This is a genomic window from Pseudoalteromonas sp. APC 3358 (assembly GCF_030408075.1).
Lineage (GTDB): Bacteria > Pseudomonadota > Gammaproteobacteria > Enterobacterales > Alteromonadaceae > Pseudoalteromonas > Pseudoalteromonas arctica.
On the sequence record NZ_JASDCE010000001.1, the window covers coordinates 346,028 to 461,370 of the forward strand.

The 115,343-nt window shown below is 38.5% G+C and carries 92 protein-coding genes and 1 pseudogene (2 of these 93 running past the window's edge); 56 read left to right on the forward strand and 37 right to left on the reverse strand.

All coding sequences use genetic code 11. From position 1 onward, the window contains the following. The 15 genes from QL995_RS01570 to QL995_RS01640 form a co-directional block, all read left to right on the forward strand. A protein-coding gene (locus QL995_RS01570) for a transporter substrate-binding domain-containing protein (RefSeq protein ID WP_197237184.1) crosses the window boundary here: on the forward strand, positions 1–329 show its 3' end. 565 nt of this gene lie to the left of the window's left edge; 329 of the gene's 894 nt are visible here — the last part of the coding sequence; the start codon falls outside the window, past its left edge; the stop codon is at positions 327–329. A gap of 85 nt (positions 330–414) precedes the next feature. After that, a complete protein-coding gene (locus QL995_RS01575; protein WP_007583255.1) occupies positions 415–1,671 on the forward strand; it encodes a sugar MFS transporter in 1,257 nt (418 codons plus the stop codon). Positions 1,672–1,926: 255 nt separating this feature from the next. Continuing rightward, positions 1,927–3,816, forward strand: coding sequence for a methyl-accepting chemotaxis protein (locus tag QL995_RS01580; protein WP_290292010.1), 1,890 nt, complete (start codon positions 1,927–1,929; stop codon positions 3,814–3,816). Between the two features lie 5 nt (positions 3,817–3,821). Then, entirely contained in the window at positions 3,822–4,904 is a 1,083-nt protein-coding gene (locus QL995_RS01585) for a GGDEF domain-containing protein (protein ID WP_290292013.1), read from the forward strand. Positions 4,905–4,917: 13 nt separating this feature from the next. Then, positions 4,918–5,532 (forward strand): DsbA family protein, encoded by a 615-nt coding sequence (locus QL995_RS01590; protein ID WP_024591046.1) that lies wholly within the window; start codon positions 4,918–4,920, stop codon positions 5,530–5,532. A 241-nt stretch (positions 5,533–5,773) separates the two neighbouring features. Then, on the forward strand, positions 5,774–6,526 hold the full coding sequence (locus QL995_RS01595; RefSeq protein WP_008169959.1) for a DUF3450 domain-containing protein: 753 nt from the start codon (positions 5,774–5,776) through the stop codon (positions 6,524–6,526). 10 nt (positions 6,527–6,536) lie between these two features. Then, positions 6,537–7,904, forward strand: coding sequence for a MotA/TolQ/ExbB proton channel family protein (locus QL995_RS01600; RefSeq protein WP_290292019.1), 1,368 nt, complete (start codon positions 6,537–6,539; stop codon positions 7,902–7,904). Between the two features lie 3 nt (positions 7,905–7,907). Further along, positions 7,908–8,435 carry a MotA/TolQ/ExbB proton channel family protein gene (locus QL995_RS01605; RefSeq protein WP_024593980.1) on the forward strand — a complete coding sequence of 176 codons (528 nt, stop codon included), beginning with the start codon at positions 7,908–7,910 and terminating at the stop codon, positions 8,433–8,435. A 53-nt stretch (positions 8,436–8,488) separates the two neighbouring features. Beyond that, positions 8,489–8,902 carry a biopolymer transporter ExbD gene (locus QL995_RS01610; RefSeq protein ID WP_004334764.1) on the forward strand — a complete coding sequence of 138 codons (414 nt, stop codon included), beginning with the start codon at positions 8,489–8,491 and terminating at the stop codon, positions 8,900–8,902. A gap of 12 nt (positions 8,903–8,914) precedes the next feature. Continuing rightward, complete coding sequence (locus tag QL995_RS01615) at positions 8,915–9,520, forward strand: energy transducer TonB (protein WP_024593981.1); 606 nt, start codon at positions 8,915–8,917, stop codon at positions 9,518–9,520. A 69-nt stretch (positions 9,521–9,589) separates the two neighbouring features. Next, the gene (locus tag QL995_RS01620) at positions 9,590–10,918 is read left to right on the forward strand and encodes a hypothetical protein (RefSeq protein ID WP_290292463.1); all 1,329 of its coding nucleotides are present in this window, start codon (positions 9,590–9,592) and stop codon (positions 10,916–10,918) included. A gap of 284 nt (positions 10,919–11,202) precedes the next feature. Then, positions 11,203–15,291 (forward strand): hypothetical protein, encoded by a 4,089-nt coding sequence (locus QL995_RS01625; RefSeq protein WP_290292025.1) that lies wholly within the window; start codon positions 11,203–11,205, stop codon positions 15,289–15,291. Between the two features lie 64 nt (positions 15,292–15,355). Beyond that, the gene (locus tag QL995_RS01630; protein ID WP_290292026.1) at positions 15,356–18,058 is read left to right on the forward strand and encodes a TonB-dependent receptor; all 2,703 of its coding nucleotides are present in this window, start codon (positions 15,356–15,358) and stop codon (positions 18,056–18,058) included. 220 nt (positions 18,059–18,278) lie between these two features. After that, positions 18,279–19,418: an aspartate-semialdehyde dehydrogenase gene (gene asd, locus QL995_RS01635; RefSeq protein WP_290292029.1), complete on the forward strand. Its 1,140-nt coding sequence runs from the start codon at positions 18,279–18,281 to the stop codon at positions 19,416–19,418. Positions 19,419–19,756: 338 nt separating this feature from the next. Beyond that, positions 19,757–21,646, forward strand: coding sequence for a bifunctional diguanylate cyclase/phosphodiesterase (locus QL995_RS01640; RefSeq protein ID WP_206006223.1), 1,890 nt, complete (start codon positions 19,757–19,759; stop codon positions 21,644–21,646). Between the two features lie 233 nt (positions 21,647–21,879). Here the strand turns inward: QL995_RS01640 and QL995_RS01645 are convergent, their stop codons facing one another. Continuing rightward, positions 21,880–23,043, reverse strand: coding sequence for a GGDEF domain-containing protein (locus QL995_RS01645; protein ID WP_290292038.1), 1,164 nt, complete (start codon positions 23,041–23,043; stop codon positions 21,880–21,882). A gap of 488 nt (positions 23,044–23,531) precedes the next feature. Between QL995_RS01645 and QL995_RS01650 the strand changes: the two genes are divergently transcribed. Further along, positions 23,532–24,656 (forward strand): DUF748 domain-containing protein, encoded by a 1,125-nt coding sequence (locus tag QL995_RS01650; protein ID WP_290292040.1) that lies wholly within the window; start codon positions 23,532–23,534, stop codon positions 24,654–24,656. A gap of 88 nt (positions 24,657–24,744) precedes the next feature. Here QL995_RS01650 and QL995_RS01655 read toward each other — a convergent pair whose 3' ends face one another. After that, positions 24,745–25,554 carry an ion transporter gene (locus QL995_RS01655; protein ID WP_010552921.1) on the reverse strand — a complete coding sequence of 270 codons (810 nt, stop codon included), beginning with the start codon at positions 25,552–25,554 and terminating at the stop codon, positions 24,745–24,747. A 100-nt stretch (positions 25,555–25,654) separates the two neighbouring features. On the opposite strand from QL995_RS01655, the gene QL995_RS01660 reads away from it, so the two are divergent. The 5 genes from QL995_RS01660 to QL995_RS01680 all read left to right on the forward strand — a co-directional run bounded on the left by QL995_RS01660 (position 25,655) and on the right by QL995_RS01680 (position 27,851). Then, entirely contained in the window at positions 25,655–25,867 is a 213-nt protein-coding gene (locus QL995_RS01660) for a hypothetical protein (RefSeq protein WP_007583226.1), read from the forward strand. 15 nt (positions 25,868–25,882) lie between these two features. Beyond that, positions 25,883–26,164 (forward strand): hypothetical protein, encoded by a 282-nt coding sequence (locus tag QL995_RS01665; protein ID WP_007583225.1) that lies wholly within the window; start codon positions 25,883–25,885, stop codon positions 26,162–26,164. A 68-nt stretch (positions 26,165–26,232) separates the two neighbouring features. Next, on the forward strand, positions 26,233–26,424 hold the full coding sequence (locus tag QL995_RS01670; protein WP_007583223.1) for a YwbE family protein: 192 nt from the start codon (positions 26,233–26,235) through the stop codon (positions 26,422–26,424). Further along, the gene (locus QL995_RS01675) at positions 26,424–26,942 is read left to right on the forward strand and encodes a DUF4240 domain-containing protein (RefSeq protein WP_007377587.1); all 519 of its coding nucleotides are present in this window, start codon (positions 26,424–26,426) and stop codon (positions 26,940–26,942) included. The genes QL995_RS01670 and QL995_RS01675 overlap by 1 nt, the downstream gene beginning before the upstream one ends. Before the next feature lie 447 nt (positions 26,943–27,389). Further along, positions 27,390–27,851 carry a hypothetical protein gene (locus tag QL995_RS01680; protein WP_010552920.1) on the forward strand — a complete coding sequence of 154 codons (462 nt, stop codon included), beginning with the start codon at positions 27,390–27,392 and terminating at the stop codon, positions 27,849–27,851. A gap of 20 nt (positions 27,852–27,871) precedes the next feature. Here QL995_RS01680 and QL995_RS01685 read toward each other — a convergent pair whose 3' ends face one another. From QL995_RS01685 to QL995_RS01695, 3 genes are all read right to left on the reverse strand, one after another. Next, a complete protein-coding gene (locus QL995_RS01685; RefSeq protein WP_197184112.1) occupies positions 27,872–29,131 on the reverse strand; it encodes a Y-family DNA polymerase in 1,260 nt (419 codons plus the stop codon). Next, positions 29,119–29,532 (reverse strand): S24 family peptidase, encoded by a 414-nt coding sequence (locus tag QL995_RS01690; protein WP_010552918.1) that lies wholly within the window; start codon positions 29,530–29,532, stop codon positions 29,119–29,121. The genes QL995_RS01685 and QL995_RS01690 overlap by 13 nt, the downstream gene beginning before the upstream one ends. Before the next feature lie 81 nt (positions 29,533–29,613). Next, positions 29,614–30,033, reverse strand: coding sequence for a MarR family transcriptional regulator (locus tag QL995_RS01695; protein ID WP_010552917.1), 420 nt, complete (start codon positions 30,031–30,033; stop codon positions 29,614–29,616). A 293-nt stretch (positions 30,034–30,326) separates the two neighbouring features. Here QL995_RS01695 and QL995_RS01700 point away from each other — a divergent pair, with 293 nt between their 5' ends. From QL995_RS01700 to QL995_RS01720, 5 genes are all read left to right on the forward strand, one after another. After that, positions 30,327–31,070 carry a siderophore-interacting protein gene (locus QL995_RS01700; RefSeq protein ID WP_290292058.1) on the forward strand — a complete coding sequence of 248 codons (744 nt, stop codon included), beginning with the start codon at positions 30,327–30,329 and terminating at the stop codon, positions 31,068–31,070. 141 nt (positions 31,071–31,211) lie between these two features. Continuing rightward, positions 31,212–32,201, forward strand: a complete 990-nt coding sequence (locus tag QL995_RS01705; RefSeq protein WP_290292060.1) for an LLM class flavin-dependent oxidoreductase — start codon at positions 31,212–31,214, stop codon at positions 32,199–32,201. Between the two features lie 282 nt (positions 32,202–32,483). Then, the gene (locus QL995_RS01710) at positions 32,484–33,497 is read left to right on the forward strand and encodes a patatin family protein (RefSeq protein ID WP_165725541.1); all 1,014 of its coding nucleotides are present in this window, start codon (positions 32,484–32,486) and stop codon (positions 33,495–33,497) included. A 419-nt stretch (positions 33,498–33,916) separates the two neighbouring features. Further along, the gene (locus tag QL995_RS01715; protein WP_076924661.1) at positions 33,917–35,323 is read left to right on the forward strand and encodes an alanine/glycine:cation symporter family protein; all 1,407 of its coding nucleotides are present in this window, start codon (positions 33,917–33,919) and stop codon (positions 35,321–35,323) included. A gap of 128 nt (positions 35,324–35,451) precedes the next feature. After that, the gene (locus QL995_RS01720; protein WP_169044010.1) at positions 35,452–36,474 is read left to right on the forward strand and encodes a patatin-like phospholipase family protein; all 1,023 of its coding nucleotides are present in this window, start codon (positions 35,452–35,454) and stop codon (positions 36,472–36,474) included. A 68-nt stretch (positions 36,475–36,542) separates the two neighbouring features. On the opposite strand, the gene QL995_RS01725 is transcribed toward QL995_RS01720, so the two are convergent. Beyond that, entirely contained in the window at positions 36,543–36,842 is a 300-nt protein-coding gene (locus QL995_RS01725) for a hypothetical protein (RefSeq protein WP_169044011.1), read from the reverse strand. A 364-nt stretch (positions 36,843–37,206) separates the two neighbouring features. After that, positions 37,207–37,770 (reverse strand): YSC84-related protein, encoded by a 564-nt coding sequence (locus QL995_RS01730; protein WP_007583197.1) that lies wholly within the window; start codon positions 37,768–37,770, stop codon positions 37,207–37,209. Positions 37,771–37,919: 149 nt separating this feature from the next. On the opposite strand from QL995_RS01730, the gene QL995_RS01735 reads away from it, so the two are divergent. Further along, on the forward strand, positions 37,920–39,131 hold the full coding sequence (locus tag QL995_RS01735) for a tyrosine-type recombinase/integrase (protein ID WP_007583195.1): 1,212 nt from the start codon (positions 37,920–37,922) through the stop codon (positions 39,129–39,131). Then, complete coding sequence (locus tag QL995_RS01740; RefSeq protein ID WP_002962135.1) at positions 39,131–40,324, forward strand: cation:proton antiporter; 1,194 nt, start codon at positions 39,131–39,133, stop codon at positions 40,322–40,324. Before QL995_RS01735 ends, QL995_RS01740 begins: the two co-directional genes overlap by 1 nt. Positions 40,325–40,510: 186 nt before the next feature. Here QL995_RS01740 and QL995_RS01745 read toward each other — a convergent pair whose 3' ends face one another. Then, entirely contained in the window at positions 40,511–43,558 is a 3,048-nt protein-coding gene (locus QL995_RS01745) for an FAD-binding and (Fe-S)-binding domain-containing protein (protein WP_290292075.1), read from the reverse strand. Positions 43,559–43,703: 145 nt separating this feature from the next. Between QL995_RS01745 and QL995_RS01750 the strand changes: the two genes are divergently transcribed. Continuing rightward, the gene (locus QL995_RS01750) at positions 43,704–43,913 is read left to right on the forward strand and encodes a PGPGW domain-containing protein (protein WP_024609073.1); all 210 of its coding nucleotides are present in this window, start codon (positions 43,704–43,706) and stop codon (positions 43,911–43,913) included. Positions 43,914–43,981: 68 nt separating this feature from the next. Here the strand turns inward: QL995_RS01750 and ppsA are convergent, their stop codons facing one another. Beyond that, positions 43,982–46,357 carry a phosphoenolpyruvate synthase gene (gene ppsA / locus QL995_RS01755; protein WP_007583187.1) on the reverse strand — a complete coding sequence of 792 codons (2,376 nt, stop codon included), beginning with the start codon at positions 46,355–46,357 and terminating at the stop codon, positions 43,982–43,984. A gap of 157 nt (positions 46,358–46,514) precedes the next feature. Between ppsA and QL995_RS01760 the strand changes: the two genes are divergently transcribed. Beyond that, the gene (locus tag QL995_RS01760) at positions 46,515–47,324 is read left to right on the forward strand and encodes a pyruvate, water dikinase regulatory protein (protein ID WP_007583184.1); all 810 of its coding nucleotides are present in this window, start codon (positions 46,515–46,517) and stop codon (positions 47,322–47,324) included. A 59-nt stretch (positions 47,325–47,383) separates the two neighbouring features. Here QL995_RS01760 and QL995_RS01765 read toward each other — a convergent pair whose 3' ends face one another. Then, positions 47,384–48,733, reverse strand: a complete 1,350-nt coding sequence (locus tag QL995_RS01765) for a class II 3-deoxy-7-phosphoheptulonate synthase (RefSeq protein WP_008167282.1) — start codon at positions 48,731–48,733, stop codon at positions 47,384–47,386. A 1,001-nt stretch (positions 48,734–49,734) separates the two neighbouring features. Between QL995_RS01765 and QL995_RS01770 the strand changes: the two genes are divergently transcribed. After that, positions 49,735–50,610 (forward strand): DNA replication terminus site-binding protein, encoded by an 876-nt coding sequence (locus QL995_RS01770; protein ID WP_197188217.1) that lies wholly within the window; start codon positions 49,735–49,737, stop codon positions 50,608–50,610. Positions 50,611–50,679: 69 nt separating this feature from the next. Here the strand turns inward: QL995_RS01770 and QL995_RS01775 are convergent, their stop codons facing one another. After that, the gene (locus tag QL995_RS01775; protein ID WP_024591590.1) at positions 50,680–51,894 is read right to left on the reverse strand and encodes a hypothetical protein; all 1,215 of its coding nucleotides are present in this window, start codon (positions 51,892–51,894) and stop codon (positions 50,680–50,682) included. Between the two features lie 773 nt (positions 51,895–52,667). On the opposite strand from QL995_RS01775, the gene QL995_RS01780 reads away from it, so the two are divergent. The 5 genes from QL995_RS01780 (at position 52,668) to QL995_RS01800 (ending at position 61,245) form a co-directional block, all read left to right on the forward strand. Next, entirely contained in the window at positions 52,668–53,906 is a 1,239-nt protein-coding gene (locus QL995_RS01780) for an AAA family ATPase (protein ID WP_007583176.1), read from the forward strand. 15 nt (positions 53,907–53,921) lie between these two features. Further along, a complete protein-coding gene (locus QL995_RS01785; protein ID WP_010552908.1) occupies positions 53,922–54,884 on the forward strand; it encodes a transcriptional regulator in 963 nt (320 codons plus the stop codon). Positions 54,885–55,310: 426 nt separating this feature from the next. Continuing rightward, on the forward strand, positions 55,311–58,457 hold the full coding sequence (locus QL995_RS01790; protein ID WP_290292091.1) for a DEAD/DEAH box helicase: 3,147 nt from the start codon (positions 55,311–55,313) through the stop codon (positions 58,455–58,457). A 1,068-nt stretch (positions 58,458–59,525) separates the two neighbouring features. Then, complete coding sequence (gene rmuC / locus QL995_RS01795; protein ID WP_290292094.1) at positions 59,526–60,992, forward strand: DNA recombination protein RmuC; 1,467 nt, start codon at positions 59,526–59,528, stop codon at positions 60,990–60,992. A 61-nt stretch (positions 60,993–61,053) separates the two neighbouring features. After that, the gene (locus QL995_RS01800) at positions 61,054–61,245 is read left to right on the forward strand and encodes a DUF3185 family protein (RefSeq protein WP_007583678.1); all 192 of its coding nucleotides are present in this window, start codon (positions 61,054–61,056) and stop codon (positions 61,243–61,245) included. A gap of 352 nt (positions 61,246–61,597) precedes the next feature. Here QL995_RS01800 and QL995_RS01805 read toward each other — a convergent pair whose 3' ends face one another. Then, the gene (locus QL995_RS01805; protein ID WP_007583676.1) at positions 61,598–62,005 is read right to left on the reverse strand and encodes a MerR family transcriptional regulator; all 408 of its coding nucleotides are present in this window, start codon (positions 62,003–62,005) and stop codon (positions 61,598–61,600) included. A gap of 100 nt (positions 62,006–62,105) precedes the next feature. Between QL995_RS01805 and QL995_RS01810 the strand changes: the two genes are divergently transcribed. Both QL995_RS01810 and QL995_RS01815 read left to right on the forward strand, forming a co-directional pair. Further along, complete coding sequence (locus tag QL995_RS01810) at positions 62,106–63,344, forward strand: NADH:flavin oxidoreductase/NADH oxidase family protein (RefSeq protein ID WP_290292097.1); 1,239 nt, start codon at positions 62,106–62,108, stop codon at positions 63,342–63,344. Between the two features lie 351 nt (positions 63,345–63,695). After that, positions 63,696–64,862 carry an aldo/keto reductase gene (locus QL995_RS01815; protein WP_165736080.1) on the forward strand — a complete coding sequence of 389 codons (1,167 nt, stop codon included), beginning with the start codon at positions 63,696–63,698 and terminating at the stop codon, positions 64,860–64,862. A gap of 666 nt (positions 64,863–65,528) precedes the next feature. On the opposite strand, the gene QL995_RS01820 is transcribed toward QL995_RS01815, so the two are convergent. After that, complete coding sequence (locus tag QL995_RS01820) at positions 65,529–65,957, reverse strand: PACE efflux transporter (protein ID WP_290292102.1); 429 nt, start codon at positions 65,955–65,957, stop codon at positions 65,529–65,531. 90 nt (positions 65,958–66,047) lie between these two features. Here QL995_RS01820 and QL995_RS01825 point away from each other — a divergent pair, with 90 nt between their 5' ends. Continuing rightward, on the forward strand, positions 66,048–66,929 hold the full coding sequence (locus tag QL995_RS01825) for a LysR family transcriptional regulator (protein ID WP_290292106.1): 882 nt from the start codon (positions 66,048–66,050) through the stop codon (positions 66,927–66,929). Positions 66,930–66,966: 37 nt separating this feature from the next. Here QL995_RS01825 and QL995_RS01830 read toward each other — a convergent pair whose 3' ends face one another. Then, positions 66,967–67,869 carry a LysR family transcriptional regulator gene (locus tag QL995_RS01830; protein ID WP_010552902.1) on the reverse strand — a complete coding sequence of 301 codons (903 nt, stop codon included), beginning with the start codon at positions 67,867–67,869 and terminating at the stop codon, positions 66,967–66,969. A gap of 106 nt (positions 67,870–67,975) precedes the next feature. Between QL995_RS01830 and QL995_RS01835 the strand changes: the two genes are divergently transcribed. Both QL995_RS01835 and QL995_RS01840 read left to right on the forward strand, forming a co-directional pair. After that, positions 67,976–68,752 (forward strand): class III extradiol ring-cleavage dioxygenase, encoded by a 777-nt coding sequence (locus QL995_RS01835; RefSeq protein ID WP_290292110.1) that lies wholly within the window; start codon positions 67,976–67,978, stop codon positions 68,750–68,752. Between the two features lie 80 nt (positions 68,753–68,832). Then, complete coding sequence (locus QL995_RS01840) at positions 68,833–69,510, forward strand: haloacid dehalogenase type II (RefSeq protein WP_024591580.1); 678 nt, start codon at positions 68,833–68,835, stop codon at positions 69,508–69,510. Between the two features lie 61 nt (positions 69,511–69,571). Here QL995_RS01840 and QL995_RS01845 read toward each other — a convergent pair whose 3' ends face one another. After that, positions 69,572–70,447: a LysR family transcriptional regulator gene (locus QL995_RS01845; RefSeq protein ID WP_290292112.1), complete on the reverse strand. Its 876-nt coding sequence runs from the start codon at positions 70,445–70,447 to the stop codon at positions 69,572–69,574. 114 nt (positions 70,448–70,561) lie between these two features. Between QL995_RS01845 and QL995_RS01850 the strand changes: the two genes are divergently transcribed. Further along, on the forward strand, positions 70,562–71,062 hold the full coding sequence (locus QL995_RS01850) for a lactoylglutathione lyase family protein (protein WP_007583656.1): 501 nt from the start codon (positions 70,562–70,564) through the stop codon (positions 71,060–71,062). A gap of 226 nt (positions 71,063–71,288) precedes the next feature. Here the strand turns inward: QL995_RS01850 and QL995_RS01855 are convergent, their stop codons facing one another. Then, a complete protein-coding gene (locus QL995_RS01855) occupies positions 71,289–71,669 on the reverse strand; it encodes a hypothetical protein (protein WP_290292115.1) in 381 nt (126 codons plus the stop codon). A 186-nt stretch (positions 71,670–71,855) separates the two neighbouring features. Next, positions 71,856–72,116, reverse strand: a complete 261-nt coding sequence (locus tag QL995_RS01860; protein ID WP_290292117.1) for a hypothetical protein — start codon at positions 72,114–72,116, stop codon at positions 71,856–71,858. A gap of 277 nt (positions 72,117–72,393) precedes the next feature. Between QL995_RS01860 and QL995_RS01865 the strand changes: the two genes are divergently transcribed. Beyond that, a complete protein-coding gene (locus tag QL995_RS01865; RefSeq protein ID WP_290292121.1) occupies positions 72,394–73,326 on the forward strand; it encodes a ChaN family lipoprotein in 933 nt (310 codons plus the stop codon). Positions 73,327–73,392: 66 nt separating this feature from the next. On the opposite strand, the gene QL995_RS01870 is transcribed toward QL995_RS01865, so the two are convergent. From QL995_RS01870 to QL995_RS01885, 4 genes are read right to left on the reverse strand one after another with little or no spacing between them, the layout of a single operon-like run. Further along, on the reverse strand, positions 73,393–74,112 hold the full coding sequence (locus tag QL995_RS01870; protein WP_290292124.1) for a DUF2470 domain-containing protein: 720 nt from the start codon (positions 74,110–74,112) through the stop codon (positions 73,393–73,395). Then, on the reverse strand, positions 74,109–74,897 hold the full coding sequence (locus QL995_RS01875) for a heme ABC transporter ATP-binding protein (protein WP_290292126.1): 789 nt from the start codon (positions 74,895–74,897) through the stop codon (positions 74,109–74,111). The genes QL995_RS01870 and QL995_RS01875 overlap by 4 nt, the downstream gene beginning before the upstream one ends. Further along, complete coding sequence (locus QL995_RS01880; RefSeq protein ID WP_165726752.1) at positions 74,894–75,946, reverse strand: iron ABC transporter permease; 1,053 nt, start codon at positions 75,944–75,946, stop codon at positions 74,894–74,896. The genes QL995_RS01875 and QL995_RS01880 overlap by 4 nt, the downstream gene beginning before the upstream one ends. Then, complete coding sequence (locus tag QL995_RS01885) at positions 75,943–76,752, reverse strand: ABC transporter substrate-binding protein (protein WP_290292129.1); 810 nt, start codon at positions 76,750–76,752, stop codon at positions 75,943–75,945. The genes QL995_RS01880 and QL995_RS01885 overlap by 4 nt, the downstream gene beginning before the upstream one ends. A 140-nt stretch (positions 76,753–76,892) precedes the next feature. Between QL995_RS01885 and QL995_RS01890 the strand changes: the two genes are divergently transcribed. Next, positions 76,893–78,986 (forward strand): TonB-dependent hemoglobin/transferrin/lactoferrin family receptor, encoded by a 2,094-nt coding sequence (locus tag QL995_RS01890; protein WP_290292132.1) that lies wholly within the window; start codon positions 76,893–76,895, stop codon positions 78,984–78,986. Between the two features lie 179 nt (positions 78,987–79,165). Here the strand turns inward: QL995_RS01890 and QL995_RS01895 are convergent, their stop codons facing one another. The 3 genes from QL995_RS01895 to QL995_RS01905 form a co-directional block, all read right to left on the reverse strand. Continuing rightward, entirely contained in the window at positions 79,166–79,354 is a 189-nt protein-coding gene (locus QL995_RS01895; protein ID WP_024592714.1) for a hypothetical protein, read from the reverse strand. 322 nt (positions 79,355–79,676) lie between these two features. Then, entirely contained in the window at positions 79,677–81,200 is a 1,524-nt protein-coding gene (locus QL995_RS01900; protein ID WP_290292137.1) for a sensor domain-containing diguanylate cyclase, read from the reverse strand. Positions 81,201–81,659: 459 nt separating this feature from the next. Continuing rightward, a complete protein-coding gene (locus QL995_RS01905) occupies positions 81,660–85,682 on the reverse strand; it encodes a rhombosortase-dependent M36 family metallopeptidase (protein ID WP_165726756.1) in 4,023 nt (1,340 codons plus the stop codon). A gap of 149 nt (positions 85,683–85,831) precedes the next feature. Between QL995_RS01905 and QL995_RS01910 the strand changes: the two genes are divergently transcribed. Next, positions 85,832–86,356 carry a hypothetical protein gene (locus QL995_RS01910; protein ID WP_007583632.1) on the forward strand — a complete coding sequence of 175 codons (525 nt, stop codon included), beginning with the start codon at positions 85,832–85,834 and terminating at the stop codon, positions 86,354–86,356. Between the two features lie 140 nt (positions 86,357–86,496). On the opposite strand, the gene QL995_RS01915 is transcribed toward QL995_RS01910, so the two are convergent. After that, positions 86,497–86,607 (reverse strand): hypothetical protein, encoded by a 111-nt coding sequence (locus tag QL995_RS01915; protein ID WP_290292143.1) that lies wholly within the window; start codon positions 86,605–86,607, stop codon positions 86,497–86,499. 563 nt (positions 86,608–87,170) lie between these two features. Between QL995_RS01915 and QL995_RS01920 the strand changes: the two genes are divergently transcribed. The 3 genes and pseudogenes from QL995_RS01920 (at position 87,171) to QL995_RS01930 (ending at position 91,845) form a co-directional block, all read left to right on the forward strand. After that, a complete protein-coding gene (locus tag QL995_RS01920; RefSeq protein WP_290292144.1) occupies positions 87,171–88,982 on the forward strand; it encodes a glycoside hydrolase family 3 protein in 1,812 nt (603 codons plus the stop codon). 1 nt (position 88,983) lies between these two features. Further along, positions 88,984–89,718 (forward strand): 5-oxoprolinase subunit PxpA, encoded by a 735-nt coding sequence (locus QL995_RS01925; RefSeq protein ID WP_290292147.1) that lies wholly within the window; start codon positions 88,984–88,986, stop codon positions 89,716–89,718. Between the two features lie 152 nt (positions 89,719–89,870). After that, positions 89,871–91,845 (forward strand): annotated as a pseudogene (locus tag QL995_RS01930) (S9 family peptidase). 816 nt (positions 91,846–92,661) lie between these two features. Here the strand turns inward: QL995_RS01930 and QL995_RS01935 are convergent. Beyond that, positions 92,662–94,263: an isocitrate lyase gene (locus QL995_RS01935; RefSeq protein ID WP_007583624.1), complete on the reverse strand. Its 1,602-nt coding sequence runs from the start codon at positions 94,261–94,263 to the stop codon at positions 92,662–92,664. Positions 94,264–94,666: 403 nt separating this feature from the next. On the opposite strand from QL995_RS01935, the gene QL995_RS01940 reads away from it, so the two are divergent. Beyond that, entirely contained in the window at positions 94,667–96,856 is a 2,190-nt protein-coding gene (locus QL995_RS01940; RefSeq protein WP_290292152.1) for a malate synthase G, read from the forward strand. Positions 96,857–97,056: 200 nt separating this feature from the next. On the opposite strand, the gene QL995_RS01945 is transcribed toward QL995_RS01940, so the two are convergent. The 4 genes from QL995_RS01945 to QL995_RS01960 form a co-directional block, all read right to left on the reverse strand. Next, positions 97,057–97,782, reverse strand: a complete 726-nt coding sequence (locus QL995_RS01945; protein WP_007583619.1) for a YebC/PmpR family DNA-binding transcriptional regulator — start codon at positions 97,780–97,782, stop codon at positions 97,057–97,059. 133 nt (positions 97,783–97,915) lie between these two features. Beyond that, positions 97,916–98,533, reverse strand: coding sequence for an HAD family hydrolase (locus tag QL995_RS01950; protein ID WP_007583617.1), 618 nt, complete (start codon positions 98,531–98,533; stop codon positions 97,916–97,918). A 322-nt stretch (positions 98,534–98,855) separates the two neighbouring features. Beyond that, complete coding sequence (locus QL995_RS01955; RefSeq protein WP_024609288.1) at positions 98,856–99,350, reverse strand: DUF6702 family protein; 495 nt, start codon at positions 99,348–99,350, stop codon at positions 98,856–98,858. Next, positions 99,350–101,797 carry a M1 family metallopeptidase gene (locus QL995_RS01960; protein ID WP_290292159.1) on the reverse strand — a complete coding sequence of 816 codons (2,448 nt, stop codon included), beginning with the start codon at positions 101,795–101,797 and terminating at the stop codon, positions 99,350–99,352. Before QL995_RS01960 ends, QL995_RS01955 begins: the two co-directional genes overlap by 1 nt. A 579-nt stretch (positions 101,798–102,376) precedes the next feature. Between QL995_RS01960 and QL995_RS01965 the strand changes: the two genes are divergently transcribed. The 4 genes from QL995_RS01965 to QL995_RS01980 all read left to right on the forward strand — a co-directional run bounded on the left by QL995_RS01965 (position 102,377) and on the right by QL995_RS01980 (position 108,271). Further along, positions 102,377–102,613: a hypothetical protein gene (locus QL995_RS01965; protein WP_002959190.1), complete on the forward strand. Its 237-nt coding sequence runs from the start codon at positions 102,377–102,379 to the stop codon at positions 102,611–102,613. Positions 102,614–102,691: 78 nt separating this feature from the next. Next, positions 102,692–103,939, forward strand: coding sequence for an exonuclease SbcCD subunit D C-terminal domain-containing protein (locus tag QL995_RS01970; protein WP_290292162.1), 1,248 nt, complete (start codon positions 102,692–102,694; stop codon positions 103,937–103,939). Further along, positions 103,936–107,586, forward strand: a complete 3,651-nt coding sequence (locus QL995_RS01975) for an AAA family ATPase (protein ID WP_290292165.1) — start codon at positions 103,936–103,938, stop codon at positions 107,584–107,586. The genes QL995_RS01970 and QL995_RS01975 overlap by 4 nt, the downstream gene beginning before the upstream one ends. 28 nt (positions 107,587–107,614) lie before the next feature. After that, positions 107,615–108,271, forward strand: coding sequence for a class I SAM-dependent methyltransferase (locus QL995_RS01980; RefSeq protein WP_010552879.1), 657 nt, complete (start codon positions 107,615–107,617; stop codon positions 108,269–108,271). 213 nt (positions 108,272–108,484) lie between these two features. On the opposite strand, the gene QL995_RS01985 is transcribed toward QL995_RS01980, so the two are convergent. The 4 genes from QL995_RS01985 to QL995_RS02000 are packed head-to-tail and all read right to left on the reverse strand — an operon-like array spanning position 108,485 to position 111,425. Next, positions 108,485–109,951 (reverse strand): P-loop NTPase fold protein, encoded by a 1,467-nt coding sequence (locus QL995_RS01985; protein WP_290292168.1) that lies wholly within the window; start codon positions 109,949–109,951, stop codon positions 108,485–108,487. A 47-nt stretch (positions 109,952–109,998) separates the two neighbouring features. Further along, positions 109,999–110,391: an ACT domain-containing protein gene (locus QL995_RS01990; protein ID WP_197121120.1), complete on the reverse strand. Its 393-nt coding sequence runs from the start codon at positions 110,389–110,391 to the stop codon at positions 109,999–110,001. 19 nt (positions 110,392–110,410) lie between these two features. Beyond that, positions 110,411–110,968, reverse strand: coding sequence for a hypothetical protein (locus QL995_RS01995; RefSeq protein ID WP_290292172.1), 558 nt, complete (start codon positions 110,966–110,968; stop codon positions 110,411–110,413). A 1-nt stretch (position 110,969) separates the two neighbouring features. Then, on the reverse strand, positions 110,970–111,425 hold the full coding sequence (locus QL995_RS02000) for a YaiI/YqxD family protein (RefSeq protein WP_007376692.1): 456 nt from the start codon (positions 111,423–111,425) through the stop codon (positions 110,970–110,972). Positions 111,426–111,555: 130 nt separating this feature from the next. On the opposite strand from QL995_RS02000, the gene QL995_RS02005 reads away from it, so the two are divergent. Further along, the gene (locus QL995_RS02005) at positions 111,556–112,077 is read left to right on the forward strand and encodes a lipocalin family protein (RefSeq protein WP_007583597.1); all 522 of its coding nucleotides are present in this window, start codon (positions 111,556–111,558) and stop codon (positions 112,075–112,077) included. Positions 112,078–112,286: 209 nt separating this feature from the next. On the opposite strand, the gene QL995_RS02010 is transcribed toward QL995_RS02005, so the two are convergent. Genes QL995_RS02010 through QL995_RS02020 form a run of 3 tightly spaced genes read right to left on the reverse strand, consistent with a single transcriptional unit; the run spans position 112,287 to position 114,558 of the window. Then, on the reverse strand, positions 112,287–112,622 hold the full coding sequence (locus QL995_RS02010) for a DUF3325 domain-containing protein (RefSeq protein WP_007583595.1): 336 nt from the start codon (positions 112,620–112,622) through the stop codon (positions 112,287–112,289). Beyond that, a complete protein-coding gene (locus QL995_RS02015) occupies positions 112,619–114,220 on the reverse strand; it encodes a PepSY-associated TM helix domain-containing protein (RefSeq protein ID WP_290292179.1) in 1,602 nt (533 codons plus the stop codon). The genes QL995_RS02010 and QL995_RS02015 overlap by 4 nt, the downstream gene beginning before the upstream one ends. Further along, a complete protein-coding gene (locus QL995_RS02020) occupies positions 114,217–114,558 on the reverse strand; it encodes a hypothetical protein (RefSeq protein ID WP_007583591.1) in 342 nt (113 codons plus the stop codon). The genes QL995_RS02015 and QL995_RS02020 overlap by 4 nt, the downstream gene beginning before the upstream one ends. 232 nt (positions 114,559–114,790) lie before the next feature. Here QL995_RS02020 and QL995_RS02025 point away from each other — a divergent pair, with 232 nt between their 5' ends. Both QL995_RS02025 and QL995_RS02030 read left to right on the forward strand, forming a co-directional pair. Continuing rightward, positions 114,791–115,147: a VOC family protein gene (locus tag QL995_RS02025; protein ID WP_290292183.1), complete on the forward strand. Its 357-nt coding sequence runs from the start codon at positions 114,791–114,793 to the stop codon at positions 115,145–115,147. A gap of 150 nt (positions 115,148–115,297) precedes the next feature. Next, positions 115,298–115,343: the 5' end (the start) of a uracil-DNA glycosylase family protein gene (locus QL995_RS02030; protein ID WP_024591552.1), read on the forward strand. The gene runs 536 nt beyond the window's last position; the window shows 46 of its 582 coding nt (coding positions 1–46); it begins with the start codon at positions 115,298–115,300; the stop codon falls past the right edge of the window.

Sequence of the window (115,343 nt, forward strand, 5' to 3'; positions counted from 1 at the left end):
AGTTTGAAGTTATTACCTCTGTTGATGATTTACAGCTTGTTCAGCTTCTGGTTGCTAAACGTGTTGATTTGATTATAGGCGACCCTCAAGTTCTTAAATTCTCTGTAACTTATTCTTCTTTAACTAAACCTGAAAAACAATCTTTGCTTTCTTCCATTGAACAAGAAAGCATTCCTCTGCAATACAACCCTTTATATTTTGCTATTAGTAAGCTTACACCTAAATGGCTTTTAGTCTTAGAGGACATAAATGAAGGGCTTTATCAGTTTCATAATAGTGGCGAGATAGACCGTATTATCAATACGACAAATACTCAATGCAAGCCATAAAATTGGAACGTTCCTTTGTTGCGCTGACTAATTTATATATAAACATGTAGAATCGTTTTCAACTTGTTAATGGAGTGAAAACGACGTGAGTGAAATAAATACAAATCAATCATTCGCGGTCAACGAACAGCCAAATAAAAATTATCTGTTTCCACTGACTGCAATGACGACCCTATTTTTTTTATGGGGTTTTATTACTGTTTTAAACGATGTACTAATACCACGATTAAAAGGCGTATTTGATTTAAGCTTTTTTGAAGCGATGCTAGTACAGTTTTGCTTTTTTGGTGCTTATTTTATTGTTTCTATCCCTGCGGGGATTTTAGTTAAGCAGTTTGGTTATAAAAAAGGGATTTTAACTGGTTTAATTGTGGCTTCAATTGGCTGTATGTTGTTTTATCCTGCTGTTGTAGTACATGAGTACTGGCTATTTTTGAGCGCTTTATTTGTACTTGCCGCTGGTGTAACGGTGCTTCAGGTTTCTGCCAATCCTTATGTTGCTGCTCTTGGGAGCGAAAAAACAGCTTCTTCTCGTTTAAATTTGGCACAAGCACTTAATGCGCTTGGTACTACCGTTGGGCCTTATGTAGGTGGTTTATTATTTTTTGGTACAGCAGGTAGTCTAGCTGCTTCTGCAGCAACTGCTGAGTCTGTAAAAGTGCCTTATTTAATGCTTGCTGGTGCCTTATTACTTATCGCTATTATATTTGCCTTTATAAAGCTTCCAGAAATTGAAGCCCATAAAGAGGAAAATAATGCTGCAGTAGAATCTCGTTCATTAACTCAAGCACCGCACTTAACTATGGGTGTACTTGCTATATTTTGTTATGTAGGTGGGGAGGTTGCCATTGGCAGCTTTTTAGTTAACTACTTTGGTGAGGCGCACATAGCAGGACTTGAAGAGCATACTGCGGCTGCACTTATTAGTTATTACTGGGGCGGGGCAATGGTAGGGCGTTTTATTGGCTCTGTATTATTACAAAAAATAGCGCCTTCTAAGGCGATCGCATTTAATGCATTTAGTATTATTGCGCTATTGCTGATCACCATTTTTACTCAAGGTGACGTCGCTTTATATTCAGTATTGGCAATTGGTTTATTTAACTCAATTATGTTCCCGACTATATTTTCAGTTGCAATCGAGCGACTAGGATCATTGACCAGTAAGGGTTCTGGTTGGTTGTGCTTAGCTATTGTAGGTGGTGCACTTGTACCATTACTGCAAGGGTTTATAGCTGACACAGTAAATATACAGCAAAGCTTTTTTGTTCCAATGCTATGTTATGTATTTATTGCATGGTACGGATTAAATGTTGTTCGCTTAGCAAATAAGTGGAAATAACAGACTATACAAGAGTGACTGAATACGTATTCAGTCACTTATAAAGCTACATTTAATAGGAACGTTCCATAAGTAATTAATACGAGTCACAATTTATTTCAATATTAGTCAGTTACCCCCTACAGCCATTTTTTTTAATCCTTTATCCTTATTTTTATCTAATAACCTAGTCACAAGCCTTATTTATTAGGACATTTAGCTAAATTTTTGCTAAAACTGTATGGATAATAAAGATAAATAATAAAAAGGATGTATATGCTTAACTCGTTAAAATTCACTTCCAAAGTGACTATTGTAGCCTCTTTAATTTTGGTTTTGGTGCTAGGGTTATTTACTTTTAATAACTACATTGCGATGCGCAAGCAAACCGAGCAGCAGTTAAGCCTAGTATTACAACAAAATTCCGAATCTGTTTCACAAAATATAGCGAGTTGGTTAAATGCAAAGTTGGCGATTGTTATATCAATTGCTAAAACCCATAAAGCTAATGATTCTAAAGCACTCACCCTTTCACAATTAAATACTGCAGAGCTTGCCGGAAGCTTTAAAAATACGTATATAGGTAAATCCAGCGGCACGTTTATATTAAACGATCAATCAGTTGTTTTACCTGCTGATTTTGATGCGACCTCTCGCCCTTGGTACAAATTAGTCGAAAACAAATCAAATACCGCTTTTACAACTCCCTATATTGATGTAACAACTAACGAGCTTACAATTTCAGCGGTAGTACCCATGCTACAAAATGGCCAGTTTAGCGGCGTTGCAGGTGCCGATATTGATATGCAAACCGTGACTAAAATTATTAACGATATTGATTTTTTAGGTCTCGGTTATGGTTTTTTACTCGATAACAAAGGTCAAGTGTTAAGCCATCCTAATGCTAAGTTAAACTTAAAAAATACATCAGACATTTTTGGTACTAATACGCCCTTGCAAAGTGAGTTTACCCAATACGAGATAAACGGAGAGTCTAAGCTTATCTCGTTTACAAAAATCAGTGGTATTGAAAACGTAGATTGGTACCTAGGTGTTGTCATAGATAAAGATAAAGCGTATGTCAGCGTTTCTAACTTTGGCCAAACTGCGGCTGTTTTTATGGTGATAGGGATCATTACTATCATTATTATGATGCAGCTTTTATTACGCTATTTAATGCAGCCTATGAACCGTTTAAACGATGCCATAAAAGATATAGCACAAGGCGAAGGCGATTTAACAAGGCGCTTAACCGTTGAAAATGATGATGAGTTTGGCGACTTAAGCCATTCATTTAATATTTTCATCGAAAAAATTCAGCATTCAATAGAGCAGGTAAAAGAGTCAACAGAGCAATTAGATACAGCTATTGAGAGCTTGGTATCACAAACACATTCATCGCTGTCTATGTATGATGATCAAAGTAAACGAACCGATAGTGTTGCAGCGGCTATTAACCAGTTTTCAGCTACATCAATGGATATTTCAAATAATGCAGAGAGTGCATCGCAGCTTGCTAAAAATGCAGATGAGCACTCAACACAAAACCAAGAAGCATTAAGCCACAGCGTTGCAACCATCCACCAGCTTTCAGCTAATATGGAGAAAGCTCAGCAAACTATAAACAGTTTAAATACGCACACAGCCAGTATTGGGCAAGTGCTTGAAGTTATTAAAGGTGTAAGCGAGCAAACTAATCTATTGGCACTAAATGCAGCAATAGAAGCCGCTAGAGCAGGAGAGGCAGGACGCGGTTTTGCCGTTGTAGCAGATGAAGTACGCCAATTAGCACACCGCACTCAACAATCAACGCAAGAAATTGAAGACACGGTGAGCCAGTTACAAAAAGGCTCAAACCTTGCTGTAGAGCTTATGAAAACAAGCCTTCAAGACAGTGAAAAAAGCGTACAACAAGCAGATGCCGTCGGCAATTTAATGAGTCATGTTATACAAGCTATTAAGCAAATTAACGATGCAAATCATTCTGTGGCCAGTGCAACCGATGAGCAAAACCAAGTTGTTAAGTTATTAGATACTGATATTCAAACAATTAGTGCGCTTTCTATACAAGGCAAGGCTAACTTAAATGACACACTTAACGAATGTACCAAACTAAAACAGCAGTTTAGTGCCTTAGAAAATATGGTTCAAAAGTTTAAAGTATAAAATTAATGACTAAAAAAAATGTAAATAAACCAAACTGGCTCAGTCTAATAAATATCGACAGTGTTTATAGCTCAGACATGCAACGCAAAGCGTTTTCTTTATTTACCATGATTGGGATATCAATTGTGGTGATTGCTGTATTAGTGTTTTTGAATTATAAGGTTTACTCACCGATACTCACTGCTTCATTAATTATCGTTAACATTACAAATATAAGCTGTTCTATCTACTTTATAAGAACGGGTAATCTTCAAGTAGTGGCATTAATAAGTATGAGCATTGTGTGCATGATGTTTGTTGCACTTGTTTATACCGGTGGTAAAGACAACACCGCGCTATATTGGCTAATGTTTTATCCTGTAGTGACGTTTGCATCTTTAGGGGTCAGATTAGGTGCTTGGTTAGGTTTTACTTTACTGTTTTCTTGTATTGTTATTTTATACGGCCCTGATTTTGGTCAAGTTAGCTATGGCAATGTAGAAAAAACACGATTTATAGCGTCCTTTTCTATGGTGTTTTTATTCTCATTTATTGGTGAGTATTTTAGGCATAAAAGCCACATGGCTATTGCCGATATTACGCTAGAGCAAAAACAAGATGCTTATACCGACCCCCTTACGGGTATAGCAAACAGACGTTTTATTACCTCTCATTTTTTAAAGCTTGCCCAAACACGCCCAGAGCAGTACTTACCTTTTTCAATTTTGTTAATTGATTTAGATAACTTCAAATCTTTAAACGATACGCATGGTCACGATTTTGGTGATACGGTATTGATTGAATTTACCAAGCTCCTTGAATCTCAGTTTTTGGCAACTGCGTTAAAGGCCCGTTATGGCGGTGAGGAGTTTGTTGTTATTTTACCGCAGGTTACTGTTTCTACAGCCACTGTAATAGCAAACAAATTTCGAGAGGCTGTTGCAGGGCACGTTATATTTACTGATGACAAGCAGCGTATTTCAATCACCTGTAGTATTGGTATTTCCCAAGTAAATAAAGTAACTGAATATGATGATTCGTTAAAACAAGCTGATGAAGCTCTTTATAGTGCAAAGGCTGCTGGTCGTAATAGTGTCGTCTCGAACTAGTTGAAGGATTAATATGTCTCAAAGTAAATTAATATATGTTCATGACCCAATGTGTAGCTGGTGTTGGGGTTACTCACCAACCTGGCTTAAGCTAAAATCAGAGCTTGCTGGTAAAGTAGCAATTGAATATAAAGTAGGTGGCCTAGCACCCGATAGCCAAGACCCAATGCCACAAAATATGAAAGAGATGCTTGAGGGTACTTGGCATAAAATTTCAGCGCAGTTAGGTACGCAATTTAATTATAACTTTTGGCGCGATTGCCAGCCAAGGCGTTCAACGTATCCCGCATGTAGAGCCGCACTTATAGCGCGTAAAGCGGATAAAGAAGCTCAAATGGTGGCTGCAATTCAAAATGCTTATTACCTAAATGCGCAAAACCCGTCAGATGAAAGTACATTAATTAGTTTGGCTGAAAAGATTGGCTTAGATAAAAATGAGTTTACCGCGCAGCTAACGTCAAGCGAGCTTAATGATGAATTTAAAGCTGAGTTATCCTTTGTTCGTACACTACCAATCCAAGGTTTTCCCTCACTAGTGCTTATTAAAGGTAATAAAGCATACCCAATTGAAATAAATTACACCGATTGGCATTATTCCCTTAATCAAATTAATTCAATTTTAAAATAATCCAGCCTGTTTATAGGGCATTTGGCTAACAAATGCTCTTATCATCTTAAAAACCCCCTCGTAAGTCTTAATTATTACCATTGTCATAAAAGCGACTTTTTTGCGCAACATCCTTGTCATGTTTCATCTATAAACTCCTGCTCATTGAAATTATTAAGTTATAAATTATTTATATAACAAAGTTTATGACCTAAAAAAACAAACTAGCAAATCCGCTAACTAACGAGTAAAGGTGTATGCGATGAAAGGCGTTAAACCATTAATCTTAGCTGGTATTGTGGCCGCAAGTGCAGCAGTACACGCAAACGATTTAGATAAGGTTATTGATAAAAGCAGTGAAATTAATAAATCAGCTGCGCAATCACAAACAAAAATAGACAAGATTGCAGATTCAATGCAAGGACGTTTACAGCAATTTAAAACCCTCAATAAAGAAATTGATGGTTTAGCTGTTTACAACGCTCAGCTAACTAAACAGTTAAATAATCAAGTAGAAGAGATGGAATCTTTAAACCTGTCTATGGATCAGGTTTCTATTATTGAACGTCAAATTACGCCGCTAATGCTTAGAATGATTGAAGGCCTTGAGCAGTTTGTATCTTTAGATATTCCATTTTTAGCTGATGAGCGCACTAAGCGCGTTACATCTTTAAATGAAATGATGAATCGTGCTGATATCAATTCAAGTGAAAAATTTCGCCGTGTACTTGAAGCCTATCAAGTAGAAGTAGACTACGGGCGCACTATTGAAGCCTATACCGCACTTTTAAACGTGGATGACAAAGAGCGTGAAGTCGATTTTTTACGCATTGGCCGTTTAGAGCTTATTTACTTAACACGCGATGGTAAAAAAGCAGGTAGTTGGAATGCAGATACAAAATCATTTGAAGCATTACCAGACTCTACAATAAGCCAAATTAATAAAGGCTTACGTATTGCGCGTAAGCAACTTGCCCCAGATATGTTAACTCTGCCAGTACATGCAGCAGAATAAGAGGTTAAAAATGAAATTGTTTACTCAAATGACAAAAATAGCTCTTTTTGCTGCAAGCCTAAGCATTACTGGTGCAAGTATAGCGGCAGAGCCAATGAACCTAGATTCATTACTTAAAACGCTCGAAAATGGTCAATCAGCTCAAAGCGAGCAAAATAAGCAGCGCGAACAAGAGTTTACTGCTCGTCAAAACGAGCAAGTACAAACGCTTAAAAATACCCAAGCAAAGCGTAATCAAATGCTGGTGGAGTCTGAGCGCTTAGAAACGCAGTTTGAAGAAAATGAAGTAAAACTTGCTAACTTAACAGGCACGCTTTCTAAACGAATGGGTTCCCTTAAAGAATTGTTTGGCGTGTTACAGCAAGTAGCAGGTGATTCTAGTAATAAGTTTGCGACATCAATTATATCTTCCCAGATTGCTGGGCGTAGTACGTTTATGGATGACCTTGCTCAAAAAATGGGTTCAACTTCAAAACTTGCTTCAATAGAAGATATTGAAAAAGTATGGTTTGAACTACAGCGCGAAATGACCGAGCAAGGCAAAGTAAGTCGTTTTAACGCAAGTGTCATTGTTGAAGGCGGTACTAAAGCACAGCAAGAAGTTGTGCGAGTGGGTGCATTTAACCTTATATCAAACGGTAAGTATTTAGAGTTTAATTCCTCGACTAATTCTTTGAGCGAATTAACTCGCCAACCTGTATCGCGCTTTACCGCAACGGCAGACGATCTTCAAAGTACTAAAAGCGGTGTGGTGCAATTCGCACTTGACCCAACAGGCGGCTCTATTCTTGGTTTATTAGTTCAAGCACCCGATACACAAGAACGTGTTCATCAAGGTGGCACTGTTGGTTATGTGATTTTAGGCGTGGGTGTTATTGCACTCCTTATATCACTGGAGCGTTTTTTCTCATTATTGATCATGGGCGGTAAAATTCGTCGTCAGCTTAAAGATACAGTTGCACGTGATGACAATCCGCTTGGACGTGTAATGAAAGTAAAAGATCAATTTCCGAGTGTTTCACACGACACACTTGAGCTTAAATTAAGTGAAGCTATTTTACGTGAAATGCCAAAAGTGACGCGTAATTTAACACTTATTAAAATCATCTCTGTTGTTGCACCGCTGTTAGGTTTATTAGGTACGGTAACAGGCATGATCAATACATTCCAAGCAATCACCTTATTTGGTACTGGGGATCCTAAGCTTATGGCAGGTGGTATTTCTCAAGCACTAGTAACAACGGTATTAGGCTTAGTGGTAGCAATACCAACGGTATTTTTATACACCTTACTTAATACGCGCGCTAAAAATATTTTGTTAACTATTCAAGAGCAGAGCGCCGGTATTATCGCAGAGCGTAGCGAGAAGGGAGCATAAACCATGGTGCTATTGATTGACTCAATCAATGCTATCCGTGATTTTCTCGACACTGGTGGCCAAGTTCTCTTGGTCATCGGGGTGTTAATCTTCGCGATGTGGTTATTGATACTCGAGCGATTTATTTACTTTTTCAACGGTTTTCGAAGCTATAAACAGGGTGTGAAAACCGATTGGATTAACCGTGCAGAACGTAATAGTTGGAACGCAGAGCAAATACGCGAAGCGATGATATCGCGAGCAGGTATGCGCTTAAACACCAATCTTTCTTTGATTAATGTGATGGTTGCTTTGTGCCCACTACTTGGTTTGTTAGGCACTGTAACGGGCATGATAGAAGTGTTTGATGTAATGGCAATTACCGGCACAGGGAGTGCGCGTTCAATGGCATCAGGGGTATCTAAAGCAACTATCCCGACAATGGCAGGCATGGTAGGTGCGTTATCTGGGGTATTTGCCTCAACGTATTTACAACGAAAAGCTAAGCGTGAAGTAGAACTACTACAAGACAGCATGGTTTTAGACCATTAAGCAAAATTTTGATAAGCGGCTTATATAAAGTCGCTCATCCTAGGAGAATAAAAATGAGAGCCCCGTTAGGAAACCTATTTCAAGAAGATGAAGCTGAAGAAATAAACATGACCCCAATGCTAGACGTTGTATTTATCATGCTTATTTTCTTTATTGTAACTGCCTCTTTTGTTAAAGAAGCCGGTATTGATGTTAACCGCCCAGAAGCCGCAACTGCTGTGAAAAAAGAGCGTGCAAATATCCTTGTTGCGATTTCAGATACAGGTGAAATTTGGATTAATAAACGTCAAATTGATGTACGCGCAGTACAAGCCAATATCGAGCGTTTAAAAGCAGAAAATCCACAAGGTAGCGTTGTGATTCAAGCGGATAAAAAAGCCACTACCGAAATGTTAATAAAGGTGATGGATGCCTCGCGCGCGGCGGGCGCATTTGATGTATCAATTGCCGCACAAGATGCGTCTTAAGGGCTAGTTATGTTGCGATATTTAGTTGCATTAGTGATAGCCGGCGTAGTGACCTTTATGTTGTTTTTAGGCATGCAGGCACTGATCACTGGCGGTGAAGGCGCTATGTCGGATCCGGTAAAGGGTAACGTACTTGATTTTGTTCGCTTGAAAAAAGAAGAAACCGTACAAAAAAAAGAGCGTAAGCCACAAAAGCCACCAACACCAAAAGAGCCGCCACCACCAATGGAATCACCGCAAATGCAAAATAGTGATGCTACAGCTAATGCTAACAACTTTGACTTTGGTGCAAACGTTGATGCGGATGTAAATTTAGCCGGCGGGTTAGCACTTGAAACAAGTGATGGAGAATATTTACCCATTGTTAAAGTGGCGCCTGTTTATCCTCGTCGCGCATTATCGCGAGGTATCGAAGGCTACGTTATTGTTGAATTTATAGTAACTAAACAAGGCACTGTACGAGACCCACAAGTGATTAAAGCAGAGCCTGAGTCTCTCTTTGATAGAGCGGCGATGGATGCAGCCCTTAAATTTAAATATAAACCCCGCGTAGTTAACGGTGAAGCCGTTGAAGTGGCGGGTGTTCAGAACAAAATATCTTTCCAAATCAGCGGTTAATTTAGTAATTAACCACGAGTATACGGACAGTAAAGCGAGGCGATTATGAAACTATTTATTAAATCTGTTATGAAATTAAGCCCTACAGCTAAATTTTTAAAATTAACACTATTTTGTACCGCTGCGATCAGTACAAGTATTGTTACACCAAGTGCTCTAAGCCTGATACCAGGGCTAAGTGTAGCTACGGCATATGCAGAGCAAGAGCAAAAAACAAAACGTGTACCAGCGCTTCGCGAAAAGGTCTACAGCCAACTCGCACGTGCACAAAAACTCGCTGATGATGGCGATGTTAAAGCAGGCCTTGAAGCGCTTGATAGCATTCAAGAGCGAGCTTCAAGCATGAACTCGTACGAAATTGCGATGATGCATAATTTTTATGGGTTTATTTATTACAACGAAAACGATTTACCAAAAGCGATAGCTTCGTTTGAAAAGGTCGTAGCAGAGGAAGCCATTCCTGAGTCGCTTCGTTTAAGTACTACCTTTAGTTTAGCGCAACTAGCTATGGCTAATAGTGATTACACTAAAGTTATCGCATTTTTAGATGACTGGGACACTATTAACACTAAGCCTAAAACAGAAGGCTATTACTTGTTAAGGGCTCAAACATACTATCAGTTAAAGGATTATAAAAAAGGCCTTGAGTACATATCTCAAGTGATTGCTTTAAGCGACAGCGAAGGCAAAATCCCTAAGGAAAACTGGTTAGTACTACAGCGTGCCATGTACTACTCACTTAATCGAACTGACAAAGTTGTTGAAGTACTTGAGCGCATGGTAAAGCTTTATAACAAGCCTGAGTATTGGGTACAGTTATCAGGCATGTATGGTGAATCAGGGCAAGAAAAGCAGCAGTTGGCGGTAATTGAAGCGGCTTATCAGCAAGGATTTTTAACCTCTAAGTCTGATTTACGTCAATTAGCGCAAGTGTATTTATATAACGGCTTAGCATTTAAAGCCGCAGACGTTATGAGTGATGCGATTGAAAAAGGGATTGCAGAGCAAAACGCTAAAAACTATGCCTTTGTAGCTGAAGCGATGATTCAAGCAAAAGAAGACGAAAAATCAATAAAATACTTTGTAAAAGCAGCCGATTTATCACCCAGTGGTAAGTATGATCAACGCTTAGCTGAAGTATATGTTAATACTGAGCAATATGAAGAAGCGGCCGACGCAGCGCGTAAAGCACTTAATAAAGGCTCACTTGATTTTGAATCAAATGCATTTGTAGCCTTGGGTATGGCTCAGTACAACTTACAAAATTTTGATGCATCTATTTTAGCGTTCGAACAAGCCGAAAAACATAAAAAATCACAGCGTTTAGCACAACAGTGGATTAAATATGTAAAGCGCGAGAAAGTGCATGCAGAAACATTAAGAACGGCACTGCTTTAAGCTTTAGTAATAACTTTTAAATATAATTTCATAATCGCAAATCCAAACCACACTATTTTTAGTGTGGTTTTTTTACGTTTTTAATAAATCAACCACTTGAATTTTATGTAAATAACTTTGTCATCTTATGTTTATTAAAGTGTAACTGTAATGTCATATAGCTACCGTAAGGTAGGCGCTGCTGATAACTCAAGTGACCTTAAAGCATTACTTAATGTTTTAAGGTGACTTGAGTTTATTTAAAGCACTTAACAAAATAATTAAATACTTTAACGGAGTGAACAATGAAATTATCTGACTTATTTAAAGTTAGTTTGATTGCAACTGCAGTATCTTTAGCGGGTTGTGGTGGTGACTTAGTAGTATCTGAAGGCGACACAACAATAAATGAAGGCGACACAGTTACTAATGTTGTTGAAGGTGGCAGTGGTACAGTAGATGAAACATCATCGCGTGATGATTCTCAAAATGCAACTACGGGTTTCCCTGCTGATATCGACAATGCACTTGTTCAAGGCTTAGCAACGGATGTCTCAAGTGAATTTCCAGCAATAACAGATAAACCAGTGTATCGCTTAAGTGCTGATACAACATTGATTGCTGATGTTTCACTAACTAATGATGCACATTGGATTGTGAGTGGTCGTACTGCTGTGGGTAATGACCGCGCAGATAGTACAACACTTTATATTCAGCAAGGTACAACGATTATTGGTGAGTCAGGGGATGACTTTTTAGTTGTGCGTCGTGGTTCACAAATTGAATCAGTCGGCACTGCAAGCCAGCCAATTACGATGACATCAATTCAAGATGTTACGGGTAGCGAGACAGCAATTGGCCAATGGGGTGGTTTGGTATTACTTGGTAATGCACCTGCAAACTCATGTGGAGATCAACAAGGTGAAGCAACAGCAGACGAACTTGCTAACTGTGGCGTGTCAGCTGAAGGTGATGCAGGTCAGTTCGGTGGAAATATCAGTGATGATAATTCAGGTACTCTAAAATATGTACTTGTTAAGCAAGCAGGTAAAACGCTTGGTAATGGTGATGAGTTAAATGGTATTACATTTGCCGGTGTTGGCTCTGCAACTACGGTTGATTATATCCAGGTTCATGAAAACCTTGATGACGGTATCGAGTTTTTTGGTGGTACGGTTAATGTAAGTAATGTAGTGCTGACTAACATTGGTGATGATTCACTTGATTGGTCTTTTGGTTGGACGGGTTCGGCTACTAATGTTTACATTCAACAAGCGGCTAACGTAGGCGATAACGCTATTGAAGCTGATAACTCTGAGTTTGATTCAAGCGCCACGCCATTAACACTGCCTACTATATCTAACGTAACAATCGTCGGTGCAGAAGGTAATAATGGTATTCGTCTACGCGCTGGTACTGCGGGCGCTCTTAAAAATGTATTTGTAACGGGTCCTGCTACTTACGAAAACTGTTTACGTGTAGGGTCTGATTCAGTTCCTCGCGCTGAAGATGGCACACTAACGATTGTAAACTCTATTGTGGCGTGTCAAACAACGGCAAATAATTTTGGTAGTGAAGTAATTAACGGTGGCGATGTACAATCTTGGTTTGAAGGACAAGATGGTAACCAAGTACTTACGCCTGCAGAGCTTATGCTTGCTGATGACGGTTACACGCCACTTGCTGGTTCACCGCTTATCGCAAATGGTCAAATTGGTGCTTTTGATGGATCAACTAACTGGATGGAAGGTTGGACTGTCGGTATTAATGGCGGCTTCCCTACTGATATTGATAACGCGCTTGCACAAGGCTTAGCATCAGATGTTTCTAGTGAATTTCCAGCAATTACAGATAAACCAGTATACCGTTTAACTGAAGATACAACGTTCACAGCAGATGTAACGCTTACTAACGATGCACATTGGATTTTAAATGGTCGTACTGCAGTTGGTAATGACCGTGCAGATGCAACTATATTATATGTTCAAGCGGGTACAACGCTAATTGGTGAAACAGGTGATGACTTTTTAGTTGTACGTCGTGGTTCACAAATTAATGCCAATGGTAATGCAACCGCGCCAATCACTATGACATCTATTCAAGATGTAACAGGCGCTGAAACAACGATTGGTCAATGGGGCGGCTTAGTATTATTAGGTAATGCACCCGCTAACTCGTGTGGCGATCAAACCGGTGAAACGACAGCTGAAGAATTAGCTAACTGTGGTGTATCAGCTGAGGGTGACGCTGGTCAGTTTGGTGGTGATATTATCGATGATAACTCAGGTGTTCTTCGTTATATTGTTGTTAAACATGCAGGTAAAACGCTGGGTAATGGCGATGAACTTAACGGTATCTCATTTGCAGGTGTTGGTTCACAAACGAAAGTTGAATACATTCAAATTCACCAAAACCTAGATGATGGTGTTGAGTTTTTTGGTGGCACAGTTAATGTTCGTAACATTGTACTAACTGATATTGGCGACGATGCATTTGATTGGTCATTTGGTTGGTCGGGTCGTGCACAAAATATCTATATTCAACAAAGTTCAGTTGAGGGTGATAACGCAATAGAAGCTGATAACTCAGAATTCGATTCAAATGCGACACCATTGACTAAACCGCTTATTTCTAACGTAACAATTGTTGGTGCTGATGGTACTAACGGTGTTCGTTTACGTGCAGGTACAGCGGGCGTTCTACGAAATGTTGTTATAACGGGCCCTGAAGGTTACTCAAACTGTTTACGTGTAGGCTCAGACTCTGCTGCTAATGCAGAATCGGGTGAGTTGTCTATCGAAAACTCAGCTGTTGCATGTAGTGAAGATAATAACTTTGGTTCACAAGCAATTGGTAGTGGCAATGTGCAGTCTTGGTTTGAAGGTCAAACGGGTAACTTAACGCTTACGGCTTCAGCACTTAATTTAGCGACAGACGGCTTTACACCAAAATCGGGTTCACCTTTATTAGGTGCTGGTGGGGATTCATCTGAGCTTGACTCGTTCTTTACCAAAACAGATTACATCGGCGCATTCGATGGCGATAATAATTGGATGGATGGTTGGACAGTTGCTATTACACCAAGCTTTCCTGACGATATTGCTAATGCATTAGCACAAGGACTTGCAACAGATGTTTCTGCTAGCTTCCCTACAATTACAGACAAACCTGTATATCAATTAACCTCTGATGTTGTATTTACATCTGATGTAACACTGACTAACGATGCGCATTGGATTTTAAAAGGACGTACAGCCGTTGGTAATGACCGCGCTGACAGCACAACACTTTATGTTCAGTTTGGTACAACGTTAATTGGTGAGTCGGGTGATGACTTCTTAGTTGTTCGCCGTGGTTCTAAAATTGAAGCGGTAGGCAGTGTAAATCAACCAATTACTATGACGTCAATCCAGGATATGACGGGCGGCGAAACTACGATTGGTCAATGGGGCGGTTTAGTATTATTGGGTAATGCACCTGCTAACTCATGTGGCGACCAACAAGGTGAAGCTACCGCAGAAGAACTTGCCAGTTGTGGTGTGTCTGCTGAAGGTGACGCAGGCCAGTTCGGTGGTAATGACCCTGAAGATAATTCAGGTACGCTAAAGTATGTTGCAGTTAAGCAAGCGGGTAAAACGCTGGGTAATGGCGATGAACTTAACGGTATTACACTTGCGGGTGTTGGTCGTCAGACTGAACTAGATTACATTCACGTTCATGAAAATCTAGACGATGGTGTTGAATTTTTTGGTGGTACTGCAAATATTAGTCACCTTGTTTTAACAAGCATAGGCGATGATTCACTTGATTGGTCATTCGGTTGGACGGGTAAAGCGCAATATGTACTGATTAAACAATCAGACTCTGAGGGCGACAATGCAATTGAAGCTGATAACTCTGAGTTTGATTCAAGTGCAACGCCACTAACAATGCCAACTATCTCTAATGTAACAATTATTGGTAATGTGGGTGTAAATGGTATCCGCTTACGTGCAGGTACTGCGGGTATGCTTAAAAACGTAGTGGTTACAGGCGGGGCAGACTATTCAAACTGTTTACGAGTAGGCTCTGATTCAGCGCCGCGAGCAGAGGACGGTACATTAACTGTTACTCACTCAGTTGTTGCGTGTGAAACCGCTAACAACTTTGGTACACAAGCAATTGGTACAGGTAATGTTGAATCTTGGTTCTTAGGACAAACAGGCAATTCAGTTCAAGTAGCCGCTGACCTTGGGCTTGCAGATAATGGCTATATGCCAACTGCTGAGTCGTTATTACTTGGTAATGGCTTTGATTCATCAAGCTTAGATAGTTACTTTGATTCTGTAGATTACATTGGTGCGATGGATGCACAAACAGACTGGACAGCAGGTTGGGTAAAAGTAGGCCTTTAACCCAAACCACATTATAGCCGAGCGAAAGCTCGGCTAATGTCTTGTTTTGTTTCGGAGTATAAAAATGAAATCTTTTAAACCCTCTACACTTGCTTTATCAAAGTTAAACTACGCTGTAATGGCTGCCTTACTTGGTTTATCAGTAAATACAGCCACGGCTGCTGAGCAGCAAGTAGAAGAGCAAGAAATAGAAGAAGTTGTTGCTGTAGGGCAACGATTAAAGGGCAGTGCGGGTGCTGTACTGCAAGAACGTCAAAACCAAGCGTTTGTTGCTGATATTATGGGTGCAGACCAAATATCACGTACTGGTGATGGCGATGCCGCCTCTGCACTTCGTCGTGTTACTGGTTTAACGTTAGTCGATGGCAAATTTATTTATGTGCGTGGTTTAGGTGAACGCTATTCTAGTACTCAACTAAATAGCATGTATGTACCAAGTCCTGATCCTACTCGCTCAGTGGTTCCTTTGGATTTATTTCCATCTGAAATTATTGAAAGCTTGAGTGTACAAAAGTCATTTTCACCGGATATGCCAGCGCATTTTGGTGGTGGTAATGTAAATATTCGCACTAAATCAATTCCTTCTGACTTTTTATTAAAAGTACAAGTGGGTACATCGTACAATACTTCTAATAGCGATACCGGTTACTTTTACAGTGGCGGTGATGATGACTGGATGGGTCGAGATGTTGGTTCGCGAGCATTATCGGATGTGTTTACTACTGCGCTTACCAGTGATGCTGGTCTTGAGGGCAATATAAACACTACGTTAGCCGAGCGTAAAAACCTGATTCAATCGCTTGATTGGGATGTAGGTATTTCAGAAAAGGATGTTGACCCAGCCATGAACTTCTCTATTGCCTTAGGTGATAGATTTGAAAGTGAGGCCGGTACTTTTGGCGTGCTTGCAGCCGTATCTTACGATAACGAGTGGGAAGTAGTTCAAGAGCAAAGCGGCTCAAGCCTTGGTAGCTTAGGCTGTGAAGACAAATGTTTTGCCCAGTATTACGATGGTACATCGACTGAGCAAAATGTACGCTGGAGCGGCACATTAAATTTAGGATATGAGTTAAATTCAAACCATAAGTTTGAGCTTACTAATATTGCACTTCATGACATGAGTGACCGCGTACGTAACCGCGATTACTTTGATGCAAATGAAACCGAAGAAGGTGTCACCGAATTACGCCGAGTAGATATTACGTACGAAGAGCGCGAAATGTTTTCGACTCAGCTTAAGGGGACGCACAACTTTCCAGAGCTAAATAATTTATTTTTTGATTGGTCTGGCGGTTTAAGTCGAGCAAACCGTAATGCACCAGGTGGTTTAGATGTTGTTTATCAGCAAAACTTAGTTGATGGCGTGCTTGAATCTGAACAACTGCAAGATGTAGCTGCAACAAATATCACCCGTGAGTATCAAGTATTACACGACGATGTTGAAACATTTGGTTGGAATATGGGTATGCCTTTTTATGGTGACGGCTATGAGCTTGAGTTAAAAATAGGCGGCGATTTTTCAGAGAAAAAACGTGATGCAAGTAATGTGAAGTTTGGCATTACGCACCGTGGTATAAGCGATGAGTACTCGTTCGGTTCTAACGTAAGCGATATTTTTGCTGATGAAAACACGGCGAATGACGCTTTTTATGCAAGTGTAACTGGCTCAGGTATTTTTGATGACGGGACCACTGATGGTGATAAGTACAGTGCAGCGCATAAATTAGATGCTTATTATTTTATGGCCGATTACTTCTATCAAAACACTTGGCGTTTTACTGGTGGCGTTCGATGGGAAGATTTTTCGCAAGTCTCAGTCGGTTATGAAGCGCATACTAATTTCTTTGAAAATACACTACAAGAAATCCAAGATGTAGCTATTAATGAAGATAACTTTTTTCCTTCTTTAGCTGTTACGTACATCATGGATGAAGAAATGCAATTTCGCTTAAATTTAAGTGAAACAACCATTCGCCCTGATTTACGTGATGTAAGCTCTTCTTTCTTTGTTGACCCGTTAACTGAGTTTCTGGTGAGAGGATCTCCTAGTTTACAAAGTTCTAATTTAAAAAATGTTGATTTTAGGTTTGAATGGTATATGCCATCAGGTAATAACCTTTCTGTTGCATTGTTTTATAAAGACATTGAAAACCCAATTGAAATGGTTGAGCTTGCGGGAGTAGGGGGAGCATCTCCACAGTTATTAACAGCTAATGCTCAGTCGGGTAAATTGTCGGGTATTGAAGTTGATTTTTTAACTGACTTTGGCTTTATAAATAAGGATTGGTCCTCAGTATTTTTGTCAGGCAACGTTACGCTATCTGACTCAAGTGTTAATTTGGGGATTAATGATTCAGATGGTGTTGACTCACTGTTTGAAACACAGCTTAAAGAAGCCCTTGAGGCCGATACGGTATCGAATATTGTAACTAACAATGAGCGTCGTTTAGTTGGTCATTCTGAGTGGGTTGCAAACTTACAAATGGGCTATGACTCGGATGATGGATTTCATTCTACTTCACTAATTTATAATGTGTTTGGTCCTCGTATAATTGTACCTGGTACACGTGGTAATGAAGATGCAGAAGAAAAGTCCTTTCACTCAGTGGATTTAGTTTATTCTTACTTCCCTAACTTTAACTCCAAAGTTAATTTTAAGGTTAAAAATATGCTTGGCCAAGAAAAAGAAATTGAACAAGAAGGTCTTACCCTTTGGGGACAAGACACCGGCACTGAGTTTAGTTTAAGTTATAGCTATGAGTTTTAAGCTTTATTTAAAATAAAACTCAAGGAATGAAATAATAACCTTCACTATCTATTAGCTCTGTATTTTAATACAGAGCTTTTTTGTGTTTATGCTCAGTATGAAAAATATTTAAGTTCTGTTTTATTCGCTAGTTTTAGCCGTCTACGAGTGTTAGTTTAGCGTTAATGAAAATTAAATCTCACGCAATGAATTTAATTTTTAATGTATTAAGGCATCTTTTATGAATCAAACAGTGGAACAAACAATGAAAAAAGTAGGATTAGTCGGTTGGCGTGGCATGGTTGGCTCTGTGTTATTAGAACGTATGCAGCAGCAAAGTGATTTTGCCCATATCGACACCACCTTTTTCACCACCTCACAAGCGGGTCAACTAGGCCCTGATATAGCAGGCGACGCAAAACCATTACTAGATGCAAGTGACATTAGCGAACTTGCTAAAATGGATATTATCGTTACTTGCCAAGGCGGTGACTACACTAATGCGGTATATCCAAAACTTCGAGAGTCGGGTTGGGATGGTTACTGGATTGATGCAGCTTCAGCACTGCGTATGAGTGAGGACAGTATTATAGTGCTTGATCCCGTAAACAAAGATGTTATTGAACAAGGCTTAGCGCAAGGCGTTAAAACCTTTGTGGGCGGTAACTGTACTGTATCGCTGATGCTACTTGCATTAGGTGGTTTATTTGAGCAAGACCTAATTGAATGGGTAAGCCCAATGACTTACCAAGCGGCGTCGGGCGCTGGTGCACGAAATATGAAAGAGCTTATTGCACAAATGGGCGCTATTCATGCAAGTGTTGCAGATAAACTAGATAACCCAAGCTCTGCTATTTTAGAAATTGATAAAATAGTCAGTGAAACAATGGCGTCAAAAGACTTACCACAAGACCAATTTGGTGTGCCATTAGCGGGCAGTTTAATCCCTTGGATTGACGTACCTATGCCAAGTGGTCAGTCTAAAGAAGAATGGAAAGCACAGGTTGAAGCGAACAAAATTTTAGGTTCTTCAAAGCAACCAGTGCCAATTGATGGTTTATGTGTACGTATTGGCGCTATGCGTTGTCATTCACAAGCGATGACCATTAAATTACGTGAAGATATTAGCGTAGAAAAAATTGAAGAAATTTTAGCGTCTCATAACGAGTGGGTTAAGGTTATTCCTAACGAGCGTGAAATTAGCGCAACAGACTTAACACCCGTTAAAGTAACAGGCACTTTAACAATTCCTGTTGGCCGTATTCGTAAATTAGCGATGGGGCCAAAATACATCAGCGCATTTACAGTAGGCGATCAGCTTTTGTGGGGAGCGGCAGAGCCACTTCGTCGTATGCTACGCATAATTGTTGATGGTGAGTAATACCAATTCGCAATAATACTTAATCAATTTGAGGGGTTAAATCTGACGCTAACTACGTTAAATATTTCTGATATAGAACAACTAAATAACGAAATTTTTGCCTTGTTATCGACACGATTTTCTTCTCTCAAAATAGATCACTTAATTAAGCGAATTGGTATAATATATAATCAGTATTAACAAAAGGGGTTGGCAATTTGCCAGCCCTTTTTAGTTTAATGGCTTATAAAACCGTTTAAGAGGCTTAAACAATACTTTTTTATGAATGTTCACTGTTGTTTATTATTGAACTTAAGTAAACTGTTTACATTGTGCAACAGCCTATTCAAGTAACATTAATGACCTCTCATATAAATAACTTTGCCAATAAGCGATTAGCATTTGTTAGCTCCTATTTTAGTTCTGCAATTGCTATAAACACGGTTGTTTCTTGTTTTCTTATTTTTAGCAGTATTAACCACAGCGCCTCGCAAGAAAAACTTTACTGGCTTTTTACGTTATCATTTATTTCATTACTTCGAATAGCCAGCCATGTATTTGTTAACAACACCCATGCTTTTAAATATCATCTGTATTTTATAGGTTTATTATTAACGGCTTTAACATGGGCTGCTTTCCCCATTTTGTTTTATGAAAATATGCCAATGCAGGAGAAGTTTGTATCACTCGTTGTTTTTAGCTCCCTTGCTGGTGGCGGTGTAAATGTTTTAGCTTCTGATATTCGTTCCTCCTTGTCGTATATAACCTGTTTACTGGTTCCTTTTAGTATTTTATTACTTTTACAACCTATTGAAGATGAGAATGTACTAGGTATCTTAGGGCTCGTTTTATGGTTTATTTTGTGTTTTGTTACCGCTGTACGTTCTGCTAAAGATGTAAAGTCATCAATTAATAATGAACTTAAGTTAGATCAATTTATTGAAAACTTAGAAAACGAAGTGCAACTTCGTACCGAACAAATAATCCTTTTAGAGCAAAAAGACAATTTAACTAAATTGTTTAACAGGGGGAGCTTTGTTTCTAATGTTGAACTTGATTTAGCCAATCAAAATGATGATATTAAAGCCGTTTTATTTTTAGATATGGATGACTTTAAAATCATCAACGATAAATACGGTCACGATTTTGGTGATTTTGTGCTGGCCCAAACAGGTAAACGATTAGTTGAAACACAAACTCAGGGCGATTTTATTGCTTGTCGTTGGGGAGGGGATGAGTTTATTTTTTATTCTCGTAGTAACACCGAAGACGAACTTTTTGACTGTGTTTTTAGATTAGTTAAAACTTTAACGAAAACAGTAAGCATGGATAGCTATCAAGTAAACCCTTCTTTTAAGGTTGGGCTGTATTTTACGCGTGAAAACTTTAATCTTGAAGACGCGATTAAATACGCTGATGTTGCTATGTATGAAGGTAAGAAAAGCCGTAATGAAATATCGGTATTTGACGAGCGAATGCATGAATCGCTTAAAAGAGAAGAAGTACTTCGCAGCTCAATTAAAGAGTGCGTAGAAAAAGGTGACTTTCATCTGTGTTATCAACCTATTGTTGATATAAGTACAAATGAAATAACTACGTTTGAAGTGCTACTTCGTTGGCAGTTTAATGATGAATTTATTCCCCCTTCAGAATTTATAGATATTGCAGAGCGATATGGAAAAATTAATATATTAGGTGAATTTGTACTAGAGCAAGCCATCGCGAGTTTAAGTAAGTTAAACGCTGTGAATAGTAAGATTGGATTGTCGATTAATGTGTCGGTGTTGCAACTAGAAAACCATAATTTTTTAGATTTTTTAGTTGCTCTTCTAAATAGATATGCTGTTAAACCATACAATGTGCATTTAGAGATAACAGAAACAGTCATGATCAAAAATTTACCGTATTTGTCAAAAGTGATTACGGCCATAAAAAATACCGGTGTGCGTATTTCTATTGATGACTTTGGTACTGGGTTTTCTTCTATATCGGTTTTAAAGGAGCTGTCAGTTGATTACATTAAAATAGACAAATCTTATATTGATAACATTTGTGAATGCTCAAAAGATAAAAGTATTGTATCTGCGGTAACTAACATGTCGCATATGATTGGATGCCAGGTAATAGCTGAGGGCGTAGAAAACCCCGCTCAGCTAACGTTATTACAAAGCTTACAAATTGATAAGTATCAAGGTTTTATATTCAGTAAACCAGTTAGATTTGCCGATGCGCTTAAACTTATTAGTTAGAGCGCTGACTTTTCAGGCACAAAGTTTGTTTTATCTAGGTTCGATTTAAGCGTGCCGTGCGTTTCTGGCTCGCTGCGAGCGGTAACTTCTTTTGTGTTATTCTATTAGCTTACATTCATATGAAAATAACTTAAAACGGAGCAATCCGCCTCGTTTTTTTAATGCTATTTGCCTAAAGATGCTGCCGAAAATTCAACCTAAAAAGATAGGTAGGCCTTAGTAATAATGAACTTTTATTGACTTAATTCGCTTATATGAACTACCTGATTACGCCCTCCATTTTTAGCATGATAGAGTGCTTTATCTGCCTCATTTATTGCGCTTTCAATTGCGGTTTTATTGCATTTAATATTTATTACGCCAAAACTTGCCGTAACATTAATTACTTTATCATTAAAATGAATCGGACTACTGGCGAGTGCGTTTCTTAGTTTTTCGGGGAATGCTTTAGCTGTAGGCTCGTCGTTACGTGCTATTAATAAGGTAAATTCTTCGCCACCAATTCGGCCAAACAAATCATCTGGATTTATGCAGTCTTGCATTATTTTCGCCGCTTCTACTAACACCACATCACCTCCTGCATGTCCAAACTCATCGTTTATTTTTTTAAATTTATCTATATCCCAATAAATTAAGCTTACGTACTTATAATTATTAAGTTTATCTTTTAGTTGCTCTTGGCTTTTATTATAAAACCCACGCCTATTTAAGCAGCCCGTAAGTACATCAGTCATTGCAAGATGGTTCATTTTTTCGGCTAAATCAGACGCCATTATGAATATCATAAATACGGCCATGCCGACATGAGCAGCGGGGACAGTCATAAAGTTAATTAATGTATATAGCGCTATATATTCTTCATTCACTTGGCTGCCTTGCAGTAATGCTATGCTTGCTGCAACAAATAAAAGTAATCCACATAGCGAATAAGTAATACTAGCGCCTATTTCAGCAGGGAGTGATTTTTGCTTATGCCTGAAAATAATAACCGCACTTAGTATCAGTAAGATCACATCGTAATACATATACAACGACATAAATAAGCCAACATGCACATTTATGGCCGTAAAATAATAAACAGCAGCAAGAGTTACTATTGCCGAGATGATTAAATAGCGAATTTTTATACTCGAATTTACCCTAATGCAATGCCCCCATGTACCAAGTAGCACAGAGCCTACTGAGAAGCTGCTTCCTAACATCCAATATAGTGTATGAGAGTCAAATAATGGTTCTGCTAATATTGTTGCCCATTGGCATGCAGAGAGTGCGAATGCGATTGTCCAAAGCATGGCATATTGCTTTTTACCTAACGTAAACCACGACATTAAAAATATGACAGACCAAATAACACTGGTTAAAAAGAGGGTAACTAATATATAAAAAACAGGGTTCATGTATTTTTATTCTTGTTTGCGTTAATTTTACTTTAGTAGATGAAAGCGGTTTATTCGAATCAATGCAGGTTATTAGTTGGCAAAATTATAGATAGATAAGCATGGGAATCACTTCATTAAGCGGTGTATTTGAATAGTGGTATATCCTTTGCTGTAGTGATTGTAGTTTAAAGTTTTAAGCTTATATGGCTTTGCTCTATTTGTAATTTTATACCTAACAGGTACTTAAGTTACAAATATTAGTAATTTTTACACGTTTATTTATGTACTTAATTAAAAAGTTTAACTAATTAGAGCCTGTTTATCTTTCGAGGTTAAATGTGCAGCCGTACGTTTGGTTTTTAGGCAAGGTTGAGTCTATGTTGTGTGGTTGTTCTTCATAAATAGGCGATAACGCAGCATTAATGCCAAACATACGCAGCCCTACATAGAACAGAGTTTAATCCTTAAAGGTCAATAGGCCCTCGTTTTTAGCAAAGGAAGTTAGAATGCATTTTTCATCTACAACATTTCACGCCAAATATTTTAAAGGTGTAATAGCGCTGATTGTATTGCTTATAATAACGCGAATAGCCGCGCCTTATGTAGTTCAGTATTACGTAAATTATCAGTTAAAGCATACGCAAGGTGTTACGGGACATGTTGGTGATGTAGATTTGTTTTTATATCGCGGTGCCTACGCAATTGACGACGTTGAAATTTACGCTGTTGATGCAACTTCAGCTCCTAAGCCTTTACTGAGTATTCAAACTCTCGATTTTTCACTCGCGTGGTCAGCTCTTTTAAAGGGAAATTTAGTAACAAACATGGCCTTTACGCGTCCTGAAATAGTTATTTACGATAAAGACCCCAATGCTTCTGAGCAAAATAAACAAGTAAAAGACGAAACTACCTGGGTAGGGCTCGCCAATAACTTAGTACTGTTTTCTATTGATACCTTAACAATTGAGCAAGGAAAGTTAACCTTAGTTAATTCAACTAACAGTGGTGAAAACCCCACTTTTATATCAAATATCAATGCCAGAATAGAAAACATAACGAATGCGCAAAACCTATCAAAAACACTTGTGACTACTTTAAACGTAGAGGGAGCATTAATGGGCGAGGCCGCTTTGAAGCTTAATGGCAAATTAGACCCTTTTAGCAAGCAGGCTAATTTTGATTTTAACGCAGAGGTACAGCGCTTTTCAGTTAAAAATTTAGACACTGTATTTAAAGTGTATACACCATTTGATATTGAAGCGGGAGGCATTGATGGTGCTATGGAACTTGTGGCTAAAGATAATAACTTAAATGGTTATGTAAAAGCGGGCGTTCAAAACTTGCGTGTTTTTTCGTGGCGCGAAGATATAGAAAAAGATGACGACGGCATATTTACAGCCATATTTGAAGGCAGTGTTGATTTACTAGGCTCTATCCTCGAAAATAATGAGTCTAAACTTGTTGCTGCACGCATTCCTATAGAAGGGCAATTAGACAATGCGGATGTTTCGACTTTCCAAGCAGTTACTTCGGTTTTAAAAAATGCTTTTTTTGATGCGTTTAAGATGAAAGTAGATAACATCATTTCTTTTGAAGATACGGATAACAAACCTGATAACGAGGGGAATTAAAGCACTTTGGAAATGCATGTTTGAGTTAAATGCCTAAGCTGCACCCACTTTTTAAACTTTAAGTGGGTGCTTTAATACTCTTATCAGATTAGTTTTTGCGGTTACTCAATAGCTCTTTAAGCTCAGCAATTTGGGATTTTAGTTCGTTTACTTGCCCTTGCGTTGCAGGTAATGAGCTGTCGTCTGCGAGCTCTTCTCGTGCTTTGCGGTGCTCCTCACTCATTACCTCAAGTATTGCACCTACCATCATGTTTAAAAATACAAATGCAGTTAAAAATATAAACGTAAGGTAATAAATCCAGCTTAATTCATACACCGCCATTGTTTCGTACATTATGTCGGTCCAATCTTCAAATGTTGCCACCCTAAACAAGGTAAGCATTGAGATTGAGACGTCTTGCCAAAGTACGGGGTTTATTTCAGCAAACATCATGCTGCCCATTGCAGCGTATATATAAAAAATAACAAACATTAATAGGGCTATATAACCCATTTGCGGAATGGCTTTAAGCAATGAGTTAACTAATAAGCGCAGCTCAGGGATCATCGATACCAATCGCAGTACTCTAAATATGCGCAGTAAACGAGCAATTAACATAGTAGAACCAGCAGCAGGATATAAACTGCCCAATACTATGATGGTGTCGAATATATTCCATCCTTTAGAAAAAAAGTGTTTTATGCCTTTACTTGCAATAAAGCGGATTACTAGTTCAATTAAAAAGAATGCGGTAATGCCAACGTCCATCCAATTTAGAGCAAGCTCTACGGTAGGATGTAGTGAGTAAGTGTGCGCACCGACTGTCAGGGCAGAAACAATAATTACAGCTATAACAAATGATTGAAATATCTTGCTTTTGTCTATACGCTGAAACAACTTTTGTAACTGCGACATCATAGAAATAGATCCTTTGGAGATTAAGATTTTATGGCGCTAATATACAATAATATTGTAATAATTTAACGCTTTTTCGATATAGAAAGTGTAAGGAAATTTAATGTTTATCAATAAACTAAAAAGTAGCGCATTACTTATTGTTGGATTATGTGTTTTAGCTGGTTGTAGCTCTGACGCGCGTTTTCATGAAGTTCAATCGGCGCGCCTTGATGAATGTAACTATAAAGCTGACAAAGAATATTACGAATGCCTAGATAAACAAGACTCTAACTACGAAGAGTTTAAAAAACAGCAACAAGCAGAAACTAAATAAGTAACCTTTATATTTATGACTAAAACTCAAAAGCAGCGCGATAAGCACATTCGACTAGCACTTACTAATGCATGCGAGGCAATAAAAGAAAGCGTAATTGGTTTTGATTATCTAACGCATACCATTGATTTAAATAACGAGGCCAATACGTTAAAAGTACAGTGCTATTTTAATGATGATATAGCCCTTGAAAGTGCAAAACCGCAACTTAACGAATTAACAAATATAATACTCAAAGAGCTTACGAGTATTAAGTTGAACGCAAAACCAGCACATATTTCATTTTCCGCCAATTAACAGAGCTTTTGTTGGTTTGATAGCACATGGACGTTATAATTAGATAAATTATTTTTAGGGTTTAAATTATGGCTGTTCCTACGCGTTCGCAAATTTCACCAGGTACCACAGTAAATATTGTATTAAAAGAAGATCAACGCAGCGGCACATTAACTGAGGGTGTTGTTGAGCGCCTTTTAACAAAATCACCAAATCACCCACACGGTATTAAAGTACGTTTAGAAGATGGTCAAGTTGGCCGAGTAAAAGAGATTTTATAATGGCAGCGTTAACAGAACAGGCTTTTTGGGAATTAGTAACAACGCCTGATTTAGGGCTCGATCCGCAAAGTGTGAGCGATAACCTAAAAACTAAACTTAATGATTTAAGCGATCAACACCTTATTGATTTTGATAAGCATTTTGGCATACATATGCGCAAGTGTTTTACCTGGGATTTATTTGGTGCCGCTTTTGTGATGGCTGGATGTAACGACGATTACGGCTTTAGCGAATTTAGATGTTGGTTAATTTCGCGCGGTAAAACAGTATTCGAAAACGCCTTAGAAAATGCTGATTCTATAGCGCAGTGTACACCTGTTTATTACTTAAACGAGCAGCCTTATCCGTACATTGATGAGTACGACTTAATAGCCGGTTTATTATTTGAAGAACGCAGCGAAGACGAATTGCCGTTTATCCCATCTGGCAGTGATGAACCCAAAGGTAAACGTTTTAAAGACAAACCTAAGTTTTTAAAGCAAAGCTACCCTTTATTATTTGCAAAGTACTGGCAATAAAATAAATACCAATTCGTATAACTAGTTAAACAATCTAATGAGTTCAATTTACCCTTGCAATTAAGCGCATTGGTATAAATCGTTTTGTTGTTTAAGTACGTATTAAGTAAAGTGCTTAACAACAAAATGGTTTGTAATGAGTATCTAGGGCATGTTTACCTTTGGTGGTTGAATTTGTTCAATCCAAGAAGGATTTAATCGCGGCGCGAGATTTGTAACCTAGTGGGCTCGACAACTGCTCCTGCGTTATTCTAATGGCTTACATCCATGTAAGAATAATAAAAACCGAGCAAAGCTTCCGCGTCCTACTCACGCGCTCGCTCCTGTAATACGACTTCTCTCCTTTTATAGTAAATCTCTGTTATAGTTGTTAAAAGTTATAAAAGCTAAGTGATTAGGCATTTTGCTATTATTTAACACGCTGACTCACGAGGATACACCCACGAAATGAAATATTTAACACTCGCTTTATTAACTGTCGCTTTTACAAGTGCAAATGCTTTTTCTGAGCCGAGTAATAAAACACGATTTATACCGTTTTTAAAGTCAAAATTGGGGGCATACGAAGTTGTGTCGACCAATTCAGGGTTATGCGTTAATAGCGATTTGAGTTTGACAGACGAAAGTGATTTAAGTGCAGGTTTTAAACTTGGAGAACAAATTGTATTTGGATCGCTCCATAATGGTACTCGCACTATTAAAAAACCAAACTTTTGTTTTATAACCAGTACGCTTAAATATAAAAGTGATGGCCTTGAAAACGGTTTAAGAATGAGCCGTTGTGAAAACCCTGCAAACGAAAAAACAATCAGTCAAAGTATCAAGTTTTTAGCTGATAACACACTAAAATATACATTAAGCGAACCTAGTGTAGAGTGCACATTTAAAAAAGCAGACGAGAGCAAATAAAGCATCTAGTAAGTAGTAAATCATTCGCAGTATATTTTAGGGATATCGCGCCAACGCGTAGTGTACTGCGGCGATAAAAAATCACGATTCATGTGCCATCGGTCATTTAATTTACTGCTTGCAAGGCTGAGCATCCCTTTTCCGTATCGATTGTTAATTGTATCTAGGCATTGCATAAGCTTTGGATTATCAGGGCTCTTATTGAATAAGTCATTTTGTTGAAACTGTTCTGATATTAGCTCTACCGCGCCCACACCACACTTATAAAATCGGATCCCCGGTTGGTAAATATTATTAAATACTTCAGATACAGCATTAGCCATCACGCAGGTGTCGTTAGTGGGTGAGGGGAACTTATACACAAACGACTTTTTATAATATCTGTTTTCGTGCGCACCACTGGCTGCAAAAATATAAAGCTGGTGAGTAAGCGAGCGTTGCGCTCTTAGTTTATTAGCCACTGTGGTTACATGGTTAATTAGCGCTGTTTTAAGTGCTGTTGGCTCGCATATGCGCTCTCCAAAACTACGGGTCGAATAAATCTCCCGCTTGTCTTGTCGTACATCATCCCAGTTTAAACATGTTATCCCGTTAAGTTCGCTTACTGTACGTTCAACAACCACACTAAATGCACGGCGCATTGCTTTAGGGTTTTGCTGAGCAAGGTCCCAAGCGGTGTGTATATTCATTATTTTAAGCTTTTTAGCTAGTCGCCGGCCTATTCCCCAGACATCTTCGCAGCTCATTCTTTGTAAAATAGCTTGGCGAGTTTGCTCGCTATTTATTACTGCTACGCCATTAAAACCACTGAGCTTTTTAGCGGCATGGTTAGCGGCTTTTGCTAAAGTAGGGGTCGGGCCAAAACCAACACCTACAGGAAGTTTTGTTTCGCGCCATACTGTGCGCCTTATTGTATGGCCGTATTCATGCCAGTCTTTAATTAACGATGTGTAGCCATCAAAGTGCAAAAACGATTCATCAATACTGTATATGTGCTGTGTATCGCAAAAGCGGCCAATAATATTCATCATCTTGTCGCTTAAATCAGCATAAAGCTCGTAATTGCTAGAGCGAATAACAACGTTGTTTTGCTCAAGCAAATGCTTAACTTTAAAGTACGGGCCAAATTTAGGAATATTTAAGCGCCGAGCAATAGGGCAAATAGCGCATACACAGCCATCGTTATTGGTAAGTACAACCACGGGTTTGGAGCGAATAGCAGGGTCGAATACTTTTTCGGCACTGGCATAAAATGACACAGCATCAACTAAGGCATACATTTTAGTAACTCTGGGCTTTGCCTGTGCATTCTTATTGATAGCGTTACTACGCCTTCTAGCTGAAATTCGTCTGCAGAGGTTAGTTGTACAGGCTTATGTAAAGAAGAAGCTGAAAGCAGCCGTGCATTGGTTTTATCAAGTAGTTTGCATACAAAAAGACCATTTAAGTTAGCAACAATAACGTCACCATTTTCTGCAGGCTCTGCACGGTCGATAACTAATAAGTCCCCTTCAAAAATCCCGACTTCTTGCATAGAGTTACCCGATGCAATACCAATAAACGTAGCATCTGGATGCTTTATTAAAAGCTCATCAAGGGTTACACCTAGCTCGGTGTACTGCGCTGCGGGGGATTCAAAACCACACACGCCTGCTTCTATATAAATGGGAATGACAAACATAACACAACCTAAAACGCATATACTGTATAAGTGTACAGTATATGCGTTTTGTGTAAGTTATGCCAAGAAATGTATGGCTGATCAATCCATGTTTTTGATCATTTGTTGTGCGGTATCTAAAAAGTCTTTGATTTGTTGAGGGTTTAAGTTTTTACACATTTGATTATTTATTTTTTTCTCTGAGGCTAATAACTTATCAAAAAGAACTTTACCTTGCTCTGTGAGCGACAAAATAAAGCAGCGTTTATCGTGCTCACTCGCCTGTTTATTAATTAAATTTAAGCCAATAAGATCTTTAATTAAACGTGCTATTTGCGCTTTGTCGCGCTGCGTTTTAGTAACAATATCGTTAGCCGTACAGTTATTTACGTTCGCAATAATATGTATGCAGCGTACGTGCATAGCATTAATACCAAGTTCGCCTGCGTTAATTGCTTCACGAATTGTGACACGGTAATTTTGCATTAGTTCAAACAGCGTATTTGATAAAGGTGTATTCATAGAATTCTCAATATAGTTGACAAAGTCAATTAATTTGTTATAGTTGATTTTATCAACCAATGGGGCGTTGTGCAATACCTGCTTTTTATAGCAGCCAATTATTATACCAATCTGCTTATATATGGGGTCTATTTAACGTTAAGAAAATTACGCTAGAACTAGGCAAAATTTTTGTATCTAGTTGTTCTAAATGAAAATTTTAACAACGTTATAGTGCAATTTAATTCGTTAAATTGATCAAAGATTTATGCAGGTTGGAATTAAAGTCTAAGTTTTGTAAAACGAGGTAATACATGAGTAAACAAGTTCGCAAAGCCAACGTATTAAGTACACAGCAAATCACACCCCACCTACAGCGTATTGTTGTAGGCTCTGATGATTTTAAAGACTTAACCTCACAGTACATTGGTAACTATGTAAAAGTACTATTTCCAAAAAATGGTGAAGTAGATTTTAACTTAAAAACAGCCTGTATACGGTCATATACAATAAGGCATGTAGATGCACAAACAGGCGCGCTAACGCTTGATTTTGTTATAAATATGCACCAAGGCCCTGCAACTGACTGGGCTAAAATTGCAAAAGTAGGCGACGAGCTAGGTATTGCAGGACCAGGCCCTAAAAAGCTAGATAATTATGAGCATTCGCATTATGTATTACTAGGCGATTTAACATCGGTAAATGCAATAAAAGGGTATGCGCAGCAATTACCTTTAACTTCAAAAATTGATGCCTTTGTACATGTACCCACCGAAAAAGACATTATTGATTTAGAAACAAGCCGCAATGTTAATTGGCTTGTTACCGACAACGCTGACGAAGCGCTACTTAGCGCGCTTCAAAATTTGCACATTACAGCAGAGCCTCCCATTGTATTTATGGCATTGGAAGCTGGGCTTGTACGTAGGGCAAAAACACTGCTAACAGAGCAATTTAATATACCGCGCAGTAATATTGTTTCCTCAGGTTATTGGAAAAAAGGCGTAGACTCAGAAGGCTATAAAAAGCAGCGCCAACGTGATGCACAGCTTGCCTGAATACCTTAGAGCAAAATAACATATACCTATTTTGCTTTAATACCTCTGCGTAACTTGAATTGAGCTAATAGCAGACCCATTTAAGTGTTTTATGCTAATGATGTAATCCATTATTAGCATGCATTTTTAGGAGCTGCTATTTTGTTAAATTCCATTCCTTTTTCGTTATTAGAACTTGCCCCCATGATCAAAGGGGATAGTGTTACTAACACTCTTCATAAAAGTACTAAATACGCCCAACGTGCAGATGAACTTGGCTTTAACCGTTTTTGGCTTGCTGAGCATCATAATATGCCAGGTATAATTTGTGCTGCCACTTCTATTTTGGTTGGACACATTGCAGGTAATACCAAAAAGATACGCGTTGGATCGGGCGGTATTATGCTGCCAAACCACTCCCCATTAGTTGTTGCTGAACAATTTGGTACGTTAGAGAGCTTATATCCAGGGCGAATAGATTTAGGACTAGGGCGTGCCCCCGGCAGTGACCAAGTAACGAGTCGTGCACTAAATAACGATATGAGCCGCGCAGAAAACTTCCTAGGTGAAGTAACTGAGCTGCAAACATTGTTAGGTCCTTACAATGGCACGCATGCTATACGTGCTATACCGGGTGAGAACACAAACGTTCCTATTTGGTTATTAGGCTCGAGTTTATTTAGCGCGCAGCTAGCGGCGCAAAAAGGGCTACCATATGTATTTGCAGGACATTTTGCACCGCGCTTCGTGCACGATGCAATAGCGTTGTATAAGCGCGAATTTAAGGCATCAAGCGACCTTGATAAGCCATACGTCATGCTTGCACTGCCTTTAGTGGCAGCAGACACCGACGATGAAGCGCAATACCTGTCGACTACTTCTAAGCAACGTGTGCTCGAACTCATACGTGGTAACGAGCTGTGGCTAAAACCACCTGTTGAAAGCATGGATGGGTTGTGGAGCGAACAAGAACGCGCTCATGTAGAGAACTTTTTAAGTCTAAGCGTAGTAGGCGGACATGTAAGTATTAAACACAAGTTAGAGATGATAGCGAAACAACTAGAAGTTGATGAGTTTATATTTACCAATGATGTATTCGATAGTGAAAACCGCCACCGTGCACTCGAAATTTTAATGGAAATAAAACACTAAAATATAGTTAGTTAAGCAAGCGTACACTCTGGGCTTGTTAACATACAGACATCATCAAAAGTTAAACTTTTTTAACTCATTTTATTAACTTTAAGTGATGTCTGTATTTGTTATTTAAATATTCAAAGTAAATTTGATTGCTATTTTTAGTATATATTTTGCTTTACATACCGTTCTGTTTTTTCAATCGAACTGATTTAAACAATCAATTTTAAGATATCACTTTTATTTTTTATAATGTACGTATTAAACCAAACATCATTAAATAAAGGTAGGTTCACCGTGAAGTCTCTAAATAGCGCAACAGCTAATTCAGTTAACAAAACAGCGCAACCAAAAGTTGCACTGATTGCTGAAGGTGGCGGGCAGCGAGGGATCTTTACAGCTGGCGTACTTGATGCGTGGTTAGAGCAAGAATATGACCCATTCGATTTATTCATTGGCACCTCTGCAGGTTCGCAAAACTTAACTAGTTACTTAGCGCGTCAAAAAGGCTATGCAAAACGCCTAATTAGAGGGCTTTCGCGTAACAAACGTTTTTTTCAGCTTGGTCGCGGATTAGTGGGTAAACACATAGTTGATTTAGATTGGTACTTTGACAAAACTACTGAGGTAAAAAGAGCCATAGATTTTAAAACAGCTAAAACGAGTTTAGGCGCGCGTGAGCTACTTATAACAGCCACTAATGCACGAGACAGAAAAGCATATTACCTATCACCTACGGGTGAGAGTGGCCAATGGCGTGATTTGTTAAAGGCTTCTAGCGCACTCCCGTTTTTATACAAACAAGGTGTAAAATTAACACCTTGGTTAAACGCAAAAGCAGCTAACGAAATACACCTTGCTGAAGAGCAAGTACAGAGCGATTTTTACCTAGACGGCGGTTTAGCCGCTCCATTACCAGTGCGTGAAGCTTACAACCGAGGCGCTCGTAAAATTGTTGTAATAAGAACGGTTGACGCTAATTTTCAAGCGCAATCTGCATGGGTACAAAAGCTAAGATCATTTGCTATAGCATCAGGCTATTGTCCAAAAACATTGGACTACTTAATACAGCATGAGAAAGCGTATTTAGATGAGCTTGAGTTTATTGCAAACCCACCAAGTGATGTAGAAATAATACAAATTTTTGCAGACGAAAAACTGCATAGCAAATTATTAGGTAGTTCAAATAACGATTTACGTTTTGATCATAAATTAGGCTTAGATGCCGGTCGCTCATACTTAGCAATGCAAAATTTACAGATTAACAGCAACAACCATTACAGTGCACCTACACAATACAGCTATAACTAATTAAATATAATTACAAAAAAGCGCATAACTTTATGCGCTATTTTTTTGCCATTCTTAATCCTCATTACGCCTCATATAAACCTTACTGCATCAAAATAAAAACTATTGCATCCCGCACCTATGCGCAAAATAAAATACTGAATCTTAAAAAGATATTATTGATTTTTTAACTAATCAATATAAAGTGTAGGTGTGATTTATTATTCATATTTATAGAAATAAAATTCAATGTTGAATGTGCTTACTTACAGATTATTAAACACCAATACACACTTCACTATCGGGTAAAGCCAAACTTAAACACTATTATGTTTAACGCATAATGAGCTGCTGGAGTTTTAAAGTTGAGTAGCGCTACATGCAGAGTTTAAAGTCGGTGCTAACATAAAGTAAAAGTATAAAATAAAAAGGGATTAGTAATGTTCGATACCGTCGTCAAAAGTGTAAACAACCTTTTATGGGGAGAAGGTCAGGTACTTATTTATATACTTTTGTTTACAGGTATATGGTTTTCGGTACGACTAAAAGCAATTCAAATACTTAAATTTAAACATATGTTTAGCCTTTTAAAAGGAAGTAGCAAATGTAAAAAAGACGACATTTCGTCATTTCAAGCGTTGTGTACAGGGCTTTGCGCACGAGTAGGTACCGGTAATTTAGCCGGTGTGGCAGTGGCAATTTCACTTGGTGGCAGCGGCGCTATATTTTGGATGTGGGTAATAGCCATATTGGGTATGGCTACAGGCTTTGCTGAAAGCGTACTTGGGCAAGTATATAAAGTGCGCGATAGTGGCGGCGAATTTAGAGGCGGCCCTGCGTATTATATTCAACAAGGTTTGGGTAGCCGAGCATTCGCAATTGTGTTTGCTGCGTGTTTGTTTTTAGGTTACGGCTTTACGTTTAGCGCAATGCAAACGAACACAATTACCGACGCACTTAACTACGCGTTTGAAGTTCCTACATTTTATTCAGGTCTGGTTATTACCGTACTAGCAGGCTCAATTATACTCGGTGGCTTTAAAGCAATTGCCCGATTTGCAGAGCGTGTTGTGCCAATAATGGGCATTGTGTTTGTACTTGCGGCGGTAATTATTACGATTATAAATTTCACGCAAGTACCCGCCATGCTTAAAGATATATTTTTATCAGCGTTTGGTTTACAAGAAGCAGGCGCCGGTGCAATGGGCGCTGCGATTAAAAACGGTATTCAACGTGGTTTATATTCTAATGAGGCCGGTGCAGGTAGTGTGCCGCATGCTTCAGCAAGTGCCAGCCCAATTCCTAATCACCCTGTAACGCAAGGTTACATACAAATGCTAGGCGTATTTTTCGATACAATCGTACTGTGTAGCTGTACCGCTGTGATCATTTTATTGGCCGATATAGACATAAGCGGTGAAATGGAAGGCATTCGTTTAACACAAAGCGCGATGACTGCTCACTTAGCACAAGGTGGTGTTTATTTTGTCGCAGCTGCTATAACCTTATTTGCTTTTACATCGGTGGTGGCAAACTACGCCTATGCAGAGAGCAACTTGCACTTATTTAAGCTCGACAACAAAGTAGGGCGCGGCATTTACACTTTGCTTTATTTATCAATGATGTTGTGGGGCGCATCGGCCACATTAAAAGAAGTCTGGGATTTAGCCGATATTGCCTTAGGGTTAATGACAGTGGTTAACGTTATCGCTATTATACTGTTAACGCCGACTATTTTGTCTGTCACGAGCGATTACCACGCACAAAGAGACAAAGGTTTAGAGCCCGAATTTAAAGTAAAAGATGTAAAAGTACAGGGCAAATGCGAAGACGGCATTTGGGACTAATTCAGCACACTTAACTATAAAAAGCGGTTTTATGGCAACATAAAACCGCTCTTTACTTTGCATAAATATTCACTTTTAGTGTTGCAAAAATAACAGAAGCAACCAAAATAAAAGGCACAATTTTTTAGATGATCGAGATTCACGCAGGGAAAACAGCGGCTAAAATTATTAACGAACAGGGCTTTAAACCTGAACTTTTCACCTCTTTTTTAGGTGCAAGTGGCGGTCCTAAATGGTTTACATTATTTGGCTTAGATAAATATATTTTTGGTGAATTTTTTAAAAACCGCACCCAACCACTTAATTTAATTGGCTCATCTGCTGGCGCTTTTCGCTCTGCGTGTTTTGCACAAAACGATCCCGTTTCTGCCATTGAGCGATTAGCAAAATCGTATTCGCAAACTAGGTACTCAAGTAATAAACCAACACCAAATGAAATAACAATAAAAGCGCGCGCATTGCTTGAAGATGTTTTTGGCGATAACGGCGTAACCGAAATTATAAATAACCCAATATTTAAAGCGCACTTTATTGTCGCAAAATCGAATGGCTTTATTGCCAGCGAAAATAAATTAATACAGTTAATGGGTTTATCAAAAAGTTACATGCTTAACCGCGTTAACCGAAAATTATTAGGCTCGCAGTATGAGCGTTTTATATTTGGCCCAGCAACAAGTGACTTATCAATTACCGATACCTACAATTTTAAAACGCAAAACATAGCGCTTACTCAACATAATTTAAAAGACGCGTTACTTGCATCGGGTTCAATACCGCTTGTTATGCAAGGCATAAAAAATATTGCAGGCTCGCCGCAAGGAATATATCGCGATGGAGGAATAATTGATTACCACTTTGATTTAAAAATTAATAACCCAGGCTTAATTTTATATCCGCACTTTAATAGTGAACCAAAAGCAGGGTGGTTCGATAAAAATTTAAAACGCAAAGTATCACCACTTAATTACGATAACGTTGTGATGATTACTCCATCAAAAGAATTTATAGCCGGCTTGCCTTACGGGAAAATTCCAGACAGAAACGACTTTACCGAGCTCGATGCAGACACGCGTATAAAATATTGGAATACCGTGTTTAGTGAAACTGAAAAGTTAGCTGAGGCGTTTGATAAAAAGTTAAACGACAAATAAATATAAAATAGACTATACAGATAAACTATTATTTTAGAAATCAATGAAAAGTTGGATGCCTTAATATATTAAGGCACAGATATATGTATAGATAAAAGTTCTTTTAAAACCGGAATATTATCTCTAATCCAATTTAAGTTTTCGGAAATATTCTTGCTAGTATCCACATCCATGATTAAAGAACCATTTTTATAAGGAGCTCCTCTATATCCACGAATTGCGACAAATCGTTTATGAAAATCATCTAATAAGTCATAAACACCAGAAGACTTTGGGAAAAGGAAAAATGAAGAGTTATAGCTTGTATTGAAATCATTAAATGTTTCTTGTTTGACTGTATTTTCCAGAGTTTCTTTGTAGAGCTTCATCGTAGTATCAAATACATCAAATCTTTTGTTGAAAAGATCTAGCTTAAGTTTGTGATGCTCGACATCATATTTTAATTTATTAATATTGTATTGTTTAAAAGAAATATAGCCTACTAGTGTGGGGACTATTATGAGAGAAACGTTTCGAAGTATTTCAAGGTAATAGTTAAAATCACACAATATAGATCAGCCTTAAAGGATTAATAATATTCTGAGTATAAGTGACACTAGAGGACATAGTAAATAGTTTATTTTTAATGGTACAGCCTTAGCTCATAAATTACGTTATGTTAAATTGCGTGGTTTTTAATAAAGCGAGCGTGATTATACAAACCAGCTCGCTTTTAGGAGAGTAATTTGGTGGTTAATTAAGCTCTGAATCAACCCAAAACTTAGTTCCTTTTAATACAGCTTGTAGTGCAAGGCCATTTTCGGTTACAGAATATACAGTAACTTGATCTGCAATCGCTTCGGCAACCAGTGCACCGCCTTTATCTTCATATTTTGCTGCTGCATCAGCGTTTCCGCCAAATGCCCAACCATGTTCAATAAATCTATTTAGTGCAGCTTGGTTATGAAAAACCATTACAACGTTAAAATCTTTAACGCCTAAGCCAAGTCCTAAACCGGCTTCGCCCATATTCATGTAAGTCGATTTACCTGTGAGATTATTTCTAACAACACCGTAACCACCGCCAAAGCTAGCAAGCACTACATTTACATTCGCATTATCGAATACAGCATAACCAGCAGAGTTAGCAATTTGTTTTTTAACATCAGGTTTTTCAGCGTATAATTTATCTAATGTGTTTGCTTTCATACTTTGTACAAGTGAACGTTTTTCGCTTGGTGATGCACTACCTGTAGTAGCACACCCAGTTAACGCAACTGTTAAAGCAAGTACGCTTAGTATAATTAGTTTTTTCATAATGTTTTCCTTAATAAGATATAGCAACCAACAACCATAGAATAATCACGGTATTAAAATAATTAGAGCTTTACTATGTCCAATACTAGACAGTATCGGACTTTAACGTTATTCTGTAAGTCTATTATTTAATTGAATATTTATACATTATGCTTGTTGCTTTGGTTGATACGTTAAAACAATTAAGATATCAAATTGCCCATCTGGATGACGGTACTCTCAATTCAGAATACCCAGAACTTGCATCCTTTATACAGGAAATTGGCTTGACTGTAACTGAATCAAAAGCTGATCTGACATTCTTGTATCAGTTTTTATATGTTTATGGCCGAAAGTCAGAAGCCACTTATAGTCGTTTTCGAAATGAGCTTGAACGCTTTTATTTATGGTCGTGGTTAATAGCAGAAAAATCAGTATTCGATTTAAAACGCGAAGATATTGAAGCTTACGTTGATTTTATGGTCGAACCCGATAAAGCATGGGCTGCAACTTCAGTGCAATGGCGTTATAAAGATGAACAAGGAATTCGTCGATTAAACCAAAATTGGCGCCCTTTTATGCTTAAAGAATCCATTGCTAGTCAGCAAACTTTATCGTCTATGTTTACAGCATTAAATGTGTTTTATAAGTTTGCCTTACTAGAAGAAAAAACATTTGCTAACTTTGTCCCTGTTGTTAAAAAAAATAGTCCGTACTTAGTTGTTCAATCACAAATTCAAATTCCAGACACATTAAGCGATATTCAATGGGAATACGTTTTTGGTGTAACGCGTGATTTATGCGAACATAACCCTGATTTAGAGCGAAACTTATTTACGCTTGCCTGCTTAAAAGGTCTTTATTTACGAATTTCAGAATTATCTGAGCGCCCACAATGGTCGCCGGTGATGTCTCATTTTTGGCAAGATAATGATGGTTTTTGGTTTTTACGTATAATGGGAAAAGGTAATAAATTACGAGATGTAACCTTAAGCGATGATTTTGTTGAATATTTAAAACGTTATAGACTATACAGAGGTTTACCTGCCCTTCCCCGTGTTGATGAATCAGATCCTTTGGTTCATAAAATTCGCGGGCAAGGTGGTATGACCGTAAGGCAAATTAGGCGTTTAGTTCAACAAAGTTTTGATTATGCACAGCAATCATTACTCGATGATGGTTTTAAAGATGATGCTGAACAACTTGGCGCTGCAACTGCGCATTGGCTTCGTCATACTGGTGCAACTCATGATGCGCAAACCAGACCGCTCAAACATTTATCAGAAGATTTAGGTCATTCTAAAATTGCGACTACCGATCAAATTTATATTCAAACAAATATTAAAGAGCGAGCAAAGTCAGGACTTAAAAGGAAAATTTAATGGAGTATTTAGTAATAGCATTCATAGGCGGATTATTTTTAATTTATTCTTTAACACTTCGCCAGTTAGAAAAAACAGAAGTAACAGGCCCAATGTTTTTTGTTGTTGGCGGAATATGTTTAGCTTCAATGCTACCCAACGAAGGGCATAAAATAAAAGAAGGCGTTGATCTTTTATTACCATTTATAGAGCTTACGCTAAGTATTTTTTTATTTTCTGATGCAGCTAAATCAAAGTTGAGTGTATTAAGGCATAGTTTTCAGTATCCTAGTTTACTGTTGTTTGTTGCCCTACCCTTAACTTTATTACTCGGTATTGCTGTTGCTTTATTTTTCTTTGCTGAGCTTTCACTTATTCAAGCGGCTTTGCTCGCTATTATTTTAACGCCTACCGATGCAGCTTTAAGTAAAGGGCTATTAGCAAGTACACAAGTACCTGAAAAAATACGCGAAGGAATAAATACTGAAAGTGGTTTGAACGATGGATTATGCGTACCCATATTTTTAATATTTATATTACTCGCTAAAAATCCTGATTCAGCTATTACCGCAACACAAACATTAAGTGTGTTTGGACGAGAGCTTGGCTTGGCTTTATTAATAGCTATTACAAGTATTGCTGTTTTTATACCGAGTTTAAACTTTGCAATGAAACGTCATTACTTTGCACAAAATACCAGTCCATTTTTATTACTCGGTTTTGCAATGGCTGTATTTTCTGTCACTCAGTATTTTCATGGCAGTGGTTTTATTGCGGTGTTTATTGCAGGCTTATTATTTGATAAATTTTCGACCGAAGAAGTTAGAACAGAATTAATTGAAGACTCAGAGCACATAGCAGATTTCACATCGTTAATGATTTGGTGCTTGTTCGGGTTTGTTTGTGCTTACTTAGTTATTCCTAAATTAAATACTGAAATTATAATTTACGCTTTGTTAAGTACAACATTGATTAGAATAATTCCAGTTATGCTGTCTCTGCAGTTTACGGCATTGAGTATTAAAGAGCGTTTTACATTTGCGTGGTTTGGGCCAAGAGGATTAGCATCAATTGTTTTTACATTGATGGTGATAGATACGCAAATAGAAAACAAATATCAAATAGCGACAATAGCAATGACGACTATTCTGTTTAGTGTATTTATACATGGTATTAGCACTAAACCTATTGCCGATAGTTTTGTTAAAAAATAATTATTTAAACTAGGTAAATTAAGAATACGTATTAAAAAAGGCGTAACGGTTATTTTCATCACTGATGAAGTTAATCGTTGCGCCTTTTTGTATTTAATAAATAATTTACTAAATTTGTATTTAGATAAAACTATTTAAGTACCTCTTATATAAGTGATCTTATTTAAGTACTCTTATTTTATAAAGTTATTTAAGAACCTGTGCTAGTAATTCAATTGGGTGTTTTGGTTTAAACTTTTCAAAGCGTTTAACTTGGCTACGACAAGAAAATCCCGTAGATAAAAGTTGCTCAGGTTTATTTTTATCTACAATTGGTTTCCAGCTCATTTCGTAAAGCGCACGTGAGTTATCTTGATTTTGTGCTTCGTGGCCATAAGTTCCCGCCATTCCACAACAACCTGTATTTGTTGTTTTTAATGTTAAACCAATATCATTGAAAATTGTTTGCCATACATTTGCAGCTTTTGGCAGAGCAGTTGTTTCAGTACAATGACTCAGTAATGTAAATTCGGTATCTGTATTTTGTTTTGCGCTTAGTGATTTAAACGATTGTGTTTCTAGCCATTCATGGGCAAGTTGCACATTAAATTCACCACGGTTATTTTCTAAAATTGTATTATATTCATCGCGGTAACACATAACGAGTGACGCATCTAAACCGACTAACGGTGCATTAATATCATTTAATTTATTTAAAAACTCGGCTGCATTTTTAGCTGTAACTTTAAATTCATGTAAAAAACCTTTTACGTGTTGCGGTTTACCATTTGGTTTAAAAGGTAATAGCATTGGTTTTTTGCCAAGTTGGGTTATTAAAGTAATAAAACTTTCTACTAATTCCGCTTCGTAAAAGCTCGTAAATGGGTCTTGTACTATTAATACATATTTACTTTGTTGCTCTGCATTTAATTTATTTAATAAATCAAAATCAAATTTTTGTGTTTTAGTAACACGCTTTGAAAGTGCAGGAATACTCAACTGTGGTGTATCAACATAGCCAACCGTTTTTTTAATAACATTACTAACTAATGATGTTTTAACAATTGGATTTATAACTTTAGCGAACTTTGCCATTAATGGCGCGCTATTTTCTATGTTACCAACAAGGTAATCTTTTAGCGGACGTGCATAATAACTATGATAATAATTTAAAAAGCGCGAACGAAAAGTGGGTACATCTACTTTAATTGGGCATGCTGTTGTACATGCCTTACATGCTAAACATTCATCCATTGACGCTTTTACTTCGTGAGAAAAGTCGTAAATACCTTTTCGTTTTTCGCGGCTATGAACAAAACGTTCCCACCAGGTAATGACTTCACCTTTGTTAAGTTGCTTTTCTACTTCGAGCAAATCTACATTTTTTGACTCTTGTAGACGAAGCCATTCACGCATTAAACTTGCGCGTCCTTTTGGTGAATTACGGCGATCGCCAGTTACTTTATACGAAGGACACATAGGTGAATTTTCATCGTAATTAAAGCATATGCCATTACCATTACAGGTCATTGCATTGTTAAAACTGGTTTTAACTTCTATTGATATTTGCTTATCGAAGTGCGATCTCTTTTGTCCATCTACACTAACTAGTGAGTCTTCACTATCGATAGGAGTACATATTTTACCGGGGTTAATGCGATTGTTAGGATCGAAAGCTGTTTTTATTTTTCGAAGTTGCGTATATAAATGCTCACCAAAAAACTCAGGGCTATATTCACTACGGTAACCTTTACCGTGTTCTCCCCACATTAAACCACCGTACTTAGCGGTTAGTTTTACTACCTGATCTGAAATAGTTCTAAGTAGTTTTTCTTGTTCTGGGTCGCACATATCAAGTGCTGGGCGTACATGTAAAACCCCCGCATCAACATGGCCAAACATACCATACTGTAAATTATGACTGTCGAGTAATGCTCTAAATTCGACAATATAATCTGCTAAATTTTCAGGCGGTACAGCGGTGTCTTCTGCAAAGGCGAGCGGTTTTTGGCTGCCTTTTACATTACCTAATAAACCCACTGACTTTTTACGCATTGCGTAAATTTTTAGTATATCGCTTTTATCACTGGTTAACTGATAACCAATAACGCCATTAGTTTGATTTTTTACGCATTCATCTAGAAGCTTACAAAGCGTGTCTACTTTGTCTTTTATATCATCGTTTGATACTGCATTAAACTCGACCATGTTAAGGCCTTGCATATCTTTATTTGGTACGTCGGTTATTAAGTCCGATACTAAATTCCAAATGATATCTTCACGCGCTAAGTTTAAAACTTTGCTATCAACGGTTTCTACCGATGTTGCACGTGCATCGACTAAAAATGGTGAATGACGAAGTGCTGAGTCAAAACTATCATACTTAATATTAATAAGCGTTTTGAATTCGGCAATAGGCGTTAGGTTTAATTTTGCTTCAGTTACTATACCTAATGAGCCTTCTGAACCCGTTATTAGTCGGCTCATGTCAAAGGTAAGTAAGTCATCACTTAGTACATGCTCTAGGTCGTAGCCGGTTAAAAAACGATTTAACCGTGGAAACTTAGCTAAAATAGCAGCGCGTTCATTAACTGATATATCTAAAACTGTTTTATATAAACTACCAATTAGTGAGTCTTGATTCGCTATAATTTGTGCTTTGTCGATGTCTATTGGGGAGGTACACATAGGTGTGCCATCAACTAAATAAGTTGTTAGCCCTAAAACATGATCGCTCGTTTTACCGTAAACTAACGACCCTTGCCCCGATGCGTCAGTACTTATCATGCCACCAATAGTTGCCCTGTTACTGGTAGATAAATCGGGTGAGAAGAAAAAGCCATAAGGTTTTAAAAAGTCATTAAGTTGATCTTTTATTACGCCGGTTTGAACGCGTACCCAGCCTTCTTCTACATTTATTTCGAGGATTTCGCGCATATAGCGAGACAAATCTACAACAATACCAGGTGTTAACGATTGTCCGTTAGTGCCTGTTCCACCGCCACGAGGACCAAAAGTTAATGATAAAAACGGGTCGCGAGATGCTGTTTGCAATGCGAGCTGAATATCTTTTTCACTTTTTGGAAAAATAACACCTTGCGGTATTTGCTGATACACACTGTTATCGGTTGAAGCGGTAATACGCGTTGCATAACTTGCGTCGGTGTCTCCGGTAAAACCTTGGTTTGCAATGGTATTTAGGTAGTTTGCGACAAGTTCTGTCGCGGCATCTTGCTGTGTAATTGTTGCTATCATGACGGCGATATTTTAGGGCATTTGACTAATTATATCATGGTGATGGCGAATAGAAATTGAAGATTTTACAGTTTGTAACACTCTTTTAGTCGATTTTAATGCAGCTTAAATTATACTCAAGTTAACAAGTAATGAGGTGTGTTATATGAAAAAATTACTATTACAGATCAGTGGCGTGTTATTTATTTTGCTAGGATTATTTTTTGCGGTTGTACCTGGTCCTTCACTTATATTTTTTATGGCGGGTTTATTGTGTTTTTCGTTTTACTATCCTAAAGCGCGACATTACTTATCATTTTGTCAAAAGGCGTTAACTAAATCATGTGCTTATTTAGATAAAAAATTAGCCCGTTAATTCACTTTTAATTGAGCATAAAAAATGCCAGCAATACATGACTGGCATTTTTATAGCTTACCTATTTATTACTTTGCTAATTTTTTAGCTAGGTATAACCATGTTTCTATTACTGTATCTGGATTTAGTGAAACAGAGTCAATACCCTGCTCTACTAACCATGCTGCAAAGTCTTCATGATCTGAAGGACCTTGGCCACAAATACCTACGTACTTTCCTTTTGCTTTAGCTGTTTTAATTGCCATAGAAAGTAGCTTTTTAATTGCAGGGTCACGCTCATCAAATAAATGTGCGATTAAACCAGAATCACGGTCAAGACCAAGCGTTAACTGTGTTAAATCGTTAGAGCCGATAGAAAAACCATCAAACATTTCTAAAAATTCATCTGCAAGTAATGCATTTGAAGGTAGCTCACACATCATGATTACTTTAAGACCATTATCGCCGCGTTTAAGGCCATGCTCTTCTAGTAATTCAATTACGCGTTTACCTTCTTCAAGGGTACGTACGAATGGGATCATGATTTCTATGTTAGCCATATCCATGTCGTTTCTTACGCGTTTTATAGCTTCACATTCTAGTGCAAAACAATCGCGGAAGTCTTCAGAGATATAACGTGCGGCACCACGAAAACCAATCATTGGGTTTTCTTCTTCTGGCTCGTATTGCTGACCGCCAACTAGGTTTGCGTATTCGTTAGATTTAAAATCAGACATACGAACAATTACACGCTCTGGTGCAAATGCACACCCTAGAGTAGAAATACCTTCAACCAGTTTTGTTATGTAAAACTCTACTGGTGATTCGTAACCGGCAATCATGTCAGTAATTTCTGCTTTTAATGCATCTGTTTGAGCATCAAAATTTAATAACGCTTTAGGATGAACGCCAATCATACGGTTGATAATAAATTCAACTCGCGCAAGGCCAACACCTGCATGCGGTAAGCGTGCAAAGTCAAATGCACGATCGGGGTTACCCACGTTCATCATAACTTTCATTGGTAGTTCTGGCATTTTATCAACGCGTGACGTTAGTATTTCAAAATCTAAAATACCTTCGTAAATAAAGCCGGTATCGCCTTCGGCGCACGATACTGTTACTTCTTGGCCCGCTTTAATTAAATCAGTTGCGTTGCCACAGCCTACCACTGCCGGAATACCAAGTTCGCGTGCAATGATTGCCGCGTGACACGTACGTCCACCACGATTTGTAACAATCGCTGCTGCACGTTTCATGATTGGTTCCCAATCAGGGTCGGTCATATCGGTAACTAAAATATCGCCTACTTGTACCTGATCCATTTCTTTGATTGAATCAAGAACACGAACAACACCGCTACCAATTTTATGACCAATTGCACGGCCTTCAACAACAACGTTGCTTGTACCATTTAATTGAAAGCGTTCCATTACGTTAGAGTCTTCGTTTGAGCGTACAGTTTCTGGACGTGCTTGAACTATATATAGTTTGCCGTCGTTACCGTCTTTTGCCCATTCGATGTCCATAGGACGACCGTAATGTTTTTCGATGATTACAGCTTGCTTGGCAAGTTCTTGCACTTCTTCATCTGTAATCGAAAATTTATTTGAAAGCTCAGGGGCAACATCAACGATGTCTACTTGCTTACCGTGTGCTTTATCTTCTGAGTAAATCATTTGAATGGCTTTAGAACCAATGTTACGACGTACTACTGAAGGTTTATTTTTAAGGAGTGTTGGTTTATGAACATAAAACTCATCAGGGTTAACTGCGCCCTGTACAACCATTTCACCTAAGCCGTAGCTTGATGTAATAAATACAACGTCTTCAAAACCAGACTCTGTATCAATGCTAAACATTACGCCAGATGCTGATTTATCTGAACGTACCATGCGCTGAATACCAGCCGATAACGCCACACCACGGTGATCGTAACCTTGGTGAACTCGATATGAGATTGCACGGTCGTTAAATAATGAAGCAAATACGTGTTTAATAGCGACCATGACTGAATCAATACCAACAACGTTAAGGAAAGTTTCTTGCTGGCCTGCGAATGATGCATCTGGCATATCTTCAGCGGTAGCTGATGAACGTACTGCGAATGATACATCTGCTGCAGTATCGCCATGAAGTTGGCTATATGCGTCGCGAATGGCTTGATCTAGGTTTGGTTGGAATGGTGTGTCGATTATCCATTGGCGGATATCGGCACCGACTTTAGCGAGTGTATTTACATCATCAACATCGAGTGTATCTAGAATGTTGTGAATTTTTGCTGTGAGTCCTGATTGATCTAAAAACTCATTAAAAGCATCTGCGGTAGTTGCGAAACCACCCGGTACTTGTACACCAGCGTTTGCTAGGTTTGAAATCATTTCGCCAAGTGAAGCGTTTTTACCGCCAACTCGAGGAACATCTTGCATACCAAGCTCTTGATACCAGAGAACGTATTCTTGCACGGATCTTTCTCCAAAAAAAACAAATTGTAGGTCTAACTGTGAGAGTTAAGAAAGAAAACCTTTTATAAAGGTCATCATCATTCTACACTGGCAATAGTCCTCACGTAAACCGTGAGAAACCCATTTTAGGGATTTAAACGCAATAAAAAGGTTAATTATGAGAACTGCTTTTTATATATCAGATGGAACCGCTATTACTTCAGAGGTGTTTGGGCATGCGACTTTGTCGTTGTTTCCTATCGATTTTAATCATAAAACAATTCCATTTGTAGAAACTGAAGAAAAAGCGCACGAAATTAAAGCATTAATTAATGCAACCGCTGCAAAAACAGGCGAAAAGCCATTTGTTTTTTTTACTTTTGTTAACCACAATTTAAGTGAAATTATAAAATCGGCTGATGCAGTCACGTATGACTTTTTAACTACATATAGCGAAAAAATTGAAAAAGAACTCAATGTAGCCCCAGTTCCTAAAATGCATCGTACGCATTCTATCCACGAAAAAAGTTATGATTTTAGAATTGATGCCGTTAATTATGCTCTTATGAATGATGATGGCGGAAATATTAAAAACTTTTCTGAAGCAGACATCATTTTAATTGGTGTTAGTAGAAGTGGTAAAACACCCACAAGCTTATACTTAGCACTGCAGTACGGCATTAAAGCGGCTAACTACCCTATTACAGAAGAAGATTTAGACAATGAAGGTTTGCCTAAGTGTTTAGTCCCTTATAAACATAAGTTATTTGGACTTACGATTGACCCTGAGAGACTTGCGGCTATTAGGCATCGACGTATGGCGAACTCTAAGTATGCTTCAATTAAACAGTGTCGTATTGAGGTTCGCGAAGTGGAAATGTTGTATAAGCGTCATAAAATTGCTTACTTTAATTCTACGCATCATTCTGTTGAAGAAATATCTGCAAAAATATTGATAGAAACAGACTTGGAGCGACGTAAGTACTAACTTACTCATCAAAGAAATAAAAAAACCGCAACTAAGCGGTTTTTTTGTATCAATAAATATTATTTACGTGCGTCTTTTAGTAAATCAGCTACTAAAAAGCCTAACTCTAATACTTGGTCGGCATTAAGGCGTGGATCACACTGCGTTTTGTAACGCTGTGCTAGGTCATCGTCAGATAAACCGTAAGCACCGCCAGTACACTCTGTAACGTGCTGGCCTGTCATTTCTAGGTGAACACCACCTGCGTATGAACCTTCAGCTTTGTGTACAGCGAAGAACTGACTGATCTCGCGCATAATATTGTCGAAGTTACGTGTTTTGTAACCTGATGTCGCTTTTTCAGTGTTACCGTGCATTGGATCTGAGCTCCAAATTACTTTACGGCCTTCTTGTTGAACTCTTCTTACTAGTGCTGGAAGTTTTTCAGGAAGTATATCTGCACCCATACGCGTAATTAGCGTTAAACGACCAGGAATGTTATCTGGGTTTAATGCATCAATTAAACGAATTAGGTCATCTGGGTCCATACCTGGGCCAACTTTAACACCAATTGGGTTTTTAATGCCTTTGAAAAACTCAATATGTGCATGATCTAGTTGACGAGTACGTTCACCAATCCAAACAAAGTGAGCAGAACAATCGTACCAATCACCAGATAAGTGGTCGCGACGAGTAAGCGCCTCTTCGTAACCAAGTAGTAACGCTTCGTGAGAAGTGTATAAATCGGTTTCTTTTAAGCTTGGCGCAATTGTAGAGTTAATTCCGCACACTTCCATAAACTCTAGTGCGTCTTGAATTTTATCAGCAAGCTGTTGGTATTTTTCTTTAAGTGGATTTGCAGCAACAAAGCCCATGTTCCAACGGTTTACCTGGTGAAGATCGGCAAGACCACCTTGTGCAAAAGCACGTAATAAGTTTAACGTAGCGGCACTATGATGGTATGCAGTCATTAAGCGTTGTGGATCGGGTATACGTGCTTCTTCTGTAAACTCGATATTATTAATAATGTCGCCACGGTAAGATGGTAAAGACACGCCATTAATTGTTTCTAAGTCTGCTGAACGAGGTTTAGCGTATTGACCAGCCATGCGCGCTATTTTAACTACAGGGCATTTACCGCCGTAAGTTAATACAACAGCCATCTGTAAGATTGTTTTGAATGTATCGCGAATGTTAGCGGCATTAAAATCGCTAAATGATTCTGCACAGTCACCACCTTGAAGTAAAAAAGCACGCCCTTCGCACACATCTTCAAGTTGTTTGAATAGGCTTCTTGTTTCTTCAGCAAAAACTAAAGGTGGTGCCGTTTTTAATTGGCTTTCTACTGATTTAAGTATTTCTTGATCCGGGTACTGTGGCTGCTGCAGTATTGGCAGCTCTCTCCAGCTATTTGGGTTCCACGATTGCATAATTTTTCCTCATTCCTACATTACCTGATAAGAAGAAATTAACGTATGCAGGCCCCTATGTTCAAGGACTAAATTCACTATTTTCCAATTATTTAGTTATGAGTTAAGTATAATAGTAATCTTACTTAACCTAGGTGGTTATATAACATACACTTTAGTTTTATTTCGAAGAAACTAAAGTGTTTAAATACATGAGTTTAGAGCTAACTATTTACAATTTTAACGCATTGAGAATAAATAGTACATAAGGGTATGTTATACGTAATTTAGATAGGAACACATCATACTTAAATATCTGCTTCTGTAATCTTAACTTTACACGGGCAATTAATTAAAAGCTATCAAGTGCTATGTGCAGAGCTTAATGTATGATAGGAGCGTTTGTGGTGATCATTTATCTGCGCTTTAAAACCTAGACGCATAGTCTTGTATAGCACTCGTATGCTGGACTATATTCACAAGTGCTACAACTCAAAGGTGTGGTAGGCCATTAAGTTTTCTCTTCAAAGTGATAGTGTTACTTAACAGTTCACCATGATTAAAGCCCCCACTACTAGAAGTATCTTTAAAGAGGAACTGATATCAAAAAGCATTTGTAGTCATTGTAACCTTTAGCCAGTCACCATATTGCCAACACGGTGTAATATGAGTCAGTAATTATAAATAATAATGAATGCTAAGACGGTTAGATAAATATATGAAATTATATAACCCCGCTTAACTCATTTTTCTAAACTTAGTTTTACCACCTACTACGTAGATAATCTAGCACTTGGCGTATTAGCCTTTTTATATACGACAAAGTAAATACTCCAATGTCATATGAATTAGTAAGGAGTTTCAATCTTTCTTCATTTATATATTCCCACCTAAAGAACACATCATACTTAATTTAATTATTATGTTACTATGAGCCCTGAGTACTATTTATTATTTATTTAGACAAAGCAAAGTGCATGTAATAATATAAGGCTGGTAAGATGTGTTCTTTGAGGTGTGTAATGGTAACTAAGGTACAAATTAGAAGTCAGTTTGATTTAATGAACGAATTAACTTTGAGGTTGATTGAAGAACTAAAAGAGTGTGAATTCTCCAAAGCGGAATATTATCAATTACCAGATGTAAGTAGTTTCGATGAGAGTAAAGTTCCAGAATCTATACTTGTTTCTAAAATCACTGGAGTACCTGCTCAAAAAGCAATCCTAAACTCTTTTTCAGACATGTATAAAAAATCAGGATTAAGCAGTCGTGTTTTAAAAAGGCACCCTGGTTTGCTCGTTATTAAAAATGCAGATAAACACGCTTTAAATAATCGTATAGCTCAAGTAAATAAAGCTAAAGCTACGTTTAAAGAATGTATTTTAGCTATTGATAGCAACGATGCTCGATTTGAAGCAGTTCACAATGCTATACCAAATTTAATAACGCTTGCCGCATATCGTAAAATTCATAGTGAAAGCGAATCGCCATTTTCGGTTAGGTTTACTTGGATGCACAAACACGCAACTAAAACGCTGACTAAAAAAATGGCTCTCGAAATGCTCGACAAATCGGCCAGTTATCGAAATCCAAGAATGATAGATCAACAAAAATGGCAATCACTTGTAGCTCAAGAACAATTACGGGTTGCTAGTTTAGGCGAAAAGGAAAAACTTAGAATTCGCCGCCCTACTCGAGTGAGTCCACAGGTAAATGTGAGATACACAGCGCAAAATCGCTATCATGTGAGTGCTGCATTACCCTTTATTCTGATTAATCCAGAACCAGACGTAAAATTAGGTATATTACCTGATTATCAAAAACCCGAAACTCACCCTCGTAAGCGCGAGTATGATTTTTTGGTTGATAGGTTATATTTAGAACAGGTTGAGCGGTAGTCATTATGTTAAAAAGGCCACATAGTGTGGCCTTTTTAGTTATGCGTACAGTATTTAAAATAACGGTTATTATTTTTCTACTATTTCTTCAATTTTATCTTCATCAATCAGCACGGCATTTTCAACAATGCGTTTACCGCCTTGGATTTCAATGCGTTTATTGTGTTTGTTCAATGTAAGTATTTCATCGCAAAACTGATCAGACGGGTGCATTTCGTATGTGTAATCGATAATGTTACCGGTTTTGTCATCTTTAACGTTTGTAATGCTGTATTCTGATATTGCACCTTTTTCAATCAAATCTTTCATTGTGGTGGTCATATCACGACGAAGTGCTTTTAATTTATTTTCGGTAATATCATCAGTTGAATAAATAGATCCGTATTTTTCCATAATAGAAAGTAATCTAAAATGGTACGTTTTACCTGGTGCTGCATAACGCCAAAGGTGATACAAACGAAGCATCATCCAACGCGATAATCCACGTTTTAATTCTTGAGCGCTATTAAAGTAATACCCTTTGTATTCAAGGTTATCAATCATGTTATGAACAAATGCATTTAAACAGGCGACGCATTTTACATTGCCACCCTGACCTTTTTTGCCACTAAAATGCAGTGACGATAAAAAGTTCATGTTTGACTCGTAAAACGAATCATCTATATCAGAATTTTTAGTATCTGTTGCCGAATATTTAAATGAAAGTTTAGAACCTTGCAATGCTTCAAGTGACTCTTTTATTGCAGGATATGGCATTGACTGCCCTACCGCTTTGAGTTCTTGTGCTAATTCGTTCATAGAAAAAACAACCGCGTATTGAATACCGGATTTAAAATTAATTTTAACTATTTTGCCTTTAGAAGCTAAACGAATAAGTGCTCGCTCTACTTTTTCTTCTCTATCTGATGGCCAAACAAGGTATTCAACATCTTCGCCATCTTTGCGTGTACTTACAACAGCTGGCGTTATTTTTATTTCGCCATCGTACAAAATACCATCTACTTTTTCAGATATTTTACGCGTAATAATTGTTTTTTTAGGCGCTTCTTCAAGTGGCAATTTTTTATAGCCCGAGCGAACAAAGCGTCCCCACAAATCATAGTGATTAAACGTGTTTGAATATGCACGTAATCCATGTGCTGCGTTTTCAATAGAAATTCGCACGTCTTTGTTGTCTGTAAATAGTGCTAAACTTTCGTTATCTATTGCACTTTCCACCCCGTGGATTTGGCCCCTAAGTGTATCGGGCAAGTTATCTACCGAGATGTTGACCTTTCGGCTCATTGTTCTTATTTCCATTTTTATTGCGACAGCTAATAACAACACATTAAGCAACAAAAGTTAAATGTTTAAGTTAGTATAAAAGTGATCTGACTTTAAATAAAACGTTTGGATCACTATTATACTAAGTGATGTACATTACTTACGATTTCAGATCATATTTATACTAAGTGGACTATCACAAATCTAATTTTTACTAACTCAGCTGTTATTTTGTCCATTACAATGGCTTAATTTTAAAATTAAGCACGACAAATACACCAAAAAATATATTCCCCTGTGGATAAAGCCTTATCGAGTTAGAATAGATCTGATCTGTACCAAGTACAGATCAGATCTATACTAATTAAAAGCGTATTTTGATGTTGCGACTAGTGCATAACTTTATAATTTACTTAGTAAAAAACTGATCTGCAGGGCTCTTTTTGTTCATAACTTCATGCGTAACCTGTGTATAACTCTATATTTAAAATAGACCTTAGTAAAAAGCTGATCCGCAGGTAGATAAAGATCTGATCTTAACCAAGTATAAACCTGATCTGCTTTTTTAAACATTATTCATATAAATCATAATGTTATGTGCTCTTTTTACACCCTTAACCTTTATTACCTTATATATTTAACCACCTTTAAACTTCTTTATTTATACTAAGCAATATTAAAGGTGTAAAAATATTTTTAGATGTCTTGTTTTTAAAATGCATGTCGTCTTAAATAGTTGTTTACAGCTATTTGAATGGACATTATACTAACTGCCTAACTTTGAGGAAGAAAGTATGTCTATCAACAATAACGCATTAAGTACCTATCGGCTTTTGAAAGCCACAGCTGAAGTTGCTGAAAAATCATTAGAAGGACGTATTCAGCACTACCGTGCCCATCTTAAATCAGAAGAAAAAGAATTAAGAACGTATACACAAAAAGCAGCTGCTGATTTATTAGGTTGTAATAATCGTACTTTAAAAAGACGTCATGATAATGGCGACTTCGATGATTTAAACATAAAACGCGGTGCTAACGGTCACTATGCTTACACATTAGTAAATATTTTTGCTATGGCCGATATTATGGACATTAAACCAGATCATCGTACTGGTGATGACAAACTGCAAGTTATTGTAATTAATTCTCTCAAAGGCGGCTGCGGTAAAACTACCAGTATGGTTAATATAGCGGCAGCGCTTGCAACTACAAATATTAAACGTTATCGCATTGGTATTATAGATTTAGACCCACAAGGCTCTTCTTCAAGCTTTTTTCCTTCAAGTGAGCACGATCCGATTACTGTTGGTGATTTAATGCGTGATTGCATAGATTTAGACGAGGGTGAAACATGGCCTGAATTTGTGTCTAACTCATTTTTACCAACGCATATCCCAAATATTCGTGTATTACCATCGGGTATGGATGACTTTTACTTTGAGCACGAAACGGCAACATTGCTCAAAGATACCTCAAATTATGAGCAAACTCGCCATTACCACAAGTTACTTGAGAAAGTAATTGACCCCGTTAAAGACGAGTTTGATATTATCTTAATTGACACCGCACCTACCCTTAACTTTATGTTTTATAATGCATTAATGGCCTCTACTGCGATGCTTATTCCTGTTCATCCGGAAGCTGTAGATTTTGATGCTAATAACAAATATTTGAAACGACTAGGTGAGATTTACCATACAGTTGCAGCACTTGGCCATGAGGGCTGGGACTTTATGCAATTTTTAGTGACCAATTATGTGAAAGGTAATCACTCACAGCGCGATATCGTTAAAGATGTTCGTAGTGCATTTGGTCGCCAAGTAATGAGCTACCCAATCAATCACAGCTCCGCGATTACCGCTAGTTCATCGTCTTTCAACACTATTTTTGATCAAAAAGCATCAGACAGCTTAGCAAGTCGTGAGTCATTAATGCGCGCTCAAGAAAATATTAAAGATGTGGTCGATGAGCTAGAAATGCTTATTCGTTCAAATTGGCAGTCAACTCAATCAACACTCAATACCCCTAAGTAAGGATGTTAAATAAAAATGGCTAAAAAACGTAAAAATGACACCCGCTTAGATCCATTTGCAACTGCTGTAGGCAGCAGTAGTCTTGATGCATTACTAGAACAAGCGAATGCTGGCGATGTAATTAGAATGCCTGCACCGAGCGACCCTGCTCGTCAAATTACGCTTGTTTGTAAAGTGATCGCACATGCTGATATTGAATCTACCACTGGTGTATATGGCAAAAATCGTCGTGTACAGGCACTTCTAAACGAAAAGTCAGTATCAGACATTCTTCCTGCAATTCGTGAAGATGGCCGAAATCAACATCCTGCGCTACTTTGGGATCAAGGTGACAAAAGTTTAGTTCTGGCAGGTTCACGTCGTCGTATGGCCTGTATTTTAGGTAACGCAGATTATTTAGTACTTAGTTCAAGCGATTTTACTGATCAAGATGCAAAAATTTTAGCGGTATCTTCAGATCAATACATTGCTCCGAGTTTATGGGAGCTTGGCCAAGCATACCAACAAACTAAAAATGAACTTATTGAGCAAGGTAAAAAAGGATCTTATAGAGAGATTGCCGCGATAGAAGGTGTATCGCATACTGCAATTGCAGATGCAATTAAAGCTTATGAGCAAATTCCTGCTGATGTCATTGCACTTTACCCGACTGCTAATCACGTAGGTCGCGAAGTCGCTAAAAAGCTTGTTAGCGCAAAGGAGCGAGACGAAGAGGCGTTTAATCAACTTGTTAGTGCCCTTGCTAGTGATGAAGAGTTAAATGCGATTACAAGCGACGACAAGCGTGCAATGGCGATCACTAAATGCCTAACTTCAGAGCCACAAGTAGCTGTTAAGCGCGAAGCTGTACTAGAAAATAACTTCATATCGGTACAACGCAATTTAAAAAGCGGTGATGTCTCTATCAAAATTGATAATAAAGTAATGACAGACAAGCGCTTAGAGCAATTAACTAAGTTATTAAGTGCCTTTAATTAGTTAGTTAAATAATGATCTGTCAGGCATATTTACTTAGTTAAATAGTGATCTGGCAGATTGTTTTGTTAGTAAAAATCTGATCTTTACTAGCCTATTTCCTCTTTAAATAATCATATTCCTTCCTCAAGATCACTTTTTTACTAACTAATCTCCTCTTTTTAGCTACATTCCTTCATTTATTATTATTGTTAGTAAAATCGTGATCTGTAATGCTTACTTTTATGTTTCTAACTATATGTAACTTCTACCATTGCAGTTGTTTTAAATATTATTTTGTAAAATTGGATGCTTATTTTTACTTACAAACCGATTTTTTACTAAGTTATCAGCTCCAACCAGTTTATATCTTGTTAATAGTGCTTTAGCTCAGAGCACATAAGGCATATACTGGCAGGATTATTTTTAAAATTTAATGCTTAGAGTGACATGTCTGCTAACTTATCAAAAAATGATTTAATGGCTATTTTTGAAGAAATTAAAAATGAGCAGGCTACCCAGTTTCCTCTGTCTGAACGCTTTATTAAAAAACTTTTCCGTGAAAATGTTTTAGATAAAGGCAAAGAATATTACAAGAAAGGTCAAATCACTTGGCTAGAACACACCCCTAATTTTTCTGTAGTCGACTCTACTGTACAAGTGGATAATGGATCATCGTTTAACCAACGTATTGAGATCAGTAAAGTACCAACTGGCTATTCTGTTGATACGCATTGTACGTGTAATGCAAAAACTAAATGCCGACATTTAGCTGCTATTTTATTTAAGCTCAAAATAGAGCACTCTGGTGAGTATGGCGAAGATTACTTTATTAATGACTGGTTTAGCGAATTAAGCGCACTTAAAAGTGGTGATCAAAACACGCCATCGCAAGTATTATTATTTGTATTAGATATTGAAAATAACAAAGTATTCTTAACACCTAAAATAGCGAATGTTGAGACTAAAAAGAATTACACGTTAGGTCGAAATCTGACCGAGCAGCAGTTAAATAGTTTTGTAACGCCGAGTGACTTACTCGAAAGTGATTTTAGATTATTTAGTTGGATACGCTCACAAAATGCAGTGGGAAGTATTGAGCTAAAAGGCCAGTGGGGTTTTAGTGCCTTACAACAGTTGATAGCTACAGAACGCCTGTTTTTCCAGCGTTCTCGAGTGCCAATTAAAGCGCAATCTGGCCAAGCATTAAGTTTTAGTTGGGAGCAAGATAAAGATCTCTCACAATTAGTTATTAAGCTTGAGCAAACACAAAACTGGGCTTTATTAAAAACAACACCACCTACTTACCTCGATTTAGATCATTTAAAAGCGGGCCGTCTTCGCACCCCATTGAGTGCAGACGAAATAGCACATTTACAAACTATGCCTGCTTTGCATGACGCTAATTTTGATAGAATATACAAGCAGCTTGCCGATAACTTTGGTGCAGGTGTAATACCCCACCCTACTAATTTACAGCCAACATTGCCTAAAATCTCTAGTAATGCTGTTTTAAAAGTAACTATGGGCGATCAAGGTTTATCTCTTTCGTTGTTATTTAAGTATAAAAATAAAAACTATTTAGCAGGTGCAGCACCTGCAAGTACGATTAATAGTGCATTTGAAAATACTGTAACTAACGAACTAATTAACTTAGGATTTGAATTTTGTAAAGGGGGTTTACAAAGTGAACTGGTATTTACAAAGCAGTCTTCAATCCATTTGCATTGGCTAATATACGAAGTATTCCCTGGCTTTAAGCAACGTGGTTGGCAAGTAAGTGTAAGTAAAGTAACGAGTTCTAATCCGCAGTGTGAAGTTAGTTTACATGTACACCGCGCAGCAGGGCATCAAATGCACTGCAAAGTATTGCTATGTGATGCTAAAGCATCGCTGTTGTTTACTAATACTGACCCGCTATATCAGTCATTAAATCGCCAAAGTGAACTATTTTACTACTATCCGCTTGGTCGTGAATTTGGGGTTATCAATAAGTCAGCAATTAACTTATTAAATGAATTTAAAGAGCGTTTTGAATTTGTAAAAACACGAGACGAATTTAATATTCCGCTTTCGTATTTACCTGAATTAGTAAAGCACACTGCTATAAACGTAGAGCTTCACGACGACTCATTAGAGCTATACTTACAAGAGCTAAATAGTCCCGATAAAGCAATTACTAAGGTTTCATTACATGGCTTAAATGACTCAGTAACACTTCGTGAGTACCAACAGCAAGGTGTTGACTGGCTTAGCTTTTTAAAACGTCACCAATTAGGTGGTATTTTAGCTGATGACATGGGCCTGGGTAAAACCTTGCAAGTTATTGCATTTTTAGCCAGTACATTTAACCGCCCGCAAGCAGGCCCTACACTTATAGTGTGTCCAACTAGTTTGGTGAGTAACTGGAAAAACGAAATTATTAAGTTTGCTAAAAGCTTAAAAGTCACCACTATTTTTGGTTCAAATCGTAACGATCCTTTACAGCACTTAGCGCAAGCGCAGTGTATACTTACTACATATCCACTTTTAAAGCGTGATATTGCATATTATTCGCCATTATATTTTGAAAATATAATCCTCGACGAAGCACAATACATTAAAAACGATACCGCACAGGTTTCGCGATTAGTTAAACGCTTAAATGCCGACTTTAAACTTTGTTTAAGTGGTACTCCAATCGAGAATAATTTACTTGAGCTTAAATCGTTACTCGATTTTGCTATGCCATCGTTACTTGGGTCTCAAGCCCACTTTAAGCAGCACTTTCAAACGCCTATTGAGCGTGAAGCTGATATGGAGAGAGCTGAGCAGTTAAAAGCGTTAATTATGCCTTTTATAATGCGCCGCACTAAAGCACAAGTAGCGCAAGAGCTGCCTGAAAAAACAGAGCTAACTAAAGAGTTTGAGTTTGAGCCTAAGCAAAAAGAAATGTATCAAGGTATTACACGTTCATTAGAAGAGAAGCTAATAGACTTATTTGCCGAACAAGGCGCACAAAAAAGTAAACTTGCATTTTTAGAGGCACTTTTAAAGTTAAGGCAAATTTGTTGCCACCCTAAATTAATAGATCCAGACACTCAAGCAGGCTCCGCTAAGCTTGAATGGTTAACAACACACTTACCGCTTATGTTAAGTCTCGGTCGTAAAATTATTATATTTAGTCAGTTCACATCGGCACTTGATTTAATAGCCCAACGCCTCGAAGAAATAAACATTACCTTTAGTATGCTTACGGGCCAAACGCGCCACCGAGATAAAGTAATCGACGAGTTTACCAGTGGTAAAACATCAGTGTTTTTAATTAGTTTAAAAGCTGGCGGTACAGGCCTTAACCTTACACAAGCCGATACAGTTATTCACTTTGATCCATGGTGGAACCCTGCTGTAGAAAAACAAGCGACTGATAGAGCTTACCGTATTGGCCAAACTAACCCTGTATTTGTGTATAAGCTCATAATGAGTAATTCAATAGAGCAAAAAGTATTTAAAATGCAACAAGACAAACAAGCCCTTGTAGATGCGTTATTTACTGATAAATCAATGAGCTTTACAAAGTTTGATGAACAACAAATGTTATCGCTAATTAAAAACTAAATTGATTTAAAAAGTTTTGATCTTTTTATGAACTTAATTAAAAAGCGGACGTCTACTATTATGCTTGTTGGTTAATTGCAGTTAGCACAAGCATCATGTTGATTCCCCATTTAGTTACTAATTTTAGTAATGATTAAGCCAGCCCATTTTGAGTTGGCTTTTTTTATGCCTAAAATTTAGCGTTCGGCACTTATTTTAAAAGTTTTTACTTTTTTATGAACTTAATTAAAAAACGGACGTCTACTATTATGCTTGTTGATTAATTGCAGTTAATCCAGGTTTTCATGTTGATTCCCCCCATTTAGTTACTAATTTTAGTAATGATTGAGCCAGCCCATTTTGAGTTGGCTTTTTTTATGCCTAAAATTTAGCGTTCAGCACTTATTTTAAAAGTTTTTACTTTTTTATGAACTTAATTAAAAAACGGACGTCTACTATTATGCTTGTTGATTAATTGTAGTTAATACAAGTTTTCATGTTGATTCCCCCCATTTAGTTACTAATTTTAGTAATGATTGAGCCAGCCCATTTTGAGTTGGCTTTTTTTATGCCTAAATTTAGCATTCAATTTTTATTTTAAAAGTTTTGATCTTTTTATGAACTTAATTCAAAGAGCGGCGTCTACTATTATGCTTGTTGATTAATTGCAGTTAATACAGGTTTTATGTTGATTTCCCCCTATTTGATTACTAATTTTAGTAATGATTAAGCCAGTTCATTTTGAACTGGCTTTTTTTATACGCATAATTTGATTTGTTTAAATCAACCCGAATAAAAATAAATGATCTTTCGTAAATTAATTTGAATTAATTATTTTGTTTTCCGGTCTACTCTAATGCCTGTTGTTATATAGCCTCACCCAGTAATATTAGTTATTTTGGTGATTATGTATTTAAGTTGCAGCTTACTCGGGCACATGTTGATTTTCCCTTTGATTACTTAATTTAGTAATACTTGACCAGCTTATTTTGAGCTGGTTTTTTTATATCTGTAATTTCTTTGCTCCCCTACTTCTATTGCTTGTTATTGGTTATGATGGCATGTCTCTAAATTTTATAAGTTTATTTTATGCTCACTCAAGTACTCACTAATATTGATTGGCTAAGCGCCGGTGCTGGTGTTGCGTTAGGCGTTGTATTATACGGCGTTGTATCAACACAGCTTCGCAAAAAGCTACATCTACAAATAAGCGAACAGCAGCAACAGCTTTCCCTATTACAAAATCAATTTGATAATAAAGAGCTGCAATATAGCGCCTTGCAAGAAGATCACGAACTGCTAGAACATACTCACCAAGAACAGCGCGATGAAGCCCAGCATTTTAAAACGCGTTTTAGCGAACAAGAAAAACAAAGCATTCAATACAATCACTTTTGGCGTAAAGCCGAAGGCGAGCTTGCAGCGCTTCGTGAGCAATATAATCAACGCGATGTTGAATATAATAATATGCGCACCACCCTTGAGCAAAAACAACAAAGCTTTACCGAGCAACTCGCGCAAATTGAGCAAAGTAAAAATATGCTCAAAAAAGAATTTGAAAACCTAGCCAATAAGATTCTAGAAGAAAAATCACAAAGCTTTAAAACCTTAAATCAAGAAAGCATTGAACAATTATTAAAACCGGTTCAAGGAGAGCTAAAAGGCTTTAGAGAAAAAATGGAATCAATACATGTTGAAGACATAAAACAACGAACCGCGCTTAAAACCGAGCTATTGCATTTGCAAGCTAAAAGCCAAGCTATAACAGATCAAGCCGACAAGCTCAGCAACGCGCTACAAGGGCAAAAGAAAACCCAAGGTAATTGGGGCGAACTCATGCTCGAAAACGTCTTAGATAGCGCTGGCTTACGTGCTGGCGTTGATTATAAGCGCGAAGTGTCGTTTAACACTGAAGATGGCCGCTTGCGCCCTGATGTAGTTGTTTACTTACCACAAGGTCGCCACTTAGTCATTGATGCTAAAACATCATTAAATGCTTATACACGCTATGTGAACGCTGAAAATGAGCTAGATGCTAATCAAGCAATTAAAGAGCATGTAAACGCCGTTACAGCACGTATTAATGAGCTTGCGAGTAAATCGTACGACCGTTTACCAGGGCTTAATTCGCCTGAAGTTGTGGTTATGTTTGTACCAATAGAATCAGCTTTTGTAGAAGCACTTAAATATCAAAGTGATATTTACCAACAAGCAATCGAAAAAAATATACTGGTAGCTACACCTACTACCCTGCTTACTAGTTTAAATATTGTTAAACAGCTTTGGCGTTTTGAAGAGCAAACCAAATACTCAAAAGAGCTGGCAAATCGGGCTGAGCGTTTTTATAACAAGCTCAATGGTTTTTTATTAAGTATGGAAGGCGTAGGTAAGCAGCTTGATAAAGCGAAAGAAAGTTACGACAAAGCGTTCTCGCAATTATACCGCGGTAAAGGTAATTTAATTAAACAAGCATCAGAGTTTAAAGAGCTTGGTGTATCGGTACAAAAAGAGTTACCTAGTGAGAGCGTTGAACGTGCGCAGCTAGAGCTTGATTAGATTTATTAAGTGTTTTCAATTAAGTATGTTGAATAATGTACGTTAGAAACCTGAGGTGTTTATGAATAATAAGATTATAGGTATTGTTTTAATCGTTATAGGTATCGCTTTAATTATGTGGGGATATGACGTGTATGATGCGGCGGCTTCGCAGTTAAGCCGCGCATTTAGTGGTGATACACCAATAGAAGCATGGGCGGGTATTATTGGCGGTGCCATCTGTGTGTTAATTGGCATTAAAAAGCTTAAGTAACATAAATAAAATACAGCTTACTGGGGCTTGTTGACCTCTCAGGATAAAATTTGTTCAATCTAGGGGCTATTTAATCGCGGCGCGAGGTTTGTAATTTAGTGGGCTCGATAACTGCTCCTGCATTATTCTAATGGCTTACATCCATGTAATAATAAGTAAAAACCGAGCTACAAAGAGTAAATTGCCCCTAGGCAGAACCCTTAGGGCAACGCATGTTTGGCATTTATACTACGTTATCGTCTGTTTATGGGGGATAACCACACTACATAGACTCTGCCTTGCCTAAATACCAAACAGTCTGCTGCAAATTTAACCTCAAAAGATAAACAGGCCCTGAATAAGCTGTATTAGTTTATTTGTAATCCATCACTTCTAGTAATTCATTTAATTTACTTTCTGGCAGGCATTCGCCTTTATCCCAATAAGAGTTTAGTAACGCAGTTAAACTGCCAATACGCTGTGACTTTTTCTGCATTTGCTCAATCAAAATGTCAGCTTCTTTTTGTTTTTTTTCTAAACGTTCGATTATTACTGTGTGGTTTAGCTCGCCGTTTTCGTTACGTAATAAAGGTATTTCGTTGAGTGAAAACCCCAAGCTTTGTGAAAATTTAATTAATTGCAGTTTTTCTAAGTTTTGTTGGGTGTAAAGCCTATAACCATTAGCACTGCGAGTGGTTGGTGCTAATAACCCTTTGCTTTCGTAAAAACGAATAGTGCTGGCAGGTATGTTGGTAAGTTTTGCAAGTTCGCCTATTTTCATAACTAATAATAACTCCACTTTACATAAACTTAGTAGGTTGACCTTCAAGCTAACTTTAAGGTTATAGTTGTTTTAATGTCAATTTAATTAGCCAATAATTATGCGCAACCCTGTGTTTACCTCCTTTACCTTGCCAAGTGGTTTAGTATTAAAAAATCGTATTGCCAAAGCCGCTATGGAAGAAAACCTAGCACAAGAGGACCAAACGCCCTCCCAAGCACTTAAAAATGTTTATAGCGCATGGGCTAAAGGCGGTACAGGGCTAATTATTACTGGCAATGTAATGGTTGATCATTTAGCGATGACAGGCCCAGGTGGCCTAGTGCTTGAGCAAAGTACCGATATTACTGCCTTTGCAGAGCTTGCTCGTTTATCAAAGCAAAATAATTGCAAAGTGGTGATGCAAATTAATCACCCTGGTAGGCAAGTATTTAAAAAAATGGGTGGAAAGGCTCTATCAGCGTCAAGTGTTGCACTTAATATGGGTAAGCACTCGCACTTATTTCGCGTACCAAAGGCAATGACGCAAACCGACATTGACGATGTTATTACCCGCTTTACACAAACTGCACTACAAGCCGAAAAAGCCGGTTTTAATGGTGTACAAATACATGCAGCGCATGGCTATTTACTTGCCCAGTTTTTATCGCCACTTACCAATAAGCGCGACGATAAATGGGGGGGAAGTTTACAAAATAGAGCCCGCTTACTTCTCGAAATAACCCGCAGTATTAAAGCGGTTTGTTCCCCCCCCCTTTCGGTTTCGGTAAAGTTAAACTCTGCAGATTTTCAACGTGGTGGGTTTGAACCCAGTGACGCGCAAGTTGTAGTGGATTTATTGAATGAACTCAATGTTGATTTTGTGGAGCTATCGGGTGGTAGTTACGAAGCCCCTGCCATGCAAGGTAAAACAGGTGACGAACGCACACTTGCCCGCGAAGCATACTTTTTAGAGTTTGCAAAAGCGATTAGCCACCGCTCATCAATCCCAATAATGACCACCGGCGGCATTAGTCGCTTATCTATTGCCAACAACGTGATTGAAAGTGGAGTGGCCCTCGTGGGTATTGCCACTGCGCTTGCATACCAACCAAATTTACCAAACAAATGGCAAAATGAGCCACTGCAACTAGCCGTATTACCCAATGTTACTTGGCAAGATAAAACCCTCGCAGGGCTTGCCACTATGGCACTGGTAAAAAGGCAAATACGCCGTTTAGGCCAAGGTAAACCTGTAAAAACAAACGCTTCACCAATATTTACTTTAATTAGCGACCAGCTACGTTCGGTTAAATTAACTAAGCGTTACCGCAATCGCTTTGCTAGTGAGATTAATTAAGCTTTGGTATTCACTCTTTTTATGTATTCCGATTTTGTTTACTAATTTTTACACTTGAATAAATGTAACCATTTTTATGTTGTGTAAATGAGTATTAAAGCGTGCACCAATTTGGAAGTTTGCTTTTTTATCAAGCTATTAAAGTGCACTATTTTGTGCATATTAAAGTACTGTACGAGTAAAGAAAATAATCATTCTAAAATGTTAATTAAAGTGCGCGTTCAGCGTTTGTTAATTTAACCATCTTATTGAAATTATTGATATTTATTGTTTTTCTCCCGCTTGAGTTTGGTTGGTATTTATACTAGTTTATAGCGTAGATATTTAACCTTACTCAAGGAGAATAGTTACATGGTATCTCGCAGAAATTTTATTAAAGCAGGCGCTGCTTTAAGTTTAGGCTCTATTTTTAGTGCTTCAGCTTTGGCTGAACAATTAAAAGTAAAAATGTCTAACGGCAGTGTTATGCAAACTAAAGGAGCAATAGATAAAAGCGCTGCTCTGCCCACAAACGATGTTACTAACGCTAAGCATTACCGGCCTGAATCAAGAATGGGCTTAGGCGGTCTTGCCGCTGGGAATGGCTTTAATACTATATCAAGCGATGCAGAAATTTTAACAATGCTAAATGCAGCATGGGATTCTGGTATTCGTCATTTTGATACGTCACCTTTTTACGGCTTGAGTTTAAGTGAAAGGCGCTTCGGTGATTTACTTCGAAACAAAAAGCGTGAAGATTATGTTTTATCCTCAAAAGTAGGTCGCCTTCTTACCCCTTCAGCAGAGCCTCTAGAAAATAGTTGGCATTGGGCTGATCACTCACCTTTTCATTATAAATATGATTACTCTGCATCAGGTACGCGCCGTTCAATAGAAGACACGTTGCATCGTATTGGAGTAGCTTCACTCGATATTGTTTATATTCACGATTTATCACCGCAAAATAGTGATATGGGAGATGATTGGCTTAAGTATTTTGATCAGGCAGCAAAAGGGGCTATTCCTGAGTTAACTAAAATGCGTGATGAAGGAATAATTAAAGGCTGGGGTTTTGGAGTAAATACACCTCATGCTATTTATAAAGCGCTTGATATGTCAGACCCTGATATTTGCTTACTAGCGCTGCAATATTCAATTTTAGATCATAAGCAGGCACTTGATAAAACCTTTCCTATGCTTGATAAACGAGGTGTTTCAGCAGTCATTGGTGCTCCGCTTAATGGTGGTTTTTTAGCCGGTCGTAACCGCTTTAATTATTCACCTAAAATTCCTGGGCCTATGCAGCAAAAGTTTAATGCAATAAACGACATTGCATCTAAACATGGGATTGATATTAAAACAGCTGCACTGCAATTCGCAGAGGCGCCTTCAACGGTATCCTCAATTATTCCTGGCGCACGCACGGCAGAGCAAATTAAAGCTAATGTAGCCTCAATGAAAGTTACCATACCAAGCGAATTTTGGAGTGAATTGAAATCTAAACAGCTTATTGCAGAAAACGCCCCCATACCCACATAACAAAATAGGTGTGCCATTTGCTTGGCACACCTCGTTATAGCTAATGAGGTTGATTTTCAAGCAACGCTTAGTAGTAAGTACATTGATTGGTGGGCATTTGTATAAGCGCAGCTTGCTGGCGTTTAAAAACGTAGTTTTTAAAATTAGTTTTAGGCAGTCAAAAGCTAGGTTTCTCGCGTGAGCAAGCTCTACATGCTGTGTCTCGATAAATAATAGACACAAGGCGCAGAGCTAATAGGTAGGAAAAATCTACCGATTACACTACCTCAAGCAGTAAAATATTTTATATAACAGCTCGTAACCTTATAAACGAAATGAACATCTCAGTGAGTATGTTAAAAGAGGATTGTTTAGTTGTGGTTGGCCAAAAGCATCATTGCGTGCCTATTACATATTACGCGTATCGGTATCATGCTGCGCTTCATCCTAGTGGTGAGAGCGTGTGGAACATATTGAAAGGGCTAAATATATAAAGCAAAAAGTTACTGTAAACCCCCATTACAGTTAGCCGGTAAATTGTACAAATAGTAAATTAGCACTACTTAGTCAATTGAGCAGTGCTAATTGGTTTAATTAAAAACCACATTTACCGTTATTTATTGCCATTGCGCTTTTGCCAAAACGATCTCAACACCCCACAACTTTGCTTTTATAAACTTAGAAATATCAAGCACATTGCAATTTATTAACCCATTTTTTGTAAGGTTGGTACTTGTCGTACAACACATTAAAAATATACGTGTATATGAGTATAAAAACTAAAAAGCCAGCTTCTAGTGCTGTAGCGGCTAGCCATGTAATATTTAAATACCAAGCAAGTATTGGCAGCGTTATTACTAACATACCCAGCTCAAAGCCACATGCATGCGTAATGCGGGTTACTAAACCTCGCTCGATTCGGTTATGCCCAACTATTTTATCAAACACTATGTTGTAAATATAATTCCAAAGCATGGCGAAGACTGATAAACCAACACCTACTATTGCCATTTTTCCTGTTGCAAACCCACCAAAATAAACTGATGCAGGTACAACAAAAGATAATGCTATCATCTCAAATATTAGTGCCTGAAAAATACGTTCTGCTGTGTTCATATATAAATAACTTCTTAAGTTGATGACGATGGCTGTATTTTCATTCATTATAAAGATATGTGTTAGTTACTTAGTATCGGGAAAAGCGATATGTTTAGTATTGAACAGCTTCAAGCATTTGTGGCTACCGTTGAAGCTGGATCGTTTTCAGCTGCTGCGCGCGGTTTAAGTAAAGCGCAGTCGGTAATAAGCCAGCATATTATTAATTTAGAAATAGACTGTAATGCGACATTATTTGAGCGCACAGGGCGCTATCCACAATTAACCGAAGCCGGTAAACAGTTACTCCCCCAGGCTAGGGCCGTGCTTAATCAACACCAGCGATTAACAAACTCTGCATTAGCACTAAATGAAAAAACACCAACCGAAATCACTATCGCACTTGACGAAGGGATCCCGTTTAAAACTATTGCGAGTATTATTAGCAAGCTGCAAAGTGAGTATCCTTACGTATCGCTTGAGTTTTTAAGTGCATCCAGCCATGACGTAATTGACATGCTAAACAGCGAAAAGCCTATAACGGGTATTATTTTTAGTGAATTAAATATACCGAGCTACTTAGACTATGAATGTATTGGATCGGTAAAATTTGATTTATATGTTGCTAAATCGCACCCTTTAGCGGGGATCAGATGTGAAAATATGGATGGCCTTCGGCTACATCGACAACTTCTTCTTCGTTCTCGCAATACGCAAACAAGTAGCTTTCAGCTAAAAATTAGCCCAGAGATTTGGTATGCCGATAATTACTTTGTATTACTCGAGCTAGCAATACAAGGTAACGGGTGGTGCTTATTACCAAACCATGTAGCTGTAGATGCAGTACAAAGTGGTGAGCTGGTTAAACTTCCTCTTGAGTTTGAAGAAATGGGTTGGTTGGCTAATGTTGATGTATTACAGCATCAGCAACACAGTAATCAAGAGGTGTTTAAAGTACTAAGAAATTTACTACGGAATTTTTTAAAAATTTAGCTTTTTATATAATGCCTGTTAGGCGGTTTACTTTTTATTACGCTAAATCCCAGTAAGGTGTATCGCCATAATAGCCACTTGCAAAATCAACAAAAGCACGTACTTTACTGGGTAAAAACTGTCTGTTTGCATACACCATGTAAAGCCCCATTGGCTCGGGTTCATAGTCTTTTAAAATGCGCACTACTTTGCCTTGAGCCAGCGCTTCGCCAGCAATAAATGTGGGCTGCATAGCAATACCACCTCCAGCAATGGCTGTATTTAGTAGCAAATCACCATTGTTAGCCACAAAGTTACTTTCAAGCTTTAGCTCGCTTTTTAACTCATTAACCCCAAATAATCGTTTTGTGGGCTCGCTGTGGGAATAGCGTAAATAATTATGTGATTGTAAATCTAGCAGTGTTTGTGGCGTGCCATGGCGTTTTAAATAATCGGGTGACGCAAACACCGCTAGGTTTATAGGTGCAATTTTTTTAGCTATCAACGTTGAATTTTTTAATACGCCAATGCGCAGAGCAATATCAATACCCTGCTCTACTATATCTACATATTGGTCTGTGAGCCGTAAATCTAACTTTAAATTTGGATACTGCTTTTGAAAATCAACCAACAAACCTGCTAAATGCTTAGTACCAAACGACATAGGCGCACTAATACTAAGCACACCCGATACATTTTCGCTTAAGTTATTGAGGGAGTTTTCCATGTCTTCAATATCAATAACCACCTGCTGACAACGCTGATAATACTGATTTCCAGCCTCTGTAACACTTACTTTTCGCGTTGTACGGTGTAATAAACGCGTGCGTAGATTATCTTCCAATGCAGAAATATATTTGCTGACTAACTGCGGCGAAATATCGAGTTTATCGGCCGCTTTTGAAAATGATCCTTCTTGCACAACGGCTAAAAAGGTCTTCATGGTGGTGAGCTTATCCATTTTTTAACAATGCTTTGTTGATAATGTATAAATAAGTATCATATTTATCGTCAAATTAGAAACTTATATAGTGTTTATAACACGTCTATTTGTTTAAGGTTTTAGTATGACTCAGCCTACTTTATTTATATCTCACGGCTCGCCAATGATGGCTGTTCAGCAATCGGCTACGTCAGATTTTTTTGCATCATTAGGTCAAACGCTTAGTAAGCCTCGTGCTATTGTGGTGTTTTCTGCCCACTTTGATGAAGCGCACGATATAGTTATTACATCCGGAGATGCGCCGCATATTATTCACGACTTTTATAACTTCCCCAAGCCCCTGTATGAAATTCAATACCCAGCACCAGGAGACCCTAAGCTTGCTAATACTATTAGTGAGTACTTTTACAAAGCGGGTATTAAAACGGTGAAAAGTGCAGATCAAGGGTGGGATCATGGTGTGTGGATCCCGCTGCGCTTAATGTACCCAACAGCTAATATTCCCATTGTTCAGGTGTCTATTAACACGCGTTTAGGCGCTCAGGCGATGTATAAATACGGACAGTTACTTGCACCACTGCGCAGCGATAACGTATTAATTATTGGCTCCGGCGGTATTAGTCACAATCTACGTGAAATATTTAAAAGCCCTGCTACACCTAATCGTGTTCAAATGGTTAATGAGTTTACTCATTGGGTTGAGCAAAAATTAATAGCGCAAAACACCCAAGCGTTACTTAACTATTTAAATGAAGCACCCTATGCTTTATTTAATCACCCTACCCAGGAGCACTTTTTACCTCTTTTTGCAGCGCTTGGAAGTAGTGACGGTAAAGCAAAAAAAATACATGAAGGTATAGAAATGGATATTTTGGCACTCGATGCTTATAAGTTTTATTAATTTGAGCGTTCGTTCAAATTAAGTTAAGCTGTAAGCAAGTACTCTAAAACCAACTTAATTTATTTTATTGCGGAGCAAACATGGCAACTACACTTGCATTTGACGTATACGGTACGCTAATAAACACTCACGGCGTACTGTCCTTACTCGACGACATGATTGGCGATAACGCCCAAGCATTTTCAAATACATGGCGCGAAAAGCAATTAGAGTATTCATTTAGACGTGGATTAATGCAAAATTATATTCCTTTCTCGCTATGTACAAAACACGCACTCGATTACGCCTGCTTAGCGCACAAAACCGAGCTAAGTGAAGATCAAAAGGGGCAACTGCTAGAGCTTTATAAAACGCTTCCTGCATTCGACGATGTAAAAGCAGGCCTTGAGCAATTAAAAGCGAAGGATTACCGTTTGTTTGCATTTTCAAACGGCGCTGCCGACGCAGTTCATACCTTATTAGAAACCGCTGGCATTAGTGAGCTTTTTGAAGGGGTAGTAAGTGCCGACGACGTTAAAACCTTTAAACCAAACCCTGGGGTTTATAGCCACTTTTTACGCGAAACCAATTCAACAGGCGCAAACACGTGGCTTGTATCAAGCAACCCGTTTGATGTAACCGGTGCCATATCGCACGGCATGCGCGCGGCGTGGATTCAACGATCTAAAGATTCAATTTTCGATCCGTGGGAAATACAGCCAAATACTATTGCAACCGATTTACTCGATTTAAAAGCAAAATTAGAAAGCGTTAACTAATTTTCTATTCCCCCTTTTGCTTATGGTATTAAGTGCCGTGGGTGTAAAGGGGGTTTACGTTTTAACTATTTACTCCCGCCTTTATTAGCTCAATCACTGTATTCATACGTTTTGCCAACGGCCTATTTCGATGATGGCACACATAAATAGATTCACTAACCGGACATTCTAAATGATGCGTTTTAATAAGCGCGGGCTTATTGAATGCGCCAACAGCATGAGCAGGTAATACCGTAAAACCCAGCCCTAAGCTTACAGGTTCTAGTATTAAACTAATTTGGTTAGAAAATCCCGTAGGTCTTATTTGGTCAATATGCTCAAACTCACTGTAGTTTTCGCTTAGTAGTAGCTGCGCATGATGGCTTGCATCGGGATGAGCAATAAACCCTAGCTCACACAGGGTTTGCCAATTAGGCATGTTTATACTTGCAGGCGTTACAAGTAGTAGTGGCTCTTGGCTTATTTTATGGCTGGTTAGTTCGCTAAATGTTGGAGCTTGAGTTAAAAACCCAATGTCGGAACTATGGTTTGCTACAGCTTGTTCAACACTTACATTGGGCGCAAAGCGGTAATCAATAATCAGTTCTTTATGCTCAGATTGCAGTGCTAATAATTGATTATAAAACTTTAAACCACAACTGCCCGGAGATTGAATCTTTACCGCTCCGCTGTACGGCGAATCATCTTTTAATTGTTGTTCTAAAAACTGCCAATCTTTAAGAAGTAGGCTGCCCTGCTGATATAAGTTTTGGCCCTGAGGAGTAAGAGAAAACTGCTTACCATGGCGCTCAAGCAAAGCGCAGTTAACTTGTTGCTCTAGCTTTTTAATGTGCTGACTTACACCAGATTGGGTCATATAAAGGCGCTCAGCGGTTTGGGTAAAATGATTTACCTCAACCAAAGTACAAAACGTATTTAACCATGTTGGATTTATCATTACAAAACGTACTCAAAATGATGATTAATGATAATTTTACTTAATGTTGGTCGATTCGTAAACTAACTCCATCAACTAGTCACAAGATAAGTCACAAGTTAAAGAGGAAGCATTATGAGTCATACATATCCACGTAGTTTTTCGCACATTGGTATTTCGGTTCCCGACGTTGAAAAAGCAGTCGAGTTTTACACTAAGGTTATGGGTTGGTACACAATAATGGAACCCACTTTAATTACCGAAGACAAAAGCCCAATTGGCGAAATGTGCACAGAAGTATTTGGCGAAAAGTGGGAAAAATTTAAAATTGCGCACCTATCTACAGGGGATCGTATTGGTGTCGAAATTTTCGAATTTAAAAACCAAGAAAACCCAAAAGACAATTTTGAATACTGGAAAACAGGCATCTTTCATTTTTGTGTTCAAGACCCTGATGTAGAAGGTTTAGCTGAGCGTATTGTAGAAGCTGGCGGTAAAAAACGTATGCAAGCCCCTCGTTATTACTACCCGGGTGAAAAGCCGTACCGCATGATCTACATGGAAGACCCGTTTGGTAATATCCTTGAAATTTACAGCCACAGCTACGAGCTTATTTACAGCGCAGGCGCTTACTAAATAGCACTTAGCTAAAAACAAAGACCGCAGTATTTATTACTGCGGCCTTTTTGTTTCAGTTATAGAGTTTTTAAATACACTTCACCGTCTTCTTATTCTCTATAACTTGTTTTTGCTTAGCTTGTGCAGCATGTTTTGCCCTGAGTTGAAAATATTATCAACCTCCAGAAAAACACTACCAATCGAACTGTGTCCTAGTGAATTTATGAACGACATAATGTATTTGTCAGGAACTTTTGCTCTTATCCACAAACAGGCTACATGTCAGTACCGCTGAGATTAAAAAACAAAACATTACGCTTAATGTAAATAATATAAAGTTTTCATTTTTTGATATAGCTGCTCCTTTAAGGAGTATTTCACCGCTATTAAGTGCATCTACTCCTACATAGATCATCAACGGAATTACAAAAAATGCATTGCTGAGCTTAATAAGTAAGTCCTTTGATGAAAGACTTACTAATTGAGAAGCATCATGCTCTTCCTCGTCTCTATTTAATAGTTCGGCTTTTAATAGCTCAAAGCGTTCAGGGTACAAAGCCCTATCAATAGACGTAATAGCTTCTTGCAATTCGGTAACAGAATATTCTGAATAATTTGGTTCCATCTATTAAACCTTCTCCAGTGCCTAACGCTTACATAGACGGAAAAATATAGTTGACCAAAATGGTTTTAGGAACAAAAAACAGCCAGCTATAATTTTTTCATTTGATATTTACGTTAGGTTTTTTAGTTAAATGTATATAAAACAAGTATATATAGCTAATGGGCCAAAGTAAGAATATGGAAGCTACTAGTTTAAAGTGTCCATTTTATATGAATGTGCTTGTGCTGAAAACCAACTTAATAAAGCTCCAATTACACATAAAATCTTAAGAATGTTACCAAACCAGTGTTCATTAAGGAAACTCATAAAACTGGTGTTTTGACTTGCAAATATAAATAACAAAAGAGCTGAGGTACCAAATAAGAGACAGCTTCTTGATTCTGAATATTTTAGTAAGAATAGGCTAAAACCATCTTCCATATTTTCACTAAAAAGTGGATGCTTCATAGAACTCCATTTAACATCTAACAATATTATAGGCCGCGAATCGAGCATACTTCTGCCGATGTCACGCTCATGTTTCTACTTTATACAGTTTTAACAAATTACCTAAGGCATTGCTATCAAAAGCTATTTAATATTTACAAGCAAAGTTAAGGCATATAAATGCGCGTTTCGCTCATTTCCTTGATTATGTAAGTAAGCAGCAGTTTGGCTGGCTTAATAGGTATTACAAGTATATGATATTGATAATTATTTGCATTAAAGTGTTTTAAAGGTGTGTATGAAAAAGTCTATGTTAACTCTGGCGTTAGTTACGGGTTTGAGTGGTTGTAGCACAACAACTGTGCCGCCTGATAAAAGCTCATCGCTTTATTACACTGCGCTTTATAATGCACAAGCAAAGCCTGTTAGCTCTGTATTATTAGAGCCCAAGCTATTAAATGCCGATGTGGTTTTAGTAGGTGAATTGCATACACATCCGGGCGTGCATTTATTTCAGACTGAGTTATTTGAGCAATTAAGCAAAAGTAATAAACGCACTGCGCTGTCGCTTGAGCAATTTAGCCGCGCGGATCAGCACACTTTAAACCAGTACGTTAAGAGTGAAATTGGTGAGCAATACTTAATTGATAACACCCAAGCGTGGCCTAACTACAAAAGTGACTACCGTGCGCTGGTAGAGCTGGCAAAAACGAACAATAGCGATGTAATAGCTGCAAATGCCCCTAAAAATATAGTCACCTGTATTGGCAGGCAAGGCATAAGTTACCTAAGTAAACTTGATGAAACACAGAAGAGCTATATTGCAGCCGCTATTGATACGTCTCCCAGTGATTACAAGCAACGTTTTATGACCTCAATGCACCACGGCTCGCCGAGTCAAAACGAGAATTATTATGCTGCGCAAGTTACATGGGATGAAACCATGGGGGAGTCTATCGTTAACTATTTAAATAATCATAAAGATGCGCAGGTAATGCATATAGCGGGCGATTTTCATGTGAAAAATGGCGAAGGTATAGCGCGAGTTATTAAGCGTTTAGCGCCAGAGCTTAAGGTTGTGTGGATATCGCCGGTTACAAGTGTGCAAGCTAACCAAACAGGATATCAGTTGCAAGTTAACCCTTTGCCACCCCGTTATGTACAAAAAGAACATCAGCAAGCCGCTTTTAAAGCGTTAGCCAAACGAGGCGAGCAAACAGCTTGCTTATAAAATAACGACATAGTTAGTGAATCTCTTAACCAGGGCTCAGGTTAACTATGTCGTCATGTATTTAGTTTAGTTATTTCGGGCTTGATTGGTTAGCGCAACCAGCGCTTTACGAACCTCTAACGGGCTGTTGCACTGGGTATTAAAGTTAATAAAGTAATTACGCTTTTGGCTTTGTATATAAAAACCAGTGGGTAATAAGCCGCTCATTATTGGGGTGTTATCAGCTACGCTGTAGTGCTGCATTAATATGAGCGACATAGCATCTTGATGGTCGTCGTTCATATGACTTATCATGCTTTGCTGCTGGTTTTCATCCCAGTTTTTTGCCTCATCCTGCCATTCGTTTTGCTCAAGCCAAAATATTTTGCCAAAGCCACCAATGTAACGCACACGAATTACGTCTAATTGCCATAATTGAAAGTCGTGCGCATTGCGATAGCTAGCAGCTTCGGCGTATAGGGTAATATAGTTATCAAGTAAAGTGTGTGCTTGCTCACTTGGCACAACAGAGCCATCACCTACGAGCGTTACGCGGCCGTGCTCGTTTTGATCGCCACTGTCGGTGGCATCAAACACAGTTAGGCTCATACGAGAGTCGTGCTTTAGATTTTTAGTGTGCTGGGCTATATCGCTAATAAAAAAGTAAATACGGCCTTGTTCGTCGCACATATAGGGGGTTACTGAGCCAAACGGGTAGCCGCGTAAATTATTAGAAATAGTCGACATGACACCCGCATTGGTTTTGTAAACCAAGGTGCGTGCATCGTTTAATGCTTGCTCTCTCATAAAAACTCCTGACGTTGAGAAAAAACCATGGGTGCATCGTTATAAGGATGAGGATTTACGTGCAGTTTCATGGCGTACATTTGTTGTAAGTTTTGTTCTGTTAATACGGTGTTTATAGGCCCACTTTGCAACACTTTTTTGCTGTGCAGTAAAATAGCATCGGTTGCATAAAGGCTGGCTAAATTTAGATCGTGTATTGCAATAATGGCGCTGTTTCCCTGCTCTACAAAGGTTTTAACGCAGCTGAGCAAAGCATGTTGGTGGCGCATATCAAGTGCTGATGTAGGCTCATCGAGCAGCATTAGTTTTGGCTCGGCCGATTGTGTAAAGGCATCGAGCTGCGCTAAAGTACGTGCCATATGAACACGTTGTTGCTCTCCGCCCGAAAGCGCACTTACGCGGCGATTTAAATACTGGTTTAAATCCATAATAGCGGCGTATTTATGTACTTTTTCGCTTTGCATTTTTAATGACTCTACATACGGGTAGCGGCCCATTGCAATAAGCTCAAATACATTAAAATCAAACCCTACGTGGTTAGCTTGCATCATGACTGCGCGCTGTGTTGCAAGGCGTTTTTTAGCGTGAAAGGCCAGCGGCTTAGCATTAAAAAGTACACTGCCTGTAAAGGAGTGCATACCTGCTAAGGTATGCAGCAAGGTAGATTTACCTGCGCCATTTTCACCAAGTAGTGCTACAAGTTGCCCTTGTTTAGCGCTGCCATTAATAGCGTTTAAAACGCTGTGATTATCAAAGCCAACGCTTAGGTTGTTAAACGTGATCATGACCAACCTCGCTTATTTTTCACTATTAAATAAATAAACAATGGCGCACCCAATAACGCAGTAATAATGCCAATGGGTAGCTCTGATGGCATGATCACAATGCGTGCTAGCCAGTCAGAAAGTAGCAATACCACTACGCCAATTAGCATACAAAGCGGCAGCATATTACGTAAATGCGGCCCCACCATTAAGCGGGCAATATGCGGGACTACCAAGCCAACAAACCCTATTAAACCGGTAAGCGCTACAACCGCACCTACCCCTAATGCAACGAGTATAATGACATACAATTTAAGCTTATTAGTGTCTACTCCTAGGTACTGAGCTTGTGACTCGCCAATAAGGAGTAAGTTCATGGGGTTTTTTAACCGCCACAGGCCAATTAGGCTGATAAATAGTAACGGCGCAGCTTGAATAATCGTGATCCAGCTTGCTCCGCCTAATGAGCCCATGGTCCAATAATTTATTAATCGTAGCGCGCTATCGTCGGCAAAAAAACTCAGTAGCCCAATAACAGCGAATGCTAACGCGTTAATAGCGACTCCTACCAATATAAGTGTGGTGATATTAATTTGCCCCTGCTGCTTGGCAATAAAATATACCAGTGAGGTAACACCAAGCGCCCCTAAAAACGACGCATAAGGTAAATACAACTGAGCGTTAAAATTAAACTGCGCGCTAAGTGCAATAAACGCCACTGCAACCATTGCCGCACCTGCACTAATGCCAATAATAGATGGGTCGGCCAACGGGTTACGGCAAAGCGCTTGGGTTGCCGCCCCTGTTTGGGCAAGTACCAACCCTACTAATACAGCAAGCACAAAACGCGGCAAACGTATTTGCATTACGACATTTATTTGCAGCGCATCAAACTGATTAAAGTACTCGGGTGCAAGCCAGGCAATAGCTAAACGCCAATCCCATCCTGCAGGGCCGTACCCAATGCTTAGTAGCGCCAAAGCAAAAATACAAACAGAGGCTAATAGCATCCACTTATGAGTTTGGCTAAGTGTTATGGGCACAAAGCGGCTCAATGTTAGGGTATTCATAAGCGGGTTTTATACTCGTTAAGCTCATTAATTGCTGTGGTAATACGTGGCGACATGCCAAGCGAAAGCAGGCTATCCATTACAAGTAAGTTACAGCTTTGCGCCGCTTTTAATAAGCGTAGGTTCGGTTGCTTACAAAAAGCCTGCTTGCCGCCAATGCTTTGTACAACATGCTTTGGCGCAACTAAAAAGTCAGGCTGATTTACAGCAAGTACTTCGGTATTAATTACTTTAAAGCCTGAATGTGTAGCGCCTATATTAGTAATGCCCGCATAGCTAAATAATAAATTAGGGACGGTTTCTTGCCCTGCGGCAACAAGCCCGCGCTCATTAGCTGAGAGTAAAAATAGTGCACTGTGCGTTTGTTGTTTTGCTTTTTCAGGTAATGAGTCTGTAATGTGCGTAATAAGCGATTGCGCTTTTTGCTTGGCGTCTAAATCGGTACCAAGGCGTTTAATTAGCTCAAGTAGCTCATTAACTGAGGTGGGCTTTTTATAATGAATTAGTTTAACCCCTGTTGCCTCAATTTGTTTAAGTGCTTGGCTTCGCCCTGCGCCTTCAAGCGCTAACAAGGTTGTTGGGCGCATAGAAAGCACGCCTTCTGCCGCTAAATCGCGGTAATAACCCACTTGTGGTAATTGCGTAGCTTGCTGTGGGTACATGCTCGATTGATCAACTGCTACGAGGGTACTTTGTTTGCCCAGCGCATAAATTATTTCTGTAAGGGTGCCGCCAGCACTAATAACGCGCTCCTGTGCAAGTGCAGGTTGAGCGACTAAAGCAAACAATATAAATAGGTATTTCATTACAAACTCCGGCTTTTATTTTTCGGTTATTATAACTAGTTAAATCTAAATGAAAATGATTATCATAATTAATTGATCTTAATTTGACTTAGTTGTAACATTCTCGCCATAAATAATAACTATTATCATTTGGAGTTAAAGTGAACCCCTCTACATTTAAATTTACTGCTATAGCAACCTTATTACTCGGATCGGGCACTGCATTTGCCGAAAACATAATTGACGATCATATTGTTGTGAGTGGCTCGCGGTTTGAGCAAAAGCTTAAAGATGTAACAGGCTCAGTTACTGTTATTACCGAGCAAGATATAGAGCGCCAGCTAGCTGTAGATTTACAAACCATGTTTAAATACGATTCAAGCATTGCAACCACAGGCAGTGGTGCAGGCGCGCAAACACTTACTGTACGTGGTGTTGGTGGTAACCGTGTTGTATTTATAAAAGATGGCCGACGCACCAACGATGGTTATGCAGGCGGAGGGGGCTATTTAGTTGGCCGCAATTACTTTGATGTAGCAGGCGTAAAACAAGTAGAAGTAGCCAAAGGTGCTGCATCGTCTTTATATGGCTCTGACGCACTCGGTGGCATTGTAGTTATAACCACTAAAGATCCAAGCGATTATCTAAAAGATAACAACAGCTATGTAAAAATGGCACTGGGGTATCAAGGTCAAAGTAACCAAATTGCCGCTGATATTACCGGTGCAAAAGACTTAGGCGACTTTGCAGTAAGCGCAGTTTATAGCCATCGCGACAGCGAAGAAGTTCAAAATTACGACGAAAACTTACCCGGTTATGATGCAAAGTCGGACGCTTTAATAGTTAAATTTGAGCAACAGCTTGATGAAAAACGCACACTTAAATACACCCTTGATTATTTTAATCAAACGACTGAGCAAGTAATAACCCCCGCGGTTCAAGAAACCGATGAAGACGACACGAGTTGGTCACTGGCGCTAGATTACCATTCAGAGGTAGCTACAGTTGCGTTTGATAAATGGTACGGGCAAGTGTCTTATAGTAGTTACGAGCAGCAAAGTGACGCAATTAGTGGCGCAATTAGTGGCGCAAGCACCTACACCGATTATAACGATTATCGCTTTGAGCAAAATATTTTAGGTTTAAAAGCGGTATTTAATAAAGGGCTTAAAGGAGAAACCACCGATCATGAAGTGGTATACGGGATTGATATCGATTTATACGACACCACCCGCCCTCGTTTTAAAACACGTATTTTAGCCGATGGCACCGTTGATTTTACCGATCAAAAACAAAAAGCATTTCCCGGAGCTGATACCTCTTTAATTGGCGCTTATGTGCAAGACAGTATTTCGTTTAATAACAGCGCATGGTCGGTTATTGCGGGTGTGCGATATGATTACTACACCCTAGAAGCTAAAAGTGATGAGCTATATGCCGATGCGCAGCTTGACGATATTACCGAGTCTGCTTTTTCGCCTAAGCTAGGTGTTATATACCAAGTGGATGATAACTTATCGTGGTACGGGCAATACGTACGAGGCTTTAAAATACCACCGCACGACCAAGCCTATCAAAGCCACGGCGTTGAGCCGTTTTATCAAATATTACCAAACGCCGATTTAGACCCAGAAAGCAGTGACTCGTTTGAGCTTGGATTACGCTACGCCAGCAGCGATATTAGCGTAAACTTAAGTGCTTTTTATGCAGCATTCGATGATTTTATTGAAACCGCCGTAGTAGGTGTTGAGCCAACGTACATTCCTAATGTAAACAAAACTTTGTATCAATATCAAAATATTAGCGAAACACAAATAAGCGGTGTAGAAGCAGGAATTGCCATGTATGTCGCTGAAAATATTCTGCTTGAGGCAAATGTGGCCTACGTTGATGGTGAAAACAAAGAAACCGATCAGCCACTTACCAGTATTAGCCCGTTAAATGGCTCAATATTGTTAAGTACAGAGCTGGGTAATATTAACTGGACCGCTGCGTTGCGTTTAGCTAAATCGCAATCGGATGTAGTACTTGATGCAAACGATGATAAAACTACGCAAGGGCATGGCTACGGCGTTGTTGATTTATACGCAAACTACGAATGGCAAGCGTGGCAGCTAAATGTAGGTGTACTTAACTTGCTCGATAAAGAATATGTACCTTTTGAGTTGATTGCAGGTCAATCGCAAAGTGCTGATTTTAGCCAATACACCCAACCTGGGCGTAACTTTTCAGCAAGGGTAAGCTATCAGTTTTAATTAGGGCTAAACAAATGGCAATAAACGCTGCATGGGTATGCAGCGTTTACCTGCCACATATTTACTCAAGTCAAATTACTTAATGGTGAGTATATTCAGGTACACTTCTACATACTTAATGCCCATTAACACTTTATATAAACAGCACTTTTAAAGCCAAAATCGCCGTTATTTATAAATTAATTTATCGCAAAGTCTTGGGTTTCTAAATAGCTGGGGGCGTTTTTAAAACATGCCGTTAGTTTACTTGCAAGCGTTGTATTTATTGCGCTGTCGCACTCTAATTCCCCGTTGTACTTCCCCCTAGTAAGCGGCACTAAGCTTAACGAGTCATAGCTTGGTTTACTTTGTATTTTATGAATTACCAAGCCTTGTTGCTGCGTTAGTTTTACTAATGAAAATGCATTTTTTGTGTTTTATTTGTCGTTAGCTTTTCAACATATAACGGATTTTAAAAGGTTAGTTTGGTAGTAAAACTGCTTTGGGATTAGCGTATTTACCAAATTTTGTTATTGACGATTTAGGGTTTACTAAACTAACTGTAAAGGGGGTTAACAGTCACTATAGCAAAGGCATAGCAATGATTTACAAGCCATCAAAAGCAGATGGCTGGCTTAATAAACTCATGCACTCTGTGTAAAGTATTTATCAATTTAAGGTAATACAGAGTATTACTTAGTTAAGCTGTGGTTAGCTAATATCGGCCACTACGCATCGGTTACGACCATGCTCTTTAGCATGGTATAGCGCCTTATCGGCACATTTATATACTTGGGCAATATCAGTACTATGCTCAGGCCAGGTTGCAATACCTATAGAAATAGTGATTGTTCCTATGGTGTTTATTTCTGTCGATTCTACTGTTTTACGTAAACGCTCTGCTATTTTATAGGCACTTTGGCTGTTTTCATTTGGTAGCACAAGAACAAATTCTTCACCGCCGATTCTTGATACTATGTCGTCTCTTCTTGATAGTTTTTTAATTATATTTGTTAGCGAAACTAAAGTTTCGTCGCCTTTATTATGTCCAAAAGTATCGTTAACACGTTTAAAAAAGTCGATATCAATTTCTAATATAGCGAATGGGGTTTGCTTTAGCATAAGCTGGTTAAGTAGGCCGTTTAAGCTTCTTCTGTTGTGGGTATCTGTTAAGGGATCTGTTTGTGAGTCATGGCGTAGCACACCTATTTGTGCTTGTAATAAAGTAACCTCTCTTAACATCGCTAACTTCAGTTTTTGACTTTCAAAATACCACGACTTCACGCTTTTAAGTTTTTCTAAGCTTTTTGGATCATCGAGTGTATTTGCGTTATCGGCTAATCGCTTTAGCGGCCTTGCTATAAAATGTGCAAATAAACCAATAAAAATAAATGTGACTAATGCCATAGGTATTGTTTGTTCAATGACTTCAATAGTTAATGTATCTAGCGAAGAGAGCGTTGATTCTAATGGTCTTTGCGCCACTATTCCCCATTTAGATAAAGTAATGGGTGCGTAGCCTGCGAGCATCGGCTTATTTAAGCTATTAATAACCGTTGAAGTGCCTATTTCGCCATCTATAACAGCGTCAATCACAGCATTGTTAGCAATAACGTTGCCGATTCTGGCAGGTTCTGGGTGATATAAAATGCGTTTATTTGAGCTAACAACATAAAGGTACGAACCACCTTTGTAGTAATGTTGTTCTAAAAGCTCATTTAAAATATTTTTCTCTTTTAAATAAAGAGAGCCCCCAATATAACCTAAATACTTATCTTCAGAATCAAATAGCGGGTGCGAAATAAAAACAATTAAATTATCAGCTGCCGATAAATAAGGCTCACTAATTAATGGGCGTTTTTCTTTTAGTGCTTCTATTGCTCCTGGAGACTGTATTTGTTGGCCTATTAAACTTTCAAAGTGAGGCGACGTCGCTGCAACTACGCCATGTAAATTAATCACAACAGAGTTAAAGCTATCCGTTTGATGATTTAAACGAATGGCTTCATCGTTTAGTAATTTGGAGTTATTTGGTGATTGCTCGATAATTTTAGCTGAGTATTCAAGCTGCTGAAGCGCAGACTTTAAAAAGTTATCAGTTGCGGAGGCTAATTTTTGTGCATAGGCTAAATTACTTTTTAGCGTATATGATGTTAACTGCTCTTTTTGAACCTGATAGGTAGAATAAAAACTCCCTACCAATGTGCTCAGTGCTGCAGAGAATGCGAGTAGCAATATAAGAAATCTTAAATTTAAAGCGGGTAGTAATTTATATAGCAAAGCTGCATTCCAAAGCACTCAAATTCAGCGCGTATTATACGAAGTTAGGTATTATACCCGTTTAAGTGTTTTTAATTAAGTTGGTTTGTTCAATTTAGCGACTATGCGTTAGGGTATGGCGTGATAAATAATATATTCCAGCATTGCCATTTTTTATCCTTTAATCAGTAAAACTCTAGCCAACTAAGTGAACGCACCGAGGTTGTTTATTAAGCTTTAAGATATAAGTTGTTGATGTCGTATAAAAAGGCAATATGACTAATAGATAAGTCAAAGTGTATGGCCATGAAAAAGTTAATATGAGGTCAGGACTAAAAACATCACACTAAGTATATAAAAAAGGCCAGAAGCAAAAGCTACTGGCCTTTCATTAAAGCCGTCATGTGTTTAGAGACGACGGGATGTTATTTAAACTTATTTACTAACGTTTTTACGACGTCTATTAAACCATACTAATGGAGTAAGTAATAAAGCTATAAAGCCAAAACTACCACCACCGCTAGATTTTGCTTCTGTTACAGGCACTGTTGCTACCGCTTCATTTTTTACCATTACAGTACTTTGTTGAGTCACAGTTGTTACACCATCACTTACGGCAACTTCAAAAACAAGCTCTTCATCTGCAGTAATAGCTGCAGGTGTGAAGCTCAAAGTTGCTGTATCAGTACCAGTGAGCGTAGCATCACTACCGCTAACCTGAGTCCAAGCATAAGTTAGTGTTTGACCATTGCGATCTGACGCTGTTGCTGTAATTGTTCCTGTAGCAGATTCAGTAATTTCCGCTGATGCACTTTCGACTAAAACAAGTGGAGCTGCGTTATCACATGCTAGTGAATCACCCGCTACAAGTTCTGAAAATACAGGAGATAAAACGTTAGACATAGTTAGGTTATCAATCCACCAACCTAAATCACTTACTGCGCCATCTGATGAAATTCTAAAGCGTACCTTTACTAAGTTGCCGTTTAGAGCATCACCAAAGTTGATAGTTTCATAATTACCATACGCGCCACTATCTTGTACGTTATTACCTGTGTATGTTTCACGTTCTTGAAGCTCTTGAGAATCGTTTTCGATTAGAACAGCGTCATAGCCAACATCAAATGTGCCGCCAATTTCAGTAGCATCAACCCAGTCACCACCATTAACACTAACTTCTACAACACCACCATCCCAGTTTTCCTCGATACTATAGAAATGCCAGAATGAAATTTCAAAGTCGCCAGAGTAACCGACTTCGAATGACTTGCTCTCTACTGCTACATCCGATTGGAAGCCGTTATTTACAAGGCGCATTGCTTGTGTGCCTAGCCCAAAGCCACCTTGTTCAAAGAATGCAATATTACTACTATTATCCATTACTTGAGTGCCAGCAGCTAAATCACCACCAAACATTACGTTTTCTTTTAAATCTAATAGTGATGAACTTGCTACTTCCATATCATCTGAAACTACAGCTCCAACAGGCGTTTCTGATTTAAAGCCCATATTTACTTCAAACGTAAGTGTTTGATCAAGCGCTTCAACGATATCATCATCCGTTTCAATTTCAGGGAATGTGACTTCAATTTCTAGTGTTTCAGCTGTACCCGCTTCGTTCAAAGTAACTTTAATATCGTTACTTGTTATTGCTTCGTACGGTTGAACTTCACCAAAAGTAAGTAGGCCATCATTTTCAAATGTTACATCATGATCGCTTATAACTGTCAGTTGTGCTGTTGTACCACTAAGTACTTCACTACCACGGTTAGTAATTGTTACGCTAACCGTACTCGTTTCGCCTTTATCTAAAATATTGTCGTTAGTACAAAAACCAAGCTCTGTACCATTGTACATGTTGTTTAAGTCAGCACTTGCAAAAGCATAGCTAGAAAGCTGTGTTTTATCTGATTCAACTACACCAGTAAGGTCTTCACTGAAACGATCTGGCGATACTGCGCCAAGACCCATACCACGTTTAGCAAATGCGCCTACCATTAACTTGTAATCAGCAGGGTCTACTGCATAGGCAGCAGCTAAAATAGCATCACGTGCTTCAGTGTAGGTTGGTGCTATAGGTGTTAATTTGTAACCTGCAACTAAGTAATCTGCCATTCGAGTTTGTGCTTCATTAAAGCCATGCTCGTTAATAAGCGTTACGTAGTTTTCCCATAATACAGTTGCCCAAATTTCGCCGGCAGCATGAGGAGAAGCCACGCTTGTTGGTGAAATACCAATATCAGCACCAGCATTTTCAGTAATATGTCGGAACGATAATGCATTTACATCTGTATCAGTTGAATAAGGAAGACGACGAATACCGAAGTAGAAGTCTTCTACAAATGTGCCGCTACCATATGCTTTTTGGAACTTATCGTTACCTGTGATATTTATATCGCTTTCTTTAGCGATAAACATTAATGAGTGGAAATCGCCCCAGCCTTCGCCCATTGCGCGGCCTTGGAAGTTAATAAGGCCTGATGAATTACCGACTAAGCGGTTACTAATGTAGTGACCCCATTCATGAGCAATAATACCATTATCAAACGTACCATCTTTTAATGTTGCTTTGGTAAACATGTTAACAGTAACAACTTCACGAGCATCAATTAGGTCATACATTGCATGACCATCAGCGTAATTTAAACCCATATTTGGAATGGTTACAGTATCGTCTTCACCGCCCATTGGTGCCGGTTCTGCCGTATCTGGGTCATTATTAACAACGATAGTTGCTATTGCACCTGCATCTTGTGCATTTTTTACTTTAATTGTAAATGAGCATGAGCCACGGTCTACAATTGCAATTTTACCCGCTAGTTCAGCTGCATTTATAGCAGGCTCACAACCATCATTCACGCTTGTTGAATCTACTGTATTTCCATCATCTAAACGAACAACTTCTGCAGCCACATCACTGAATTGGTATTTACCAAAGCCAGATTCTTTTGTTGAAGCTAAAAGGCCTAAAGAGTCATGTGAAGTTACAGTAATACCAAAATCTACACCAACAACGGCATCTTTACTGTTGTACAAGTACATTTGCATACGTGGGCTAGCACCATCAGCTGGCGTAGACATATTTGCGTTATTACGACCTGAGTTATCTTGAGCCTGTGCTTCAATCGGGTCACCTTCTACGCCGCCACGACCAAAGTTAGATACTTGAGCTACATTTGACGTTTCATCAAAACCATGATCATAGAAAAAATCATGTAAAAAGTTATTCATATAAAACAAGTTAACAATAGCCGCTTTACGGTTTGCGTAGCTATTTGCAACTTCATCTACTTTATAAGGGTAGTCAAATGTGAAGTCTGCTGTTGTTTCAGCAGTAAAGTCACCTTCACTAAAGTCTTGAGGTGCAACCACATCTGCGTAAGCAAATACGTTATTACCTGATGTTGTCGTTGCATCATCAGCTAACCATGGGTCCATTGTGCTTAGTTTACTGTAGTAAGATAGAGATACCATTGGCGCGTCTAAAATCTCAGTCTCGTCTACTTGCCCTGGGCCATCTGCAGGAATTACGTCACCGTGCGGGCTTTCCATTGGGTAGCCATCTTGGTTAGCGTAAACACGGTAATTAAAGTCAGCTGCATGAGATTTCAAATCTTTCGCAAAATATACTTTGCTGTTATTCGAATCTACTACATAACTAAAGTAGTCACTTTCTAAAGAGCCAACTTCTGCTACTTCTACTTCAATGTAGTAAGCAGATTTAAGCTCGCCTGCAACTTCAAAAAACACTTCTTTTGCACGTGGTGTACCTAAAACAATCTTAGAGTCATCTAATGATTTAGCCTCATATTTTGCATATCCACCTTCATTACCAATTTTACGAAGTGAGACATCAATATTTGCTAATTCACTAAATGCTTTTTTTATACTTTGCTCAGAGCTTACAAAACCCGTTAATGCAGCAAGTTTATTTTTAGATGACGACGTATCAGCAAAATAACCCGAGCTTGCTACTAGGTTGTACTCTTTATCCATTAACAAGTTGTATTCGCGGTTAAAAACTTCTACACCGTTTACTTGTTGTTTATATTTAGCACTAATAGAACCACGTTTTTGCTCTGATAAATCAACCATAACAGCAGAAGATGCTGTTGTTTTACGATTACTAATACCTGTTAAAGTTTCAATATAAAAGTCAGCAGCATATTGATTACGGTTATCAGCTGCGATTAAAGCCATGTCAGGCTTACGCTGACCTATTGCTTGCCATAAAAATGTTGCTTTACCCATTTGTGCATCGTAAATAGATTTTTGACCCGATACAGTGGCGCGTTCGGCTAAGGTTCTCTGCTGAACAGCAGCTAAAGAAGTACCCTGAGTAACTGCATTTGTAGCACTTACATCATAAAATCGAGTTTGTTCAGCGGCGGTTAGCTCACCTGCTGCTAATGTTGATGCTACAACCATGGCAATAGTTGTTAATTTAAATTGAGACATGTATCCACCTGTTTGTATTTATTGTATTAAAACACTTAATGTTTTTTAATTGATTATTTTATGTAAACGCATAGTTAAGTTGTTAATATACATACTTGAATGAAGCTGAATAGCTTTAAATTTAGAGAAAAGTAAACAAAGGTAAACGAATGCAAAAAATAATTTTTACAAGTTCAGTGCCAATAATTGCAGCTTTATTACTATCTGCATGTAATAACAGTGAAAAAACAGAGGTTAACAACTCTCAGGCGCTACCTAAAACAGCAGAAATCATTATAAAAGAACCATCTAAGAACCAGAAAACTGACACTATTTTCCCTAAAAAAGAAAGCAGTCAAGGTATTATGAAAAAAGCATCTAAAAGCATAAATTCATCGGGTGATAAGCTTATTTTTAACTCTGAGCAGTTATTTAAAGGCGACGTTATTTATAATCAGAACTTAAAGCAAAAAGGTGTAGTAACAGGTACTCTTACCATTACATTAAATACCGATTCTTTGCCTGATGAGTTAAAAAATAATTATGAGTTAGTTAAGTCGACAGCTCACAATTACACATTACTTGTTGAAAAGGATGTTGATATTGCAGGATTATCTAAAGATCTAAACAACTATAGCTCAGTGAGCAATGTAGAAGTTGCAATTGATTACTCACCTATCGAAACACATTTTTAATCAGCAACAATGCACTTACAACTACCATACTTATTAACATGGTAAAGTACTTTGTCAGCACATTTGTAAACTTGGTCTATTTCGTTACTATGCTCAGACCAAGTTGCAATGCCAATAGGAATTATTATAAATCCAATAGTTTACGTATTTATAGACTCAACGGTTTGACGTAATCGCTCTGCTATTTTGCGCACTTTGCTGTTCTTATTAGGTAAAAAAAATACAAATTCTTCTCTACCTAAACGCGCCACAATATTGTCTTTTCAAGATGATTTTTAGTTGAATAGGCAGGTTGTTGCATTGCTGATTCTAAAGAGTATAAGTTGTTGATGCTAGTTTATTAGCGTAGGCATAGTTATTTTTAGTGTAAGTTTTTAACTGCTCCTTTTGTGCTTGGTAGGTAGAATAAAAGCGACTTACTAAAGTACTAATAAAGGCTGTAATCGTTAAATGAAAAATAAGAAATCGAAGATTAAGGCTATTAATAATTCTTTCGAAAATGAATGCCATCCTAAGTATGAGGCATTCAATACTTGCACCTATAATTGAGCATAAAGCCTGCAATTACACCCTATTAAAAATTTATTACCTAATATCAATAAAGCCAGAAAAAATATAACTTTTCACTAAGTTCAAAACTATAATTTTTCTTCAATTTTTACAATACGTTAATGGTTTTTGTAAAGAAAACCTTCTTTTGCAGTTACTTTAAAAAGTGGTTAAGCTGCATACATTTATCTACTTTTTAGCCTTGGAGTGTGTTTTGCTAAATAAGTGTATTGTACCGTCTATCGTTTTTTTATCTGGGTGTTTAATGCCATTACAATCCTCGCTTGCTAAACCCGTGCTTTCTCTTGAACAACAACTTGGGCAAAAGTTAATACTCGACTTTCGCTACTTTTGCCAGCAAGGAGCAAGTAATAAATGCCGAACTCCAATGACCGAGTTACCTAATGAGCTTGCTACCGCTATTGCTAAATACGATATTGGTGGAGTTATTTTATTTTCTGAAAATACCCAATCAATAGAACAAACCATTACGCTTAATATCCAATTGCAAACAGCTGCAAGTAAGTCAAGTAGTAAGCTGCCGCTATTTATATCTATAGATCAAGAAGGCGGACGTGTAGCGCGTTTACCACGCGATGTTGCCACCTCATTTACCGGTAATATGTCGATTGGCGCAACCTACAAAAAACACGGTACGAGCTTTGCGACAAAAACAGCAACTGTTATAGCTAAAGAACTAAACTCGCTAGGTATCAATGTAAACTACGCGCCTACGGTTGATGTAAACATGAACCCTGATAACCCTGTTATTAATGTACGCTCGTTTGGTGAAAACCCAGCATTAGTGAGTAAATTGGGCGCCGCACAGGTTGCAGGATTTGAGAACAACGGTGTTATTACCTCGTTAAAGCACTTCCCGGGCCACGGCGATACAAACGTAGATAGCCATACAGGTTTGCCTAAAGTAAACCATGCAAAAGAAGTTATTTACGAGCAAGACTTAGCACCGTTTAAGCACATTATCGCCAAGCAAAACCCAGGCATGATAATGACGGCGCATATTCAATACCCTGCCCTCGATAGCACAACGTTCATAAGTGTTAATGGCAAAACGATGATAAAACCGGCAACAATGTCGCGCGCAATCATTACTGATATTTTACGTGGTGAGCTTAATTACCAAGGTGTTGTAGTAACTGATGCGCTTGATATGGCTGGCATTAGTAATTTCTTTACACCAACTCAAGCGGTAATAAATACGTTTGCGGCTGGGGCTGATATTGCCCTAATGCCCGTTGAAATTAGAACACCGGATGATTTAAACAAGCTCGATAACCTTATTAAAGAGCTTGTTGCAGCGGTTAAATCAAACCAACTTGATGAGCAAGAAATAGCACAATCAGCGATGCGTATAATTACGCTTAAAAATAAATTTAGATTAAGCACTAATTTTGACCCTATTACCGCGCTCATAAATGCAAAGCAAACAATCGGCAGTGCAGCACATCGCGAAATAGAAGCGCAGCTTGCTGTAGAGGCAATAACGCAGGTTAAAAATAATAACAGTACTTTGCCGCTTAATTTAAAAGCAGGAAGTAATGTTCATATTATTATGCCCGACACGCGTAAATGTATGGCAATGCAGCAAGCGATTGAAGCTATTAGCCAGAAAAAACTAAACTATAGCTGTAGCAGCCTACAAGGGTTTAATCCTGCACAAGCTAAAACACAAATACACGCTGCTGATGTAGTTATAGCCGGCAATGCAACGCCTAATCAAAGTGCGGTCGAAATTGGCGGTATGGATGATTTAAAAGACGATCCTAATTTTGCACTTAATAATGCAGAGCAACCAAAAGCACTTGAGTCATTATTAAATATGGCAAAAGAAGAAAACAAAAGCACTGTTTTTATAAGCCTAAGAGCCCCTTACGACATTGCTAAATTTGGCAATTATGCAAATGCTGTACTTGCATCTTACGCATATAATATTGATGTAGATAAAAACGATATTGTATCTGGCCCTGCTTTTACCGCACTTGCAAAAGTTTTACTAGGCAAAGCGCCCGCTAACGGCGTATTGCCTGTCACAATAAAACCGCAAAAGGCGCACTAATATGAAACTCAATTGTGATTTAGGCGAAAGCTTTGGCGCGTGGAAAATGGGGCTAGACGATGACGTTATGCCACATATTGATATGGCTAATATTGCGTGTGGGTTCCATGCAGGTGATGCCGACGTAATGACAAACACTCTTGTACTTGCCAAGCAACATAACGTACAAATTGGTGCTCACCCAAGCTACCCAGATAAGCAAGGCTTTGGTAGGCGCTCAATGGTACTTAGCGAAAAAGAGCTTACAAATTGCCTGCATTATCAAATAGCCGCTATTGAGGGCATGGCAAAAGTACAAGGTTTAACACTTAGCTATGTTAAACCGCATGGCGCACTTTATAACGACATGATGGCTGATGAGAAAATATTACAAACCGTTATAAATGCAATTGCCAGCTACCCAATAGATTTGAAACTAATGGTCTTAGCGACTAAAAATGCCAATAAGCACATTCAAATAGCTAAAAGCTCAGGAGTTGAGCTAATACTCGAGGCATTTGCCGACAGACAGTACACCGACGACGGGCATTTAGTGTCACGAACACTTGAGGGTAGCGTTCACAACAAAGCTGCATTACTAAAACAAGTAACTCAGCTTTTATCCGATGGCAGCGTGACAACACGAACTGGAAAAAAACTAACGCTCAACGCCGATAGCTTATGCGTGCATGGCGACAATGCTGATGGCATAGCGCTTATAAAAGATATAAAAGCCCTGTGCAACTCAGCTAACTAAACTTTTATACAACCTCAAAGATAAGCTGTAAACCCCCTTTACAGCTTTAACTCATAGAGTTAAATAAGAGCTTCATCGCATCCTACTGTTAATTTAATAATCCCTAACATATAACTACTTAGCAAATTAAAAAAGTAACAACAGGGATTAAAATGAAAAAGCTTTTAACACTTAGCCTCATTTTAGGCTGTAGTAATTTAGCCTACGCTGAAACAAATACACTACAACTGCAAGACGTGTTTAATTTAGAATATGCCAATCAAATAGATATAACCGAAGACGGTAAAACTGTTTATTTTGTGCGTAACCGCATGGATATAAAAACAGATCGCAAAGTTGGTAATATTTGGTCTGTTGATTACAAAACCAAACAAATGCAGCCATTAACCTCTGGCGTGCATATGGATTATTCGCCAGTACTCTCTCCTGATGGTCAACGCCTTGCATTTATATCAACCCGCGATGGTAGCAGCCAAATATATATTAAATGGCTTAAAACAGATGCTATGGCAAAAATTAGTAACTTAACGAGTAGTCCACGTGCGATTACATGGAACCCTGATTCTAACCAGCTAATATTTAGCATGTTTGTTCCAAGCGCTAATTCAGCGCCAGTGAGCTTACCAGGTAAACCAAAAGGCGCAACTTGGGCAGAACCCGCTAAATTTATTGATGATGTTTATTATCGTTCAGATGGTGGCGGTTACACACAAAAAGGTTTTAGCCAATTATTTTCCATAGATGCTAACGGTGGTAATGCCAAACAACTCACTCATGATGAATTTGATAACGCAGGCGATGTAAGTTTTAGTAACGATGGTAAGTCGCTTTATTTTTCTGCAAACAGGCACACAAACTACCAGCTAAAACCCACAAACAGTGAAATCTATCAACTCGAGTTAGCCACACAAAATATAACTAAAGTTACTGACCGAAACGGACCTGACGAGCAGCCTAAAGTATCTCCAGATGGTCGTTACTTAGCGTACACAGGTTACGATGATAAACGCACTAACTACGAAAACGCTCAGCTTTATATTCGTGATTTAAAAACAGGTAACACAACTAGCTTAACGCCAGATTTTGATCGTAGCGTAGGTCAAATAAAATGGAGTGCAAACTCCAAAGGCATATACTTTAGCTATGCAGATAAAGGTCAAACTGCCCTCGCCTATCAACCACGCAGCGGCAAGCGTAAGATAATAACAACCAAAATTGGCAGTGTTGCCTTTGGTCGCCCTTATTCTGGTGGCGACTTTGATGTAAGCGAAGATGGCGAAGTAGCCTTTACTCTTGCCGATATTCAGCGCCCTGCTGATATAGCAACAATTAAACGCGGTAAAGCGCAGCGTTTAACTACCCTTAATGCAGATGCATTGGGCGACAAAGCTTTGGCTAAAGTGGAAGAAATTTGGATTAAATCAAGTCACGATGAGTTACCTATTCAAGGATGGATTGCTTACCCACCAGAATTTGACAGCAGCAAAAAATATCCGCTAATACTAGAAATACATGGCGGTCCAGTAGCTAATTACGGTCCACACTTTAGCGCTGAAATTCAGCTGTTTGCAGCCAAAGGAAATGTCGTTTTATACATGAACCCACGTGGCAGTGATTCATACGGTAAAGAGTTTGCACAAACTATTCATCATAATTATCCAAGTAACGATTTTGATGACTTAATGACTGGCGTTGATGCGCTAATAGCGAAAGGCTTTATTGACGAGTCTAAATTGTTTGTAACCGGTGGCTCTGGCGGTGGCGTACTAACAGCTTGGATTGTAGGTCATACCGATCGCTTTGCTGCGGCTGTAGTTGCTAAGCCCGTTTTTTGCTGATTACTGGTTTCCGGGTAAACCGTGGGATCACATCGAGCATTACATGAAGCGCTCGCCTATTAGTTATGTTGGAAACGTTAAAACTCCTACTATGTTGCTCACTGGCGAATCTGACTACCGTACACCAATATCAGAAACTGAGCAGTTTTATCAGGCATTAAAACTACAAGGCGTTGATACTGCAATGGTGCGCATTCCTAATGCATCGCATGGTATTACAGCTCGCCCATCAAACTTAATGACTAAAGTAGCTTATATTCAATGGTGGTTTGATAAACACACTAAATAAACTCTGGGTAATAAATTTATAGCTCAAATAAAAGCCACTTCAAATAAGTGGCTTTTGTATTTACCGCCTTAGTATTCAAACTGTAAACCCCCTTTACACTTCTGTGACAGTTAAATATCGGACTTAGCTAAAACTTCAGTTAGTAAAATTTCGGTTTATAGCATTTTTTGTAACTTGAGTTGGTAAAAAATCGGTTTGAGTCACTGTTTATAGCCTATCAGTTAGTAAAATTTTGTTTTATAGCACAGAGAAGTTAGTAAAAAATCGGTTTATAAATTCGCTAAATTTGCCTATTAAAGCAAAAATCAGTCACTTACCTGCCTTTTAAAGTTGTTGTAAACGCTTTTTACAGCAAAATCACCCCAAATATGCCGTTTTATGAAAGGTTAGTTAAACTCTGATCTGTAAATCCACTCAGGTAGTTAAATAGTGATCCAAAATTATTTGGCAAGGGCGTGTTGAACTTTGGTGGGTTAATTTGCAGCAGTATGTTTGGTTTTTAGGCAAGGCGGAGCTTATGTAGTGTGGTTATTCCCCATGAATAGGCGATAACGTAGCATAAATACCAAACATGCGCTGCCCTTTGGGTTCTTTCTAGGGGCGATAAACTCTTTGTTGCTCGGTTTTTACTTAGCCCACTAGGTTACAAACCTCGCGCCGAGATTTAATCGCCCCTAGATTGAACAAATTTCAATCCACAAAGATCAACACGCCCTAGTTAAAGTTTGATCTGTAATTGTGCTTCAATGTTCTAACTTTACTTAAAGCAATAAAAAAGGGCCTATTGGCCCTTGAGTAACACTATCTAGTTAGAAATTAAAACTGGTTCATGGTGTTGTCTTCACCACCGGCTTTTAGCGCGTTATCACCAGAGAAGTATTCTTTGTGCGTATCGCCCATGTTAGACCCTGCTAGGTCTTGGTGCTTAACAGAAGCTTGCTCACGGCGAATTTCTTGGCGTTGTACATCACGTACATAAGCCAGCATACCCATATCGCCAAAGTAACCTTCAGACAAAATATCAGTGCTCAACGCAGCTGTATGGTACGTAGGCAGAGTAATTAAGTGATGGAAAATACCTGCTTCACGTGCGCCATCGCGCTGGAAGTTTTGCACTAGTAAATCGGCTGCTTGCGCAAGTTCTGTTGCATCCATTTCTGGTGCCATAAGACCTTTATTGTCGCCAAGGCTTGGGTAAGCACTAAGGTCACGGCCTGCTTCTTCCCACTCTTGATACACTTGCTCACGAAACTTAAGCGTCCAGTTAAACGAAGGCGAGTTGTTGTATACCAGTTTTGCATTTGGCACGTGTTCTTTTACACGATTCACCAGTTCTGCAATTTGTTTAACATGTGGTTTTTCTGTTTCAATCCACAGTAAATCAGCGCCCGACTGCAAGCTCGTAATACAATCTAGTACTACGCGGTCTTTTTCAGTGCCTTCGCGGAATTGAAATAAACCGTTATCTAGGCGAGTTGGTTTACATAACTGGCCATTAATTTTCATTGCTGTGTCGCCTTCATTTAAGTCATCAACACCGTTAATTGGCGTCGTTTCTAAAAATGCATTGTATTGGCTTGCTAAGTCACCTGGTGTTTGCGACACAGGTACTTTTTGAGTAAGGCTTGCACCTAATGAATCTGTACGTGCCACAATAATACCGTTATCAATACCAAGTTCTAAAAAGGCGTAACGTACTGCGTTAATCTTTGCTAAAAAGTCTTCGTGTGGAACGGTCACTTTACCCGCTTGGTGACCACATTGTTTGGCGTCAGATACTTGGTTTTCTATTTGAATGGCACACGCACCGGCTTCAATCATTTTTTTAGCCAGTAAGTAAGTTGCTTCTTCGTTACCAAAACCTGCGTCAATATCAGCAATAATCGGCACAACATGAGTTTCAAAGTTGTCTATTTTATCAATAACAGCTTGAACATCGCCGCCATTCGCTTTTGCTGCATCTAGGTCGTTAAACAAGTGGTCTAGTTCACGTGCATCAGCTTGCTTTAAAAATGTGTAAATCTCTTCAATTAATGCAGGTACCGATGTTTTTTCGTGCATGCTTTGATCGGGCAGCGGACCAAATGCAGAGCGAAGTGCTGCAACCATCCAGCCACTTAAGTATACATAGCTGCGTTTAGTTGTTTTTTGATGGCGCTTAATAGCCATCATCATTTGTTGGGCAGTAAAGCCATGCCAACACCCTAAAGATTGGGTGTACAGGCTTGTGTCGGCGTCATATGCAGCCATATCTTCACGCATAACGTCTGCTGTGTATTGCGCAATTTCAATCCCTGTACGAAAACGGTTTTGTAAACGCATACGGCTTGCGTATTCAGGGTTAATAGCTTTCCATGCGCTGCCTTGTGATTGGCAAAGAGTAGAGAGTGTGTCTGTTTCGCGTTGATATGTTGTCATAATAAAATCCTTCGAACGAGTGTGTAATACCAACCTGCATAAATCTTTGATCAATTTAACGAATTAAATTGCACTATAACGTCGTTAAAAATTTTTTATTTAGAATAACTAGATACAAAAATTTTTGCCTAGCTCTAGCGTAATTTTCTTAACGTTAAATAGACCCCATATATAAGCAGATTGGTATAAATTATTTTAATGTTGTGAGAGTGGCTAGGAGTGTGTGCTCCGTTTCGCTTGATTCAACATTAGGCTCCTTTTCTAGATTTAGTAAATTTATAGTTGTTATTGTGGCTATACATTTTGTGAATGGCTAAAAAGCACTCAACATTGCCTTTTTGAGTTATTGTTGCCTTAACGCACAAGCACACAACAACATCGCGACCGTTTAAGGAAGGCAATTATGTCCCACACTCTCACACATTCAGGACTCAGCGTAGACACACAACTCGCTGATTTTGTTAAAAATCAATTACTACCAGGCACTCACTTAAGTGAGCATCAATTTTGGCAAAGCTTTGCACATATAGTTCAAACACTTACCCCTACAAATAAGGCACTGCTTGAAAAGCGAGAATTGCTTCAACAGCAAATAGATGACTACCATCTTGCTAATAAAACGTGGGATAGCGTTAAGTACCATGCCTTTTTGCAAGATATTGGCTATTTAGTTAAAGAGCCTACCAACTTTGAAATTGAAACCCAAAATGTAGAACCCGAAGTAGCCCTTACAGCTGGCCCTCAGTTGGTTGTGCCTGTCAGTAACGCACGCTTTGCACTTAATGCCGCTAACGCACGTTGGGGTTCGTTATACGACGCTTTATACGGTACAGATGTGTTAAGCGAAGACGATGGAGCCGAAAAAGGGAATACCTACAATCCTGTTCGTGGTTTTAAGGTAATGGCCTACGCTCGCCAGTTTTTAGATAAAGCATTGCCGCTCACTAATGGCTCGCATATAGAAAGCACTAATTATTCAGTAGTAGATGGCGCACTTTTAATTACGTTACGTGATAGCTCTCAAACCACATTAGCTAATCCATCTCAGCTTATTGGCTATCAAGGTGAAGCACAAAACCCAACCGTAGTGTTATTAAAAAACAATGATTTACATATAGAGCTACATATCGATCACCACCACATTATTGGCCAAGCAGATAAAGCAGGCTTAAAAGATGTAGTGTTAGAGGCCGCTCTTACAACCATTATGGATTGTGAAGATTCTGTAGCTGCGGTAGATGCAGAAGATAAAGTACAAGTTTATAAAAATTGGCTTGGTTTGATGCAAGGTAACTTAGTTGAATCGTTTAAAAAAGGCGATAAAACTGTAGAGCGCACTCTGCAAAGTGATAAAACATACACCGCACTTGATGGTGGCACCGTTACTTTAAAAGGCCGTAGCATGATGTTTGTTAGAAACGTTGGCCATTTAATGACGAATCCTGCGATTACCGATGTGTACAATCAACCGGTATTTGAAGGCATTATGGATGCGATGTTTACTGCCACCGCTGCCCTGCACGACCTAAATAAAAAAACAGGTATTAAAAATACCAGCGCGCAAAGTATTAATATAGTAAAACCAAAAATGCATGGCCCTGAAGAGGTAGCGTTTACTAACACTTTATTTAGCTTAGTAGAGGAAGCGCTAAGCTTACCTAAAAACACGCTTAAAATGGGTATTATGGATGAAGAACGCCGTACTTCTGTAAACCTAAAAGCCTGTATTTATGCAGCTAAAGAGCGTGTTGTATTTATAAATACTGGATTTTTAGACCGCACAGGCGATGAAATTCATACCTCTATGCAAGCGGGTGTTGTACTTCCAAAAGCACAGATTAAGCAGCAACCATGGATACAAGCTTATGAGGATCGCAACGTCGATATTGGCCTTGCTTGTGGCTTAAGTCATAAAGCACAAATAGGTAAAGGCATGTGGCCAATGCCAGATAAAATGGCATTAATGATGGAGCAAAAACAAGCTCACCCTAAATCAGGCGCTAATACTGCATGGGTGCCCTCCCCTACAGCCGCTACCCTGCATGCAATGCATTATCACGATATAAACGTATTTACCGAGCAGCAAAGTATAGCTAAGCGAACTATTGCGAGCCTTAATGACCTGCTTACACCGCCGCTAATGACAGACCCTAAAACGCTTTCAAAAGAAGATATTCAAAGCGAGCTTGAAAACAACGCACAAGGCATTTTAGGCTACGTTGTACGTTGGATTGATCAAGGCGTTGGCTGCTCAAAAGTACCCGACATTAACCATATCGGGCTAATGGAAGACAGAGCAACACTGCGTATTTCAAGCCAGCATATGGCTAATTGGTTGCTAAATGGCGTGTGTTCACAGGCGCAAATAAAATCAACAATGGCTAAAATGGCCAAAGTAGTTGATGGTCAAAACGAGCACGACACTGCGTATACACCCATGGCAATAAACGAAGAAACCCTTAATAACAGCATTGCGTTTCAAGCTGCACTTGCACTGGTTTTGGAGGGTGTAACACAACCTAGCGGTTACACTGAACCACTGCTACATAGCTACCGTATAAAATATAAAGCACAAAAAACGAATACGCTTTAACTGCTTAAGCAAAGTTCAGATTAAGTGCTAAACCAGCTTTTAAGCTGGTTTTTTATCGCCTAAAATTAGAATAACATCACTTTTAAGGCATTTTAAAGGTATATAGATAATACACATGAATATCTAACATTTATTCAAACGTAAAAAAGCGTGTTTTGCATACACAAAACACGCTTTTTAAAGCTTTTAGCTAATTAAATCTAATTTTTTACAATGGCATTGTGATAAATATTTTGTACATCGTCACAATCTTCAAGCATATTTATAAACTTATCAAAGTTAGCAATAACTTCTTCGTCTTCAATTTCAATATTAACTTGAGGAATAAACGTAATTTCGTCTACTTCAAAGTTAATGCCTTCAAATGCGTCTTCAAGGGCAGTTTTAGCTTTAAAGTATTCTGTTGGCGGTGCAAATACCGATATTTTACCGTCCTCGGCTTCAACATCGCTAACATCAACATCAGCCATCATTAATGCTTCTAATACTATTTCGTCGTCATCACCCGCAAAGCCAAGTACCGCATAATGATCAAACATATGTGCTACACAGCCAGGAGTACCAATTTTTGAGTCTGTTTTAGTAAACGGTAAGCGTACATCTTTAATTGTACGGTTCGGATTGTCAGTTAAACAGTCAACTATAACCATGCAATTACCAGGACCATAGCCTTCGTAACGGGCAACAGAGTAATCTTCCCCTGCGCCACCGGCTGCTTTTTCAATTGCTTTTTCAATAACGTGTGCGGGTACTTGGTCTTTTTTAGCTTTTTCGATTAGACGGCGTAGTGTTTGATTTACTTCGGGATCGGGATCGCCACTTTTTGCTGCAACGTAAATCTCTTTACCATACTTTGAGTTTACTTTTGTTTTTGCATTGGCTGTTTTGATCATAGAACTTTGACGAACTACAAATGCTCTGCCCATTTTGTGCCCCTAATGAATACGTTACGTTTTGCGGTATTTTACCAATTCAAAACGTATTGGGCTAGGAACAAACGTTATTTTGTAATTTAAATAACGTAGCACTTATTCTTAAATAAATTTAATAGTACGCTATTTAACATAACTCTATTTTTTCGGAATAACTCTCAACTAATGTCACTAATTCAACAAAGTCATGTAAAACGTAATCTGCCTGATCGGCATAAGCAGGCGTTGACTCTGGAGCGTATAAACACGCGCGCATATTTGCATTGTGCGCAGCTTGAATGTCGTAAAGGTAATCGCCTACATAAAGTAAATTTCTGGCGTTAATGTTCCAAAGTGTAGCAATGGCATTTAAAGCGCTGGGATCTGGCTTTGCTGGGGCATCGCTTCGCGTTAAAACTGTGCTGATAGGGAGTGGATTATTTTGTAATTTAATTGCCGCTGCTTTATCAAAATTGCGAGTAACAATCGCCATCGGAATATTTTTAGACTTTAAAGCATGAATAGCTTCACTCACACCAGGTAATATACTGGCATGTTGTGCATCTATTAATTCGTGTTGGTGAACTATATTCATTGCCTCTTCACGCATATACGGTGAGGGCAACTGAGCAATGTAATCAAGTAAGTCTTGCTCGCAAGGGCAACCTATTTGGGCCTTTATTAATGCAAAATCTAATTCTGATGAAACCAATGTTCCATCTAAATCAAAAATCACTCCAAAAATAGCCTCAACCTGAGTAGTCATATCATTCCCTGAATTTAGTTATTACTAAATGAAATTTAAACATAAAATTCTCTACTGCTTATGCCCTAGGCCGGTAAATACAAAGGGATAAATGAAACTAACTATATTTAAATATTAATACGCACCTTTATCAATCTATTGATAACAAAGTAATTTAAGTGCTTGATATATCATGCGCAAAAAAAGGTAAATATACAAATTGAACTCACAAATTTTACGTAAATTTACAAATAACAGATCAAACATGAACGCAGTTTAAACGTATGAAGAAAACGCGCACATAAACAACTGCTGTGCGCGTCGGTTGGGGAAGTTTTAAATATTAATTTTGCTCAAAGCGGGCTTCGAGCCAAGTATCATCTTGAGCAAAGTTTAAAGTTTTAATCTTACCTTTGCCCTCAACGTTTACCATATTTACCTGAGATGGCCATAAATCACGAAGTGCGCCATTACTCATTTTAATTCCTTCAATATTTTCAGGAATTGGTGCTTCTTGGTAAACCCAAAAAAACTTACCATCAACTTGTGCCCCAACAAAGCTAAGTGGTAAAGGTTCGCCACTTAACGTTTGTAGAGCAACATGCGATTCAACATACTTAGCAAAACGTTGTTGGTCGGCTTTATTACTAATAATATCAATTTTGCCTTTAAACAATGTTCCTACGGCGTGTTCGGTATCATGTAAATAAAAGCGATGCATTAATTCAACATTATGCGTTCGTTTATTAAAAAGCACGGTTGTAACTGACGACTTTAGTTGATGCGCCATACTTGGCGCAGCAACTAAAAGGCAAACAATAATAAGCAAAAAGCGCATTATTGCTGCTCCTCACCGTCATCCTTTTCGTCTTTCTTCTCATCAGTTTTAAGCTCAGTTTTAATATCTTGCATGATATCGCGACTTACTTTAGCTTTACTCTTTTCCTTTTTAAACACTTCAATACGTGAAGGAATAATACGACGAGGGTAGTTATTGTTTTCAACATCTACGTCAGCTGTTTCCCAGCCTGGATCGACAGTAACTGATACAAGCGGTTTGTTTTTATCGGTAACAATCAGCTTCTGGACGTTTTTATAATTACGACGCCAAATTTCAGCAGGAATATAGCGCTCTTCTTTAGTGCCATCTTCATATGTTAGCTCTAATAGAATAGGCATTACCAAACCGCCAAGGTTTGAAAATTCCATAACGTAATAGTTTTTATCTTCTTCTAAAGCACGCTCAAGCGTTTTACGCTCCCACGGCTCTAAGCCTTTTAAAAACTTATTGTACGAGTTACGTTCTTTATTGGTTACAGTAAAACGGTCGTTTTCGTCATAAAAATCGGTAACATCAGAGTTTTTCTCAACCCATGTTTTTTTACCTTGTGCGCGGTTACGCTCAACAAATAATGAAGTAGGTTTGTCTGCTTCAATATCACGTAAACGGCTGTAATCAATATCAGGGTTTTTAGTGTCTAAACGTAGTTGATATACTTTATCTAAAGAGATATCTACATGGTCTGTGGTGTAAAACCAGCCACGCCAAAACCAATCTAAATCAACACCAGAGGCTTCTTCCATTGTACGGAAAAAATCAGCTGGAGTAGGGCGCTTGTATTTCCAGCGTTGAGCATACTCTTTAAATGCAAAGTCGAATAAGTCACGACCTAAAATTACTTCACGTAAAATATTAAGGGCTGCTGCAGGTTTAGTATAAGCATTAGGACCTAAGCGTAATACACTGTCTGACTGAGTCATAACAGGTACTTGGTTTTCAGACTTCATGTAGCTCACTATATCGCGAGGCTCAACACCCCAAGGAATAGTAGGATCCCATTCACGACCAGCAACGCCATCTAAAAAGCTATTTAAGCCTTCATCCATCCACGTCCATTGGCGCTCATCTGAGTTAACAATCATTGGAAAGTAAATATGACCCACTTCATGAATAACTACGCCAAGTAAAAAGCGCTTTTCAGCTTGAGAATAAGTACGTGTACCATCATCTTGTAACTTAGTACGCGGGCCGTTAAAGGTAATCATTGGGTATTCCATACCGCCAACAGGGCCATTTACCGATTGCGCAGTTGGGTATGGGTAGTCAAAAGAATACTTAGAGTACACTTCCATTGTGTGTACTACCGCTTCAGTTGAGTACTTCTCCCATAAGTCACCACCTTCTTTAGGGAAGAACGACATTGCCATAACTAAAGGCTGAACGTCACCACCTTGTTGATAGCCTTTTGCATCCCACATAAACTTACGAGACGACGCCCAGGCAAAGTCACGTACGTTTTGCGCTTTAAAGTGCCACGTTTTAGTTTTGTCGGTGCCTTCTTTTTCGTTTTCTAGCGCTTCTTCTGCGTTAACAATAAACACAGGACGCTTAGATGTTTCGGCTTGCTTTAAACGTTTACGCTGAGTACTTGTAAGTACTTTGCTCGCGTTATCAAGTTTACCTGTTGCCGATACAATGTGATCTGCCGGAACAGTAATCTCAACATCGTAATCACCAAACTCAAGCGTAAACTCACCTGAGCCTAAAAACGGCTTGTTTGTCCATGCTTCGTAATCGGTATAAGCGGCTAAACGAGGAAACCACTGAGCAATTAAGAATATGTCGTTGCCGTCTTCTTCAAAGTGCTCGTAACCAGAACGTGCACCCACTGCATCTTCTTCAACAATGTTGAAGGCAAAGTTCATGCTAAATTCTACTTCTTTACCTGGTTTTAATGGCTCGTTTAAATCGATGCGCATTAAGGTATCAACTACAGTTACGCGTAGCTCTTTACCATCGTCATCTTTTACGCTACTGATTGTATAACCCAGTTCGTTGTCGCTCATAAATTGCTGACGACGTAATTCACCTAAACTTAATTTAGCGGGCTTTTGAGCTGGTAAGCTTTCTAAAGTGCTTTTAAATGTTTTTGTTGTTTCGGCAATAGAGTCACTCTTAAAAATATTTTGATCTAACTGTAACCATAAATATTTAAGCGTATGTGGTGAGTTATTTTTATATTCAATGCTTTGACTACCAGTGATGCGGTGCTTTTTTTCATCTAGCTTCACATCAATATCGTAGTTTACACGTTGCTGCCAGTATTTTTCACCTGGTTCGCCAGCGGCACTACGATAAACATTGGGTGTAGGAAGTGCTTCGTCTAATTGACGAAATTTATCAACAAAAGAACCTTTTGTTTGCTCAACCGAAGACGCCATAGCTGCACTCGATATTGCGAATGGCAATACAAAAGCACTTAGCGTAAGACCTATTTTTTTCATTGTTAGTCCTAATATAATTTTGTGAGCGTACTTTGACAAATATACCAGTTAGCTTCAATAAATTAGCGACCAAGTACCGTATTTTTAGGGTGATGTTCACTTAGTTTTTTAGATTGAAAAATACAATTATTTTGTAACAAAATACGAATAGATAAAAACTGTAAAGGGGGTTTACAAAATTGGGTTTTAATAATGGTTTTGATCGGTTAAATACTAAGTCCCAGAACTTAAAAAAATATCATTCATTTTATATATATTGCTAAAAAAGTATTGCTTTGGCATTACCAGGTAGACCATTAACCCTACGTATAAGTATTACTAATTCGCAACAAGTAAAATAGCCTAAAAGCCCTTTCTACTGAACAAAAACACAGTGAAACGAGTAAATAATTGGCTCAAATATTGCCGAACTTCATTAATATTCGCTATTTGTACGATAAATGACAAATAGTGTAATTTTAGGTTGATCTTTAGTGCTGTTTATATTTAAAATCGCCAACCTTTTTATTTGAGGCAAATAAATTCGTCACATTTATCCTCAAATTAATATCGATTACTAGCAAGAAATGCGGTGGGCTTATGGATTTTTACATCCTAAAAAAACAACAAGAACTAATTGCGATTCCAGCAAGTGAGAATAACTGTAAGCAGTATCTCGATTCGGGTTATTTTTATATCGATAAAGTAGCAGCGTGCAACGAAACTAATGCACTAAAGGCGCTACACGCAAAACAAACTAAAACGTTAAAAATTCCATTATTAATGGCACTTTTAGCATTACCGGTTGTTTTTTCAGCTTGGTACAGTTTAACCTAACGTAATGCATGCCTTAGGCTTGCATCTTTAACAGCCTTGGGTATATTGGCGCTCTTACGGTTTTATTAAGAGCGCGACATGAAAGTCCTCCACACCTCAGATTGGCACCTTGGCCAACAATTTTACGAACACGATCGCCGTGTTGAACATCAAGCTTTTTTTACATGGTTATTAGCCACTCTTGTTGAACAACAAATAGACTTACTTTTAGTTGCGGGCGATATTTATCATACAGCAACACCAAGTGCTAGCGCCGAAAATCAGCTTTATCAATTTATTAAAGACGCCAAAAAAGCATGCCCACTATTACACGTAGTGATTATTGCGGGTAACCACGACTCTGCAAATCGTATTTTGGCAGCTCAGCCATTACTTGTACAGTTTGATACTCACGTAGTAGGGCGCTTTGATGTCGCAACACCCGATGAAACTGTTATTACCATAAATACCAATGGTAAACGCGCTGTAATCGTCGCTATGCCATTTTTACGCGCAAGTGATGTAAGTTTACTTAGCCAAACCGAAAGCGGCCCTAGTTATGCTCAAGGCGTTTCAAAAGCTTACGAGCTTGCACTAAAGCAAGCTCTTAATGAGAATGAGCAAAACTCACCATTAATAGTTATGGGGCATTTACACGCAAAAGGCGGGGATATCTCAAGTGATTCTGAGCGTAACTTAGTAATAGGTGGTGAAGAGTCTATTTCAGCCAATGTATTTGGTAAACAAGCCAACTACGTTGCCCTTGGGCACTTACACAAAGCGCAACAAGTCGCTAAAAGTGATGTTATTCGCTACAGCGGCACACCAATCCCTATGTCGTTTTCAGAACGTAACTACACGCACCAAGTAAATGTTGTTGAGTTTATTATTGATGAAAAACAACATATTAGTACAACTGTAAACCCCCTTTACATTCCGCGCTCTGCCGATGTAATTATTTTACCAAAAGGGGGGTGTGTACCATTAAGCGAACTATGCGAGCAAATTAAAGCGCTCGACACTGCACAAAATACAATAGCGCCTTATTTACGTGTAAAGCTTAAATCAAGCGATACCGACACCACCTTCAGAGAACAAATAGAACAAGCACTTGAAGGTAAGCATATTAAATTTTGTGGTATTGAACGTGTACGTGAGCAATCAGCGCAAAATGACGACAACACCGTATTTGAAGATTTAAGCGAAGTTGAAATGCTCAATCCACTAAACCTATTAGAACAAGCGTTCGCAAACGATAAAGACATGTCAGGGCAAAGCGTACCCGATGAGCTAAAAGCACTTTTAAGTGACGTGATAAACGAGCTTACGGAGCAAGAACAACTATGAAAATAACCGCAGTTCGTATTCATAATTTAGCCTCAATAGTTGACGCTGAAATAGATTTTACTAAAGCCCCATTAAAAGACGCAGGTCTATTTGCCATCACAGGCGATACTGGCGCTGGTAAAAGTACCTTTTTAGATGCCATTTGTTTAGCCCTTTATACAAAAACAGCGAGGCTGCGCGGTGATAAAGGTAACTTAATTGAGTTTAACGGCGACAGCATTAAGCTTAATGATGCGCGAAACTTGCTACGCAGAGGTACATGGGAAGGCTACGCCGAGGTCGACTTTTTAGGACAAGATAAACAGCTTTATCGTGCGCGCTATACAATTGCACGAACCCATAAAAAAGTAACAGGCAAACTTAAAGTAGCAGAGCACACTTTAGTAACCCTGCCAGACGAAACCCTTTTAGCTGACAAAAGCCACACAATAAAAGAAGTCGAGAGTAAAATAGGGCTTAACTTTGAGCAGTTCTCCCGTGCCGTACTTTTAGCACAACATGAGTTTGCTGCGTTTTTAAAAGCCACTGGCGATGAGCGAGCGCAACTTTTAGAGTGCTTAACAGGTACCGATAAATTTAGCCGTATTGGCGTGCGTATTTTTGAGCGCCATAAAGAGCAAGTAGCAAAGCTTGAAGCGCTTAAAGCTGGTCTTGAAAGCTATACTTTGTTAACCCCAGAAGAACTTGAGCTACAACAAACCAAGTTAACCGATTTAAAAGCGCAAACCGAACACACTAAAAAAGAGCTATCCAAAACCGAAAAAGCACTTAACTGGTATCAGCAAGCTACAGTACTTGAGCAAAACTTACTGCAAGCACAGCAAACCCAGCAACAAGCAAGCTCAGCGCTTGAAAGTATCGTTGAGCAAAGCGAGCAGGCAAAACAAGCTAAACAAGCGCTTGAAATAAAAGATAACCGCAGCCGTTTTAATTTGTTAACCGATCAAAATACGGCGTTGGATCAGCAAATAACATCGCTTAAAAGTGTTGATCATTTAGCGTTAATTAACGAGCGTAATACCGCGCTTGCTAAGCATACCGAGCTGCTTAATAACGCCAATGAGCAAAAACAAAATGCAGCGCCCGTTATAGCTAAAGCGAGAGAGCTCGACAGCAGCATTGCGTTGCAAACTCAAGCTGTAAAAGGTACTGAGTCGCAAATAACCAAAGAGCAATCTCAATTAGATGAGTTCACACAGCAGCTTAAACAAAGCAATAGCGAGCTTGAACTCGCTAATACCGAATCAACTAAAAGCCAGCAATGGCTTAATGAACATGCACAGCTGCATGTTTTAGCAAAAGACTGGAGCTACTATCAGCAAAGCTTTAATACTTACTTAAATGCACAGCAGCAATTAACCGCAAACCTTGCACAAAGCCAAACTCTTAATAGGGAGCTTGCAAGTCAGACTGAGCGTTTAAATACACAAAATAATAAAGTGCAACAGTGCGAGGTGGCACTTAGTGGTGAGCAATCAACTTTACAGGCATTAAATACTCAGCTTAATGAGTTTAATGCAGAGCACTGCGACGCGCAGTTAAAAAGTATTGATTACTTAAAAGAGCAGCGAGAGCGCTACGGACAATTTAACGCAGAACTAAAACAAAGTACTCAACGCCAACAAGTGCTTAATCAGCAGTTAAATGAAAGCCAGCAAGCCCATGCATTACTTAATCAGCATTTAATAACCAGCGAGCAAGCGCTTAAAGGCAACGAGTACGCACTTAACCAAGCGCGCTTAAGAGCCAGCGAGAACGTAGAGCATTTACGCACTGAGCTTCGCCCTAATGAACCTTGTTTAGTGTGCGGTGCAACTGAGCACCCGTATGCGGTAAATCAAAATCAGCAATTAAATAACTTAATTACTGATTTTGAAAATGATTTTAATATAGCTAAAAAGCAATTTGACCATGCACAAAGCGAGCTGCATAAGCACCAAACTCAACATGCCGTATTAACTGCTGAACACGGGCAACTTGAGCAAGTAATACAAACGGCAAAAGCTAAACAGCTCGACATTAAAAATACCATGCAAGGCGCACGCACAGAGCTTAACGACTTAACGCCTGCTCAGCTTGAAGTAACTTATAAGCAGTTAACGGAGCAAAAAGCGCAATACTTTGAGCAACAAAAACGCCAGCGTACACTGCAAACTAAAGTAAATGAGCTACTAGCAGCACTTAAAGCAGAGCAGCAAGTACAGCAGCAACTTAGTAATAAACACCTTGAGTTTACACATCAGCAAAACCAGTTAACGAGTAAGCATAGCGAACTTAGTGTGCAAATTAACGAGCTTGGTACAACGCTCAATAATCAATTTGAAAACAGTGATTTTTGGCAGCAACTACAAGCCAATACGCTTGAACTTAGCGAGCTGCACGAGCAGGTTACGCAGTATCAGCAAACTCAAACGCAACTTGAGCAAAGCCAAAAGCGCCAAGACAAAGCTAATGAACAAATAAAGCAGCTCACACCGCTTATAAGTAACAACGAGCAGTCGTTAAAAGCACTTAATGAAGAGCTTGTAAAAGCTAAAAATTTACTAAGCACTGTACAAAGTGAGCGCTTAGCTTTATTTAATAACGAGCAAATAAGTGCAGACGACTACCAAGCAAAACTTACAAGTGCGCAAGAGCAACTGCAATCGCAGGTTCAAGCGAGTCAAAAAGCCTATGACGACGCGGTAAAACAACGAGATGAGCACGCTATAACGCTTAAAAATGTAGAGCAACGCTTGCTTGAAAGTAGCCAAGAATTAGCAACACTTGAAGCACGTTATAACCAGTGGTTTACTGACTTTAAAGCGCAATACAGCAATACAACGCACGAACAGGTCAAAATTTTACTAACGCTTAGTAGCGAGACTATTAAAGCGCATTTAACTCAGCACGAGCAGTTAACTCAAGCGCTAACAGATGCAAACGCCGCATTAAAACAGCAGCAACTTACGCTTGAAAAACACAACAGTAGCGATAAACCTACGCAAAGTGCAGAGGCTTTAAGTACGCAACTAAGCAGCTTAAACGAGCAACAAACGCAGCTGCAAAATTCATTACTAGCAACTAATACCGCTATTGAGCAACATAACCAAAATGCGAAAGCGCTTGAAGGCAAACAAGCTGAGTTAACTACGCTTAAAACCCAGGTTGAACAATGGCACTTGCTTAATAAAGTATTGGGTGATGCAACGGGTAAAACCATGCGTAACTTAGCGCAAACACAAACGTTAAAAATATTACTGCACTATGCCAACAGCCATTTAAAAACACTCAACAAACGCTACGAATTAACCGCCATAGCGCAAACGCTCGACATTGCGATTATTGACCGCGACATGGCCGACGAGCAACGCTCTGTTAATACACTCTCAGGCGGGGAGTCATTTTTAGTATCGCTCGCACTTGCACTTGGTTTAGCATCGCTTTCGTCAAACAAAGTACAAATCAATTCTTTGTTTATTGACGAAGGGTTTGGTACGTTAGACAGCGAAACCCTAAGCATTGCAATGGACGCTTTGGATTCTTTGCAAGCACAAGGCAGAAAAGTAGGCGTTATATCGCACGTAACACAAATGAGCGAGCGTGTAGCCACTCAAGTGCATGTAGCCAAAAAGCCAGGTGGATATTCCACAGTTGAAGTTTTATAAGCAACATTACTGAAAACAAGGAGATACAATGCCAACGTTTACAGGCGAGCAAGCAACACAATACGATAGCCGTATAACCCGTTTAGTTCCTGGTTATGAATTATTACATCAGCTCACCAACGCACAGCTAAAAGCAACGCTAAGCGATAATGCGCATATTTTAGTAGTAGGGGCAGGCACAGGCAAAGAAGTACTTGCACTGGCTGCATTAAACCCTACATGGCAATTTACCGCGCAAGATACATCAGCCGATATGCTTGCTATCGCGAAGCAGCAATTTGATGAGCAAGGCATAGCAAGCCGCGTTAATATTCATAACGGACCTGTTAATAAATTATCGGTTAAAGCCGATGCCGTTTTATGTTTATTGGTAATGCATTTTGTACAAGATAATGGCGATAAAAAAGAGTTACTAAAAGCGATTAAAGGAAGCCTTAAAAAAGACGCCAACCTTTATATTGCAGATCTAATGCGCCCTGAAACTTCATTTGAGCGCGAAGCCCAGCTTACAACGTGCGCGCAATTGGGTTTAACCGAAACAGGTAAAACACAAACAGGGCACGACTTAGAAAATGAGTTTTACCCGCTTGATAGAATGCGCTTTAGCGAACTGCTAAATGAGTGCAAATTTGGCATTCCGAAGCTGTATTTTAAAGCGCTAGGTTTTAGTGGGTATGTAGTTTAAGTTTTACAAGCTGAACAAGCACCCGCTATTTGGCACCAATAAAAACACCGAGTGAACAAACTCGGTGTTTTTATATAACCCTCTCTACACCACGCTTTTATTTTATACGTAGGTCGGTTAAGCGAAGCGCCACCCGACGGGCTAATGTTAATATTACTCAGATTGTTGTTATATCAGTCCGCACCTAATCGGTCTAACCTGATGAACTTTTTATTATTCAATATGACCAGATAATAGAATTATTTTTTGGTAGTCTTCCCACATCCAATAATTAAAATTATCATCATTAAAATAACTTATCATTTTTGAAATTGCTGATTCTAAGCTCTGATGATTTGTTGACTTCACTTTTGAAAAGTTACTTGATTCAACAATAAGCATAGTCTGCGGGTGTCCAAACTCTGTAACTCTTCCGCCAGTAGAATGGCACTTAAGAGCTTGAGTAATTGTTACACAGTTAAACATACTCTCAATCAAATCTTTAATAGGGCGCTCAATTGCAACTGAAAAATAAGCTTTTTCTGCATTCGTTCTTTCAACTTGCTCTACTTTGTCTAAATGCTGCTCTATTAACCCAAGCATAAGTACAACTGTGTTTATTAAAGTTTCCGATGATTTTCGTTGATTTACCGCATAATCTAAGCTTACAAAAAATCTATTTAATATTTGTTCAATACCCCTTAGCTCAATTTTGTTATTTTCAAATAAGCTCGCAAACACACTTAGATTGATAGTTTGATCATCAATAAATGGATAAAGAAGTACTTTCTTATTTTTATATTTATCAAAATCTAAATTTTTCGAAGTTAAGTAATTCATCATAGACACTTGGGGTAAGGTGATTTTTCGGTCAAAAAATCGACGTAAATAAAGTTGTGCGTCAAAGTCAATCCTATATATTGACTTCACTGAATGTTCTAGGACTTCTGTATTTGTAGCAACTAAAAAGGTAAACCCCTCTGTTTCAAAAAAGTGCTTAATAACCTCCAAAATTTCGATAGCATAATTTGGACGGCACCTATCTAGTTCATCGATCAAAATAACTATTGGTATATTCAACGCATAAATGATTTCAATTAGTTCAGATAAATAGGTTAAATATTCTTTTATATCTTTAACTGCCTGAATAGATTCTATATGGTTTTTTTGAATCGTTTCAGTGTACTTCTGAAATTGCTTAGAGTCGTTTAAGTCCGGTGTAACCTCTACAATTTTAGAGATAGCTTTCACCCCTGAAATTAAAGAGGGATCCCCCGTAAAAGCTGTCGCTGGCTCAGCGTACTTTAAGCATATACCTAACTTACTTTTTAACTTATTAAATATGTTTTTTGCTTTCCCGATCTCGACAGCTTTTCCGGTGGGATCCTTTTCCTTAAAAACATACTCAATTTGCTGTAATAATTCACTGCAAATAACAGCAAGAGGATTATTTGAAAAGTCACTTTCCCAAACATCAATGTATACAACAGGATGGTTACGTTGAGCAAGCTCTACATACAAGCGTCTAATAAATTCTGTTTTACCAGAGCCATAAATACCATTCAGATTGAGCACCCGGCTTTCTGAAGTTAAAAACTGGGCTATGAACTGACCATATTCTTTTCTATTCGTTTTACATGTATTCCAATTATACGTGTCTTTCCATTGATTAAACTTGCTAGCGTGATTTGAAACATCCATATATTTTTCCGTATATTTTTAAATAGTATCTATAGCTTACAAAAAACCTAACCAATCTCTCCAAGCGCTTTCATTGCAGCTTGTGCTTTATCTGTTTGTACAAAAATATGGTCGTGATAAAACGCAGCGACCACATTAGCACTTATATTATGCTCAGTCAGCTTTGCAGATACCGCAGCCGTTAACCCAACGGCCTCTAAGCTTGAATGTACGTTAAGGGTAATTAAATTATATTTACCCTCGTAAGTAATACCTGCTTTATCGGCAGTTTCAGCTTTTAAAATAAGGGTTAGCCCTTCTTCTTCAACATAAGTGGCAAGTGGCTCTAAATGAACATAATCAGCCAATTTCCCTGCCAAACAACAAAAAATATACTCGCCTTGCTTAAGCGCAGGCTGCATTGATTTTAATAATTCGTTTAACTCTAAAATTCCGGCCATGGTAGTTCCTTACAATGTGTTATTTTTTTAGCTGCGCGACTAGCTCGCTTAATCTCGCAATTTTTATATTACTTAATTGCCTGTAATCAAAATATGGGCACACAATAATGTTGTTACTGGTGTCTATTGCAAACTCGTCGTCGAGCCAATCAAATTGTGCATGTAACTTACCTTGTTGTAATAAGTTTTTAGCGTGCGTACGCCCAGCAATTATATGTAGCTGGTTTTTATTGCTAGTAGCTTTATCTGCACACGTAATAGTAATGTTGGGCGCGCTAAATAGCAGGGCGGTTTTACTGTTTTTTTGCAGTAAAAACTCATCGCGATATTGTTGCCAAGTAGGGGCTTGTTTAGCAAATGAATAATGCTCACTTGGCAGGGAAAATAGCACTTTGGCGTAAACGTTAAATACCTTACGCCAACCATTACCACAGTGCTGGTTTATGGTATTTATTTGCTCATTTATAACCGGTTCTAGGCATTCAAGTGTTTCAAAAAACGGCATTGGCGGCGCTTTTGCTACGTATACCGCCACGCTAAATTGCGTATCACCTAAGCCAACTAATTGGGTATTCAAGTTAGTTAGCCTTGTTTTGCGCTAAAATACGGTCGAGGTTATTTGCAAAGTTTTGGCGATCGGTTTGGCTAAGTGGCGGTGGCCCACCACTCATTTCTACGCCACTTGAGCGCATGGTATCCATAAAGTCGCGCACGTTAAGTATTGAGCGGATATTCTCGGTGGTATAAAGCTCGCCACGCGGGTTGAGTGCTTGCCCGCCGTTATCAATTACTTCACTTGCTAGCGGAATATCGCCAGTAATAACTAAATCGCCTTTTTCAATACGTTTTACTATTTCGTCGTCGGCTACATCAAACCCCGACGATACTTGAACGCGGCTTATGTATTTTGACGGCGGAATACGCATTGCGTGATTAGCCACTAAAATAGTCTCGATTTTCATACGCTCTGCAGCTCTAAAAAGTATTTCTTTTATAACAACAGGACACGCGTCTGCATCTACCCAAATTTTCATGCTATGGTCATTTTTATTGCTTTAGAATTAATATGATCCTATAGCAATTTTTTTTAATCGGCTAGCAAACTTTATATCCATCTATATTTAGATAATACGTACTATTTATGTAATTTAAAAAGGAGCTTACATGAAGGCTATTAAATACGGTTTACTTATTACAGGGCTATTTTTTCTTAGTGCTTGCACCAGCCCTCCTGAGGGAATAACACCCGTTAAAAACTTTGATATACAAAAATATAAAGGCAAATGGTTTGAAATAGCGCGGCTCAATCACTCATTCGAAGAAGGTATGGAGCAAGTTACCGCTACTTATTCAATTAACGACGACGGCACAGTAAAGGTCCTTAACAAAGGGTATTTAACGGATGATAAAAAATGGGATGACGCCGAAGGCTTGGCCAAGTTTGTTGAGGGCACTGACACCGGGCATTTTAAAGTTTCGTTTTTTGGTCCATTTTATGGCGCTTACGTGATTTTTGAACTTGACCAACCCGATTATCAATATGCATTTATAACCAGTTACAACAAAGATTACTTGTGGTTTTTATCGCGTACACCAACGGTTAGCAAAGAGCTTAAAGAACACTTTTTAACTAAAGCTAAAGAGTTGGGCTTTGCTACCGATGAAATAATTTGGGTTAAGCAATAAACAATGTAAAGCCCCTTTACAGTAGTAATAAAAGAGTCACCTAACTGTAAAGTAACTTAAATATATTATGGTTATATTGTGTGTACTTGCCGTGAGACAGCAAGTATTGGAAACACTGAATATCCCCTATTGTTGGCAAGCTATATAGCTTGCCATTTTTTTTGCCTAATCTATGGGAAAGTAACGGATCACGTTTTTACTAACTAAGGCTAGTTTAATGCTAAAAACAACCCACTTAGTACAACTAACACGCTATTTAAAACACTAAACCACTTTACGTAGCCTACTAAAAAATTATAAAAAACCATTATAATTAAGACACTTAGGCTCATAAAACCGCAAAATAGTAATGTTCCATATCCACCTTGAGTAACTATACAAAGCACCAAGCTTAGTAAAATACTGATCCAAGCTGCTAATAGCAGCTTTTTACGTTGGGATTCTGTAGGGCGTTTTTTAAATACATCTTTAAAATGATTATACTTAGCCAGCGCAAAACAGTTAAAACTGAGCAGACATAGGCTGAACCCAAGTAAATCAATCATGGTTTTTGCCTTTTAAGGTTATTAGATTGACTAGGGCTGATTATTTTTGAGTTGTTTTTAGCAGTACGTAATTTTTCGGTTTGTATAAAAAATAATATACTAAATAACAAAAACAGTGCATCAAAAGTAAATAAAGCCCACTGTTTGTGCATCAAATAGCTAACTATATTACCGTTAGTTGTAAGTGCATTAATAACCGGTACGCTTAAACATGCAACAGCATTTATAGCTGCCATAACTCGCCATTGCAGTGTGTCGCGCTTTATAAGTGCTAAAAGAGCAACCGCTAGCCATGTTAAAAAGAACGCGAGTATTTCTTTATCGGCGCGCTCTGCGGTAGTTGGGCTAAGTAGTCTGTTAGCAATAAAAAATGCACACGTTGCCAGTGGAAGTCCCATAATAGTGGCTAGGTTTAACCCTTCAACTAGTTTTAAACCAAACGAAGGTTTAACGTTATTTTTAGTTCGCTCGCGAATTCGCTTAGCCCACATAATACAGCCAGAGCCAATCATTACACAGCCTGCAATACCGCCTAATACGTATAACCAGCGCAACAACCACGTAGCTAAACGCCCCGTATGCATTGAATTAAGCGACTCGTAAAGCGCTTTGCTGCTAGTTAGCTCGTCATCAGTTTTAGCAACCATTTGCCCTGTAGCACCACTAAATATTAAGCGTGGTGCTTGGTCACGCAGTGTTTTACCTGCGCTTACCAATACGGTAATTGTTGAAGCTGCCATATTTGGTTGGTTAACTTGTACGCGAGTAATATCTGCATGAGGCCACTTAGTATAAACCTGATCCAAAATGCTTTGAATCGGCACCATTGATGATTCGCCTTGGACTTTATCGGTCATGGTGTTGCGAGGGGTTACATCGTTAAAAAAGCCACGCATGCCGTCATCGTAAGACGTTTGCGCAGGGTAGGGAAACAACATAAATATGAGCGTAATCATGCCCGTGTAAGTAATCATTAAATGAAAAGGCAGGGCAAGCACAGAGCTTAAATTGTGGGCATCTAACCACGTACGGCTACCTTTATTACGTCTAAAACTAAACATATCTTTAAAAATACGCTTATGAATAACCACACCCGATATAATGGCAATTAGCATAAAAAAGCTGGCAAAGCATACAATCCAGCGTGCGGTTATTGCATCCATGTAATGTAAATCATAATGCAACCGATAAAAAAAGTTACCACCTTTAGTATCTACAAAGGGCTCAAGCTCTTTCATGGTATTAGGGTTTAACTGTGTGTTTTTAAACTGGCTGCGGCGCTGGTCTGGCTCTTTTGGCTTTGCATAACCATAAATTAAATAAGGAATACGCGGCTCAGGTAATGTAATACGCCAGCTTGATGAGTTAGCTCCATGGTTAGCTAAGTAATCGAACCCTGTAATTATTTGTTGTTTTTGCGCTTCTATACGCTGTGTTTGGGCTTGTACATTATGTATGGCAGGTTGATTCCACAGCGTTATTTCGTCTCTAAAAAAGCTAAGTGTTCCTGCAAAAAATATTAAATATAATAACCAACAAACGAGTAACCCTACCCAAGTGTGTAACCAAGTCATCGATCTGAAAAAGCTGTCTTTCATACCCAACCCTTTAGTAATACAAGCAATCCGATAAACGCACCTGTACTTAGTAAAATACTGATCCAAACTTTTCTTAATGATTTAACGCTAAAGGCATAAATAAATACTACGGCATAAATTAAAATGCTGATTGAAACACTAAACAGTACAGCGTCTTGCTTAGCTATTGGCAATACAAAACTTAATAACGCAGTACTTGCAGAGGTAAAGGCATAGCCACCAATTATGGCAATAAAAAAACGTAAAAATACCAAAACTCGATAACTGCTTACGCTTTTTACTATAAGCGCAATTACGTTAACCTTATCGAATGGCGCACTGTGCAAAGGTGCCTGCATAGTTAATTAATCCCTTTATTTAAAGCTGAGGATAAAACAAAGGCGCTATTATATATGTTACAAATACAAAAGATAGCTATTCTCATTTGTGATGTTTAACTTTTAAGTAAATTATGCTTACTTACTTAATTACTTAGTAAAATACTGATCTGTTATTGTTTAATGATATTGCACAGGCTGTATGTAAAGCTTAAGGTTAATAAACTGAGTAAAAATAAAGAGTGAAATAACGATGAGCGATCACGAAAAACTAAATTACGTTGAGTTTCCTGCATGTGACTTACCCGCAACTAAGGCCTTTTTTAGTCATGTATTTAATTGGCAGTTTACTGACTACGGCCCAGAATACACGGCATTTAGTGGGGAGGGGTTAGATGGTGGGATTTTTCAGGCTCCATTAAAATCACTAACTCAGCATGGGGCAGTATTACTTATTTTTTATAGCGACGACATACACGCAACCTTTAAAAAAGTAGAGACATTTGGCGGAGTAATATTAAAACCTATTTTTGAGTTTCCTGGCGGTTGTCGGTTTCACTTTACAGAACCAAGTGGTAACGAATTTGCGGTATGGGCGAAAGAACACTAGGTACTATAAGGGCTGTAGGGCATTTAGGCTTAAAGATCAGGATTTTACTAACTAATCGCCATTTTAGATAAAATAAACCGATTTTTTACCAACTCATTTATCCTAAATGGCCATTTAGGATAAAAATTAAGCATTTAAGGCCAAATAAACATGAATAGTCACCAATTAATAGACCAAGTTAGTAAATGCGTGATCT

Excerpts from the sequence above, each read along its gene's own strand:
- QL995_RS01940 (WP_290292152.1), top strand. The coding sequence starts at position 94,667 with ATGTCCCACACTCTCACACATTCAGGACTCAGCGTAGACACACAACTC.
- QL995_RS01980 (WP_010552879.1), top strand. The coding sequence starts at position 107,615 with ATGCCAACGTTTACAGGCGAGCAAGCAACACAATACGATAGCCGTATA.
- QL995_RS01950 (WP_007583617.1), bottom strand. The coding sequence starts at position 98,533 with ATGACTACTCAGGTTGAGGCTATTTTTGGAGTGATTTTTGATTTAGAT.
- QL995_RS02000 (WP_007376692.1), bottom strand. The coding sequence starts at position 111,425 with ATGAAAATTTGGGTAGATGCAGACGCGTGTCCTGTTGTTATAAAAGAA.
- QL995_RS01810 (WP_290292097.1), top strand. The coding sequence starts at position 62,106 with ATGCGCAACCCTGTGTTTACCTCCTTTACCTTGCCAAGTGGTTTAGTA.
- QL995_RS01690 (WP_010552918.1), bottom strand. The coding sequence starts at position 29,532 with ATGTTTGTCATTCCCATTTATATAGAAGCAGGCGTGTGTGGTTTTGAA.
- QL995_RS01750 (WP_024609073.1), top strand. The coding sequence starts at position 43,704 with ATGAAAAAATTACTATTACAGATCAGTGGCGTGTTATTTATTTTGCTA.
- QL995_RS01780 (WP_007583176.1), top strand. The coding sequence starts at position 52,668 with ATGTCTATCAACAATAACGCATTAAGTACCTATCGGCTTTTGAAAGCC.
- QL995_RS01870 (WP_290292124.1), bottom strand. The coding sequence starts at position 74,112 with ATGAGAGAGCAAGCATTAAACGATGCACGCACCTTGGTTTACAAAACC.
- QL995_RS01590 (WP_024591046.1), top strand. The coding sequence starts at position 4,918 with ATGTCTCAAAGTAAATTAATATATGTTCATGACCCAATGTGTAGCTGG.
- QL995_RS01665 (WP_007583225.1), top strand. The coding sequence starts at position 25,883 with ATGACTAAAACTCAAAAGCAGCGCGATAAGCACATTCGACTAGCACTT.
- QL995_RS01790 (WP_290292091.1), top strand. The coding sequence starts at position 55,311 with ATGTCTGCTAACTTATCAAAAAATGATTTAATGGCTATTTTTGAAGAA.
- QL995_RS01610 (WP_004334764.1), top strand. The coding sequence starts at position 8,489 with ATGAGAGCCCCGTTAGGAAACCTATTTCAAGAAGATGAAGCTGAAGAA.
- QL995_RS01630 (WP_290292026.1), top strand. The coding sequence starts at position 15,356 with ATGAAATCTTTTAAACCCTCTACACTTGCTTTATCAAAGTTAAACTAC.
- QL995_RS01650 (WP_290292040.1), top strand. The coding sequence starts at position 23,532 with ATGCATTTTTCATCTACAACATTTCACGCCAAATATTTTAAAGGTGTA.
- QL995_RS01815 (WP_165736080.1), top strand. The coding sequence starts at position 63,696 with ATGGTATCTCGCAGAAATTTTATTAAAGCAGGCGCTGCTTTAAGTTTA.
- QL995_RS01990 (WP_197121120.1), bottom strand. The coding sequence starts at position 110,391 with ATGGCCGGAATTTTAGAGTTAAACGAATTATTAAAATCAATGCAGCCT.
- QL995_RS01725 (WP_169044011.1), bottom strand. The coding sequence starts at position 36,842 with ATGAAGCTCTACAAAGAAACTCTGGAAAATACAGTCAAACAAGAAACA.
- QL995_RS01620 (WP_290292463.1), top strand. The coding sequence starts at position 9,590 with ATGAAATTAAGCCCTACAGCTAAATTTTTAAAATTAACACTATTTTGT.
- QL995_RS01660 (WP_007583226.1), top strand. The coding sequence starts at position 25,655 with ATGTTTATCAATAAACTAAAAAGTAGCGCATTACTTATTGTTGGATTA.
- QL995_RS01965 (WP_002959190.1), top strand. The coding sequence starts at position 102,377 with ATGGATTTTTACATCCTAAAAAAACAACAAGAACTAATTGCGATTCCA.
- QL995_RS02005 (WP_007583597.1), top strand. The coding sequence starts at position 111,556 with ATGAAGGCTATTAAATACGGTTTACTTATTACAGGGCTATTTTTTCTT.
- QL995_RS01715 (WP_076924661.1), top strand. The coding sequence starts at position 33,917 with ATGTTCGATACCGTCGTCAAAAGTGTAAACAACCTTTTATGGGGAGAA.
- QL995_RS01850 (WP_007583656.1), top strand. The coding sequence starts at position 70,562 with ATGAGTCATACATATCCACGTAGTTTTTCGCACATTGGTATTTCGGTT.
- QL995_RS01675 (WP_007377587.1), top strand. The coding sequence starts at position 26,424 with ATGGCAGCGTTAACAGAACAGGCTTTTTGGGAATTAGTAACAACGCCT.
- QL995_RS01805 (WP_007583676.1), bottom strand. The coding sequence starts at position 62,005 with ATGAAAATAGGCGAACTTGCAAAACTTACCAACATACCTGCCAGCACT.
- QL995_RS01745 (WP_290292075.1), bottom strand. The coding sequence starts at position 43,558 with ATGATAGCAACAATTACACAGCAAGATGCCGCGACAGAACTTGTCGCA.
- QL995_RS01695 (WP_010552917.1), bottom strand. The coding sequence starts at position 30,033 with ATGAATACACCTTTATCAAATACGCTGTTTGAACTAATGCAAAATTAC.
- QL995_RS01775 (WP_024591590.1), bottom strand. The coding sequence starts at position 51,894 with ATGAGCCGAAAGGTCAACATCTCGGTAGATAACTTGCCCGATACACTT.
- QL995_RS01625 (WP_290292025.1), top strand. The coding sequence starts at position 11,203 with ATGAAATTATCTGACTTATTTAAAGTTAGTTTGATTGCAACTGCAGTA.
- QL995_RS01580 (WP_290292010.1), top strand. The coding sequence starts at position 1,927 with ATGCTTAACTCGTTAAAATTCACTTCCAAAGTGACTATTGTAGCCTCT.
- QL995_RS01600 (WP_290292019.1), top strand. The coding sequence starts at position 6,537 with ATGAAATTGTTTACTCAAATGACAAAAATAGCTCTTTTTGCTGCAAGC.
- QL995_RS01935 (WP_007583624.1), bottom strand. The coding sequence starts at position 94,263 with ATGACAACATATCAACGCGAAACAGACACACTCTCTACTCTTTGCCAA.
- QL995_RS01785 (WP_010552908.1), top strand. The coding sequence starts at position 53,922 with ATGGCTAAAAAACGTAAAAATGACACCCGCTTAGATCCATTTGCAACT.
- QL995_RS01730 (WP_007583197.1), bottom strand. The coding sequence starts at position 37,770 with ATGAAAAAACTAATTATACTAAGCGTACTTGCTTTAACAGTTGCGTTA.
- QL995_RS01905 (WP_165726756.1), bottom strand. The coding sequence starts at position 85,682 with ATGTCTCAATTTAAATTAACAACTATTGCCATGGTTGTAGCATCAACA.
- QL995_RS01840 (WP_024591580.1), top strand. The coding sequence starts at position 68,833 with ATGGCAACTACACTTGCATTTGACGTATACGGTACGCTAATAAACACT.
- QL995_RS01735 (WP_007583195.1), top strand. The coding sequence starts at position 37,920 with ATGCTTGTTGCTTTGGTTGATACGTTAAAACAATTAAGATATCAAATT.
- QL995_RS01605 (WP_024593980.1), top strand. The coding sequence starts at position 7,908 with ATGGTGCTATTGATTGACTCAATCAATGCTATCCGTGATTTTCTCGAC.
- QL995_RS01720 (WP_169044010.1), top strand. The coding sequence starts at position 35,452 with ATGATCGAGATTCACGCAGGGAAAACAGCGGCTAAAATTATTAACGAA.
- QL995_RS01945 (WP_007583619.1), bottom strand. The coding sequence starts at position 97,782 with ATGGGCAGAGCATTTGTAGTTCGTCAAAGTTCTATGATCAAAACAGCC.
- QL995_RS01860 (WP_290292117.1), bottom strand. The coding sequence starts at position 72,116 with ATGAAGCATCCACTTTTTAGTGAAAATATGGAAGATGGTTTTAGCCTA.
- QL995_RS01765 (WP_008167282.1), bottom strand. The coding sequence starts at position 48,733 with ATGCAATCGTGGAACCCAAATAGCTGGAGAGAGCTGCCAATACTGCAG.
- QL995_RS01880 (WP_165726752.1), bottom strand. The coding sequence starts at position 75,946 with ATGAATACCCTAACATTGAGCCGCTTTGTGCCCATAACACTTAGCCAA.
- QL995_RS01585 (WP_290292013.1), top strand. The coding sequence starts at position 3,822 with ATGACTAAAAAAAATGTAAATAAACCAAACTGGCTCAGTCTAATAAAT.
- QL995_RS01820 (WP_290292102.1), bottom strand. The coding sequence starts at position 65,957 with ATGAACACAGCAGAACGTATTTTTCAGGCACTAATATTTGAGATGATA.
- QL995_RS02020 (WP_007583591.1), bottom strand. The coding sequence starts at position 114,558 with ATGCAGGCACCTTTGCACAGTGCGCCATTCGATAAGGTTAACGTAATT.
- QL995_RS01970 (WP_290292162.1), top strand. The coding sequence starts at position 102,692 with ATGAAAGTCCTCCACACCTCAGATTGGCACCTTGGCCAACAATTTTAC.
- QL995_RS02025 (WP_290292183.1), top strand. The coding sequence starts at position 114,791 with ATGAGCGATCACGAAAAACTAAATTACGTTGAGTTTCCTGCATGTGAC.
- QL995_RS01595 (WP_008169959.1), top strand. The coding sequence starts at position 5,774 with ATGAAAGGCGTTAAACCATTAATCTTAGCTGGTATTGTGGCCGCAAGT.
- QL995_RS01800 (WP_007583678.1), top strand. The coding sequence starts at position 61,054 with ATGAATAATAAGATTATAGGTATTGTTTTAATCGTTATAGGTATCGCT.
- QL995_RS01700 (WP_290292058.1), top strand. The coding sequence starts at position 30,327 with ATGAGTAAACAAGTTCGCAAAGCCAACGTATTAAGTACACAGCAAATC.
- QL995_RS01910 (WP_007583632.1), top strand. The coding sequence starts at position 85,832 with ATGCAAAAAATAATTTTTACAAGTTCAGTGCCAATAATTGCAGCTTTA.
- QL995_RS01925 (WP_290292147.1), top strand. The coding sequence starts at position 88,984 with ATGAAACTCAATTGTGATTTAGGCGAAAGCTTTGGCGCGTGGAAAATG.
- QL995_RS01685 (WP_197184112.1), bottom strand. The coding sequence starts at position 29,131 with ATGTATGCCTTAGTTGATGCTGTGTCATTTTATGCCAGTGCCGAAAAA.
- QL995_RS01770 (WP_197188217.1), top strand. The coding sequence starts at position 49,735 with ATGGTAACTAAGGTACAAATTAGAAGTCAGTTTGATTTAATGAACGAA.
- rmuC (WP_290292094.1), top strand. The coding sequence starts at position 59,526 with ATGCTCACTCAAGTACTCACTAATATTGATTGGCTAAGCGCCGGTGCT.
- QL995_RS01640 (WP_206006223.1), top strand. The coding sequence starts at position 19,757 with ATGACCTCTCATATAAATAACTTTGCCAATAAGCGATTAGCATTTGTT.
- QL995_RS01955 (WP_024609288.1), bottom strand. The coding sequence starts at position 99,350 with ATGCGCTTTTTGCTTATTATTGTTTGCCTTTTAGTTGCTGCGCCAAGT.
- QL995_RS01740 (WP_002962135.1), top strand. The coding sequence starts at position 39,131 with ATGGAGTATTTAGTAATAGCATTCATAGGCGGATTATTTTTAATTTAT.
- QL995_RS01985 (WP_290292168.1), bottom strand. The coding sequence starts at position 109,951 with ATGGATGTTTCAAATCACGCTAGCAAGTTTAATCAATGGAAAGACACG.
- QL995_RS01865 (WP_290292121.1), top strand. The coding sequence starts at position 72,394 with ATGAAAAAGTCTATGTTAACTCTGGCGTTAGTTACGGGTTTGAGTGGT.
- QL995_RS02010 (WP_007583595.1), bottom strand. The coding sequence starts at position 112,622 with ATGATTGATTTACTTGGGTTCAGCCTATGTCTGCTCAGTTTTAACTGT.
- QL995_RS01670 (WP_007583223.1), top strand. The coding sequence starts at position 26,233 with ATGGCTGTTCCTACGCGTTCGCAAATTTCACCAGGTACCACAGTAAAT.
- QL995_RS01645 (WP_290292038.1), bottom strand. The coding sequence starts at position 23,043 with ATGAACCCTGTTTTTTATATATTAGTTACCCTCTTTTTAACCAGTGTT.
- asd (WP_290292029.1), top strand. The coding sequence starts at position 18,279 with ATGAATCAAACAGTGGAACAAACAATGAAAAAAGTAGGATTAGTCGGT.
- QL995_RS01655 (WP_010552921.1), bottom strand. The coding sequence starts at position 25,554 with ATGATGTCGCAGTTACAAAAGTTGTTTCAGCGTATAGACAAAAGCAAG.
- QL995_RS01975 (WP_290292165.1), top strand. The coding sequence starts at position 103,936 with ATGAAAATAACCGCAGTTCGTATTCATAATTTAGCCTCAATAGTTGAC.
- QL995_RS02015 (WP_290292179.1), bottom strand. The coding sequence starts at position 114,220 with ATGAAAGACAGCTTTTTCAGATCGATGACTTGGTTACACACTTGGGTA.
- QL995_RS01920 (WP_290292144.1), top strand. The coding sequence starts at position 87,171 with ATGCCATTACAATCCTCGCTTGCTAAACCCGTGCTTTCTCTTGAACAA.
- QL995_RS01885 (WP_290292129.1), bottom strand. The coding sequence starts at position 76,752 with ATGAAATACCTATTTATATTGTTTGCTTTAGTCGCTCAACCTGCACTT.
- QL995_RS01855 (WP_290292115.1), bottom strand. The coding sequence starts at position 71,669 with ATGGAACCAAATTATTCAGAATATTCTGTTACCGAATTGCAAGAAGCT.
- QL995_RS01830 (WP_010552902.1), bottom strand. The coding sequence starts at position 67,869 with ATGGATAAGCTCACCACCATGAAGACCTTTTTAGCCGTTGTGCAAGAA.
- QL995_RS01835 (WP_290292110.1), top strand. The coding sequence starts at position 67,976 with ATGACTCAGCCTACTTTATTTATATCTCACGGCTCGCCAATGATGGCT.
- QL995_RS01760 (WP_007583184.1), top strand. The coding sequence starts at position 46,515 with ATGAGAACTGCTTTTTATATATCAGATGGAACCGCTATTACTTCAGAG.
- QL995_RS01825 (WP_290292106.1), top strand. The coding sequence starts at position 66,048 with ATGTTTAGTATTGAACAGCTTCAAGCATTTGTGGCTACCGTTGAAGCT.
- QL995_RS01845 (WP_290292112.1), bottom strand. The coding sequence starts at position 70,447 with ATGATAAATCCAACATGGTTAAATACGTTTTGTACTTTGGTTGAGGTA.
- QL995_RS01960 (WP_290292159.1), bottom strand. The coding sequence starts at position 101,797 with ATGAAAAAAATAGGTCTTACGCTAAGTGCTTTTGTATTGCCATTCGCA.
- QL995_RS01680 (WP_010552920.1), top strand. The coding sequence starts at position 27,390 with ATGAAATATTTAACACTCGCTTTATTAACTGTCGCTTTTACAAGTGCA.
- QL995_RS01875 (WP_290292126.1), bottom strand. The coding sequence starts at position 74,897 with ATGATCACGTTTAACAACCTAAGCGTTGGCTTTGATAATCACAGCGTT.